Below are 115,343 nucleotides of genomic sequence, written 5' to 3' on the forward strand. Positions count from 1 at the left end.
GAACCATCAAAGAAATCGTCCGCACCACCGGTGTCGGCCTGCACTCCGGCACCAAGGTTGAGCTGACCCTGCGCCCCGCCGAGCCGGATACCGGCATCGTCTTCCGCCGAGTGGACCTGGACCCGCAGGTTGTCTTCCCGACAAGGGCGGACATCGTGGGCGATACCCGCATGGCAACTGTGCTGATGAAGGACGGCGGCCGCGTTTCGACCGTCGAGCACCTGATGTCGGCCTGCGCCGGGCTGGGCATCGATAACCTGTACGTCGACGTGACGGCAGAAGAAATCCCGATCATGGATGGTTCGGCATCGTCGTTTGTCTACCTGCTGCAGCAGGGCGGCGTGCAGGAACAGGAAGCGCCCAAGAAGTTCATCAAGGTGAAAAAGCCGATCGAAATCCGCGAGGGCAAGGGCGCCGCCGAGAAATGGGCGCGCCTGGTGCCGCACGACGGCTTCAAGCTGGACTTCTTCATCGAATTCAACCACCCTGCGGTGGATGGCACGGCGCAGCGCGCGACCGTGGATTTCGGCGACGTCTCATATATCCAGGCGATTGCCCGCGCCCGCACCTTCGGCTTCATGCAGGATGTGGAAATGCTGCGCGGGATTGGCCTGGCGCGCGGCGGCTCGCTGGAAAACGCGATCGTGATGGATGAGTACCGCATCCTGAACCAGGACGGACTGCGTTACGACGACGAATTCGTGCGCCACAAGATCCTGGATGCGATCGGCGACCTGTATATGGTCGGCCACCCGATCATCGCCAGCTACGAAGCCCACAAATCCGGCCACGCCCTGAACAACCAGCTGCTGCGGGCCATGCTGGCCGACACGGACTCCTACGAGCTGGTCACCTTCGACTCCCTCGACACCGCCCCGCCTTCCTACGCCAAGCAGATGTCGCGCGAGTGGGCTTACCTGTAAAAAATGTCCACCTTGGGGTCAGGAACAAAAGTGGACATTCTTTCAGGCATGTCCACTTTTGTTCCTGACCCCAAGGTGGACATTTAGCTGCGGCGGCGGGCGACCAGGCGCCGCATAGCTTCAATCAGCGGCTCGTTGGCAGTGGTTGGTTCAAGTTTTTGGCTTAGCTCGTCGAAGGAATCGACTGCCGTATCGGGCAGTTTCAAGCCTTCCCCGCTCGGGCCGACGTGCGCTATCCCTTTCGGCATCTGCACCCGGAAACGGATGTTGTTAATCTGCCACCCCTTCCCATTCAACGTTTCTTGCATTTTCGGCACTTGCTGCTTGAGCTTGGCCGCGACCGCCGTATTGGGCACGGCCAAGGTCAGATCGCCGCCGTCAAAAGCGAAAACTTCACAACTTTTGAAGGCCGAAGGCAGCACTTCGTAACAGTCGCGTTGTAAATTCGCCATGCGCTGCACGGCTGGCAGCAATTTGGCCAGCGTGGCGTTGCCCTGCAGGAAATTGGTGGCTTCCTGCGGTGCGTGCTTGCGATTGGTGAACGAAAATCCCATTCCGGCATTTTACCGTGGCGGCCCCAGCCGGTGAATTTTTCATCGCTAGCCTATTGTTATATAGGCCAAGATCCCAACCTTGCTACGAACGCATGATAAAATCACGCACTTTTGCCATTGGCGGACCCGAGGAAGAATTTAAGAAATGTCCTTACTGACCCAGATTTTCGGCAGCCGCAACCAGCGTCTGCTTAAGCAATACCAAAAAACGGTTAAGGCGATTAACGCCCTGGAACCGGAGTTTGAAAAGCTGTCGGATGCCGAGCTGCAAGCGAAAACGCCTGCCCTCAAGGAACGCGTTGCCAATGGCGAATCGCTGGATAACCTGCTGCCGGAAGCCTTCGCCGTCTGCCGTGAAGCGTCCAAGCGCGTGTTCAAGATGCGTCATTTCGACGTCCAGCTGATCGGCGGCATGGTATTGCATTTCGGCAAAATTGCTGAAATGGGCACCGGGGAAGGCAAGACCCTGACCGCAACCCTGCCGGCCTACCTGAATGCCCTGTCCGGCAAGGGCGTGCACATCGTGACCGTCAACGATTACCTGGCGCAGCGCGATGCCGAAACCATGGGTAAGCTGTACCGCTGGCTGGGCCTGTCCTGCGGCGTGAACCTGTCGCAAATGCCGCACGACGACAAGCAAGCCGCTTACGCGTCGGACATCACCTACGGCACCAATAACGAGTTCGGCTTCGACTACCTGCGCGACAATATGGTGTTCGAAGCCAGCGAGCGCGTGCAGCGCACCCTGAATTTCGGCATCGTCGACGAAGTGGACTCGATCCTGATCGACGAAGCGCGTACCCCGCTGATCATTTCCGGCCAGGCGGAAAACCATACCGACCTGTACCACAAGATCAATCTGGTCCCGCCGCAACTGACCCAGCAAATCGGCGAGGAAACCGCGGACGGCAAGGGCAAGATCGAAGTCCCGGGCGATTACACCAAGGATGAAAAAGCGCACCAGGTGCTGCTGACCGAAGCCGGCCACGAAAAGGCCGAGCGCATCCTGACCAAGATGGGCCTGCTGCCGGAAGGCGCTTCCCTGTACGATTCCGCCAACATCACCCTGGTGCACCACCTGTATGCCGCCCTGCGCGCCCACGTGCTGTACTTCAAGGACCAGCACTACGTGGTGCAGAACAATGAAGTGGTGATCGTCGACGAATTCACCGGCCGCCTGATGACCGGCCGCCGCTGGTCCGACGGCCTGCACCAGGCAGTCGAAGCCAAGGAAGGCGTCAAGATCCAGAACGAGAACCAGACCCTGGCCTCGATCACCTTCCAGAACTACTTCCGCATGTACGGCAAGCTGGCCGGCATGACCGGTACCGCCGACACGGAAGCTTACGAATTCCAGGAAATCTACGGCCTGGAAACCGTGGTGATCCCGCCGAACCGTCCATCGCAGCGCAAGGACCGCCAGGACCAGGTGTACAAGTCCAACGCCGAAAAGTACAACGCGATGATGCTCGACATCCGCGACTGCTACGAGCGCGGCCAGCCGGTGCTGGTGGGTACCACCTCGATTGAAAACTCCGAGCTGCTGTCCGGCATCCTGGACAAGGCCAAGCTGCCGCACAACGTGCTGAATGCAAAACAGCACGCCCGCGAAGCGGAAATCATCGCTCAGGCAGGTATCCCGAAAGCGATTACCATCGCCACCAATATGGCAGGCCGCGGTACCGACATCGTCTTGGGCGGCAATATCGAAAAGCAGATCCAGATCATCGAAGCCAATCCGGACCTGAGCGACGAAGAGAAGGCGGCCAAGGCGCAGCACCTGCGCTCCGGCTGGCAGTCGCTGCACAACCAGGTGGTGGCGGCCGGCGGCCTGCACATCGTCGGCACCGAGCGTCACGAATCCCGCCGCGTCGACAACCAGCTGCGTGGCCGTTCCGGCCGCCAGGGCGACCCGGGCTCCTCGCGCTTCTACCTGTCGCTGGACGACCCGCTCCTGCGCATCTTCGCCGGCGACCGCGTGCGCGCGATCATGGACCGCCTGAAGATGCCGGAAGGTGAACCGATCGAAGCGGGCATCGTGTCCCGTTCCATCGAATCGGCGCAGCGCAAGGTTGAAGCCCGCAACTTCGACATCCGTAAGCAGCTGCTGGAATACGATGACGTCGCCAACGACCAGCGTAAGGTGATCTACTCGCAGCGTAATGAGCTGCTGGAAGCGACTGATATTTCGGAAACCATCATGAACCTGCGCCACGGCGTGTTCACCGACCTGGTGCGCACCTATGTGCCGGAAGAATCGGTGGAAGAGCAGTGGGACATCCCGGCCTTGCAGAAGACCCTGGCTGCAGAATGGATGATCGAGTTGCCGCTGGTCGAGATGATGGAGAAGGAAGGCAATATCACCGACGAAGACATCGTCGAACGCGTGGTTGCGGCGGCAGATGCCGTATACCAGGCCAAAGTCGACATCGTGACGAAGGAAGCCTTCGGCGGCTTCGAGCGCAATGTCATGCTGCAGTCGGTAGACACCCACTGGCGCGAGCACCTGGCTGCGCTGGACCACCTGCGCCAGGGTATCCACCTGCGCGGCTATGCGCAGAAGAACCCTAAGCAGGAATACAAGCGCGAAGCGTTCGAGCTGTTCGGCACCATGCTGGACATGATCAAGAACGACGTGATCCGCATGGTGATGATGGTGCGCATCCAGTCGCGCGAAGAGGTCGAGGCAGCGGAAGCGGCCATGAACCAGTCGCACGTCGAGAACGTCCACTACCAGCATGCCGACTTCAACCCGAATGCGGCGCCGGAAGAATTGCTGGCCCCAACCGCCATGCCGGCGGGTGACCTGGAAGCTGCGATCAGCCAGGGTTACAAGGTGGGCCGCAATGATCCATGCCCATGCGGCAGCGGCAAGAAGTTCAAAGCTTGTCACGGCAAGCTGGCATAAGCTAAAACGCCCCAATAAGACGGCCCGGCCGCGCAAGCGCCTGGGCCGTTTTTGCTTCTAGCACGAAGAGATCCGATACTTTAAGTTGCCTATGAACCGTGCACTGCACCGGCGAATATTCGTCACCCTCTGCATTGCCACGACAATTGCATTTCCTTGCCTATTCTTTGTGCCAAGCCCGGCACGGCCGTTCTTAGTGTCGATAGTCGGCTTCACCGTTGGATATTCCGGTCTTATGGCGGCAATCTTGGGGGTGGGGCTGGGCACAATCGATGGGGGCCGCTATAAACCGGTACATCGAGGCAAAGATCCCATCAAATTCTGGCTCATGTTTTTGGTGTTTATATTCTTGGGGCTGACGGCAACCATTTTTGCGTTCTTCTCTATATGGATGGGTATTGCCCGGCTTGGCTAGGATTCATGTCGCGCTGCGGCGATCAGGCCGGGATGATCATGCGCCCGATGGTGCCGCCATCCGGTAGGAGCCGATGGTGAAAAAGACATCGAGGATATTTAAGACTTGCCACGGCCGGTTGGCATAAGCCTTAATGTCCCAAACAAAACGGCCCGGCCGCGCAAGCGCCCGGGCCGTTTTGTTTGGTGACGTCAATCTGCCACTACGTCACTTGACGTATGGGCCAGCGCGGCCAGCCTCTTTACTCTGACACAAGCGGCAACATCTCCAACTTGTGAAAAAGAGGACTGGCATGCAAAAGAAGATCAAGCTCTCGATATTATTCAGCGCCGCCATGACGTCGCTGGCGCACGCGGGCGCCACCATTTCGATCGGCGAGGACAAGTCCATCAGCGTAGGCTTTGGCGCACGTGGCAGTTTTACCAGCGCCAAAGACGGTGCGCCGGACGGGAGTTCGCGTTCGAACGATTTTAACCTGGACAGCGCGCGCCTGTTCTTCGGTGCTTCGCTGACTAAGACCATCAAGGGCATGTTGAACACCGAGTGGGATGGTGACCAGATCCGCGTGCTGGATGCTGCCGCGCAGTTCGCGTTCTCGCCAGAGCTGAATATCTGGGCCGGCCGTCTCCTGTCGCCAAGCGACCGCGCGAATATGGCCGGTCCCTATTATTCGCTCGGCGGCGGCTACTGGGCGGGCGTGGCTTCGCGCTATGGCTATAACGGCGGCATTTTCCGTGGCCGTGACGATGGCGTGGTGGTGTGGGGGAATGTGGCCGATGGCAAGCTCGGATATTCCTTCGGTGCGTTCGAAGGCCACACTTTTGGCATCGGCAGCCTGGCGCAGAAGGAAGCCAAGGCAGCGGGCATCAAGGCCGACGATAGCCTGATGTATGCAGGCCGCGTGCAATACGATTTCTGGGAAGCCGAACCAGGCTACTACGGCACCGGCAACTACCTGGGCAGCAAGGATATCCTGGCCATCGGCCTGGCTGGCCGCTACCAGAAGGATGGCGTGCTGACCGTAGGCGGGAACGGCGATTACCAGGCCTGGAACCTGGATTTCCTGCTGGAGAAGCGTATCGGCGCCGGTGCGGTGTCGGTGGAAGCGGCCTACTACAACTACCGCAACGACGATGTCATCCTGGCGGAGCAGGGCAAGGCCTGGTCGACCGGACTGGCCTATGTATTCAACCTCGCGCCGGGCCAGGGCAAGCTGCAGCCCTTCATCCAATACCAGAAGTTCAAGCCCGATAACAACATCGACGTCAAGCAGTCGGATGTGGGCCTCAACTACATCATCGACAGCTACAACGCGCAGTTGAGCGCCAAGTATTCGAAGACCGAGACCGTTGCCGCCGCCGACCAGTCGAAGTTTGTGGTCGCGCTGCAAGTCCAATACTAAGCACCATCCTTCCACCATCAGAAGAGGGTAACCATTATGCAAACTCGCCGTCATTTCATCGATTCCCTGACCCGCATCGCGGCGGCCGCCGCCATGTTGGGCGGTAGCTTCGCGGCCCACGCGGCCGATACCATCAAGGTTGGCATCCTGCACTCGCTGTCCGGCACCATGGCGATTTCCGAAACGTCGCTGAAGGATGTGGCCTTGATGGCCATCGACGAAATCAATGCCAAGGGCGGCGTGCTGGGCAAGAAGCTGGAGCCGGTGGTGGTCGACCCGGCCTCGAACTGGCCGCTGTTCGCGGAGAAGGCGCGCCAGCTGGTCGCGAAGGACAAAGTGGCCGCGGTGTTCGGCTGCTGGACGTCGGTGTCGCGCAAGTCCGTGCTGCCGGTTTTCAAGGAATTGAATGGCCTGCTGTTCTATCCGGTGCAGTATGAAGGCGAAGAACTCGAGAAGAATGTGTTCTACACCGGCGCCGCGCCGAACCAGCAGGCGATTCCTGCCGTCGAATACCTGATGAGCAAAGAGGGCGGCGGCGCCAAGCGCTTCGTGCTGCTCGGCACGGACTATGTGTACCCTCGCACCACCAACAAGATCCTGCGAGCTTTCCTGAAGAGTAAAGGCGTCAAGGACAGCGATATCGAGGAAACGTATACGCCGTTCGGCCATTCGGACTACCAGACCATTGTTGCCAATATCAAGAAGTTCTCGGCCGGCGGCAAGACCGCGGTGATCTCCACCATCAACGGCGACTCCAACGTGCCCTTCTATAAGGAACTGGGTAATGCCGGCCTGAAGGCGACGCAGGTGCCAGTCGTCGCCTTCTCCGTTGGTGAAGAGGAGCTGCGCGGCGTGGACGCCAAGCCGCTGGTCGGCCATCTCGCGGCCTGGAACTATTTCGAGTCGGTGAAAAATCCGGTAAACGAGGCTTTCATCAAGAAATGGAAGGCCTATGCCGTGGCGAAGAAACTGCCGAATGCCGCCAACGCAGTCACCAACGATCCGATGGAGGCGACCTATGTCGGCATCAATATGTGGGCGCAGGCGGTCGAGAAGGCCAAGTCCACCGATACCGACAAGGTGATCGCGGCAATGGGCGGCCAGTCCTTTAAGGCGCCGTCCGGCTTCACCCTGACCATGGACCCGAGCAACCACCACCTGCACAAGCCTGTGATGATCGGCGAAATCAAGGCTGACGGTCAGTTCAGCGTCGTATGGAAGACCAAGGAACCGATCCGCGCCCAGCCTTGGAGCCCGTACATTCCGGGTAACGAAGGCAAGCAAAAGCTGTAAGTCGGTACGCCGGCGGAAGCTGCGCGCCGCCCGCCGGCCTTGATTACTGGAGAGTTCCCCGATGCTGTATTCTGCTGTGCGCCGGCTACTGGCCGGCATCGCGCTTTGCCTGCTGGCCGGCGCCGCGCAGGCGGCCATTGCGCCAGCCTTGTTGCAGTCGCTGGCCGGGGACGACCCCGACGAGCGGGTCGCGGCAGTCGCTGCCATTGGCGCTCTCGGTACGCCGGAAGCGGCGGCTGTGCTGCGCGCTTTACAGGATGATGCCTTGTACCTGATGCCAAACGGTCAGGTGGCCAGCCTTGCGCCGTCGACGCCAGCGCCCGCAGGCGCAGCCGCGATTGTCGTCAATAACCGCCTGCGGGCTGCCATCGAGGCGGCCCTGTCTGGCATGGATCTGCTGGCGCCCGAGCCGGCGCGGCGCTTGGCGGCCGCCCATGCGTTGCTGGGCCAGGAACCGAGTCCCGTGCAGGTGGCGCTGGCGCGGCGTGTCCTGCAGGGCGAGCAGGACGGGCGGGTGCGCTCCGCGCTGCAACTGCTGCTGGCGCTCGCCAGCTTGCAGGCGCCGCAGGCAGCCGAACGCGCCGCCGCCGCGCGCCAGGTGGGACAACTGGGCGGCAGTGCGCAGCGCGCCCCGCTGCAGGCCATGCTGGAGCCGGCGTCCAATGAGCCCGACGCCGCCGTCCGTCTGGCGGTCACGGACGCCTTGAAGGCTATCGACGCCAGGCAAGCCCGCACTGAGCTGGTTGGCAACCTGTTTTACGGCGTGTCGCTGGCCAGCGTGCTGCTGTTGGCGGCACTCGGCCTGGCCATCACCTTCGGCTTGATGGGCATCATCAATATGGCGCACGGCGAACTGCTGATGATCGGCGCCTATACGACTTACCTGGTGCAGTCGCTGTTCCGCCAACACTTGCCGCAGGCGGTGGACTTGTACTTGCTAGCGGCGCTGCCAGCCGCTTTCGCCGTGACGGCGCTGGTGGGCATGGCGCTGGAGCGCACGGTGATCCGCTGGCTGTACGGGCGCCCGCTGGAAACCTTGCTCGCAACCTGGGGCATAAGCCTGGTGCTGATGCAGGCCGTGCGCACCCTGTTCGGCGCGCAGAACGTGGAGGTGGCCAATCCGGCCTGGATGTCGGGCGGCGTGACGGTGCTCGGATCGCTGGTCCTTCCCTACAACCGCATCGCCATCATCGTGTTTGCCGTGCTGGTGACGGCTGGCGTCTGGCTGCTGCTGAACGGCACGCGGCTTGGCCTGTTCGTGCGTGCCGTCATGCAGAACCGGCGCATGGCCGGCTGCGTCGGCGTGCCGACCGGCCGCATCGACATGCTGACATTCGGACTGGGCTCCGGCATTGCGGGACTGGGCGGGGTGGCGCTGTCGCAGCTGGGCAATGTAGGGCCGGATCTCGGGCAGTCCTACATCATCGATTCGTTCATGGTGGTGGTGCTGGGCGGAGTGGGCCAGTTGGCCGGTACCGTGATCGCCGCCCTGGGGCTGGGAGAAGCCAACAAATTACTGGAGCCTGTGGCGGGCGCAGTGCTGGCCAAGATTGCCATCCTCGCCTTCATCGTCATTTTCATCCAGCGCCGGCCGCAAGGGCTGTTCGCTGTCAAAGGCAGGAACGTCGAATGACTAAGCTGTTTTCCCCTCGCAGCTGGTTTGTCGTGGCGGGCCTGACCCTGCTGGCGGCCTTGCTGCCGGCATGTAATCTCGCCTTCCCGCCTGGCCATGCGTTGCATGTGCCGGACTATCTGATCGCGCTGGCCGGAAAATTCATGTGCTATGCCCTGGCAGCGCTGGCGCTGGACCTGGTGTGGGGCTACACCGGCATCCTGTCGCTGGGCCATGGCTTGTTCTTTGCCTTGGGCGGTTACGCGCACGGCATGTACCTGATGCGTGCGATCGGGCGCGATGGGGTCTACCAGAACGCGCTGCCCGACTTCATGGTCTTCCTGGACTGGAAAGAGTTCCCCTGGTACTGGGCCATGACGGACAGCTTCTGGTATTGCCTGGCATTGGTGGTGCTGGTGCCGGGTGCGCTGGCCTTCGTGTTCGGCTATTTCGCTTTCCGTTCGCGCATTAAGGGCGTGTATTTTTCCATCATCACGCAAGCCCTGACTTATGCCTGCATGCTGCTGTTCTTCCGCAATGACACCGGCTTCGGCGGCAATAACGGCTTCACTGACTTTAAGCGAATCCTCGGCTACAGCATCACGGCGCCAGCCACCAAGGCGGTGCTTTACATGACGACCCTGGCTTGCCTGGTGGGCGCGCTGCTGCTGTGCCGCTGGATCGTCACTTCGCGCCTCGGGCGCGTGCTGCAGGCGGTGCGCGACTCGGAGGCGCGCCTGATGTTCATCGGTTACAACCCGCTGTGGTTCAAACTCTTTGTCTGGACCCTGTCGGCCGTTCTGTGCGCGATTGCGGGTGCGCTGTATGTGCCGCAAGTAGGCATCATCAATCCTTCGGAGATGTCGCCGGCCAACTCGATCGAGATGGTGGTCTGGGTGGCGGTGGGCGGCCGCGGCACGCTGCTGGGCGCCATCCTCGGCGCCTTCACCGTGAATGGCTTGAAGAGCTGGTTCACCGCTGCCTTCCCTGACATGTGGCTGTTTGCCCTGGGCTTGCTGTTCATCCTGGTGACGCTGTTGATGCAGAAAGGCCTGCTGGGCTTGCGCCTGCCACGGCGCATCCAACGCGTGCCCGAGCCCAAGCAGGAACTGGAGGAAGTCGCATGAAGGTCGCACAAGACAAAGGGTTGGACACCAGCCACGGCGCCATCCTCTACCTGGAAGACGTGACGGTCGAATTCGATGGCTTCCGCGCCCTGAATAAGCTCAGTCTCGATATCTCGGTGGGCGAACTGCGCTGCATCATCGGTCCCAATGGCGCCGGCAAGACCACAATGATGGACGTTATCACCGGCAAGACCCGTCCCAGTGCGGGCAGTGCCTGGTTCGGCCAGCGCTACGATCTGTCGGCGATGACGGAATACCAGATCGCGCAAGCCGGCATCGGCCGCAAATTCCAGCGGCCGACGGTGTTCGAATCGCACACGGTGTTCGAAAACCTGGAGCTGTCCATGAAGATGGACAAGCGCGTACGGCCCACGCTGTTCGCGCGCCTGAGCGGCGAACAGCGCGATAAGATCAGCGCCATCCTGCACCAGATCCGACTGGAAGGGCAGGCGCAGCGCTTGGCGGGCCTGCTCTCGCATGGCCAGAAACAATGGCTTGAAATCGGCATGCTGCTGATCCAGGACCCGCAATTGATCCTGCTCGACGAACCGGTGGCGGGCATGTCCGACGCCGAAACGGCGCGCACCGCGGAGCTGCTGAATGAATTGCGCGGCAAGCATTCCATCATGGTGGTGGAGCACGATATGGGTTTCGTGGCCGAGATTGCGCAGGGCGGCAAGGTGACAGTGCTGCACGAAGGCGCGGTGCTGGCGCAGGGCCGCATGCACGAGGTGCAGGCCGATGAACGGGTGATCGAAGTCTATCTGGGACGCTAGGATGATGATGCTGCAAGCCGAAAACCTGAACCAGTACCATGGCTCTTCCCACACCTTGCGCGGCGTCTCGCTGCAAGTGGCGCGCGGCCAGTGCCTGGCCTTGCTGGGCCGGAATGGCGTGGGCAAGACCACGCTGCTGAAATGCCTGATGGGCGTGCTGCCGGTGGCTGGCGGCGCGGTGCGGCTCGGCGGGCGCGATATCACGCGCCAGCCGCCCCATGCGCGCGCGGCGGCCGGCATCGCCTACGTGCCGCAAGGGCGGGAAATCTTTGCCCGCCTGACGGTGGAGGAAAACCTGCGCATGGGCATGGCCACGTTGCCCGGCCGCGAGGCGGCGCGCATCAATGGCGAGGTCTACGAGCTGTTTCCGGTACTGAAGGAAATGCTGCAGCGGCGCGGCGGCGACCTGTCCGGCGGCCAGCAACAGCAGCTGGCCATCGCCCGCGCCCTGCTGCAACGGCCGCAGGTGTTGATCCTGGATGAACCAACCGAGGGCATCCAGCCGTCCATCATCAAGGATATCGAACGCGTAATCCGTCTGCTGCGCCAGCGCGGCGACATGGCCATCCTGTTGTGCGAGCAGTACTTCGACTTCGCCCACGCTCTGGCCGACCATTTCGTCGTGCTGTCGCGCGGCGAAGTGGTGGCGGCCGGCAGCCAGGCGCAGATGGCGAGCGACGACGTCACGCGCCACTTGTCGGTCTAGACGACACGGCCAGCGCGGCGGCGGCGGTGCGCGTCTCCACGCCCAGTTTCGCGAACACGTGCTCCAGGTGCTTGTTGATGGTGCGCGGGCTGGTGCCGAGGATGTCGCCGATATCGCGGTTGGTCTTGCCCTTGCTGACCCAATGCAGCACTTCGGCTTCGCGCTGGGTCAGGCGGTGTTTCGCCATCAGCGACTGCACCAGGGCATCATCGGCTTCCTCGCGCAGCACCACGCTCCACTGGACCGCTTCGTCGGCTTCGCCAAGCGTGAAGATCAAGCGCCGCGTGCCTTGTGTAATGACCAGCGCTGCGGCTTCCTCGCCGGCGGAGCGAGCCAGCACTGCGCGTTGCAGCCAGGGCGATACCTGCGGCGGCAGCGTGGACTTGGCGTGGGCCGGAAAGTAGATGTCCAGCCATTGCCGCGCCAGCGGCGTTTGCCAGATGATACGTTCATCCGGATCGACCGCCAGCACGGCATGGCCAAAGGCGTCGAGCGCGCTGCGGGCCTGGCTCACCAGGCGGGCATTCTGCGTGTGGGCGCGGATGCGTGCCAGCATCTCGTTCTGGCGCACCGGCTTGGTTACATAGTCGCTGCCGCCAACCTGAAATGCCGCCACCACATGTTCGCTTTCCGTCAGGCCGGTCATGAAGATTACCGGGATGGCGCGGGTCTGCAGGTCCGCTTTCAGTCGGCGGCAGACTTCGAAGCCGTCCATGCCGGGCATGACGGCATCCAGCAGCACGACATCGGGCACCAGGGCGTGGGCCTGTTCCAGTGCGGTGATGCCGTTGTTGGCGACCACCACGGAGTAGCCCGACTCATCCAGCGCGTCGTGCAGCACAGCCAGGTTCTCGGGCATGTCGTCAACCACCAGCACCAGTTGGCCTGGTGGACGTTCAATCGTTTGTTGCATGGGATACTCCCTGTTCGAGCAAGCGCGCCATCGCCTCCAGTTCGAAGCGCTGCGCGTGGGCTCGCATGATGTCGACAAAATGCAGGTACGGTTCGCCGAGCGTGGCGATGACGTCCAACTGCTGCTTGATGCCGCGCATATAGCCGGCCTTGACCTGGGCGCACAAGGGCGCGAGCTGGGCGGGCGGCGGCAACTGCGGCAAGCCGGGCGGCGTGGCGCTGGCAGGGGCGGCCGCCGGCGCGATCCAGGCGAGCTGCAGGCGGCGCCCGATCCAGTCCAGCAGTTCAGCCAGCTGCACTGGCTTGGTGAAGAAATCGTCGGCGCCGATGCCGGCCGGGTTGGGCAAGCCTTTGTCGTAGGCATTGGCCGAGACGATGCCGATCGGCACTACACAGCCGTGCTCGGTGCGCAGCAGGTGGCTGGCCTCCCAGCCATCGATGCCAGGCATGGCCAGGTCCATCAGGATCAGGTCGGGGGCGAAGCCGGCATGGTATTGCAGGCACTCCTGGCCGGAAGCGGCCTGGCCGACGATGAAGCCGAGCGGCGTCAGGATTGCCGCCAGCAGCTCGCGGTCGTTGCGGTCATTGTCGACCACCAGGATGCGGCGGCGCGCGCCCGCATAGCCGCTGCGCTGGAGCGGAGCGGCATCGGGCTGCGGCGCTTCGGCATGCAGGCGCGGCAGCAGCAGGCGCACGCTGAAGACACTTCCTGCGCCGGGCGTGCTGCGCACCGTCAGTTCACCGCCCATCAGCTCCGTCAGCAGTTTGCTGATCGGCAGGCCGAGCCCGGTGCCGCCGCAGTTGGCGGCATCGCCGGCGCTGCCGCGCGCGAAAGGCTCGAAGATGCGTTCCAGTTCGTGGTCCAGGATGCCCGGCCCGCTGTCCTCCACGTCGAAATGCGCCATGTCACGCTGGTAGCGCAGGCGGAAAGCAATGCTGCCCTGGCTGGTGAACTTGACTGCGTTGCCGAGGATATTGATCAGGATCTGGCTGAGCCGCTTGCGGTCCGCCCGCACCAGTGCCGGCAGGCTGCCCTGCACCTCGTAGCGGAAAGCCAGGCCTTTGCTGGCGGCCTGCTGCTCGAACATTTGCACCAGCTGGGCGATGAAGCTGACAAACTCCAGGGGCCGCAAATCGACGCTCAGGCGGCCGCCTTCGATGCGGGCGATGTCGAGCGTGCCGTCGATCAGGGACAGCAGGTGTTCGCCGCTGCCGCGGATGACGCGGATGGCCTGTTGCCGGTGCGGCGGCATGGCCGGGTCGTTCTCCAGCAACTGCGCATAGCCGAGGATGCTGTTGAGGGGAGTGCGGATTTCATGGCTGATGCCGGCGATGTAGCGGCTCTTGGCCTGGTTGGCCTGGTCGGCCAGTTTCCTGGCCTGTTGCGCTTCTTCCTGCGCCACGCGGCGGCCTTCGCGGTTCAGCACCAGCCACCACGCCACGATGGCGCTGACCAGCAGCAGTGCGCCGAAAATCTTGAGAAAGGCCAGGCGCAACGGCGTCAGCAACTGCGCCTGCCCGGCCTGCTGCAGGGCTGCCGCCTCATGCATGTACAGCAGTCCCAGCAGGCCGCCGAGGAAGAGCAGGGTCAAGATCATCAGCAGCAGATAGTAGCCCAGGCCGCTGACCAGGTAAGGCCAGGCCGACTTGGGCAGCAGCCAGTGCATGGCGGCCTGCCATTGCACGGCCAGGCGCGCATGCGGCTTGCATGCATCGTCGCAACGTGCGTCAAGACAGCAGCATAGCGAGCAGATCGGCCCCTGGTAGGCCGGGCAGTGCGCCATGTCCTCCATTTCATACGATTTTTCGCAGATGCTGCAGGTATTGCTGTGCGTTGCAGTGGCCTGGCGCGCAATATAGTAGCGGCCGCCGGTGAGGTAGGCAATCGCCGGCGCGGCAGCGAAGGCTGTGGCTAGCGCGACGAAGGCTGACAAGGCTTTGGCCGTGGGGCCGAACAGGCCGGTGAAGGCGGCCACCGAGAGCAGCGAGGCCAGCAGCATCGCGCCCACGCCGACAGGATTGATGTCGTACAGGTAGGCGCGGCGGAACTCAATGCCTGCCGGGCTCAGTCCCAGCGGCTTGTTGATGACCAGGTCGGCCACCACGGCGGCGATCCAGGCGATGGCGATATTGGAAAACAGGCCGAGCACCTGGTCCAGCGCCTGGAACACGTTCAGTTCCATCAGCAGCACGGCAATCAGGGCGTTGAAGCAGGCCCATACCACGCGTCCCGGATGGCTGTGGGTCAGGCGCGCAAAGAAATTCGACCAGGCCAGCGAGCCGGCGTAGGCATTGGTCATATTGATCTTGATCTGCGAGACCACGACAAACACGACGGTGGCCAGCAGCGCCAGGCCCGGTCCGGCGCCTACCAGGTCGAAGCCGGCCAGATACATGTGGGTCGGGTTGACCGCTTGCGCCAGGCTGGCGCCGCCCTGCAATGCGAGCAGGGCGAGCAGTGCCCCGGCCAGCATTTTCAATGCGCCGACCACCGCCCAGCCCGGTCCCGCGGCCAGCACGCCGAGGTGCCAGCGCAGGCGCTTCTTGCCGGGTGGCGGCATGAAGCGCAGGAAATCGACCTGCTCGCCAATCTGGGGGATCAGGGCGACGCCAACCGCGGTGGCGGCGCCAAAGGCCAGGGTGTTGAAATGGGCGTTGGCGCGTTCGGTGCCGGCGAACTGGAGCAGCTGGCCGGGCAGCTCCGGGCGCTTGAACGCAATGGCGATGAAGGGCAGCGCCATCAGCAGCAGCCAGAGCGGCTGGCTCACCATCTGGATGCGGCTGATCAGGGTCACCCCGTGCGTCACCAGGGGCACCACCGCCAGCGCGCTGGCCAAGTAGCCGAGCCAGAGGGGCAGACCGAAATACAGTTCCAGCGCATAGGCCATGATGGCCGCTTCCAGTGCAAACAGAATGAAGGTAAACGACGCGTAGATAAACGAGGAAATGGTGGAACCGATATAGCCGAAGCCGGCACCGCGGGTCAGCAAGTCCATGTCAACGCCGTGGCGCGCCGCGTAATAGCTGATGGGCAGGCCAGTCAGGAATATGGTCAGGCTGACTGCCAGGATGGCCCAGAAAGCATTGATGAAGCCGTAATGTACGGCCAGCGTGCCGCCAATCGCTTCCAGCACCAGGAAAGCAATCGCACCAAACGCGGTATTGGCGACGCGAAAAATGGACCATTTGCGAAACGCGCGCGGCGTGAAGCGCAGCGCGTAATCTTCAATGGTTTCATTCGCGACCCAGGTGTTGTAGTCGCGCCGAATCTTGACGATGCGCTGAACCGTTTTGGTGCGTGGGCTTTCCAAGTTTGGTGCAGAGGCGTTCATGGGGTCGCGTTGTGCTTGCTGGCTACTGCATCAATGCAATTACTATGCCCATTAGAGCGCCTGTATCGACTGGTATGCGTCTTGCTTATTGAAGAGCATGGACGATACCCTTCCCGACAATTTGATTGGACTCTGTCTGCTGGTGCTCAGCCTGGGCCTGAAGCATGGCTTCGACGCCGACCACCTGGCGACGATTGACGGCCTGGCGCGCTGGAACATGCCGTCCCGGCCACGCCTGGCGCGCCAGTGCGGCGCCTGGTTCTCACTGGGGCACGGCGCCGTGGTAATGGCCATTGCCGTGGCGCTCAGCACGCTGGCCGGCTACTGGCAGCCGCCTACCTGGCTTGAGCTGTGGGGCGCCTGGATCTCCGTCGCCTGCCTGCTTGGTTTGGGGCTGCTGAATGTGCAGGCGTTGCTCAGCGCGCCTGCCGGACAGGTAGTCGCGCCGGTCGGATTGAAGGGGCGCTTCCTGGGCCGTTTCGCCGCCGCCTCAGGGCCAGGCGGGGTGGCGCTGCTGGGCGCCCTGTTCGCCTTGTCGTTCGATACTGTCAGCCAGGCCAGCCTGTTTGCCATGGCTGCCAGCCAGTTTGGCGGCTGGCAGTATGCATTGCTGCTGGGCGCATTGTTTACGCTGGGGATGCTGGTGGCTGATGGCGTGCATGGCTGCTGGATTGCGCGCTTGCTGCGCCGCAGCGGCGAGGCGGCAGTGCTGGCATCGCGCATCATGGGCTGGGTAGTGGTCGGCACGAGTTTTCTGGTGGCAGGTTTCGGCATGCTGAAGCTGTCATCGCCCGCCGTTGGGGCCTGGAGCGATGGCAAGGAGCTGGCCTTCGGTGTAGCCCTGTTAGTGGTGCTAGCAATCAGTTTCCTGCTGGCCAAGGTCGCGGCGCGCCCGCGCGCAACGGCACCCTCGGACGCGTCCCTGGGATAGGCGACTGTCATGCGCATTGACCATCCTGCCGCAACCTTGCCTCCCGCCTCATGGTGCGCCAGCCTTGCGCTTGGCTATGCGCGCTCTGGCGCTGCAACGCGGCTGGTGCGGCGCGCGCACAGTGGTCCCTTGCGTGTGCAAAAGGCGTTCTATCCGGAAGGGGAGGCCGTCTGCCACAACATCTTGCTGCATCCGCCGGCCGGCATTGCCGGCGGCGATGAACTGCACATCGACATCACGGCCGACGCCGGTGCGCATGCCCTGCTGACCACGCCGGGCGCCGCCAAATGGTACCGCGCCAACGGCAAGCCGGCCTGGCAGCGGGTCCGTATCCACGCTGGGCAAGACGCCCGACTGGAATGGCTGCCGCAGGAAACGATTTTCTTCGACGCCACCGACGCCCATCTGCTGCAAGAGATCGAACTGGCGCCCGGCGCGCGCTACCTTGGCTGCGACATCCTGTGCTTTGGCCGCAGCGCCAGCGGCGAGCGCTTTGCAAGTGGTACGGTACGCCAGCAATTGCAGGTGCGCCAGGAAGGGCGCCTGCTGTGGTGGGACCAGGGCGTGCTGCACGGCGGCAGCAGCGCCATGCAAAGTCCGCATGGTCTGGGTGGCGCGCTGGTCTGCGCCACCTTGCTGGCGGCGGGACGTCCGGCCGCCGCAGCCTTGATTGCGCAGTTGCGCGCACTTGACCCGGCAATGGGCGTGACTTCGTTCAAGTCAGTGCTGCTGCTGCGCTACCTGGGGCACGATGCCGAACAGGCCCGCAAGCTGATGGCGCGGGCCTGGCACACCTTGCGCCCGCATTGGATGGAGCGTCCCGCAACCGAACTCCGCATTTGGAATACCTGACATGGATCTCTCCCCACGCGAAAAAGACAAACTACTGCTGTTTACCGCCGCGCTGCTGGCGGAACGCCGGCGCGCGCGCGGCCTCAAGCTCAATTATCCGGAAGCCGTGGCCCTGATCAGTGCGGCGATCCTGGAGGGCGCGCGCGACGGCAAGACCGTGGCCCAGCTGATGGCCGAGGGCACCCAGGTGCTGGCGCGCGACGATGTGATGGAGGGCGTACCCGAAATGATCCCCGACATTCAGGTCGAAGCGACCTTTCCCGACGGGACCAAGCTGGTCACCGTCCACCACCCGATCATTTGAGGGGACGGCATGATACCTGGCGAATACCTGCTTGAAGAAGGCGACATCACGCTCAATGCCGGCCGCGCCGGCTGCACCCTGGTGGTGGCCAATAGCGGCGACCGGCCGGTACAGGTCGGGTCGCATTTCCATTTTTTCGAAGTCAATGATGCGTTGCAATTCGACCGCGCCCAGGCGCGCGGCATGCGGCTCGATATCGCGGCCGGCACCGCGGTGCGCTTCGAACCTGGCCAGCGCCGCACGGTGCAGCTGGTGGCGCTGTCTGGTACGCGCCATGTGTATGGTTTCAATGCGCGCGTGATGGGTGCATTGGACGGGGAGGCATAATGGCCCGGATTTCGCGCCACGCGTACGCGGAAATGTTCGGGCCGACCAAGGGCGACCGCATCCGCCTGGCGGACACCGAACTGTTCATCGAGATCGAACATGACTACGCCATTCCCGGCGAAGAAGTGAAGTTCGGCGGCGGCAAGGTGATCCGAGACGGCATGGGGCAATCCCAGCTGCCGCACCGCGACGTGATGGATACGGTGATCACCAATGCCGTCATCCTGGACCACTGGGGCATCGTGAAAGCCGATATCGGCTTGAAGGATGGCCAGATTGCCGCCATCGGCAAAGCCGGCAACCCCGATATCCAGCCCGGCGTCACGATGGCCATCGGCGGCGCCACCGAGATCATTGCGGGCGAAGGCATGATTGTCACCGCCGGCGGGGTCGACACGCACATCCATTTCATCTGCCCGCAGCAGATCGAGGAAGCGCTGGCATCGGGCGTGACCACCATGATCGGCGGCGGTACCGGGCCAGCGGTCGGCACGGCGGCTACCACCTGCACTCCCGGCCCGTGGCACATCCACTCCATGCTGGCGGCGGCCGACGCCTTCCCGATGAACCTGGGCTTCCTGGGCAAGGGCAATGTCAGCCTGCCGCTGCCGTTGGAGGAGCAGATCGAAGCCGGCGCCATCGGGCTGAAGCTGCACGAAGACTGGGGCAGCACGCCGGCCGCGATCGACAACTGCCTGTCGGTGGCTGACCGCATGGACGTGCAGGTCGCCATCCATACCGATACGCTGAATGAAGGCGGCTTCCTGGAAGCGACCCTGGCAGCGTTCAAGGACCGTACCATCCATACCTTCCATACCGAAGGAGCGGGCGGCGGGCACGCGCCGGACATCATCGCGGCGGTCGGGCAATCGAATGTGCTGCCTTCGTCGACCAACCCGACCCGCCCGTTCACTGTCAACACCCTGGACGAGCACCTGGACATGCTGATGGTGTGCCACCACCTGGACGCCGCCATCGCCGAGGACGTCGCTTTCGCCGAATCGCGCATCCGCCGCGAAACCATCGCGGCCGAAGACATCCTGCACGACCTGGGCGCGATCTCGATGATGTCGTCCGACTCGCAGGCCATGGGACGGGTGGGAGAAGTCATCATGCGCACCTGGCAGACCGCGCACAAGATGAAGGTGCAGCGCGGGCCGCTGCCGGGCGACGACAGCCGCAACGACAACACGCGCGTCAAGCGTTACGTGGCCAAGTACACGATCAATCCGGCGATTGCGCATGGCATCTCACACGTGGTGGGCTCGCTGGAAGTGGGCAAGCTGGCCGACCTGGTGCTGTGGCGACCGGCCTTCTTCGGCGTCAAGCCGTCCATGGTCCTGAAGGGCGGCATGATCGCCTGTGCCCAGATGGGCGACCCGAACGCTTCGATTCCCACGCCACAGCCGGTGTACACGCGGCCGATGTTCGGCGCCTTCGGCGGAGGCTTGAAAAAGTCGCTGACATTTGTCTCGCAGGCGGCGTTCGAGGCTGGCGTGGCGCAACGCCTCGGCCTGGCCAAGCGCGTGGTGCCGGTGCGCGCCACCCGCCAGCTGCGCAAAACCGATATGCTCCACAACGGCGCGACGCCGCACATGGAGGTCGATCCCGAAACCTATGAGGTGCGTGCCGATGGCCAGTTGCTGGTGTGCGAAGCCGCGCCGGTGCTGCCGATGGCGCAGCGCTATTTCCTGTTCTGAGTGAGCGATGACGATGCTGACCCTGCACACCAAACTGAGCGCCGCCGAACGCGTCGACGGCGAATTGGTATTGACTTACGACCAGCGCGAGAAGTGCCGCCAGCGCGCGCGCCTGGTTTCCGGCGAGGAGATCGCGCTGTTCACCGCGCGCGGCACGGTGCTGCGCGACGGCGACCTGCTGACCGGTGAAAACGGCTTCGTGGCGCGCGTGCGCGCGGCTGCGGAGCCGGTCTACACAGTGCGCGCCGCCGATGCGCATGGCCTGCTGCGCTGCGCCTTCCACCTCGGCAACCGCCATAGCCAGGTCGAGGTGGGCGCCGGCTTCCTGCGCATCCGCGTCGATCCGGTGCTGCGCGACATGCTGGCCGGCCTGGGCGCGGTGGTGACGGAAGACATGGCGGCTTTCGAGCCGGAGGCGGGCGCCTATTCCGGCGGCCATGGGCACGGTCACCCGCTGGCACCGGTGCCGCTGCGGCAAAAGATCCATCGCCCGGCGGATGCCTAACGATGGAAGCGCAGGCGCTGCTGCATCTGCTGCAATTCGCCAGTCCGGCGCTGCCGATTGGCGCCTACAGCTATTCGCAAGGCCTGGAGGCGGCGCTGGAAGAAGGCAGCGTGCACGATGCGGCGACGGCGCGCGCCTGGATGTGCAGCATGCTGCACGAAGTGCTGGCGCGCTGGGACGCCCCGCTGTTCTGGCGCCTGCTGCGTGCCCACGCGGCAGGCGATGCGGCGACGGCTTCGTGCTGGGCCGAGCGCTATCTGGCCTCGCGCGATACAGCGGAACTGCGCGCGGAATCGGTGCAGATGGGATTTTCGCTGGCGCGCCTGCTGGCCGAGCTGGAGCTGGCGCCGGCCACCGAAGGCGAGGAAAGTTACGTGGCCGCGCTGGCGCGGGCCGTGCATGCGCTGGGCATCCCGCACGAGGCAGCCTTGCTGGCCATGCTGTTCGGCTGGGCCGAGAACCAGGTACTGGTGTGCGTCAAGTCCATCCCGCTAGGGCAGGTGGCAGGGCAGCGGCTGCTGCTGTCGCTGCGCCCGGAAATCGAAGCAGCTGCCGGTACCGCGCAATCGCTGGACGACGCGGACATGTCCAACTGGGCGCCCGGGCTGTCCTTGCTGTCGATGCGGCACGAAGTGCAGCACGGCAGGCTTTACCGTTCATAAAGGAATTACTATGGCATCCAATCCCCTGCGCGTCGGTATCGGCGGCCCGGTCGGCTCCGGCAAGACCGCCCTCTGCGAAATGCTGTGCAAAGCCATGCGCGACGATTACGACATGGCCGTGATCACCAACGACATCTATACCCGCGAAGACATGGAGATCCTGCTGCGCGCCCAGGCGCTGCCGCCGGAGCGCCTGATGGGTGTGGAGACGGGCGGCTGCCCGCACACCGCGATCCGTGAGGATGCTTCGATCAACCTGGAGGCGATCGCGCGCTTGCAGGCGGATTTCCCGGCGCTCGACCTGATCCTGGTCGAATCGGGCGGCGATAACCTGGCCGCGACCTTCAGCCCGGAGCTGTCGGACCTGACGCTGTATGTCATCGATGTGGCGGGCGGCGAAAAGATCCCGCGCAAGGGCGGGCCCGGCATCACGCGCTCCGATCTGCTGATCATCAACAAGACCGACCTGGCGCCGCATGTGGGCGCCGACCTGGAAGTCATGGCGCGCGACGCCGCACGGCAGCGGGGCGACCGTCCTTTCGTGTTTACCAATTTGCGCAGCGGTCAGGGCGTGCAGGACGTGGTGGGTTTCATTCGCGAGCAGGGCTTGCTGGGCGTGCAGCGTTAGACCTTGTGCGGTGAGCTGCTCGGGAGCGCCATGCGGACCGTGGTGCCTTCGCCCGGCGCAGAATCGAACGCGAGGCGGCCACCCATCACTGATTCTAGTACTTCCTTTAGCGAGTCGGGGCGCTGAAAAAAATGCTCGAAGACCAGTTCATCCCGATGGCAGGAAGTACCTGCGTATTCAGGCGTCAATGCAATATAAATGGCTGAACTGCCACCTGGAAGGGCCTTCAAGGCGTGAATTACTGAGAATCCGTCTTTGGCGGCCATGTCGATATCAACCAGGACGACGTGTGCTTTGAAGAAGGGAGCAAGACGCAATGCTGCATTGCCATTATTGACGCAAATTGCAAAGACTCCCTGTTCATTAAGATGTTCAGCGATCGCCTGCGCAGCGACGACATTATCGTCAATGATTAATACTCTGTGTGGTGGAGGCAACAATTTATTCGGTACTGCTTGGTGTGGGTTGGAGCGGCTGTGAGCGCCGTAAGGAGCAATCTGCCTCCTTGGTGATTAATCATGAGCGCATGAGAACGTTGAACGACCAGGTATCAGCCAGTTCGTATGGCTTCCTCAGCGGCACGTAACCCTGATTCATATGCGCCGTGAACCGTCTGATAGTGTTTCTTGCTGGTCGCTTCACCGGCGAAATACAGGCGATGATTGACGCTGCTTGCCAAGTCATCCCGGTGCGACGGTGTGGAGCCGATAATGTGGCAGGAATACGCTCCACGCGAGAAGGGGTCGGAGGCCCAGCGAGTAATTGCCGCGTCGACTGGCGCTGGAATGTCTCGACCGAACATATGGCGAAGGTTGTCCATGGCGCTTTGGATAATTCTTGCGTTACTCCATTGTTCCATGGAGGTGCCAGATTCTGCTGCATTGAACCCCATCAGAACGGGGCGTCCTGTCGGCCGCAACAGACTGACCCATTCGGCCCACTCGCCAGCACGTCCCGGACGGGGTATTTGGTTAAGCCAATCGATGCTGCGGTCCCAAAAGGCATGGGGGAAAAGCAAAACACATTTGTTGAGTATGCCCATCCCTAAGCGGTCAATCGCATTCTGCTTTCGTTCAGGTAAGGAAGGAAAGAATCTGACGCTGCCGGACTGTAGGACGCCAAGTGGCAGGGTGATGACAGCATAGTCCGCCTGGAATGCGCCATGACTGGTGTCGAGGCTGACGCCCGAATCGTGGTAGGCGACGGATTTCACCTGATGCTTGAGCTTGATGTCGATGCCATGTGCCAGGTGATCGGTAATGACCTTGTAACCATCAAGAAGCAGCATTTCTTCGCCGTCAAAAGAGGAACCGCTATCGAACCATAGCCTGGACAGCTTGTTGGCAGCAGCGCCGTACTCATGTTCGTACGTTGAGTTCAACAGGAAGTCGATCATTCGTTTGTCATACTCGCTGCGCTCCTGGTAGTTCAGTTCGGAATACACAAAACTACGCAGCGATCCATCGCGCTCACTTCTATCCTGTTCGGCGATGGCCTCCTCGATTGCGGAACGTAACGATTCCAGTTTGCGGTTGTCGGCCTCATTCAGTACAGAGCCTTCGCCACTGAACGTTTCTGCATTCTCAAGGCTGGTCGACATCATCCGGGCGCCAATCTGCCTGGCCATCGTTGCAATGGGGTTCCTGCTGCCCGCGCCATGTATCCAGGATGCGCCCAAGTCAATGGCCGGTCCGCTCCAATTGTTAAAAGTATGAATGCGGCCGCCAATGCGATCTCGCGCCTCCAGCACAATCACATCCATGCCAGCTTGTCGAAGCCGCTTCGCAGCTGCTAAGCCGGCGATGCCGGCACCGACGACGATCGCTCGTCGGGCCACTTTGCGCTGCCCAGCATGGTGGTCCGCGGCCCCCACAATGCCAGCGCCCAGTAAAGACCCGAAGCAGGCCCCCGCCTTGAGAATGGTGCGTCGCTTCACTTTCATTGACTCCTCTGCGCTGAATAACAAAGGCGGAGCAGTTCATGAACTGTTCCACCATTTCACCAACGATCTGCTGCTAGACTTTTGCGGCAAGTATTTCGTCAGCGGCGCGCAGGCCGGAAAGAAACGCGCCATGCACTGTCTGGTAATACTTCCTTTCAGTGGCCTCGCCTGCGAAATAAAGCTGTTGTCCGACTTTGCTTGCCAAGTCATCCCGCATGGACGGCGTTGAGCCGACCTTGTTGTAGGAATAGGCTCCCTTTGCGTACGGATCGGAACCCCACCTGGAAATCTGCCATCCGAGAGGATTCGGAATGTTTTTTCCAAATATGATAGTCAATGTCCGCATGGCGTCGCTGACAATCTCCTGGTCACTCCAGGATTCGATCTGCGCACCGAACTTTGCAGCATTGAATCCGAGCAGAATTGGCTTTCCAGTCGTTCGGCTCAGGCTGACCCATTCCGCCCATTGCCCATTCTTTGCGCCGGCTGGGATGTAATTGATCCAGTCGGAGTCGGTGTCCCAGAATGGCGCGGGGAAGTGCAGGAAGCATTTGTTCAGCACCCCCATGCCTAGCTTTGCAATCGCTTGCAGCTTTTGCGCAGGGAGCTGCGGCTCGAATTGCACTTGGCCCGACTGCAACACGCCGAGCGGCAATGTGATCACCGCGCCGGCGCCCACGAATCGCCCCTTATTGGTGGTGATCGTAACGGTGCCATCGCCATAGCTCACAGCGCTTACTACATGTTCCAGGCGGACATCGATGCCTTTCGCCAGGTAATCGATGAGGACACCATAGCCATCAAGGAAGAGCCGCTCGCCGCCCTCGAATCTGCTGTCACTGTCGAACCACAGGCCTGAGAGGTCGGTTGCCGCGCCACTGTACTCGTGCTCGTAGGTGGTGTTGATCAGATAGTCGATGCTGTCTCGTTCGCTGGCTGTCCGGTTCTGGTAATTGGTGCCGCTGTAGATGGCATCCGACAGGGGCAGATCGGAACTGGCGTCCTGAAACTTGCTGATCGACTGACGGATCTCGGTCCTGAGCGTCGCGATGCGCTCGTTCTCGGCAGCGGACAACAAATGTCCGTCGCTGCCGTAAGCACGATCCCTGCTGAAACTGGTTGTCGTGGTGCGTGCACCGGCCTTTCGTGCGAGCTCGGTTATCGGGTTAGCTGCATCATCGCCATGAATCCAGGTTGCTCCCAAATCCATGGGGGCATCTTTCCAGAGGTGCGACGTATGCAGCCTGCCACCTGTTCGGGCACGGGCTTCGAGTACAACAACCTTCTTGCCTGCGCTTACGAGTTTGCTGGCGGCGGCCAGGCCGGCCATTCCTGCGCCAAGCACGATAATGGGCAATGACTCGGCAGGTGTAACAGCGCCAGGACCCGGCGCGGATGCAGTCCCGTTGCTGTTTCCGGAGTCGGCGCCGCCGCAGCCGACCAGGCCAATGGCGCCGGCGATAGTTAGAAATTCTCTTCTATTCATATTCAAAAGTCGGAAACGAGTTGCGGAAAGGTGGCTAACGGGAAGAGGGCTGCATCGTCCCAGGCCATCGAACGGTGCCAGGCTCGGGATGCTCGTTGGCGCTCTGTCGAGTTAGCTGAGCATAAGTTTAGGGTGCAATCCTGCCGATGTCCGTCACCGCGGCTATCGAATTGTCAGCTAATGTCACCGTTCTGTTGCCACCACACGCGGATCGATGTTCCGCCCCATCGGCTGTCGCTGATCGCCCATGTTGCACCGCTGTCTTTCAGTGCCAGATCGGCAATCGCCAAACCAAGTCCAGATCCGCCCACGCTGCGATTGCGATGTTTGTCGAGGCGAACGAAGGGGTGCAAGACCATGCTGCGCAACGCTTCCGGGATGCCTGGACCGTCGTCGCTGATCTCGAGTTCAATATCCGCACCGGTGACTGTTAGCACCACTGCTACGCGCTCCCGTGCGTATTTGCAGGCGTTGTCCAGCAGGTTGCTGAGTGCGCGCTCCAATAGCGCCCGGTTGGCAAATACCTGGCACGGGGCCAGCGTTGCCTGGATATGGTCATTGGCGAGCCTGCAGATACATTGATCGATCAGGCCATGCAGCGCGATCGGCTCGCGTGGCGGCGCTTGCTGGGCGAGGCGCAGCCGTGAAAGCGTCAGGATATCGTTCATTAAGTGCGTCAAGGCCGTGAGCGCGTCATCCATTTCGTGCATCAGCTCATCGACTTGCTGCTTTTGTCCTGATTGCAGGGCAATGTCCAGCGCCAGGCGAAGGCGGGTCAGCGGTGTGCGCAGCTCATGATGAATCGCAGCAGTGAGCAGGTGGTTCTCCTGCGTCTTCTCCGCCAGCGCCCTCGTCATGCTGAGAAGATCGTCATGGAGTTCTGCAAAAGCCTTGGTGGGAGGAGGACTGGGTGCCCAATCATAGTCTCCGCCGGCAACGCGCTGCGCTTGCTCACGGACCACTTCGATGTGCCGGTACAGGCGATAAGTCAGCGCATAGATCATCCCCGCAAGCAACAGGTAGAGGAATGCGTAGCCGCCATAGTAAGTCCACATTGCGCCAGGTTCGGCGTGGTCATCGACCGTGAATTTGATGGCACGGGCGGCATCGAACGGAATCACGACTTCCAGCTGATCGCTGGCTTCTGTGATGGCAACTTTTCGAAGATGGGGCTGTACTGCCCTTCCTTCGAGCTTGATCAGCGACAGGTCCATTTCGTTGTCGCGCAGCCGTGTGCGCCACCAGGCAATCGTGTCGTATTCGCTGCTGCCCAAGGCGATGTCGCGCTGAATGGCCTGCGTCAGCATTGTTGCCTTCTTCAGGTACTCATCTTCAACTTCCCGCTTATAGTAGATGCCATTGAGGTAATCATTGGCCACCAACACAACCAAGATGCTCCCCATAATGAGAATATAAACCTGCAGGAAAAGGCGCTTCATGGCCTAGCTCAGGACGAAGATGTAGCCGATTTGCCGTAACGTGCGGATGAACTCGCGGTCGGAGTAGATGGCTAGCTTCTTGCGCAACTTGGACACGCGCATGTCAATGGAGCGATCAAGTCCGTCATAATCGCGGCAGCGCAAGTGCTGGAACAAGACATCTCGCGTTACCACTTCGCCGGCCCGGCTGGCTAAAGCCCACAATAGCTCGAACTCCGATTCGGTCAGGTCAATCGTTTGCTCATTGAACAATATACGGCGGCTCTCGCGATCGATGCGCATTCCTGCAATCAATAGCGAAGTCGGCATCGGCGTATGGCGCCGCAATAAGGCATGGATGCGGGCTTTCAGGACATGAGGGCGGATCGGCTTCTGGACGAAATCGTCTACGCCAGCGTTGAGCGCGATGACTTCGTGCATATCCCCCTCTTGGGCAGTGAGCATGAGCACAGGTTTTGCGTAGAATTCCCGCAAGGCTTGGCAAGTTGCCACGCCGTCCATTCCAGGGAGTAATAGGTCGAGTATGATCAGGTCAGGCGGGGTGACTCGACTGTGGGACAAGGCAAGCTCGCCAGTGGATACAGCCGAGGTTTCGAAGCCTTCGCCGCTCAAGAACTGGCACAGCAGTTTGGCGATATGTGGTTCATCCTCGACGATGAGAAGACGTGCTACTGGCATTGCGATGTCCAGGAGGTTTGCTGCAGGTTAATTGAAATGACGGCAATCGCACGGTAGTCGATTGGCATGCGCCACCGTTGACCCTTGGCCAATTTGGCAACGAAACGGCGAGCTGGCCTTCCGATGATGCCAAGTTGTTATTCTAGCGCGGGATGGCGAGAAAGGGATTGCAGCTATTTCATTGCAATGCACAGTTCATGCGGAAGCGGCCGGCCTACACGCGCTGGGGCGAGCGAAGCGGAACGATCATGCGTATCGTCGTGCCTTGGCCCGGTGCGGAGTCGATTATGATACGGCCGCCCATCACACCGGTGACAATGTTGTAGACGATGTTCATCCCCAGCCCCGTCCCGCCGTTGCCCATTTTGGTGGTGAAGAACGGGTCGAAGATATGACGCTTGACTTCGTCCGTCATGCCCGCGCCGTTGTCACGGAATGCGATCTCGATGTTACCCATTTCAGCGGCGCGGGCACTCAGCCACAAATGGCCGCTGTTGCGACCTTCGAAGGCGTGCATCAGGGCGTTATTGATCAGGTTATTGAAGGTCTGGTAAAGACTGCCAGGGTAGGAGTCCAGCAACAGCTCAGGCGGAACGTCAACTTCCATGCTGATAGCGCTGCGGCGCAGGCGCGGGGCATAGGTGGCGGCGGTGTCAAACGCGACGGAATGCAGGCTGAAGCGGCGGCGCTGGTCGTTGGTCTGGTCGACTGCAATCTGCTTGAACGACGCGATCAGGGAAGCTGCCTTTTCCAGCGAGCTCGAAATCAGGCCGCATGCGAGCTGCACCTCTTCCAGGTGGTGATTCAGCGTTGAACGTCGGACCGTGCCGTCGGCGACTGACTGCTTGAATTCCTTCACCCGCTCGTCCAGTGCGGTGGAGGCCAGCAGGCTATTGCCGATCGGCGTATTCAGTTCGTGCGCGATGCCCGCCACCAGTGAGCCGAGTGATGCCATCTTTTCAGATGCGATGAGGTCGTGCTGTGTGCGCTGCAGGGTCTCCAGTGCGTGCGACAGGTCGCGATTGGCTTGTTCCAGGGCGGCGGAACGTTCGCGTACGCGTGACTCCAGCGCATCGTTCAATTCGCGCAGCTGCTGCTTGGCCTGCATCTCCTGAGTGAGGTCGAGCAAGGCCCAGATGATGGCGTGCCTGCCGTCCAGCAGCAGCGACGAAGACCAGATCGCCACCTGTCCCGGCGCGCCATTCGGCAGCAGCACAGCGGCCATCTCGCCCCGCACCACGCCATGCAGGCGGAATTCGTGCCAGATGCGTTGCCGTTCGTCCGCCGAGGCCCAGAACGTCACTTCATCCGAGCGCCGCCCGATCAGCTCGGCCAGCGGGGTGCCGAAAGTGCGCACCAGCGCCTGGTTGGCGCCGATGATGCGGCCTTCCAGGTCGGACACCGACAGCGGCAGCGGTGTCATGTCGAACAGGGTGCGGAAACGTTCTTCCGACTCGCGCAAGCGGCGCTGCGATTCTTCGAGCTGGGCGATGCGTTCGCGCAGGGCTGCGCTCATCAGGTTAAGCGAATGGGTCACGACTTCCAGTTCGTCGCCACCGCTTTCGGGCAACTGGCTGAACTGGCCTTGCGCCAGCGTTGCCGAGTGGCGCGCCAGGGCGCCAAGCCGTTTGCCGACGCCGCGCGTCATGGCGTAGAACAGCAGCAGGGCCAGCGCAAAGCCGAGCAGGGCGATCAGGCCGCCCTGGTGCAGCACGTCGTCGCGCGCGCTCACCAAGTCGACGGTGGACAGGCCGAAATGCAGCATGCCCACCTGGTTATCTTGCAGCAGCAGGGGCGCCTGCGCGTGCAACAGCTTGCCGTCGACGGCAGTGCGCACGCCGCCGCCCAGTTGCGCCTGGCGCAGCGCTTCCGGCATGAAGTCCGGGCGCGCGCCCGCTTCCAGCACCGTCTCGCCGGCAGCGTCGAGGATCACGATATAGCGCAGGAAGCTGTCGCGCGGGTCGGACAGCATTTCCGACCAGTAGCTGCGTAGTTCGCCCAGCCGGCCGCTGCTGGCATAGGGCGTCAGGGTGAGGTTGAGGTTGACCGCGTATTCGTGAGCCACGCGGTCGGCGTTGCGGCTGACCGCATTGCTCATCAGGCGCAAGCTGTTACCGATTAGCAGGGCCACCACCACGGCCTGGACAAAAGCGCTCAGCAGCAGGAATTTCGCGCGCAGCGAAAATTTCAAAGCGACCCCAAGGTGGACATTTTTATTGATTAGATATCGCGGCATTGTATCCCTTCGTTAGTGAAAGTTGCCGAGATCTAAAAAAAACGCCGCCCGGCTGTTGCTGGGCGGCGTTGGCGCGTAGCAGGCGCAGTAACCGGTTTCGGCTTATGGCAGGGTCAGGATGACCTTGACGCTGTCGTCCACAGCCGATTTATCGATGTAGCCGATGGCTTTCGGATCGTCCGCCACGGCCTTCTTCACCTCGGCATTGGACTTGAATTCCTTTGGCGGCGTGGCCTTGCCGGTAAAGACCAGCTTGGACCAGATGGCCTTCACCTGGGCCGGGTCTTTTTCCGCGACTTTCTGGTAGAAGTCGGAGCGGATCTTGGAGCCCTCAGCCTGGTCCACCGGCGTGAACATGGCGGATTTGCCGAGGAAGAATTGCGACGCCTGTTCCGAGAACATGCGCGAAGCCGGATTGTCTTTGTTGACGATCACGACGATTTCGGCCGATGCCGGCAGGGCTGCGGCAGCCAGGGCTGTAGCGAGCAGGGCGGTCAGGATTTTGTTCATGGCCATGGCTCCTTAGAAGACGAAGTCGATGCCGGCGGCATAGACGTTGACGCTCTTGTTGTAGGTCATCACGCCGCTAGGCAGGATCAGGGAACCGCCCTTGGCCTGTGGCTTGACATGGTCGATCTGCACTTTCAGGGCCAGCGACTTGGCGAAGTCCCAGCGCATGCCGATCAGGTCGGACTTCTGCTCAGGCGATGCCAGCAGGCCGCGCACGGCGCCGAAGGTCGCTGCCAGCGGGTGGGCTGCAGGCACGCTTGGCACGCTCACGGAAGTACCGGCGTCCTTGTAATAGGCATGGGCGTAGTAAGGCAGCACTTTGCCGAAGCGGTAACCGGCCATGATGTAGCCGGAATTGGTTTCCGGGATGTAGACCGGCTCGTGGGCACGGCGCTGGGCGTATTCGGCTTGCAGCACGATGTTCTTCCAGTCCATCGTCAAGCCGATTTCGGTGAAGCTCATCTTCTTGCCGCCCTTCAGGGTCAGGTCGTTGGCGAGCTGGATGGCAGCAGGAACGCCGGTGGCAGCCAGTCCGGAAGTCAGGGCATTGATCGGCGCCAGGTTGTTGACTTCGATCTTGGCGCGGGCGTGCGCCAGGCGGGCGGTGAATGGGCCGTATTCCGCAGTCACGGCGGCGCCGAAGACGGGCGACTGGTGCTTGGCAACGGAACCGCCGCCGGTCGGGATGTACAGCTTACCGCGGCTGACGCCGCCGAAAGCTTGCACGGTGACGTTGGTGTCGCCGAAGGCGTGTTGCCAGTTGACGTCAGCGCCGTCCATGTTTTCGATCGGGGCCTGGCCGTACATTTCGATCGGCGGGCGCATCATGGTGTTGGCGTAGCCGACGTTCTGGTAGTCCGAGATCAGGAAGGCTGGCAGCACCACGCGGCCCAGGCGCACATTGATCTCGTCATTCAGTTTGTACTTCAGGAAGCCCCAGGTCAGGTCGGTGGTGAACTGCGGGCTGGTGTTCTTGCGGGTCAGCACCTGCACGGTGGCCGACAGGCGGTCGTTGAAGGCGTAGGTGGCTTGCAGGCCCAGGTTGCTGTCCAGGCCGATGCGCGGCGAGTCGCCGGTGCCGGCAGCCTGGTTGTAGCGTGCGAATTTTGCGTCATCGGAGTTGGTCTTGGCTACACCCAGGGTGCCAAAGCCACTGATACTCAGGTTGCCGTCGCCCAGGGTGCCGGCCTGAGCCATCATGCCGGTAGCAGCCAGCATGGCGGCGGCGAGAAGCTGTTTCTTCATGAAAGTGATCCGATCGAGTGTTATTTTATTGATAGTGCAGCGCACCAAAGTCGTGCCATTTTGTTTATGGCAGTTTCCTAGAATAAACTAAAATTGCACCAAATTGAATTGGAACCTGCACAAATAGAGAGCAGCTTCTAGAAATTGTGGGTTTTTTGCGTTCTTTGATTGGCGATATTGCACTGCGCGCCGGAATGCGCGTGCGTTTAAAATAACTACTTCGTTCCCTACCAAGATTGAGAAGAAAACCATGGCCGTCAATTCCCCCATCCCTGTCGCCGCTGACCTGAAGCCGGTTGCCGGTATCGAGCTTGGCTATGCCGAAGCCGGTATCAAGAAGCCGGGCCGCAAGGACGTGCTGGTCCTGAAACTGGCCGATGGCGCCACCGTGTCCGGCGTTTTCACGCTGAACCGCTTCTGCGCCGCGCCGGTGCAGATTTCCAAGGAAAACCTGGCGGCCGTGAACCATGGCGGCAAGCCGATCCGCGCACTGATGATCAACACCGGCAATGCCAACGCCGGCACCGGCGAATCCGGCCTGGCCAATGCGCGCGCCACCTGCGCCGCCCTGGCCAAGGAGCTCGGTTGCGATGCGCAGCAGATCCTGCCGTTTTCCACCGGCGTGATCCTGGAGCCGCTGCCGGTCGAAAAAATCGTGGCCGGCCTGCCGCAGGCCATCCAGAACCTGAAGCTGGACAACTGGTTCAATGCTGCCGAAGCCATCATGACTACCGATACCCAGCCGAAAGCGGGTTCGCGCACCGTCGATATTGCCGGCCACAAGGTCACCATGACCGGCATCTCGAAAGGTGCCGGCATGATCAAGCCGAACATGGCCACCATGCTGGGCTACCTGGCGTTCGACGCCAAGGTGTCGCAGCCGGTGCTGGACGTGCTGGTCAAGGAGGCGGCCGACAAGTCCTTCAACTGCATCACCATCGACGGCGATACGTCGACCAACGATTCCTTCATGCTGGTTGCCACCGGCGCCGGCACCCTGGTGGTCGACTCCGTCGATTCGCCCGAATACAAGGCGCTGGCTGCTGCTGTGACCGAGCTGTCGGTATTCCTGGCGCAGGCCATCGTGCGCGACGGCGAAGGAGCCACCAAGTTCATGACCATCACCGTGGAAGACGGCAAGGACACCGCCGAATGCCGCAAGATTGCCTACTCGATCGGCCACTCGCCGCTGGTGAAGACCGCCTTCTTCGCTTCCGACCCTAACCTGGGCCGCATCCTGGCTGCCATCGGCTACGCCGGCGTGGATGACCTGGACGTCAGCAAGATCAACCTTTACCTGGACGACGTATGGGTGGCCAAGGATGGCGGCCGTAATCCCGACTACAAGGAGGAAGACGGCCAGCGCGTGATGAAGCAAAGCGAAATCACCGTGCGCGTGAAGCTGGCGCGCGGCACCGCCGCTTCCACCATCTACACCTGCGACCTTTCGCACGACTACGTGTCGATCAACGCCGACTACCGTTCCTGAGCGGATGTCGAACCAACTCGACCAATTCCTCAAGCGCGCCGAGGCTTTGCTGGCGCGCGTGGAAGCGATCCTGCCGCCGGCGGCCGTCAAGCCGGACTGGCAGGCTTCCACCGCCTTCCGCTGGCGCAAGCGGGGCCATGGCGGCTACCTGCAGCCGGTGCCGCGCCCGGCGCAAATCGCGTTCGACGACTTGCAGCATATCGGCCGCCAGAAGGCGCAGATCGAGCAGAACACGCGCCAGTTCGTGGAAGGCAAGCCCGCCAACAACGTGCTGCTGACCGGTGCGCGCGGCACCGGCAAGTCTTCCCTGATCAAGGCTTGCCTGGCTGCGTTCGCGCCGCAAGGCCTGCGCCTGATCGAAGTCGACAAGGCTGACCTGCATGACCTGCCCGATATCATGGACCTGGTTGCCGGCCGCCCCGAGCACTTCGTGGTGTTTTGCGACGACTTGTCGTTCGAAGAAGGGGAGAGCGGCTACAAGGCGCTGAAAGTGGCGCTCGATGGCTCGGTGTCGGCGGTGATCGACAATGTGCTCATTTACGCCACCTCCAACCGCCGTCACCTGATGCCAGAGCGTATGTCGGACAACGCCACGTACAAACATGACGAGGACGGCGACCTGCATCCGGGCGAAACGGTGGAAGAAAAAATTTCGCTGTCGGAGCGCTTTGGCCTGTGGCTGTCGTTCTACCCGTTCAAGCAGGACGACTACCTCGGTATCGTTGCGCACTGGCTGGCTGCCTTCGGCTGCAGCGTGCCGCAGATCGCCGATGCCCGCGCCGAAGCCCTGCAATGGGCGCTGCAGCGCGGCTCGCGTTCTGGCCGCGTGGCCTGGCAGTTTGCACGCGATTACGCGGGGAGGCTGAAATGACAGCGCGCCCGATCGATGTCGCAGTCGGCATCCTGATGCAGCCCAATGGCGATGTCCTGCTTGGACAGCGCCCTGAAGGCAAGCCCTATGCGGGCTACTGGGAATTCCCGGGCGGGAAGGTCGACCCGGGCGAAACCATCCTCGAAGCGCTCAAGCGTGAATTCGTCGAGGAACTGGGCATCCAGATCCAGAGTGCGGAAGAATGGTGCGGCGTCGAGCATGTCTACCCGCACGCCCACGTGCGGCTGCATTTCTTCATCAGCCGTGAATGGAGCGGTGAGCCGCAAAGCCTGGAAGGCCAGGCTTTTGCATGGCAAGGAACAGTAGGTGTTGAACCGCTGCTGCCAGCCACCATCCCCTTGCTGGAGTGGCTTGACCTAGTACGATATTGAAAGTCGGGGTCAGGTCCGGCAATCGGACAAAAGGCTTGCCTTTTGTCCGATTGCCGGACCTGACCCCGACTTTCTTATTGCTTGTCTTCGTCGAGGGGATCGGTAGGGGCGGAGCCGGGAATGGTGTACTTTTCCTCGGCCCAGGCGCCAAGGTCGATCATCTTGCAGCGCTCGCTGCAAAAAGGGCGGTATTTATTGGCTTCCGTCCACTCTACCTTGGCATGGCAGGTGGGGCATTCAACGACAGTAGGCATGGTGCTTAGAAATTACAGAGGGTGAGCTCGAATGGTACATCTTCTTCCAGCGGCTTGGGTTTCAGGTCGCCGCCCTGGGAAGTGAAGCGCACCCACAGCATATATTTGTTGGCCGAAATCTCGGGAATCGCCCCCAGCGACTCGTCGACCGACAGGCGCAACATCTGGTAGACCTTGCCTTGCAGCATCTGCTGGTAACTTCCGGCATTGGCGATCATCTTCACCGGTGCACCGGAGTCGCGCAGCAGGCGCAGCACCAGGGCCAGGGCATCGAACAGCGGCGCCAGCGGGTTGAACCAGGTGACGATATCGTTGAAGCGTTTCTCGGCCGGCTGTTTTTGCCAGGCGTAGTAGGATGGCAAGTCGAATTCGCAGGCGCCGCCAGGGATGATGGTGCGGCCGCGAATGCTCATCAGCCATTCATTGTCGCGCACGTTCTGGCCGGTCTTGCCTTGCGAGGCCACCAGGGCGCTCGAAACGCTGTCAAGTTCAGAGAGAATGGCGTCCAGCATCTCGGCTTGGACGTTCGGGTTGGAGCGGTAGCCTAGCAGGCTCTGGCGCTGGCGCTCGAGTTCCTGCAGCAGGTCGGATTTCAGGTCGGCGCGCCCGGCCACTTCCAGCATGTCGAAGATGGTGGCCAGTGCGACATGATGCTGCATCGGGTGTTCCTGATGCACGAAGAACTTGAATTTCTCGTATAGATCCTCCAGGCGCAGCAAGGTGCGGATGCGCTCATTGAAAGGATATTCGTAAACGATCAAAGCATCCCTCGTGTGGAAGACCTATTAATAATCTCGTGATTCTGAACTATGCGAAGCAAAATTACAAATATTGCTGATAAAAACCATGCAAACGGTCTACTTGAGGGGTTAAGGCTTCGATGCGGCCGCTATTGTCTATGACATCATCGGCGGCTGCGAGGCGTACTGCGCGCGGCACCTGGGTCGCCATGATGGCCCTTACCTGGTCTTCCGCCAGGCCGTTGCGCGCCATCACGCGCGCCACCTGGATCTCTTCGGGGCAGTCGATCACCAGTACGCGGTTGACGCGCTGCTTCCAGGCGCCGGATTCGACCAGCAGGGGAATCGCCAGCATCACATAGTCGCCGCTGGCATCGGCGGCGGCGGCCAGGGTGGCGTCGCGGATCATAGGGTGGAGGATGGCTTCCAGCCGGCGCTTGGCAGGTGGTTCGCGAAACACCAGCTCGCGCATCTTGGCGCGGTCCATCGCGCCCTGGCTGTCGGCCATGTGGGGGCCGAATTCGGCCAGGATGTCGGGCATGGCGGCGCCATTGGGCCCGGTGAGGGAGTGGGCAATCTGGTCGGTGTCGACGATGCTGGCGCCGCGGTCGGCAAACATATTGGCGATCAGGCTTTTACCGCTGCCGATGCCGCCTGTCAGGCCGACCACGAATCGCGCCGGCATGTCAGCCCGGTGCTCCGTACAGGATGCCGGTGAGTTGCTGGCCGCACAGCAGGGCCGCCAGGCCGGCGCCGGCCAGGTAAGGGCCGAAAGGAATCTTGTGGTCGAAGCCCATGCGCGAAGCGACGATGATGCCGATGCCGACCAGCGCGCCGACCACCGAGGACAGGAGGATGATCACCGGCAGCATCTGCCAGCCCATCCAGGCGCCAAGGGCAGCCAGCAGCTTGAAGTCGCCGTAGCCCATGCCTTCCTTGCCACGCACCAGCTTGAAGACCCAGTACACGGTCCACAGCGCCATGTAGCCGGCGGCTGCGCCCAGCACCGCGTCCTGCAGCGGCACGAACAGGCCTTGCACGTTGACCAGCAGGCCCAGCCACAACAGCGGGTAGGTCAGGTCGTCCGGCAGCAACTGGGTATCGAGGTCGATGAAAGTCATCGCAATCAGGAGCCAGCCGAATACCAGGGCGGCCATGCCGGCCCAGCCGAAGCCGAAGTGCCATACCAGGCCTGCCGACAGCAGGGCGCTCAGTGTTTCGATGGCCGGATAGCGTGCCGAAATCGGTGCCTTGCAGGCGCTGCACTTACCGCGCAGCACCAGCCAGCTGATGACCGGAATGTTTTCCAGTGCCGTGATCTGGTGGCCGCAATGCGGGCAGGACGAACGCGGCACCACCAGGTTGTAACGCTCCGGGTGCGGCTCAGGTTCGTCGCGCTCGCAGGCGCATACGCTGTCAACTTCGCGCTGCATCATGATCGGCACGCGGTGGATCACCACGTTCAGGAAACTGCCGATCAACAGGCCAAGGATGCCGGCCACCACGGCGGCGGCCAGCGTCGCCGGCGGCGAGAACAGCATGAATACGTCTTGCATGCTGATTACACCACCGAACCGAGTTTGAAGATTGGCAGGTACATTGCAACCACCAGACCGCCGATCACCACGCCCAGGATCACCATGATCATCGGTTCCATCAGGCTGGAAAGCTGTGCTACCGCCTCATCGACTTCTTCCTCGTAGAAGTCGGCCACTTTGCCAAGCATCGAGTCGAGGGCGCCGGATTCTTCGCCGATGGCCACCATCTGGGTCACCATGCTTGGGAAGACATCCGAGTTCTGCATGGCCACGGTCAGGCTGGTACCGGTGCTGACTTCGGTCTGGATCTTCTTGGTCGCTTCCATGTAGACGCTGTTGCCGGCCGCGCCACCCACCGAATCCAGCGATTCCACCAGCGGCACGCCGGCGGCGAACATGGTGGACAGGGTACGGGTCCAGCGCGCCACAGTGGCTTTGCGGATGACGTCGCCAAACACCGGCACTTTCAGCAGCAGGCGGTCCATCGAGGCCTTCATCTTCTCAGAACGCTTCCAGCTCTGGAAGAAGAAATACAGGCCGGCGCCCAGCGTGCCGAATATGAGGTACCAGTACTTGACAAAATACTCCGAAATCGCCATCACGAACAGGGTCGGTGCAGGCAAGTCGGCGCCGAAACTGGAGAACACCTCTTTAAAGGCCGGCACCACCCAGATCATGATGACGGAGGTCACGATGAATGCCACCGCCAGAACGGCGATCGGATAGGTGAGGGCCGACTTGATCTTGGCTTTGATGGCCAGCGTCTTTTCCTTGTAGATCGCCAGGCGGGTCAGCAGGTCTTCCAGGATACCTGCCTGCTCGCCGGCTGCCACCAGGTTGCAGAACAGCGGGTCGAAATACAGCGGGTACTTACGAAATGCCATGTTAAGGCTGGTACCGGTCTCGATATCGGCGCGCAGGTCCAGCACCAGCTTCGATACCGAAGGGTTGGCGTGGCCCTTGCCGACGATGTCGAAGGCTTGCAGCAGCGGCACGCCGGCCTTCATCATGGTTGCCAGCTGGCGGGTAAACAGGGTCAGATCTTTTTCGGTCACCTTCTTGCCCGAACGGTAGACCTTCTTCTTGATCTTGGTGACCATGATGCCCTGGCGGCGCAGGGTCACATTGACCACGGCCTCGCCGCCGGCGCGCATTTCGCCGCGCACGGTCTTGCCAGTCTTATCCTTGCCTTCCCACGTGAAAACCTGTTCTTTTGCGGTGCCCGCAGTAGCCATATCCTAATTTCCTATTCGTTGGTGCAGCCCAGCACTTCTTCCAGGCTGGTCAGTCCGTTCTTGACCTTGACCAGGCCCGATTGGCGCAGGGACTTGACGCCTTCTGCTTCCGATTGTGCCGCGATCTGCATCGAGTTGCCGTGTGCCAGGATCAATGCTTCGATCGCGGGCGTGATCGGCATGATCTGGTAGATACCGACCCGGCCTTTATAGCCCGAGCCGTTGCAGCGCTCACAGCCCACCGGGCCGTAAGGTTTCCAGCTGCCATCCAGGTCTTCCTCCTTGAAACCTGCTTTCAGCAGCAGGTCCGGAGCAATGTCGATCGGCTTCTTGCAAGTGCACAGCCGGCGCGCCAGGCGCTGTGCCGTGATCAGGATGACCGAGGAGGCAATGTTAAAGGGCGCAACGCCCATATTCATCAAGCGCGTCAGGGTCGACGGCGCGTCATTGGTGTGCAGGGTGGAGAACACCATGTGGCCGGTCTGCGCGGCCTTGATTGCGATGTCTGCCGTTTCCAGGTCGCGGATCTCACCAACCATGATGATGTCCGGGTCCTGGCGCAGGAAGGCCTTCAGCGCCACCGGGAAGGTCAGGCCGGCCTTGTCGTTGACGTTGACCTGGTTCACGCCGGGCAGGTTGATCTCGGCCGGGTCTTCCGCGGTCGAGATATTGATGCCGGGCTTGTTCAGGATGTTCAGGCAGGTGTACAGCGACACCGTCTTGCCCGAACCGGTCGGGCCGGTCACCAGCACCATGCCGTACGGGCGGTGCACGGCATCCAGCAGGATTTCCTTCTGGTCCGGGTCGTAGCCGAGCGAGTCGATGCCCATCTGGGCCTGGGTCGCATCCAGGATACGCATCACGGTCTTTTCGCCGAACAGGGTCGGCAGGGTCGACACGCGCAGGTCGATGGTCTTGGTGGAAGACACGATCAGGCGCATGCGGCCGTCCTGCGGCACGCGCTTTTCCGAGATGTCGAGCTTGGACAGCACCTTGATACGTGAAACCAGCTTGTCCTTGATCGAAGTCGGCGGCTGGGCGTGCTCGATCAGGTTGCCGTCCACCCGGAAGCGGATGCGGTAAAACTTTTCGTAAGGCTCGAAGTGCAAGTCGGAGGCGCCCATATTGACCGCATCCATCAACATCTTGTTCAGGAAACGCACGATCGGCGCGTCTTCCACCTCGGCTTCGGCTGCGGCGCCCTGGGCCGCCGAGATGCTTTCTTCCTCGGCGAACTCGATATCGCCTTCATCGCCGGTCATTTCGAGCACGGTCTGGGCCGAGCTCTTGGTCAGGGTTTCAAGCAGTTTGAGCAGCACGTCGTGCTGCACGATGACCGGTTCCACCGTCGATTCGGCCTGGAACTTGATCTGGTCCAGGGCCTGGGTATTGGTCGGGTCGGACAGCGCCACCGACATCTTGTTGCCGCGCTTGGCCAGCGGAATCACGCGCTGGGTGGCCATCAGCCGGGTATCGATGGCCTTCGGCGGCAGGATCTCCAGGTTGATGGCGCTCAGGTCAAGCAGCGGGTAAGCAAAGGTTTCGGCGCAGAAGACGGCCAGTTCGCGCGCATTGATGGTGCCGCCAGCCAGCAGCACATCAATGAATGTAGACTTTTCGGCAATAGCCTTCTTGTTCAGCGCGTCCGCTTGCGGCGGGGTAAGACGCCCCGCTTGCATCAGGGCTCGGGCCAGTCCCGACATAGGGGAACCGGACGCCGAGGTGGGTTGGACTGCTGCCATAGGAGCGCACTATCAGAATGTTAATAAAGAGTGAGTCTCCGGATGATGCCTGTAGGCATCATTTTTGTAAAGGTCCGCACGGTTCACTCTGCCTGGCGGAACTCCGGACGTCGCAATTTCACTACTTTAATGGCCTGGTCCTGTGCTTGCACCACTTCCACGACACAATTACCCATTTTGACCGAGATCGGGGCGTCGGGAATATCCTGTAAAACCTCCAGCAGCATGCCGTTCAGGGTTTTGGGCCCATCAAGCGGAAAGTTTAAACCCAGACGCTTGTTAATGTCACGTAATGCTGTGCTGCCCTCGAGCAGGCAGGCGCCGTGCTCGTCCCAGCCGAAGCTGTCGGCCCGTGTGGCGCTCGGGGTCGAGGTGGTGAATTCGCCAATCATTTCCTCGATGATGTCGTCCAGCGTAACCAGGCCCTGCACCTCGCCGTACTCGTCGACCACGATGGCCAGGCGCTCCTTGTTCTCCTGGAAGTTCTGCAGGGCGGCAAAGGCCGGCGTGTCCTGCGGGATGAAAAAGGGCTCGGACAGCAGTTTGCGGAAGTGTTCGGCCCTCAGTTCGTCCTGTTCGTTCAGCAGGGCGACGGCCTTGCGCACGTGCAGGATGCCGACAATCCGGTTGATCTCGCCGTCATACACCGGCAGCTTGTTGTGGAAGCAGGTGGTGAGCTGGGACTTGATGTCTTCCACCGGCATGGCCAGGTCGAGCGCCTCGATGTGGGCGCGCGGGGTCATGATGTCTTCCACCGAGATGGTGTCCAGGTCGAACAGGTTGAGCAGGATGCTCTTGTGCTTTTTCGGGATGAAGCTGCCGTTTTCCAGCAGTACCGAGCGCAGTTCGTCCGGCGACAGATTGCCTTCGTGGATCTGGCCGGTGGGTTTGATGCGGAACAGGCGCAACAAGGTGTTGACGAACAGGTGCACGAACCAGAGCAACGGCTTGGAGACCGACAACAGCGGGCGCAACACGAAGGACGCCGGCAGCACGATCTGGTCGGCGTAGCGGGCGCCGACGATTTTGGGCGAAATTTCGGCCAGGACGATCAGGATGAACACCACGATCACGGTCGACAGCAGGATCACGTGCTGTTCCAGGCCGAACTGGGTAATGGCAATCGCGGTAGCCAGGGCGATGGCCATGGCGTTGATCAGGGTGTTGGCAACCAGGACCAGCGACAGCAGCTGTTCGGTGCGTTCCAGCAGCCACAGGGTGGCGATGGCATGGCGGCTGCCGCGTTTGGCCTGGTGGCGCAGGCGGAAGCGATTGGCCGCCATCAGGGCGGTTTCGGCCATGGCGAAGAAGGCCGAGGCGAGGATCAGGAAGGCGAGGGCGGCAAATTGCGCCCACAAGGGAACGGTATCCAAGGTCGTAATGACGAGTCTGTAAGAGGGCGATTCTAACATGGCGCCCTCCGCCCGCCATGCCGCGGCCGCCGCCAGCACGCCCGGTGCAAGCCTCCTATAATGCTGGCCATGCGTGATGTGGACTCGATATTGGCGCCGATGCGCCTGGCCATCGCCCCGCCGCCCGGGCTGGCGGGTGTGGTGCGCTATTTCCATATCGAGCTGTATAGCCCGGGCGCCGTGCTGGTGCCGGCTTCGCCTTGTGCCATGCTCACCTTCTTCATCCGCGGCGGCTCGCGTTTTGTCGATGCCGGCGGGCGTGAGCGGCTGCATGCGGAACCCTTCGTCACCGGCCCGTTGACGCGGCACTTCCCCGCAATCTGGGAACCCGGCACCACTTTCATCAGCGCCGTCATCGAATCGGGACAGTTCGGCCGCCTGTTCGACATGCCGCTGGGGGAGTTGCGCGACGCCGTGGTGCCGCTGGCAGACGCGGCCCCCGACTGGCGCGGCGCAGCGGCGCTGGAAGAGCAGCTGCGTGCCAGCTCCGACTGCGCGGCCTGGGTGGCGCTGGTTGGCGCCTGGCTGCTGCAGCGCCTGGGCGCGCGCGAAGAGCGGCTGGCGCGCGGCCAACAGCCCTTCGTGCTGCCACCAGCGTTGCTGGCATTGCCTACCGATGAAATAGCCACCCGTTATGGCATCAGCGTGCGCCAGCTTGAACGGCGCATGATGGCCAGCTATGGCCAGAGCATCCGCGACGGCCGCCGCATGATGCGCTACATCCGTGCGCTGTCGCGCATGATAGCGGTGCCGCTGCGGCACGGCGGGTTGACGCGGCTGGCCGTCGACTGCGGCTACCATGACCAGGCCCACATGGTGCGCGACTTCGTGCTTTTCACAGGCCTTGCGCCCAAGGCTTTGCTGGAAGCGGCCGGCGACGCCAGCGGCGCTTTGCGCCTGCTGCGCTATGACCAGGCCTCGCGCGCCATCGTCACCCGCGAGGATTATTAGCCGCTGCGCGTGTCGCATCCATACAATATTTTTCCTGCGCTCCCCGCTATCGTAGCGACGCTACTCAAAGGGGAACGAAATGGAACTTGAAGCTACGCTGGAGCGCGATGGTTACGTGCTCACTTCACTCGATTCGCTGATGGAAACAGTGCGCACCAACAGCCTGTGGTACCTCAGTTTCGGCCTGGCCTGCTGTGCCGTGGAGATGATGGAAGCGGCCTCGGCGCGCTACGACATGGACCGTTTCGGCATGTGCCCGCGACCTTCGCCGCGCCAGGCCGACCTGATGATCGTGGCCGGCACCCTGACCAACAAGATGGCGCGCGCCATGCGCAAGGTATACGACCAGATGGCCGAACCGCGCTATGTGGTGTCGATGGGCTCCTGCGCCAATGGCGGGGGCTATTACCACTACTCGTATTCGGTGGTGCGCGGCTGCGACCGCATCGTGCCGGTCGACGTCTATGTGCCCGGCTGCCCGCCCACGCCGGAGGCATTGCTGTATGGCCTGATGCAGCTGCAGCAGAAAGCCCGGCGCGGGGAGCGCGCCGTCATGCAGCGCGACTGAAGGTCTAGCTGCCGCGGTAGGTTGAATACGACCAGGGCGATACAACCAGTGGCACGTGGTAGTTCTGGTCGGCGTGCGCGATGCCGAACGCGATGGTCACCTGGTCGATGAAGCGCGGCGTCGGCAGCTCGACACCGAGCGCCGCGAAATAATCGCCGGCGCCAAATACCAGTTCATACTGCCCGGGGCGCATGGTATCGCCTTCCAGCAGCGGCGCGCCGCAGCGGCCATCGGCATTGGTCACATCCTGCTTCACCAGTGTGCGGCTGCCGCCTGCCAGCGCATACAGCGCCACGCGCACGCCTGCAGCGGGCCTGCCGCTGGCCGTATCAAGAACGTGAGTGCTCAGTTTTCCCATTTTGCATTCCTTATTTTGCTTATCCGGCAAATCATATACCGGTGCCATAACGCCAATATATTATTGAGCGTATACCTTTCATCCCGGACCCATCATGAGCAACTACCCCCGCGACCTCGTCGGCTACGGCCGCACGCCACCCCATCCGCAATGGCCAGGCCAGGCCCGCGTGGCCCTGCAATTCGTGCTGAACTACGAAGAGGGCGGAGAGAACTGCGTGCTGCATGGCGACCAGGCTTCGGAAACCTTCCTGTCCGAGATCATTGGCGCGGCGGCCTTCCAGAACCGCCACATGAGCATGGAATCGATCTATGAGTACGGCTCGCGCGCCGGCCTGTGGCGCATCCTGCGCATGTTCGAAGAGCGCAAGCTGCCGCTGACCATCTTCGGCGTCGCGATGGCGCTGCAGCGCCATCCGGAAGCGGTCGCCGCCTTCCAGGAGCTGGGCCACGAAATCGCCTGCCACGGCTTGCGCTGGATCAGCTACCAGAACATGGACGAGCAAACCGAACGCGCCCATATGCGGGAAGCGGTGCAGATCATCCGGGAACTGACCGGCAGCGCGCCGCTGGGCTGGTACACCGGCCGTGATTCGCCCAACACGCGCCGCCTGGTGGTGGAGCATGGCGGCTTCCGTTACGACGCCGACTATTACGGCGACGACCTGCCGTTCTGGCAGGAGGTGGCGCACACCGGCGCCGACGGCAGGCCGGCCGTCGCGCCGCAACTGATCGTGCCGTATACCCTGGACACCAACGATATGCGCTTTGCCGCCATGCAAGGTTTTAACAGCGGCCCCCAATTCTTCGATTACCTCAAGGACGCATTCGACGTACTCTATAAGGAAGGGGATCCTGCCGGCCAGAACCAGCCGAAAATGCTGTCGATCGGCCTGCATTGCCGCCTGGTGGGCCGTCCGGCGCGCGCCGCCGCCCTGGCGCGCTTCCTCGATTATGTGCAAAGCCATGACAAGGTCTGGATCACGCGCCGCATCGACATTGCCGAGCATTGGCACAAGCATCACCCTTATATGCGAAGCGCCTGATATTCAAAATCAGAGTTTTCTTATAAGGCCGGGGTGCGGTAATGTTATCTTGCAAGCTAGGAGACCTGCGAGGACAAGATGTCAGAACCGATCCGCTTTTACTACCGCGGCGCCGTGCATGAAGTACGGGACGCCGCCCCGACGCAGACTGTGCTGCAGCACCTGCGCGAAGATTTGCATTGCACCGGCACCAAGGAAGGCTGCGCCGAAGGCGACTGCGGCGCCTGCACCGTGGTGCTGGGCAGCGTGGTCGATGGCAAGCTGGACCTGAAAGCGGTCAATTCCTGCATCCAGCTCACGCCGACGCTGGACGGCAAGGCCTTGTTTACCGTGGAAGACCTGCAGCAGGCCGACGGCGCGCTGCACCCGGTGCAGCAGGCGCTGGTCGAATGCCACGGCTCGCAATGCGGCTTTTGCACGCCTGGTTTCGCCATGTCGCTGTGGGGCCTCTACCTGAAAAAAGAAGGCCAATGCGCTTCGCGCAAGGAAATCGACGACTGCCTGTCGGGCAACCTGTGCCGCTGCACCGGCTACCGCCCGATCATCGACGCGGCCCAGCGCATGGCCGAACTGCCGAAAGTCGAATTCGACGCCGCCCGCGTGGCCGGACAGCTCGCGGCGCTGAAACGCGACTCGCTGGCCGTCTACAGTGCGCATGGCCAGACTTTCCTGGCCCCGCGCACCCTCGATGAACTGGTCCAGCTGCGCGCGGCCAATCCATCCGCCGTGCTGCTGGCCGGTTCCACCGACGTCGGCCTGTGGGTCACCAAGCAGATGCGCGAGCTGGGCGACATCATTTACCTCGGCCACGTCGATGCCTTGAAAGGCCTGCGCGTGGAAGACGGCGCCCTCGAAATCGGCGCCGGGGTGTCGCTGGAAGACGCCTACAACGCGCTATGCCAGCACTACCCGAACGAGCTGGGCGAGTTGCGCCAGCGTTTCGCCTCGCTGCCGATCCGTAACGCGGGCACGCTGGGCGGCAATGTCGCCAACGGTTCGCCGATCGGCGATTCCATGCCATGGCTGATCGCCCTTGGCGCGCAGCTGGTGCTGTGCGGCGCAGCCGGCGAGCGCGTGCTGGCGCTGGAAGACTTCTATCTGGACTACATGAAGAAGGATCTGCAGCCGGGAGAATTCGTGCAGGCCGTGCGCGTGCCCCTGCCGCGCGAGGACGTGCGCTTCCGCACCTACAAGCTGGCCAAGCGCTTCGACCAGGATATCTCCGCTGTCTGCGCCGCCTTCGCCTTGCGCATGGATGGCGATACGATTGCCGAAGCGCGCATCGCTTTCGGCGGTATGGCCGCGACGCCGAAACGTGCGGCGCAGGCGGAGGCTGCGCTGAACGGGCGCGCCTGGAGCGAAGCCGCCCTGGCGGACGCCATGGCGGCGCTGGCGCGCGACTACGCGCCATTGAGCGATATGCGCGCCAGCAGCGAATACCGGATGAAGACTGCACAGAACCTGCTGCGCCGCTTCTGGCTTGAGACGCGCAACGATGCGCCGCTGGCGGCCGATGCCGTCAACGCATTTGCCGTCAGCGCGTAAGGGGGAAAGAATGAAGGAGGCATCATGAACCATCCCGTCACTCCTGAACTGAAGGCCGCCAGCTGGACCGGTGTCGGCATTCCGCGCACGCATGAATCGGCCGAGCTGCACGTGCTGGGACAGGCGACTTATACCGACGATATCCCCGAACTGCATGGCACCCTGCATGCGGCGCTCGGCCTGTCGTCCAAGGCCCATGCCCGTATTACTTCGCTGGAACTGGATGCGGTACGTTCGGCGCCCGGTGTGGTAGCGGTGTATACGGTAGCCGACATCCCCGGCATCAATGACTGCGGCCCGATCATCCACGACGACCCGATCCTGGCCGATGGCCTGGTCCAGTACGTCGGCCAGCCGATCTTTATCGTGGTCGCCGACTCGCACACCAATGCGCGCCGTGCCGCCAGGCGCGGCGTGGTCGGCTACGAAGAGCTGCCGGCCATCCTGACGCCGCAGCAAGCCAAGGCAGCCGCTTCCTACGTGCTGCCGCCAATGAAGCTGCTGCGCGGCGACGCGCAGGCTGCGTTCGAGAAAGCGCCGCACACAGTCAAGGGCCAGCTCTACGTTGGCGGCCAGGAGCAGTTCTACCTGGAAGGCCAGATCGCCTATGCCATTCCGAAAGAGGGCAAGGCCATGCTGGTGCAATGCTCGACCCAGCATCCAAGCGAAATGCAGCACGTGGTGGCGCATGCGCTGGGCCTGCACTCGCACCATGTGACGGTGGAATGCCGCCGCATGGGCGGCGGCTTTGGCGGCAAGGAGTCGCAGTCCGCACTGTGGGCTGCCGCGGCGGCCATCGCTGCTGCGCGTACCGGCAAGCCGGTCAAGCTGCGCGCCGATCGCGATGACGACATGATGGTGACCGGCAAACGCCACTGCTTCTATTATGAGTACGAAGTCGGCTACGACGACACGGGCCGTATCGTCGCCGCCAAGGTCGACATGACTTCGCGCGCAGGCTATTCGGCCGACCTGTCGGGCCCTGTCGCAACCCGCGCGGTCTGCCATTTCGACAATACCTACTACCTGTCGGACGTGGAAATCCACGCTGCCTGCGGTAAGACCAACACCCAGTCGAACACCGCTTTCCGCGGCTTTGGCGGTCCGCAAGGCGCCATCGCGATCGAATACGTGATCGACGAGATCGCGCGCAACCTGGGGCAGGATGCGCTGGACATCCGCCGCCTGAATTTCTACGGCAAGACCGAGCGCAATGAAACGCCTTACCGCCAGGTGATCGTCGATAACGTGATCCATGAACTGGTGGCGGAGCTGGAGCAGACCAGCGAGTACCGCGCGCGCCGCGCCGCGGTGGCCGCCTACAACGCAGCCAGCCCGGTGCTAAAGCGCGGCCTGGCGCTGACTCCGGTCAAGTTCGGCATCGCCTTCAACGTCACCCACCTGAACCAGGCAGGCGCACTGGTGCACGTCTACGTTGACGGCTCGGTGCTGGTCAACCACGGCGGTACCGAGATGGGACAGGGCATCAACACCAAGGTGCTGCAGGTGGTCGCCCATGAACTGGGCCTGGACCTGGAGCGCGTACGCATCACGGCAACCGATACCAGCAAAGTGGCGAATACTTCCGCCACCGCGGCGTCCACCGGCGCGGACCTGAACGGCAAGGCTGCGCAAGATGCTGCGCGCCAGATCCGCGAACGGCTGGCGGCCTTTGCAGCGAAGACGCTGGGCGGCGATGCGGCCGACGTGCGCTTCTTCGCCAACGAAATCCATGTGAACGGCCAGAGCGTGCCGTTCGAAGCGCTGGTGCAGAAGGCATACCTGGCCCGTGTGCAGCTCTGGTCCGACGGATTCTATGCAACGCCGAACCTGCACTGGGATCCGAAAACCATGAACGGCCATCCGTTCTCCTATTACGCCTACGGCGCCGCGGTGTCCGAGGTGGTGGTCGATACGCTGACCGGGGAATGGAAGCTGCTGCGCGCCGACGCGCTGTACGATGCCGGCCAGTCGCTGAACCCGGCCATCGACATCGGCCAGGTCGAAGGTGCCTTTATCCAGGGCATGGGCTGGCTGACTACCGAGCAGTTGTGGTGGAGCGGCGCCGGCAAGCTGATGACGCACGCACCGTCCACCTACAAGATTCCCGGCGTTTCCGATTGCCCGGAAGATTTCCGCGTCAGGCTGTTCCAGAACCGCAATGTGGAGGATTCGATCCACCGCTCGAAAGCAGTGGGTGAGCCGCCCTTGCTGCTGCCGTTCTCCGTGTTCTTTGCCATCCGCGATGCGATTTCCGCCGTCGGCGGGCACCGCGTCAATCCGCCGCTGAACGCCCCGGCCACCAGCGAAGAGATCCTGCGCGCCATCGCAGCGGTGGAAGCGGCTGTCGAAGCGGCAGGCTGACATGGCTGACTGGCTGACGCCAGCCGGGGAACCGGCGGTACTCGTCACGGTCGCGCGCGCCGAAGGATCGGTGCCGCGCGAAGCGGGCACGCATATGCTGGTGACCGCCAGCGGTCAGTTCGACACCATCGGCGGCGGCCATCTGGAACATAAGGCCTTTGCCATTGCCCGCGAAATGTTGGCCGCCCGCCGTGCCGCACGCCCGGCGGCCCCGCACCTCGAGCGCTTTCCCCTGGGACCGAGCCTGGGCCAATGCTGCGGCGGCGTCGTCTGGCTGCTGTTCGAACCGGTGACGGGCGGCGTTGAAGATGTCATGGCGCAGCTTCGCCAGCGCCGCCGGGAAGACAGCTGCCGCATCACCGCCATCGACGGCGAAGCCGACTGCCGCCTTGTGGACGAGCAGCACAGTCAAACCCACATCCATACCGACGCCGACGGCCGCCGCTGGCTGGTCGACCCGGTCAGGGCACCGCGCGCCCACCTTGTACTGTTCGGCGCCGGCCATGTCGGCGCCGCCATCGTGCGCGCACTGGCCGAGCTGCCATGTACGGTCACCTGGGTCGACGAGCGCGATGCCATGTTCCCGGCCGACGTGCCGGACAACGTCGCCATCGAGGCCACCGACACGCCTGAGGCTTGCGTCGACGCAGCGCCGGACAATGCCAGCTACCTGGTCCTGACCCACAGCCACGCCCTCGACCTGCAATTGACCGAAGCCATCCTGCGCCGGCCCAAGGTCGGCTGGTTCGGCCTGATCGGTTCCAAAACCAAGCGTGCCCAGTTCACCTCGCGTCTCGAGGCCAGGGGCCTGAGCACGCAAAACATGGTGTGCCCGATCGGCCTGCCGGGTATCATCGACAAGGCGCCAGCGGTGATTGCCGCCTCGGTCGCCGCCCAATTACTGATGGTCTGGGAATCCCAGGCGAAAGACTAAGCATGAGCAAAACCACCAGCGTGCAAGCCTACCGAGCAGGCTTGCTGCATTTTCACGCCGATCCGGCTTTCATCGAACACGCCCATGCCTGGCACGAAGACGGCCTGCTGGTCGTGGCCGACGGCAAGGTGCAGGCGGCCGGCGACCACGCCGCGCTGGCGCCAACCCTGCAGCCCGGCACGGAAGTGAAGGATTATCGCGGCAAGATCATCATGCCCGGCTTCATCGACAGCCACGTGCATTACCCGCAGACCGACATGATCGCCTCGCCCGCGCCCGGCCTGCTGCCATGGCTGGAGCAATACACCTTCCCGACCGAACGCCGGTTCGAAGACCCGGCGCACGGCGCCCAGGTGGCCGAGTTCTTCCTTGACGAGCTGCTGCGCAACGGCACCACCACGGCCATGGTCTATGGCACGGTGCACCCGCAATCGGTGGACGCCTTCTTCACCGCCAGCGAAAAACGTGAGCTGCGCATGATTGCCGGCAAAGTGATGATGGATCGCCATTGCCCGGACTTCCTGTGCGATACCGCCGAACGCGGCGCGGAGGAGAGCGAAGCCCTGATCCAGCGCTGGCACAAGAAGGGACGCTCCCTGTATGCCATCACCCCGCGCTTTGCCCCGACATCGTCCGAAGCGCAGCTGCAGCTGGCCGGCGAACTGGCGCGGAAGTACCCGGATACGTTCCTGCAAACCCATGTCTCGGAGAACAGGGAAGAATGCGCCTGGGTCAAGACCCTGTTCCCGCAGGCGCGCAGCTACCTCGACGTGTACGACCGCTACGGCATGATGCGTCCGCGCGCAGTCTACGGCCATTGCATCTGGCTCGATGAAACGGATCGGGCGCGCATGGCCGAAAGCCGGGCCGCGGCCGCCGTGTGCCCAACCTCCAACCTGTTCCTCGGCTCCGGCCTGTTCGACTTCGAGCAAGCCGACAAGGCCGGCATGCTGCTGTCGCTCGCCACCGACGTTGGCGCGGGCACTTCCTTCAGCATGTTGCAAACGATGAATGAAGCCTATAAAGTAGCGCGCTTGAAGGGCAGCTACCTGCCTGCCATGCGCATGTTCTACCTGGCGACGCTGGGCGCCGCGCGCAGCCTGCACCTGGAAGACACGATCGGCAGTTTTGCCGCCGGCCGCGAAGCGGACTTTATCGTGATCGACCCGCAGGCCACGCCGTTGCTGGCGCGCCGCAGCGCCAACACTGACAGCCTGGAAGAACAGCTGTTTGCATTGGCGCTGCTGGGGGACGATCGCGCCGTTGCGGCGACCTATTCGGGCGGCCGCCTGGTGCATGCGCGGACGCCGGGCTGACCCGGTCCACTACGCCGAGAGAACGAAGATGCAAAAGCCCATGAATAAGCAACTGAGCCGCCTGCTGCTTGCCGCCGCGATTTCCACCGCGATTTCCAGCGCTATTGCCGCGCCAGCCGCCGGCGCGGCAAGCAATACCGAGATCACCGCGCGCCATTTTGCATCGCTGGTCGCCGGACCGGCACCGAAGACGGCCGAACTGGCCCTGTTCTTCAACAATATGCCAAAGGGCGCCGACCTGCACCACCATTACTCCGGCTCCATCTACGCCGAGCAATACCTGGAATGGGTCGACAAGCTGGGCTACTGCGTCGACAAGACCACCTGGAGCGTGCAGACCGACAAGGCCGCCGACCGCAAGCACTGCGCGACTGTCGCCGAACTGGAAAAAGACCCGCTGGCTTACCGCGCGCTGCTGCACAAGTGGTCCACCATGGATTTTTATAATCACACGGAAAACCAGCTGGCGCCGGACCTGGCCTTCTTCACCACCTTCCTGCGCTTTGACGGCGTCGCCTCGACCAATGGCAATGACGGCCAAAAGCGCCTGAAAGAGCGGGCGATTGCCGAAAATGTCGGCTACATCGAAACCGTGTTCGAAATCGCGCCGATCACTTTCGACGCCGAATTCGATGGCAAGCTGACCGATGATGCCGCTTTTGCCGCCTACCTGGCCAAGCTGGAAGCGAGCCCGGCGTTCAACAAGGGCATCGCCGACTACAGCGCCTACGTCGACAGCAGCAGCGCCGGCATCGACGACGAAAACTTCACCATGCGCTACCAGCCCTTCGTACTGCGCTTCCTGTCGCCGTCGATCGTGTTTTCGCAAATGGCAGCCGGCTTCAAGATTGCAAGCCAGAACCCGAAAGTGGTGTCGGTGAATATCGTCGGCGCCGAACACTATCCGGTATCGATGCGCGACTACAGCCTGCATATGCGCATGTACAAATTCCTGAGCGCCAAATACCCGCAGGTGAAGCTGTCGCTGCACGCGGGCGAGCTGGCCCTGGGCCAGGTGCCGCCGGAAGGCCTGAAGTTCCACATCGCCGAAGCGCTGGATGTGGCCGGCGCCCGGCGCATCGGCCACGGCATGGACATCGCCCACGAACGCCAGGCGCTGGCCATCCTGAAAAAGATGCGCGAGAAAAATATTCCAGTGGAAGTGAACCTGACGTCGAACGAATTCATCCTCGGCGTGAAAGGGGAGGCGCACCCGCTCAATATTTACCGCAAGTATGGCGTGCCTTTTGTCCTGTCGAGCGACGATACTGGTGTCAGCCGCAACACCCTGTCCAACGAATATGTGTTGTTCGCCAGCCGCTACAAGACCAGCTATGCCGAAGTGAAAAAACTGTCCTATGACAGCATCCGCTATGGTTTCCTGGCCGAGGCCGACAAACAGCGCCTGTTGAAGCAGCTCGACGCGCGTTTTGCCAAGTTCGAGGCGGACGTGGCAACTTCGCTGAAGTAAGCTCCTGTTTAGCCGCACTTGTGGCCCTTTCACCACAAGTGCGCGCACCGTTTTACAAATCTCCAACGTTTCCAAAGTCTCCAGAGGCCTGGGATTCTTTATAATCTCGCCTTAACGCCCCCGGTAATTGCAGAAAAACGTATAACGAAGAGCAATTTATTTTCCCTACGTATAAATACGCAAAGGAAAATGAATTTGTCTTGGACTGCGCCTTTCAGGCATAGTTGACGGAAAGATACGTCTATGCAACTGGGAAATCCCGGTGTCACACCAATGTCACGAAGCTGTCGCACCCACGTCATGGTTGGTGCTTACACTCGCTGGGCGGCAACTATTTTTGCAACATTAGTAAAAAGCGCAAATGCGGTATGCAGGAAGATGCCGACATTTACCAATAATTTGTTCTCTTTTGGGGTATATCAATGATGAATCAGAAACGGCTCCGGCTGACGCAAATCGCGTTTAGCTTGTCCCTCGTGTTTGCCGCGCCGGCATTCGCGCAGAACACGACCTCCTCGATTGGCGGTCGTATTTCGGGCTCCGATGGCAAGCCGACTGCGGGCGCTACCGTGCACGTGCTGCACGTGGAGTCCGGCTCGGTCAGCACCGTGACCACCGATGCCGAGGGCCGTTACGTTGCACGCGGCCTGCGCGCCGGCGGCCCGTACACCATCACCATCACCAAGAATGGCGTTTCCGAAAAGCGTGAAAACGTCTTCGTGGAAGTCGCTGAAACCGCTGCAGTGGACGCCACCATCGGCCAGGCCATGCAGACCGTGACCATCGCCGGCTCCTCGGCCGCGCGCAGCGAGCGTTTCTCGAAAACCAATATGGGTTCCGGCTCCAGCATTTCCGCTGCCGAACTGGCGATCCAGGGCTCCATCCAGCGTAACCTGCAAGACTACGCCCGTATGGACCCGCGCGTTTCGCAGACCGACAAGGAACGCGGCGAACTGTCCATCGCCGGCCAGAACTCCCGTTTCAACTCCATGACCATCGATGGCGTGGCGGTGAACGACACCTTCGGCCTGGAAGCCAACGGCTCCCCAATGTCCAAGCAGCCGATCTCGATCGAAGCGATCCAGTCGGTGCAGGTGAACGTGGCCAACTACGACGTCACCCAGAAGGGCTACACCGGCGGCAATATTAACGCCGTCACCAAGTCCGGCACCAATACCGTCAAGGGCTCGGTGTACTACGTGTTCCAGAACGACCGGATGATCGGTGACCGCTTCAACCCGTCCACTGGCCTGTATACCGAACCGGTCAAGCAGAAGAACACCACCAAGGGCGCTACCGTCGGTGCTCCGCTGATCAAGGACAAGCTGTTCATCTTTGCCAACTACGAGAAGAAGGAATCGCCATCGGTCAGCACCCCTCCGTCCGGCCCGATCGGCTCTTCGCTGAACAACGTCGGCATTACCTCGGCCCAGGTGCAGACTGCACTTGACACCGCCAAGCAACTGTACGGTATCGACGGCGGCGTCATGGGTTCCGGCGGCGGCGTGCAGCTGGACGTGACCGACAAGCTGGTCAAGTTTGACTGGAACATCAACGACGACCATCGTGCGATGGTGCGCTGGTCGAAGACCGAAGAAGCCAACCCGGTCTTCCCGGGTTCCAGCAACAGCAATATGTCGCTGAGCAGCTACTGGTACACCCAGACCAAAACCCTGGAAACCAAGGTTGCGCAACTGACGTCGGACTGGACCTCGAACTTCTCGACCGAACTCAAATTCTCGGACCGCGATTACAACTCGGTCCCTAAGGTAAGCTCGCAACTGCCATCGATCCTGCTGAACTACGGCGGCCCACTGCCAGCCGGCGCGGGCGCGGGCGTGAGCAGCAGCAATGAGCGCGGCCTGTTCATGGGTACCGAAGCGAGCCGCCAGCGCAACGTGCTGAGCACCCGTACCAAGGACGTGTATGCCGGCGCCAACTGGACGCTGGGCTCCCACGAACTGAAGTTCGGCGGCGACCTGAACAGCAACAAGGTGACCAACGCCTTCCTGCAGAACGTCAACGGCACCTACACCTTTGGTTGCATCAGGGGTATTGCTTACCAATCCCTGGGCGGCAAGGTGCTGGCCTGCGATCCTAAATTGGAAACCAACGCCGAGTTCGAAGCTGCCATGCTGGAGAACTTCCGCAACGGCCGTCCTTCGCTGTACCGCGTGCAAATCGCACAGACCGGCCACACCCTGGACGAGGCAGTTGCTGCCTTTACCGCCAAGGACTACGGCCTGTTCGTCCAGGATACCTGGTCGATCACCAAGGACCTGACCGTGACCGCCGGCGTGCGTGTTGACAAGACCGCCATCAACGAGCGTCCGACCGCCAATGCCGCACTGGCAGCCGCGCCTGGTCCGATCGTTGGCGGCCGTGCTACCGGCGGTTTCGGTCTGGACAACACCAGCACCTTCGACGGTCAGAAACTGTGGCAACCGCGCTTCGGCTTCAACTACAAGCTGCCAGGCGTGAGCGATCGCCCGACCCAGGTACGTGGCGGTATCGGCCTGTTCCAGGGTTCCGCAATGGGCGTCTGGATGGGTAACCCATTCCAGAACAACGGCGTTGCTACCCGTACCCTGAACTGCACCAGCTCCAGCAGCCCAGCCTGCCCGGCCGGCATCTTCTCGCCAGATCCGTCCCAGCAAGTAACCACGCTGCCAGGCGCCGTGCCGGCACAGGCGGTCGATTTGCTGTCGCCAGGCCTGAGGCAGCCTTCCGTATGGAAAGCCAACCTGGCCTTCGATACCGAACTGCCATGGTACGGCCTGATCCTGACCGCTGAAGTACTGGACATCCGTGCCAAGACCGCCGCTTACTACCGCGACGAAAACCTGGGCGCACCGACCCGTATCGGTCCCGACGGCCGCGAACTGTACTGGACTACCCAAGGCTTTAACACCAACTGCTTCGTCGCTTCCACCGGCGCCACCACCACCACCGTTTCCGGCTGCAATGGCCTGCGCAACCGTGCTGGCAGCAACGCTGCGTTCACCACCGTGTACAACGCCGTCAACACCAAGCAGGGTTACAGCAAGCTGGCAACCCTGAGCCTGAGCCGTCCGCTGACCGGCGGCTTCGGCTGGTCGATGTCGTACACCTACACCGATGCAAAGGAAGTGTCGCCGCTGACCGCATCGACCTCCGGTACCAACTGGATGGCACGCGCCAACTTCAACCCGAACGAAGAAGTGCTGGCCAACTCCAGCTACCTGGTGAAGGACCGCGTCAACGCCATGGTTAACTTCCGCAAGGCGTTCTTCGGCAACTACCGCACCAGCATCGGCCTGTTCTACGAAGGCCGTACCGGCAAGCCATACAGCTGGACCTTCAACAACGACATGAACGGCGACAGCGTCATCGGCAACGACCTGATGTACATCCCGTCCAAGCCGTATTCGGGTGAGGTGGTCTTCAAGGGCGATACCGCGACCAGCCGCGTGAACGAAGACAAGTTCTGGAATATCGTGAACAGCAGCCGTGCCCTGCGCAACGCCAAGGGTCACACCACCCAGCGCAACGATTCGTTCGCACCATGGACCAACAGCTTCGACCTGCGTCTGTCGCAAGAGCTGCCAAGCTTCTTCGCCGGCCACAAGGCTAGCTTCACCTTCGACATCTTCAACGTGGGCAACCTGTTGAACAAGAAGTGGGGCCGCGTGTATGACGTGTCCTACCAGGGCAGCAGCACTGCATTCCTGGGTGGCGCGAATGCGCGCAGCTTCGTGGACTATGCTGGTATCGATGCTAGCGGCAAGTACATCTACTCCGTGCGCGACCTGGAGAACTACTCGCTGAAGACCGACCGCAATATTTCGCAGTGGGCTCTGCAGGCTACCCTGAAGTACGAGTTCTAAGCTGATTGCATGAACCAAAAACGGGCCGCAAGGCCCGTTTTTTTTTGTGGTGCGCCCGGCAGGGCGCACCTACTTGGAGGTGAAAGTCCTCTGCTCGCCCGACAAGGGGAAGAGCTAGCGGAAGGCAAGGGTGTCGCGGGCGACTGCGAATCTGGAGGAAGCCGGAAGCAAAGCGCTGGCCTGACGAACAGGAAGCGGATACGAGGCGGCGCAGCCGGGTGAGGTGTCCATAATCACCAAAGCCCAAAACTTGTACGGAAGGCGGCGACGTAGATCCGACAGGCATAAGCGTGAAGGTAGGTGCGCAATACCCGGGGAGATCTGCACATGTGCCACTGTGCTACCGGCATCGTGAGGTGACGGGATGCATGTGCAGAAGTCAGCCGAGGGCATAGTAGGTCGAGACAAGGACGAGGAGTCCGCAGAGCTTGGCCGAAGGCCTGAACATTCAACAACGCGAGTAGGACATTCGACCTCGATGCGAACCGATGAAACAGCAAGGCAGGCAACTGCGCCAGTGACGGGGGAAAGCGGCCGGATGTCGCTGGGGGCCGTCCCTGGAGTCGAGGAATGCACGGCGGCGAATAGGCGAACGAAAGCGGAAGGACTGCGGCAGATGGACGCCGTGGTCGAACGTAACAACCTCTGGCGAGCGTATGAGCGGGTCATGCGAAACAAGGGAGCGGCGGGAGTCGATGGACTCGTGCTTGCCGACTTCAAGGCATGGCTGCGACAGCACTGGCCAGCTGTCAGGACAGCGCTGCTCAAGGGCGAGTACATGCCGATGGCGGTTCGCAAAGTAGAAATACCGAAGCCAAACGGCGGGGTACGACTGCTGGGCATCCCCACGGTAATGGACCGCTTGATTCAGCAGGCGCTGCTGCAAGTTCTGCAGCCGCAGTTTGAACCTGGATTCTCCGAACACAGCTATGGCTTTCGTCCTGGCCGTAATGCGTGGCAAGCAGTAATGCAAGCGCAAAGCTATGTCAGGGAGGGCCGCCGCTGGGTGGTCGACGTTGACTTGGAGAAGTTCTTCGACCGTGTGAACCACGACATCCTGATGTCGCGCGTTGCACGCAAGGTCAAGGACGAACGGGTTCTGAAACTGATCCGGCGCTACCTCGAAGCGGGACTGATGGAAGGCGGTGTCGTCAGCGCGAGAACTGAGGGGACGCCGCAGGGCGGACCACTGTCGCCGCTGCTGTCGAACATCCTGCTGACCGATCTGGACCGTGAACTGGAGCGCCGGGGCCACCGGTTCTGCCGCTATGCCGACGACTGCAATATCTATGTCGGAAGCGAGTTGGCAGGGCAGCGTGTGATGGATGCGATGACTGGCTACCTCGAGCATAAGCTCAAGCTCAAGGTAAACAAGGACAAGAGCGCCGTTGCACGGCCTTGGGAAAGGAAGTTCCTCGGCTACAGCTTTACATGGCACAAACAGGGGCGTCTGAAAATCGCGGCGGCAAGCCTGAAGCGATTGAAAGACAAGGTGAGGGAAATCGTGGTCGGGAACGTATCTCGCAACCTGGCTACGACGATCCACGAGCTGAACCCGGTGCTGCGAGGCTGGATATCGTACTTCCGACTGACTGAGGTAAAGGGCGTGCTGGAGGACCTGGACGGGTGGATAAGGCGCAGGCTGCGCTGCATTTTATGGAGGCAGTGGAAGCGTCCGGCGACCCGTATCAGAAAGCTGCAAGCGAAGGGGCTGGACGCGAAGCGTGCGTGGAAGTCGGCAAACAACGGACGTGGCCCCTGGTGGAACGCCGGCGCGAGCCATATGAACGCCGCCTACCCGAAGAAGCACTTCGATGCACTAGGGTTGGTTTCGCTGCTCGCTACACGGCAGCGCTTCCAGTTTATTGAATGAACCGCCGTATGCGGAACCGCACGTACGGTGGTGTGAGAGGGCGGCGGGAGTAACTCCGCCCCCTACTCGATCGTAACATATCGTTTCCCGGCGTATGCCGTCGCCGGCGGCACCTGTACAATCTCCTTTTATCCAGAGCGATTCCCATGAAGTCTTTCCTGCGACCCCTGGCCCTGGCGGCCCTGTTGGCCGGCTGCGCAACGCAGCGTCCCGCCAATCATGTCGAGCTGACCCTGGTCGGCCTGAACGACCTGCACGGCCACCTGGAAGCATCGCGCTTTGAAGACGGCAAAGCGGGCGGCATCGACGCATTGGCGGCAACCCTGCAAGCCTGGCGCAAGGACGATCCTGAGCTGGTGGTGGTGGGCGCCGGCGACATGATCGGCGCCAGCCCGGCCATGTCGGCCATGTTCGCCGACGAGCCGACCATCCAGGCCTTGAACATGCTCGGCATGCGCGCCACCTCGGTCGGCAACCATGAATTCGACGCCGGCCGCGTGGAGCTGCTGCGCCAGGCCAAGGGCGGCTGTGCCAATTCGCCGCGTCCGGACAAGGCCTGCAAATTCAACCCTTCCTGGGACGGCGCCAGGTTCAGCTACCTGGCCGCCAACGTGATCGACACGCACAGCAGCCAGACTTTGCTGCCGGCCTACCGCATCGATGAAGTCAAGGGTGTGAAAGTCGCCTTCATCGGCACCGTGCTGAAGGATACACCGGAACTGGTGGCGGCGGGCGGCATCAGCGGCCTGCAATTCATCGACGAGGCGCAAGCGGTCAACCGCCTGCTGCCGGAGCTACGTGCGCAAGGCGCCACGGTGTTCGTTGTGCTGATCCACCAGGGCGGCCACTCCAGCGCGCGCTACGACCAGCAGTACTGCAGCGACCTCGAAGGCGATATTGCCGACGTGGTCAAGCGCCTCGACCCCGCCGTGCGCGTGGTGGTGAGCGGCCACTCGCACACCGGCTACCTGTGCCGCGTCGACGGCAAGCTGGTGACGCAGGCTGAAAAGTTTGGCCATATGCTTTCGCGCATCTCGCTGGTCGTCGACCGCCAGACCGGGGCCGTGGTCGAGAGCAGCGCGCGCAATATCGTAGTGGAGCCGGGCAAGTATGCCGGCGTGCCGGAAGTTGACGAGCTGCTGGCCAAGGTGCGTGCGCGCAGCAGCGTAGAACTGAACAAGCCGGTGGCGAAGATCGCCATGACTTCGATCAGCAAGACCCTGATGCCGAACGCCGACGAGTCGCCCCTGGGCCAGCTGGTGGCGGACGCGATCCTCGCTTCCGCCCGCAAGTGGGGGGCGCAGATTGCGTTCACCAACACGGGCGGTATCCGCACAGCTCTGGATGCCGGTGCGAACAATGTGGTGAATGCCGGGCAGACCCAGGCCGTGCTCCCGTTCGGCAACGAGATCGTGGTGATGAACCTGACCGGTGCGCAAATCCTGGCGCTGCTGGAAGGGCAGTGGGGTGGCAGCGAGGCCGACAAGCGCGGCCTGCTGCAAGTGTCGGAGGGCTTTAGCTACGCCTGGGATACGCGCAAACCGAAAGGCCAGCGCATTGTGCGCGACAGCGTCAAGCTGGAGGGCGCGCCGCTTGACGAGGGGGCCAGCTACCGCGTGGCGGTGTACAACTTCCTGGCCGAAGGCAATGACGGCTTCGTGACTTTCCGCCAGGGCAGTAACCAGGCACCGACCGGAGTGCGCGATGTGGATTCGCTGCGCAGCTACCTGGTGCGCCTGGAGCAGGACAACAAGCCGGCCGGCACCTTTGGCGCCCTTCCGCGCATCATCCGCATCAAATAAAGAAAGGAAGGCTATGCGCCGCTACCTCCTCGCAGCCGCACTGGCTGCATGTTTCACCAGCGCCCACGCGGCTTTCCAGGTTCCCGGCTTTGAACTGGTGCAGACCGCACCTGTGGAAACTTCGTTGAAGAACGACGACCTGCGCGGCCCGCTCGAAGTCTGGAGCGAGCTGTTCGACAACGCCAAGACCGAAATCTGCATCGGCCAGTTCTATGTTGCCAGCACGCCCGGCGCACCGTTCGGGAAGGTGATCGAGCGTCTGGAAGCGGCCGGCAAGCGCGGTGTGAAGATCCGCTTCCTGATCGACAAGAAGGGCGTGACCGGCTTGTCCGACAAGGCCACCGTGGAGCGCCTGCGCGCGATCCCGAACCTGGAAATGCGCGTGCTGGACGTGGGCCAGCTCACCGGCAACGGCATCATCCATGCCAAGTACCTGACCGTGGACCGCAAGATTGCCTTCGTCGGCAGCCAGAATTTCGACTGGCGCGCCTTTACGCACATCCACGAAACGGGCTTGCGCATCACTGACGAAAAGATCGTCGGCCAGGTGCAGGCCATCTTTGACCAGGACTGGGCCGCGCAAGCGGCGCTGGCAGCGGGCAAGACGGTCGCGCCGCTTCAGGCAAAGGCTGCCATCCTGGCCGGCGCGCCGCCGGCCGCCGCGCTGGCGTCGACGCTGCCGCCTGATGCCAACTTCCTGGTCGCCAGCCCCGGCGGTTACAATCCGGCCGGCGTGGCCGATTCCGAAGTCGTGTTGCCGGCGCTGCTGGCCGACGCAAGGCATGAGATCCGCGTTTCTATGCTGGACTATGCGCCCCTGAGCTACGGCCCGAACGGCACGCGCCCGTTCTACCCTGTGGTCGACAATGCATTGCGCGCCGCCGCCACTCGCGGGGTCAAGGTCAAGCTGCTGGTGTCGAACTGGAACCTCGAAAAACCGGCCATCCAGCACCTGAAATCGCTGGCCGTGCTGCCGAACGTGGAAGTGCGCATCGTAACGCTGCCGAAAGCCTCCACCGGCTTCATTCCATTCGCCCGCGTATGGCATAGCAAGACCCTGGTCATTGACGGCAAGCTGGCATGGATCGGCACCAGCAACTGGGCCGGCGGCTATTTCGACCTGTCGCGCAATATGGAAGTGGTGATGCGCGACGAAGCCATGGCCAAGCGCCTGTATGCGCTGCAGGAGCAGGCGTGGAGTTCGCAGTATGCCGAGCCGCTGGACATCAACAAGGATTACCCGAAACCGAGCAAAGGGAAAGAAGAATGAAGAAGTTAGCACTGATCGCGGCGCTGTCCGGCGCCTTCCTGTCCAGCAACGCGATGGCCTGGGGTAATGCCGGCCACCGCATCGTGGGCGCGATTGCCGATAACCTGATCAAAGGTTCCAACGCCGAGAAGCAGGTGAAGGCCCTGCTGCAACCGGGTGAAGACCTGGAAAAGGTCGCCAATTGGGCCGACTGCGTGAAAGGCACCTTCTGCGGCCCGCAGACGCAGGAAATGAACGACTACGTGGCGGCGCATCCGAAGCACAGCGAATACCATTACACCGACGTGCCGTTCCAGCTGACCGAGTACCATCGTCACAGCGCCGGCACTTCCGGCCACGATGTGGTGCAGACGCTGCAGCAATGCATCGCGACCTTGCAGGACAAGGGGAACGGAAAGTTCACCAAGCGCCAGGCGCTGCTGATCCTGGCCCACCTGGCCGGCGATATCCACCAGCCCTTGCACGTCGGCGCTGCCTTTGTCGACAAGGAAGGCAAGTTCGTGGTGCCGAAATCCGACAAGGAAATCGACTCCCTGAACATCTTCGATTCGCGCGGCGGCAACAACCTGCAGATGGATGAAGCCGCATTGGCTGCGGCGATCGCCAAGAGCGGCATCCCTGCTGGTGACGAAGCGCCAGCCAAGTACCCGACCAAGCCTTTCCACTCCTATTGGGATACCACGGTCGTCGACTACGCCATGCGCCGCAGCAGCATGCGCACGGTGGACAAGTTCAGCCAATGGGCGATCGAGGGCAAGCCAGCCGTCACGCTGCCGAAGGGCGACGCCATCACCTGGCCGGAACAATGGGCCAACGAATCGCTGGTGGCCGCGAAGCTGGCTTACGCTGACGTGAAGGTCGGCGTGGCGAGCAAGCAGACCAGCCGCAGCGGCGAGACCTACACTGTGTGGGCGATGACGGTGCCGGATAGCTATCCGGTCCCATCCTCCGCGCTGGCACGCGAGCAGTTGATCAAGGGCGGCTACAACCTGGCTGGTCTGCTGCAAAAGATCTGGCCCTAAGGCCGGAACCACAATTCGCTGCGCTGGAGCGGAGTCTCCGGCGGCAGCGCCGGGTTTTGCAGCTCGATGATGCGCCGCTTGCCGATCTGGGCCCGCTCCACCAGCGGGCCTTTATGTTTGTGGAACAGGGCTGCGAGCGAGCCGTCTTTCACCATCATCTCCATGCCTGACCTGATGCGCTCCGCGAGCCTGTCGCCTTCCGCATTGCGCCGCACAAAGAAGTAGCGGGGCAGCGGGTAGCGCAACATCAGGGTAGGCTCCACGACGATGTTCGTATGGGCTTTGCGGATCGCATCGTACTCGCGCGGCGCTTCATCCAGCGCGCGCGGGAAGAAGTCGAAGCGGCCCGCCTCCAGCATGCCAAACAGGCTGCCGGGGCGCGGCGATTCCACCACGCTGATGCCGGCGGCCGACAGCACCGCCGTATCCACCCAACCCTTTCCCTGGCCCGCGCTCAAGTGCCGTAGTTCGTCCAGCGTACGAATGCCGGCAAAGCGTGGCAGGTCGGCTTTGCGCACCAGCAGCAATCGCATTCCCATCAGACCGCGGTCGATAGGGATGCGCACTGGCTGGAACTGCGTTTCGAGGTCACGCTGGGTGGCGCGGGCGATGATGTTGATGGCGCCATCGGGACGGCCCAGCTCTTGCAGCATGCGCGGTACCGACACCGGCTCCCGGGATGCAGACAGTGTAAAAGGACCGAATTTCGGCGCCGTCCTCTCCAGCGCGGCGCGCAACACGACCCAGTCGAACCCCTTGCTGGTGTCGAGGATCGAGAAGTAGCGGGGGTAGACCACCAGAGTGGCCGGGGCGTCGTGCGAACGGGCAGGCGAGGCCAGGCAGCAAATTGCCGCTGGCAATAATCGATGCAAAATCCAGGCGCGCCGGTTCATGGGGAACTCCTTGCTCCTTGCAATATAAACCTGCCTCACTTCGGACACAACAGCGGTGCGTGTTGCGCACGACATACCGGCTGGGCTCGATCTCCGGCGGCTTGCTGCTAGCATCAAGGTCCGGTTCTCACGTGGGAGGGCATCATGGCTTGCAAACATGTTTTGGCGCTGGCATTTGCTTGCGCCGCGGGCGGCGCCTGCGCGGAAGATTGGCAATTCGCCTACACGGGCTTCAGCGAGGATGGCGCTTTCGTTCCCGATGCGCGTGTCGCCGGCAGCTTCCGCGGGACGGATCTTGACCTTGATAGCATCATTTCCTTGGGAGAGCTTAGCTCGCTGGTCATCGATGGACGCGAATACCTGGAGGGATGCCTGAGCCTGAGCGACCCGTATTTCCGTTGCGAGATCGATGGATTCAGCTACCAGTTGACGGGGCAGCTATCGGTAGACGCCAACTGGTGGGGCAATGACGAAGCGTTCTCCGGCTGGGGCGGAGGACTTCGCACCGGCGACCGCTATTCGCGGTGGAGTTATGGATGGAACGAGTGGAGCCGCACCTGGTACTTTACCGACCAGACTGTCTTCGACATAACGCCAGCGCCGGCAGTGCCTGAGCCGGCTAGCGGCCTGATGCTGTTGGCGGGATTGGCAACCCTGGCCGGCCTTGGCCGGCGCAGGGTGAAGGGGGGAGTGCTTAGCGCGATTTGACGAACGGTACGCCGATGGCTTTCGGCGCCACCGACTTGGCCATCAGGCCGGCCAGCACGATCACGGTCACGACATAAGGCACCATCTGGATCAGGGCACCCGGGATGCGGCCGATCACCGGCAGGTCCACGCCTTCAAGCTGGATCTGCACGGCGCCGAAGAAGCCGAACATCAGGCAGCCGAGGAAGGTATACACCGGACGCCAGTTGCCAAATACCATGGCCGTCAGCGCCAGGTAGCCGGCGCCGGCCGACATGTCGCGCAGAAAGAAGCCGGACTGCACGATCGCCAGGTAGGCGCCCGAGAAGGAGCACAGCACGCCGGCGATCAGCATGGCTGCGTAGCGGGTGCGTTCCACCGAGACGCCGGCTGCATCGGCAGCGTGCGGGTTCTCGCCGCAGGCGCGCAGGCGCAGGCCGAAGCGCGAGTGGTACAGGAACCAGTGCACCAGCGGTACCAGGATAAAGGCCAGGTAAACCAGCACGGAGTGGCCGCCTATCAGCTTGGTGTAAAACCAGCCGAGGAAAGGCACGTCCGCCACGGCGGCGCTGCCCGGCAGCACCACGTCGAACAGGCGGGCATCGCCCAGGTCAGGCGTACGGCCGCCTTGCTGGAAGAAGTACTGCGCGACCACGAAGGTCAGGCCGCTCATGGCGATGTTGATTGCGATGCCGCCCACCAGCTGGTTGCCCTTTTGGGTTACGGCGACGAAGCCTTGCAGCATCGCCAGCACGACCGACACGCCCATACCGGCCAGGATGCCGAACCATGGGTTGCGGGTGGCGAAGGCCACGGCGGCGGAAACGAAGGCGGAGGCCAGGATTTTGCCTTCCAGCCCGATGTCGATCACGCCGGAGCGCTCAGCGAACAGGCCGGCCATGGCGGCGAAAATCAGCACCGGCGCGTTGCGCACGGTGGAGACGAGGATGGAACCCAGGTGGAGATCTTCGAAAGTCATGGTCTTAGCCCTTGCGCGATTTGATCAGCTTGATGATGACCGGGGCGTACAGGTTTTCCATTGCGCCGCAGAAGAGGATAATCAAGCCCTGGATGAAAATGAAGGTTTCGGTCGGAATATTCGGTTTTTCCAGCGACAGGTCGAAGCCGCCCTGGATCAGGGCGCCGAACAGCACAGACGACAGGAAGATGCCGACCGGGTGCTGTCGCCCCATCAGCGCAATGGCGATGCCGACAAAGCCCGCGCCGCCGACGAAGTTCAGCGACAGGTAGTGGGTCGAACCCATGATGGAATTGACCGCACCGAGGCCGGCCAGGGCGCCGGAAATGGCCATCACGATGATGATCATGGCGCTGATTTTCACGCCGGCGTAGTGGGCGGCATGCTGGTTCAGGCCCAGCGCGCGCACCTTGTAGCCCCATGAGGAGCGCCACATCACGATGCCGTAGATCACCAGGGCGAAGATGGCGAAGAAGAAGGCGATATTGAGCGGCGTTTCACCCAGCACAGGGAACCATGCGTTCAGGCGCGGCATTTCGGCGGCGGCCGAGAACACGCGCGAGGCGGTATTCTGCTCGCCCGGCGGAATCAGGTATTTCACGATCACGAAGTTCATCAGCGAGGCGCAGATGAAGTTGAACATGATCGTGGTCACCACGATGTGCGAGCCGCGCTTGGCCTGCAGGTAGCCGGGAATGAAGGCCCACAGGGCGCCGAACAGGGCGGCGCCCAGGATGCCGGTGAGGATCAACAGGTACCACGGCAGCGTGGCGTCAAACGCCAGCATGGCCAGGGTCAGTCCCAGGCCGCCAAAGTACATCTGGCCTTCCGCGCCGATATTGAACAGGCCGGCCTGCATCGCGATCGACACGGCCAGGCCGGTGAACACGAAAGTGGAGGCGTAGAACAGCGTGTAGCTCAGGCCTTCCGGATTGACGACGGCGCTGTTGATCAGGATCTGCATCGACTCCAGCGGGTCTTCGCCGAGCAGGTGGATCACCAGCGCGGCCACCAGCAGGGCGGACAACAGGTTCAGGATGGGCAGGACAAGGCCGGTTGCCCAACGTGGCATATCGTTCGTGGTCATAATCAGTGTTTGTGCATGCCACCCATCAGCAGGCCGATGCGGGTGGTGTCGAATTCGTCGATTTTCAGTTCGCCGGTGATTTTGCCGCCGCACATCACGAGGATGCGGTCAGCCAGGGCGCGCACTTCTTCCAGTTCCACCGATACCAGCAGGATCGCCACGCCCTGGTCGCGCAGGGCCAGCAGCTGGGTGTGGATGGATTCGATGGTGCCGATGTCCACGCCGCGGGTCGGCTGGCCGACCAGCATCAGCTTCGGCCGGGCCAGCACTTCGCGCGCGATCACCACCTTTTGCTGGTTACCGCCGGACAGCAGGCCAATGCGCAGGTCCGGGTTGGCCGGGCGCACGTCGAACTCTTTCATCAGGCCGGCGCAGCGCTGCGCGATGCCCTTGAAGTCGATCAGGCCCCACTTGTTCTTCACCTTGTCCTGGTAGCCGAAGAAGGTGTTCTGCATCACGGAGAAGGCCTTGATCACGCCGTCGCGCAGGCGGTCTTCCGGCACGTGGCCGATGCCCAGGTTGCGGAACTTGGTCGGCAGGCCGTCGGCATCGCCGCTTTTCGGGAAGGGCAGGGCCTTGCCTTCGAAGTCGACTTCGCCGGAAGTGGGCAGTTTCATGCCCGACAGGATTTCCATCAGCTCGGACTGGCCGTTGCCCGACACGCCTGCAATGGCCACGATCTCGCCGGCGCGCAGGGTGAAGTTAATGTCCTGCAGCAGCTTGACGCCGTTGTCGTCGGACAGCTGCAGGTTCTTCACCTCCAGCACCGGCGCGCCCGGCTTGTATTCGCCGCGCGGCAGGTTGTTCTCGATCGGACGGCCGACCATCATTTGGGCCAATTCTTCCTTGGTGGTGTCGGCAGTCTGTACTGCGCCCACCACACGGCCGCCGCGCATTACGGTGACGGTGTCGGTGATGTCCTTGATCTCCTGCAGCTTGTGGGTGATCAGGATGATGGTCTTGCCCTGTTCCTTGAACAGCTTCAGGATCTCGAACAGGGATTCGGTTTCCTGTGCGGTCAGCACGGCGGTCGGCTCGTCCAGGATCAGGATGTTGGCCGAGCGGTAGATCTGCTTCAGGATTTCGACGCGCTGCTGGGCGCCCACCGACAGGTCGTGGATGGTGGCCAGCGGATCGACGTCCAGGCGATAGCGTTCGCAGATTTCGCGCAGCTTCTTCTCCACGCTGGCGCGGTGCTCGCGCAGGCGGAAGCCGCCTTCGCTGCCCAGCATCACGTTATCGAGCACGGTCATATTCTCGACCAGCATGAAATGCTGGTGCACCATGCCGATGCCAAGGCGGATCGCCTCGTGCGAATTGTGGATGTGCTGCACCTTACCGTCCAGCAGGATCTCACCGCCATCTGCGCGGTAATAGCCGTAAAGGATGCTCATCAAGGTCGACTTGCCGGCGCCGTTTTCACCCACCAGGCCATGGATGGCCCCTTTGGCGATGGAGAAACTGACGTCCGTATTCGCCTTCACCGCCCCAAAGTGCTTGGATATATTGCGGAATTCTACTGCTGGCGTCATAAGGATTTTTCGGTCTTATTTACTGAAAAACGCGCCGGACGGGAATCCCCGTCGGCGCGTTCTCTTTAATGGAACTGCTGGTTAGGCCGGGCAAGCGGCGTTGGTGGTGCGGATGTCGATGACCTTCACTTTGCCATCGATGATGTCCTTGCGCGCGCCCATGACCTTCTTCTCGATCTCAGGCGTAATCACCTTGCGGTTGTTCGCGTCCAGCGCCCAATCCACGCCGCCTTCCTTCAGGCCCTTGGCGGTCACGCCGGCCTTCCAGGTGCCATTCTTCATCTGCATGAAGGAGTCGTACACGGCGTTGTCCACGCGCTTGACCATGGAGGTCAGCACGGAACCAGGATACAGGTGGTTCTGGTTGGAATCCACGCCGATCGACAGCTTGCCTTTTTCCTTGGCAGTCTGCAGGGTGCCCATGCCGGAACCGCCGGCCACCGCGAACACCACGTCCACGCCGCGGTCAAACTGGGCACGTGCCAGCTCGCCGCCCTTGGCCGGGTCGTTCCAGGCGGCAGAGGTGGTGCCGACCATGTTGGAGATCACTTCGGACTTCTTGTCCACCGACTTGGCGCCCTGGGCATAGCCACAGGCGAAAGTGCGGATCAGCGGAATGTCGATGCCGCCGATAAAGCCCAGCTTCTTGGTCTTGGAGGCCATGGCGGCAGCCACGCCGACCAGGTAAGAACCTTCTTCTTCCTTGAACGTCACGGAATTGACGTTATTGCCTTGCGCCACGCCGTCGATCAGGACGAATTTCACATTCGGGAATTCCTTAGCGACTTTCTGTACGGCCTGGGTCTGGGCGAAACCGATGGCGGCAATCAGGTCGAGCTTCTTGCGGGCCAGGCCGCGCATCACCTGCTCAGCCTGGGTATCGCTGCTGGCTTGTACTTCAATGAATTTGATGCCGGTTTCTTTCTTGAAGCGTTCGGCGCCTTCGAAAGCGGACTGGTTGAACGACTTGTCGAACTTGCCGCCAGCGTCGTACACGATGCCCAGCTTCGGATCAGCCGCGTTTGCGCTGGCTGCTACCGCAACTGCGGCGATCATCATGCTAAGTTGTTTGATTTTCATGTAAGGGCTCCGTCGAAGTTCGTTATTGTATATTTTTATGGAGTGCCTCGTTCCGCTTTTTCGCGCCGATCCATGCCACGGCACCTTGTAGCTTGCCAACAACGCACAAATGCAAATTTTGTACATGTACCCTTGATTAATTCTTGGGCACGTCATCAAACTGCAATCACATCTTCCTGCAGTCGAATCCGCTTCTCACGGCATGGATTCGTGGCTCACTACTATGCAGCAGGCGCTATATGTATGGCAAATACGTTTTTGCTTACTTATTTATATGCAAGTCAACTAAATGAAGGGTTTCTCGCAAGTAAGAGAGGGCATTTGCTTTCGTGTTAGCATTCGCGCCATTGCAACATTACGTTACTTTTCTTTTAAAGATTGGAACATCGGGTATGGATAAACGCCTCAAGCACTCCCTGATTGCCCTGGCCGTGGCCAGCGCATTTCCCCTTCACGGCGCTATTGCGCAAGAAGCCGCCACCACCACTACCGAAGAAGTGAAGAAGCCGGGCCAGCTGGAGACCGTGATCGTTACGGCACAGCGCCGCGCTGAAAACATCAAGGACGTGCCGATGGCGATCGCCACCCTGAAGGGCGAGAAGCTGGATGTGCTGACCTCGGGCGGCCAGGACATCCGTTTCCTGAACGGCCGTTCACCTTCCGTATCGGTGGAGTCCGATTATGGCCGTACCTTCCCGCGTTTTTACATCCGCGGCCTGGGTAATACCGATTTCGACCTGAACGCTTCCCAGCCGGTTGGCCTGGTAATGGACGACATCGTGCAGGAAAACCCGATGCTGAAGGGCTTCCCTGTCTTCGACGTGGACCAGGTGGAAGTGCTGCGCGGCCCGCAAGGCACCCTGTTCGGCCGCAACTCCCCGGCCGGCGTGATCAAGTTCGACTCCGCCAAACCGGTCTTCCGCCAGGAAGGTTATGTCAACGTCGGCTTCGGCAAGGACCGCGTGCGCAACTATGAAGGCGCCTATAACTTCCCGGTCAACGACGTGCTGGCCACCCGCATCTCGCTGCAATCGCAGCACCGCGGCAACCGCGTGCATAACGACCGCCCAGGCGCACCGACCAACGATTTCGAAGGCTACAAGGACAACGCCGGCCGCATCCAGTTCCTGCTGAAGCCTAATAAAGACTTCAGCGCGCTGCTGAACCTGCACGGCCGCGACATGGACGGCAACGCCACCCTGTTCCGCGCCAATATCCTGAAGAAGGGCACCAATGAACTGGTCGACAACTTCGACTACAAGTCCTACCCGACCGACGGCGGCAACGAGCAGCACCTGAAGAACAAGGGCGCCAACCTGCGCCTGCGCTGGGATACTCCGGGCCTGACTTTCCACTCGATCACCGGCTACGAAAAGCTGGAGTTCTATAGCCGCGGCGACGTGGACGGCGGCTTTGGCGCCGCCTTCCATCCTCCGATGGGCCCAGGCTCCATCCCGTTCCCGGTCGAAACCGCCGACCTGATTCCTGACCATAAGCAGTTCTCGCAGGAGTTCCGCGTCGAGTCCAATAACAAGGGCCCGCTGCAGTGGATTGCCGGCTTGTTCTACTTCGACGAACATATCCAGATCGACTCGATCTCCTTCGATTCCTTCACCGCGGGTAATCCGCAGAACGCCGCCTACGCAACCCAGCAGCAGGACGCCAAGTCGTGGGCAGCTTTCGGTACCGTCAACTACACCGTGAACGAAGCCTTCAAGCTGCGTGCCGGCCTGCGCTACACCAAGGACAAGAAGGACTTCATCGCCACCCGCGTTGAACCGCCAGATTCTGCGGTCAACACTTTGAGCGACACGTCGAACAACGTGAGCTGGGACCTGAGCGGTACCTACACCCTGAACAAGGACACCAACCTGTTCGGCCGCGTTGCAACCGGTTACCGTGCGCCTTCCATGCAAGGCCGCCTGTTCGACCTGAACTCCAAACCGTCGGTCGCCGGTGCCGAGAAGGCACTGTCGGTGGAATTCGGTGTCAAGCAAGACCTGTTCGACCGCCGTGCACGCATGTCGGCCACCGTGTTCAACTACCGCATGAAGGACAAGCAGCTCACCGCAGGTTCCGGTACTGTGAACATGAACCAGCTGATCAACGCCGACAAGGTCACCGGCCGCGGTGTGGAACTGGACCTGCAAGCCAACCTGAGCGATGCATGGGCCGTAACCTTCGGCACCAGCTACAACGACACCGAGATCAAGGACCCGAACCTGTTCGTCCAGTCCTGCGGCGGCGGTTGCACCCCGCTTGACCCACGGATCGAGTTCAGGGACGCCAATGGCAACGTGATCGGCAGCGCAGCCCTCATCAACGGCAATCCACTGCCGCGTGCGCCGAAGTGGCAGCATAACTTCACCCTGCGCTTCAGCCAGCCGCTGGGCAATGGCGAGATCTACGCCTACACCGACTGGGCATACCGCACCTCGTACAACTTCTTCCTGTACGAAGCTTCCGAGTACAAAGCCAAGGAACTGCTGGAAGGCGGCCTGCGCGTGGGCTATCGCTGGGGCGACGGCAAGTATGAGCTGGCAGCATACGGCCGTAACATCACCAACCGTATCCAGGCCTTGGGCGCGATCGATTTCAACAACCTGACCGGTATCGTCAACGAACCGCGCACCTACGGTGTGCAGTTCAAGGCGAACTTCTGATCGCCCTGCCGTCCCGCAAAAAGCGCGCACTCCGGTGCGCGTTTTTTTTTGCCCTGCTGGGGTAAGATGTGGCCTTCCTTGGGGAGGGGAGATGCAAACTGCTGTCAATATGTGGCCGCTGCTTGGCGTGGCCGTGATCGTGCTTGGATTTCTGCTGCGGCTGCACCCGGTGCTGGTGGTTGTCGCGGCTTGCTTCACCACTGGTTTTGCTGCGTTCATGCCGGTCGAGGCCATGCTTGCCTCGCTCGGCACCGCCTTTGTCAAAACGCGCAATTTGCCGATGATTTACCTGCTGCCGCTGGCGGCAATCGGATTGCTTGAGCGCTTCGGTTTGCGCGAGCATGCGCAGGCTGCCGTGGCGCGCATGCGTTCCGCGACGGCCGGGCGGCTGCTGATCGTTTATCTCGCCATACGTGAGATTTCCGCTGCGATGGGCCTGACCTCGCTGGGCGGCCATCCCAATATGGTGCGCCCGGTCGTGGCGCCGATGGCGGAAGGGGCGGCGCAGCTTCGCAATCCTTCCCTCAGCGACGAGCAATGCCAGCGCGTGCGCGCCATGGCTGCCGCCACCGACAACATCGGCCTGTTCTTTGGCGAGGATATCTTCGTCGCTTTCGGCGCCATCGTCCTGATGCAGACCGTGCTGCGCGCGGAAGGCCTTGAAGTCGATCCGTTGCACATGGCCCTATGGGGCATTCCGACGGCGATCAGTGCTTTCATCATCCACGCATGGCGGCTGCACCGGCTGGACCGCTACCTGGGACAGAACGGCGGAGGGAGCGCATGATCATCCGCGTCGAATACTTCTATTACCTGCTGGGCATCATGCTGGCCCTGGTCGCAATGATGTCCTTTGCCGACCGCAGCAACCCGCGCCGCTGGACCACGGGCCTGTTCTGGACGCTGTACGCAATGGTCTACCTGGTTGGCGAGCGCCTGCCGCCGGCAACGGTTGGATTGGCAATGATCGTGATGGCGCTACTGGCGGGCTTCGGCGGCGTCAGGAACGGCAAGCCGGACGTGCTGCCGGAGGATGCCCGCCGCGCCAGTGCAATACGGCTCGGGCATAAGCTGTTCGTGCCGGCGCTGGTCATTCCGGCCGTTACCATGGCCGGGTCGACGCTGCTAAAGGATGTGCGCATCGGCGAGTTGTTGGTGCTGGACCCGAAACACCTTACCCTGGTCAGCCTTGGTTGCGCGGCAGTGATTGCCGTCGGCGTGGCCTGCTGGATGACGCGTTCCACGCCCTTGCAGGCCGGCCGTGAATCGCGCCGCCTGATCGACTCGATGAGCTGGATGATTGTATTGCCGCATATGCTGGCCGTGCTTGGACTGCTGTTCAGCGAGGCGGGCGTGGGCAAAGCAGTGGCGCAAGTTACGACGACTTATATCGGCCTCGATTCGAAGCTGACTGCCGTGGCGGTGTATTGTATCGGCATGGCGCTGTTTACCATCGTGATGGGAAATGGCTTTGCCGCCTTTCCGGTCATGGCGGGCGGCGTCGGCGTACCCGTCCTGATAGCAAAGTTTGGCGGCAACCCTGCCGTAATGGCGGCAATCGGTATGTTCAGTGCTTATTGCGGTACGCTGATGACGCCCATGGCGGCCAACTTCAATATCATTCCAACCGCACTGCTGGACCTGACTGACCGGAATGCGGTAATCAAGGCGCAAGTGCCGACGGCCTTGCCGCTGCTGGGCGCCAATATCATCCTGCTGTATTTTTTGTTATGAGAACTGTTCTGCTGACCGGCTTCGAGCCATTTAACAAAGAGCCTGTCAACCCGGCCTGGGAAACCGTGCGCGCGCTGGATGGCTGGGGCGAGGGCGATTTCCGCGTCGTGGCGCGCCAGTTGCCGTGTGTGTTTGGCGATGCGAATCAGGCGATGGCGGCGCTGATCGACGAGCTGCAGCCGGCGCTGGTGATTGCGGTCGGCCAAGCGGGCGGGCGGGTGGACCTGTCGGTGGAGCGGGTGGCGATCAACGTCGACGACGCGCCGATCAAGGACAATGCGGAGAAGCAGCTGATAGATGTGCCGATTGTACGCGGCGGGCCGGCAGCGTACTTTGCAACGCTGCCGATCAAGGCGATCGTCGCTGCGCTGCGGGCGGGCGGCTTGCCCGCGTCGGTGTCGCAGACTGCGGGTACCTTCGTTTGCAACCACGTGTTCTATGGCTTGATGCATGCCGTCGCGGGCCGCAACGATGTGAAGGCCGGCTTCATTCACATTCCCTATCTACCCGAACAGGCTGCACGCCATCCCGGCGCTGCCAGCATGTCGCTGGAGCAGATGAAGGAAGGGCTGCGCGTTGCGATCCGGACGGCACTGGCGCTTGAGCGCGATGCCACCGTGGCCGCCGGCGCGACGCACTAGTGTTTCAGGCGCCCGGCGGACGCAGGATGTTGAGGAAGGCGCGCACGACCGGGGCGTCGTCCAGCGTGGTATAGGTGATGTAGAGGTTGGCCGACGGCGGATTGGTGCGGATCGGCAGGAATACCACGCCCGGCCAGCCGATGCGTGCAGTCGTTTCCGGCATCAGCGTCACCCCCAGGCCCGCGCCAACCATGGCCAGCAAGGTCTGGGGCTCGTGCGCTTCCTGGAAAATCTCCGGCTGGAAGCCGGCATTTACGCAGCACTGGATCAGGTAGCGCGGAAACGCCGACTTGTCCAACGCCAGGGTCAGCATCGGATCGTCCGCAATGTCGGCCAGTTCGATTGCATCCATCTTGGCCAGCGGGTGATGTTCATTGACCGCTACGCATACATTTTCGCGGAAGCATAGCTCCTGTTTCAGGTTATCGCGGCGCAGTTCGTCGTCATCGAGTTTCGGCTCGCGCCAGAAGCCGACGTCGATCTGCTTGGCGCGCAAGGCGTCGTACTGCACCGTCGGGCCTGACTCGTGAATGGTCCAGGTCACGCGCGGATACTTGCTCTGAAACTCTTCCAGCATGGAAGGGATCGGCCCCCACATCGCCGAACCCACAATGCCGACGCGCAGGCGCCCCACTTCGCCGCGGTCGATCTGACGCACGGTGTCGATGGTCATACGCATTTTCGCCAGCAGGTCAGAGGCCTCCTGCATCAGGGCCTTGCCGGCGACTGTCAGCTCGAAAGTACGCGTGGTGCGGGCGAACAGCTTTACCCCCAGCTCCGCTTCGAGCTTCATGATCTGCTGCGAAAGTGGCGGCTGCGAGATGTGCAGGCGTTCGGCAGCGCGGCTGAAGCTCTTCTCTTCGGCGACGGCGAGGAAGTACTTTAACTGTTTCAGGTCGATGGACATGGATGCTCCTGCAGCTCACGCGCCAGGGCAGCGCCGACACGTGCGTTGTTTTTCACAAGTGCGATGTTTGTCTTCAAGCTGCGGCCCTCGGTCAGGGTCTTGATGCGGGCCAGCAGGAAGGGGGTAACCTTCTTGCCGGCGACGCCATTTTCTTCCGCTTCCTGCAAGGCGCGCAGGGTGATGGCGTCGATTTCGTCTTTTGGCATGGCTTCTTCCACCGGCACCGGCGCCGAAACCACCACACCGCCATTCAGGCCCAGGGCCCACTTGGTGGCGATGAAAGATGCCTGTTCCGCGGCGGTGTCGAGCTGGAAGTCGGCATTGAAGCCGCTTTCGCGCGTGAAAAATGCCGGGAAGCCGGGCTGGCCGACCGAAACCACCGGTACGCCGTGCGTCTCCAGGTATTCCAGGGTCAGGCCGATGTCGAGGATGGACTTCACGCCCGCGCACACCACAGCGACGTTGGTTTGTGCCAGTTCCTGCAGGTCGGCTGAAATGTCCATGCTGGTTTCCGCGCCGCGGTGCACGCCACCGATGCCGCCAGTGACGAACACCTTGATGCCAGCCAGTTGCGCGCAGATCATGGTTGCAGCCACAGTGGTTGCGCCCAGCTTGCCTTGCGAAAGTACGAAGGCCAGGTCGCGGCGCGAGACCTTGATCGCGTCCGGCGAGTTGCCCAGTTCTTCAAGCTGTTCTTCGGTCAGGCCGACGCAGATCTTGCCGCCGATGATGGCGATAGTGGCTGGCACGGCGCCGGCATCGCGGATGATCTGCTCGACTTCACGCGCGGTCTGCACGTTCTGCGGATAGGGCATGCCGTGCGAAATGATGGTCGACTCAAGCGCGACGATCGGCTTGCCGGTGGCGCGGGCGTTGGCGACTTCAGGGGAGAAGGACAGGAATTGGTGCATGGTTTTACTCCTCGTTTTGCGCAGTGGCGAGCAGGTCGGCGCTCAGCTCTGGCGACACGGTGTGCGGGCTGGCCAGTGTGATGGAGGCGGCTTTCAGTCCGCGTTCGCAGGCCAGGGTCAGTTGTTCGGGTTCTTGCAGCAGCGACCAGCAGACGGCAGCCGAGAAGGCGTCGCCGGCGCCCGTCACGTCGACCACCTTGGCATCGTGGGCAGGCAGCCAGTGCAGGGCCTGGCCCAGCGTGTGATAGACGCCGCTGGCGCCGCAGGTGACGATGATGTCGCGCGCGCCGTCGGCTTGCAGCTCGTGGCAAGCTGCCTGCACGTCGGCTTCGGTCGGCAGGGGGCGGCCGGCCCGGGTTTCCAGCTCGCCGCGGTTCAGGATCAGCAGCGACAAGCCGTTCAGGTCTTTCGGCAGGCGCGCCATTTTCGGCTGCGATACCGCGACCACCACCAGAGGCACGCCCGAGGCGCGGGCGTCGCCCAGCAGCATGGCAAGCGATTCGAGCGGCAGGTTGAGGTCCGCCACCACCATGCCGGCGGCGTTGCGCTGCGGCTGGCGGCTGGCGACCCAGCCCGGGGTAAGCTGGTCGAAGATGGCCATGTCGGCCAGCGCGACCACCATCTCGCCGGACGCATCCAGCACGGCGGTGTAGGTGCCGCTGCCGATGCCGTTGACCTGCAGGCTGCCTTCCATGCCGATGCCAAAAGCCTCGGCCTGGGCGCGCAGGGCGCGGCCGGAAGAGTCGTCGCCAAGGGCGGTCAGCAGGGAGCAGGGCAGGCCGAGCTGGGCCAGGTTGGCGGCGATATTCCTTGCCACACCGCCAAAACTTTCCTCTGCGCAAGCCGGGTTGGAGGTGGCCATTTGCAGCGGAGCGTGCGGGCGCAGTTTGCGGTCGAGGCACGCCGCGCCAATGCACAGCACAGTGCGCTCATTGCGCAAGACATAGGCACGGCCCAGCAGTTTGCGTTCGCGGATCAGGCTGGCAATGTGGCCGGCGACAGCAGAGCGCGACAGGGCGAGCTGTTCCGCCAGCTCTTGCTGGGAGATAAAGGGATTAGCCCGGATCAGCTCGTAAAGCTGTTCCTTGCGGGAGAGATCGGTCACGAAAAGCTCGCTATAAACATTTGTTTGCGATGCTAAACATTTGTCCGTTCCGTGTCAAACGGAAGCCGCTCCTATAATAAACCGATATTTATAGCGCTTGCATATAAATGGCAAAGAAAAATGGTATTTGCCATACATATAGACGATGATGCATAGTGTCGTGGTACGTTCAAGGGCCTGTTCTGGCCAGCTCACCTAAAGATATAAAAACGAGGAACTTCATGTCTTCCAATACCCCATTCCAGGCAGCGGCCATCATCCGTGCCCGCATGCCGGCCAATTTCCAGCCACGCGTTGCAATGATCCTGGGCTCCGGCCTGGGCGTGCTGGCCGAACAGATGACCGATGCAGTGTCGATCTCTTTCGACGAACTGCCAGGTTTCCCGATCTCCACGGTGCATGGCCACGCCGGCCAACTGGTCCTGGGCACGCTGGCTGGCGTGCAGGTGGTCTGCCTGAAGGGCCGCGGCCACTTCTACGAAGGCTACGGTCCTGCGGTCATGACTTCCGCGGTGCGCACCATCAAGCTGCTGGGCTGCGAGATGCTGTTCGTGACCAACGCTGCCGGCTCGCTGCGCACCGAAGTGGACGCGGGTTCGCTGGTGGCGCTGAACGACCATATCAACTTCTTGCCGGGCACGCCGATGGTCGGCCCGAACGACGAGCGTTTCGGTCCGCGCTTCTTCTCGATGGCCAATGCTTACGATGCGGACCTGCGCAAGCTGCTGCAGTCGACCGCTGCCGACAAGTCGATCACGCTGCATGAAGGCGTGTACATCGCTTATCCGGGCCCGAACTTCGAGACCCCTGCGGAGATCCGCGCGTTCAAGACGCTGGGGGCTGATGTTGTTGGCATGTCGGTTGTTCCGGAAGTGGTGTCGGCGCGTCACTGCGGCTTGAAGGTGGTTGGCGTTTCGGTGATCACCAACCTGGCGGAAGGCCTGTCGCCGTTCCCACTGTCGCATGAGCAGACGCTGAAGTATGCGGCTGTGGGCGCGGAGTCGCTGATCAAGCTGATTCTGGCGTTCCTGGAGAATGTGGCGAAGGCTCCCAAGGCTTAAAGCCGGTAGACCGGTGTCTGACCCGCAGGGTCGGACACCGTGATATCGGCGGCCGGCGGCTGCGGCACACTGGTGTCTGACCCTGTGGGTCAGACACCGAATTAACGGTTTTGAGAGAGGCACCCCCATGTCCCGCGCATTTATCCTGTTGTTAGACTCCTTCGGCCTCGGCGCAACGCCGGACGCTCATAAATACGGCGACCAGGCCTACAACACCTTCGGCCACATCGCCAAATGGGCGGCCAGCGAAGGCAAGCCGATGTCCCTGCCCACCATGGAAGGCCTTGGCCTGGCCGCTGCCGCGCACACCGCGTCCGGCGAATGGGCAGCCGGCTTTGAAAAGCGCGACGGCTTCACCGGCGCCTACGGCGCGGCGCGCGAACAATCCACCGGCAAGGACACCCAGTCCGGCCACTGGGAAATCGCCGGCGTGCCGGTGCTGTTCGACTGGGGCTACTTCCCCAAAGAAGTGCCGTCCTTCCCGAAAGAGCTGACCGACAAGCTGCAGGAACTGACCGGCGTGCCGGGCTTCCTGGGCAACTGCCACGCCTCGGGCACTACCATCATCAATGAGCTGGGCGACGAGCATGTCGCGACCGGCAAGCCTATCCTGTACACCTCCGCCGATTCCGTGCTGCAGATTGCGTGCCACGAAGAGCACTTCGGCCTGGAGCGCCTGTACGACATGTGCGAGAAGGCCTATGAGCTGGTCAAACCGTACAATATCGGCCGCATCATCGCGCGTCCGTTTGTGGGCGCCGACGGCGACTACAAGCGCACGGCCAACCGCCACGACTATGCCGTGCCGCCAAGTGCACCAACCCTGCTGGACCACGTGAAGAACGAAGGCGGCGAGGTGATCGCATTGGGCAAGATCAGCGATATCTACGCTGCGCAAGGCGTGAGCCGCGTGCTGAAAGGCCCGGACAATATGGCCTTGTTCGACAAGCTGCTGGAAGCCCAGCGCGAAGCCGGCGACAAGTCGCTGACCTTCGTCAACTTCGTCGACTTCGACATGCACTTCGGCCACCGCCGCGACGTTGCCGGCTACTCGAACGCGCTGCATGAAATGGATGCGCGCCTGCCGGAGTTCATCGCCAACCTGAAGGATGGCGACCTGTGCGTGATCACCGCCGACCACGGCTGCGACCCGACCGCGCCAGGCTCCGACCATACCCGCGAGCATATTCCTGTGCTGTTCTTCGGCCCTGGCGTCAAGCCACAGTCGCTCGGCATCTCCGAGACCTTCTCCGACATCGGCCAGACCATCGCGCATCACCTGGGCGTGAAACCTCTTTCCAACGGAACCAACCTTCTATGACCATCATTGAGAATTTCAAGCGCAACGAGGCGATCGGCCTCGATCTGGGCTGGCTGAATCACATCCACGTGAACAAGGCCGCCGCGGACCGCCGCGCCGCATCGCTGGCGAACCGCCGCACTGTAAAGAAAGAGTACCAGGCAGCCTGGCTGGTGAAGGCAATCGAGTTGATCGACCTGACCACGCTGGCAGGCGACGACACCCCTGGCCGCGTTGAGCGCCTGTGCATGAAGGCCATGCGCCCGCTGCGCCAGGACCTGGTGGAAGCACTGGGCTTGCAGGAACGTAAGCTGATGACCGGCGCAGTCTGCGTGTACCACGAGATGATCCAGCACGCCGATGCTGTGCTGAAGGGCCGCCTGCCTATCGCCGCGGTGTCGACGGGCTTCCCTGCCGGCCTGACCAGCATGGAAACCAAGGTGCGCGAAGTGGAACTGTCCGTCGCGGCAGGCGCCAAGGAGATCGACATCGTCATCACCCGCCAGCACGTCCTGACCGGCAACTGGCAAGCGCTGTACGATGAAATGCTGGCTTACCGCAAGGCTTGCGGCGAAGCGCACGTAAAGGCCATCCTGGCGACCGGCGACCTGGTGACGCTGGAAAACGTGGCCAAGGCATCGTGGGTCTGCATGATGGCAGGTGCCGACTTCATCAAGACATCGACCGGCAAGGAAGGCGTCAACGCCACCATCCCGGTTTCGCTGGTGATGGTGCGTGCAATCCGCGAATACTACGAGCGCACCGGTTTCAAGGTGGGCTACAAGCCGGCAGGCGGCGTGGGGACCGCCAAGGCCGCGCTGCAATACATGACCGTGATGAAGGAAGAACTGGGCAACGAGTGGCTGGAGCCGCACCTGTTCCGCATCGGTGCTTCGAGCCTGCTGACCGACATCGAGCGCCAGCTGGAGCACCATGTGACCGGCGCCTACTCCGCCGCCCATCGCCACGCGCAACCATAAGAAGACACCGCCATGCCAACTATTAACGAGATCCTCAACACCATGGACTACGGCCCTGCACCAGAAAGCCAGAAAGAAGCGCAAGCGTGGCTGGAGCAGCGCTCCCGCAAGTTCGGCCTGTTTATCGACAACCAGTGGACCGAGCCTGGCGAGACCTTCGCCTGCTACAACCCGGCCGATGGTTCGCAACTGGCAGAACTGACCCAGGCAACCGCCGTCGACGTGGCGCGCGCGGTGACTGCCGCACGCAAGGCGCTGCCGGGCTGGCAGGCACTGGGCGGCCATGGCCGCGCCAGGATCATGTACGCGATCGCACGCCTGATGCAAAAGCATGCGCGCCTGTTCGCCGTACTGGAAACCCTGGACAACGGCAAGACCATCCGCGAAACCCGCGACGCCGATCTGCCGCTGGTCGCCCGTCACTTCTACTACCACGCCGGCTGGGCGCAACTGCTGGACGAAGAATTCCCGGGCCATCGCGCAGTGGGCGTGGTAGGCCAGATCGTACCCTGGAACTTCCCGCTGCTGATGCTGGCATGGAAGATCGCTCCTGCGCTGGCAGCCGGCAACACCATCGTCTTCAAGCCGGCTGAATTCACGCCGCTGACCGCGATGCTGTTCGCCGAGATCTGCCAGCAAGCCGGCGTGCCAGCCGGTGTCGTGAACATCGTGACCGGCGACGGCCGCACTGGCGAAGCAATTGTCGGCCACCAGGGCATCGACAAGCTGGCCTTCACCGGTTCCACCGAAGTTGGCCGCATCATCCGCGAAGCCACCGCCGGCACCGGCAAGAAGCTGTCGCTGGAACTGGGCGGCAAGTCGCCGTTCATCGTCTTTGAAGACGCGGACCTGGACGCCGCGGTTGAAGGCCTGGTCGACTCGATCTGGTTCAACCAGGGCCAAGTCTGCTGCGCCGGTTCCCGCCTGCTGGTGCAGGAGTCCGTGCAGGAACGTTTCCTGAAGAAGCTGAAAGCGCGCATGGACAACCTGCGCCTGGGTTCCCCGCTCGACAAGTCGATGGACATCGGCGCCCTGGTCGATCCGATCCAGAAGCAGCGCATCGCCGGCCTGGTGGATTCCGCCCGTGCCGAAGGCTGCGAGGTGTACCAGCCGGCCGGCTGCGAACTGCCGGCCACCGGCTCGTGGTTCCCGCCAACCCTGATCACCGGCGCGTCGACCTCCGCGGCCGTGGCGCAGGCCGAAATCTTTGGCCCGGTCCTGGTGGCGATGAGCTTCCGTACCCCCGCCGAAGCGGTGCAGCTGGCCAACAACACCGTGTACGGCCTGGCTTCCTGCGTATGGACCGAGAACATTTCGCTGGCGCTGGACATGGCGCCGCAGATCAAGGCTGGCGTGGTATGGATCAACACCGCCAACCAGTTCGACGCTGCTTGCGGCTTCGGCGGCTACAAGGAGTCCGGCTACGGCCGTGAAGGCGGCCGCGAAGGCATGTTCGAGTACCTGGTGCCGCTGTCGGAAGATGCACGTCCGGCCGCGCCTGCGTTCAAGAAACCAGCCAAGCCGGAAACCGAGATCACCCCATCGGCAGATCCGTTCGCAGTGGACCGTACCGCCAAGCTGTACATCGGCGGCAAGCAGGCCCGCCCTGATGGCGCCTACTCGCGCGCCATCCATGGCGCCGACGGCAAGTTCCTGGGCGAAGTGGGCGAAGGCAATCGCAAGGACATCCGCAACGCCGTTGAAGCCGCCCATAAGGCGACCGGCTGGACCAAGGCGACTGCGCACAACCGTGCGCAAGTGCTGTACTACATCGCCGAGAACCTGGCCGCCCGCGGCGCCGAATTCGCCGAGCGTATCGCTGCGCAGACCGGCACCAAGAACGCCGAGAAGGAAGTGCAGGCATCCATCGAGCGCCTGTTCTACTGGGCGGCCTGGGCCGACAAGTACGACGGCCTGGCGCACCAGCCGCCAATGCACGGCATCACCGTGGCATTGAACGAAGCAATCGGCGTGATCGGCATCGTGTGCCCGAACGAGAATCCGCTGCTGGGCTTCATCTCGCTGGTGGCTCCGGCTATCGCGGTGGGTAACCGCGTGGTGGCTGTGCCTTCGGAGGCGTATCCGCTGTCGGCGACCGATTTGTACCAGGTGTTCGATACTTCGGACCTGCCGGACGGCGTGGTGAACATCGTCACCGGTTCGGCTGATGAACTGGCGCGCACGCTGGCGTCGCACTCGGACGTTGACGCTGTTTGGCGCCACGACGGTTCGGCAGCTGGCTGCGCGGAAGTGGAAAAGCTGTCGGCAGGTTCGTTGAAGCGCACCTGGACTGGCGGCGCGAAGGGGCGTGACTGGTTCTCGACCGCGCAGGCAGGTGGCCGTGTGGTGCTGGCGCATGCCTCGCAAGTGAAAAACATCTGGATTCCTTACGGCGTCTAAAACCGGTACTGCAGTGTCTGACCCGCAGGGTCAGACACTGATACGCGGCGGTCGCTGGTCAAGTGTCTGACCCTGCGGGTCAGACACTGGTTTACCTGTTTAGAAGAATGGGGCTGCAGCCCCAAATACCTCAAGAGATAGAAAAAATGTTCCTCCCCCAGGAAATCATCCGTAAAAAGCGCGACGGCGGTGTGCTCAGCAAAGAAGAGATTCAATTCTTCGTCAAAGGCATCACCGACAACAGCGTCAGTGAAGGCCAGATCGCCGCTCTGGCGATGGCAGTATTCTTCAACGACATGACCATGGACGAACGCGTGGCGTTTACCCTGGCCATGCGCGATTCAGGCGAAGTGCTGGAATGGAAATCCCTGAACCTGCCAGGCCCGGTGATGGACAAGCACTCCACCGGCGGCGTGGGCGACGTGGTCTCACTGATGCTCGGCCCGATGATCGCCGCATGTGGCGGCTTCGTGCCGATGATCTCCGGCCGTGGCCTGGGCCACACCGGCGGCACACTGGACAAGTTCGACTCCATCCCAGGCTACTCCACCGTTCCGACCAACGACAAGTTCCGTGAAGTGGTGAAGGAAGTCGGCGTGGCCATCATCGGCCAGACCTCTTCGCTGGCCCCATCGGACAAGCGTTTCTATTCGATCCGCGACGTTACCGCGACCGTGGAATCGGTGGCAATGATCACCGGCTCCATCCTGTCGAAGAAGCTGGCCGCCGGCCTGGATGTGCTGGCTATGGACGTGAAGGCCGGTTCGGGCGCCTTCATGCCAACTTACGAAAAATCGGTTGAACTGGCTGAATCCATCGTCAAGGTGGGCAATGGCGCGGGCACGCTGACTTCGGCCCTGCTGACCGATATGAACGAATCGCTGTCCCCGTGGGCCGGCAACGCGCTGGAAGTACGCGGCGCAATCGACTACCTGACCGGCAAGTTCCGTCCTGCACGGCTGCATGAAGTGACCATGTCGCTGTGCGCCGAGATGCTGGTGCTGGGCAAGCTGGCTGCGAACGAAGCCGACGCGCGCGCCAAGCTGCAGCATGCGCTCGATTCGGGCGAAGCGGCCGAGCGCTTCTCGCGCATGGTGAAGGCGCTGGGCGGCCCGGCCGACCTGGTTGAGAATATGGACAAGCACCTGGAGAAGGCGCCGATCGTGGTGCCGGTGCCTGCGCCGCGCGCTGGTTACGCTGCTTCCACCGTGTGCCGCGATATCGGGCTGGCGGTGGTTTCGCTGGGCGGCGGGCGTCGCCGCCCGACCGACGCGATCGACTTCGCCGTTGGCCTGACCGACCTGGCGGAACTGGGCCAGCCGCTGCAAGCAGGCCAGCCGATGGCGATGGTGCATGCGCGTACCCAGGCTGCCGCGGAACAGGCTGTGCGCGAGGTGCAGGCTGCGTATACGATCGCTGATGTGGCGCCGGCGGCGAATCCGATCGTTTATCGTACTATCCGCCCTTAAAACCGGTACCCCGGTGTCTGACCCTGCGGGTCAGACACTGAATTGCCGGTTTGGAGAAAACATGAACAATCAAAAACTGATCGAAGAGGCCAAGGCTGCGCGCCTGAAAGCCTACACCCCATACTCCAACTTCAAAGTCGGCGCTGCGCTGCTGGCGAAGGACGGCAAGATCTTCCACGGCTGTAACGTGGAGAACGCCAGCTATGGCCTGTGCAATTGCGCCGAGCGCACCGCGTTCTTCAGCGCTATCGCACAGGGCTACAAACCGGGCGATTTCGACAAGCTGGCTGTCGTCGGCGAAACGGATAACCCGATTGCTCCTTGCGGCGCCTGCCGCCAGGTCACGCTGGAACTGGGCGGCAACCAACTGCCGGTCGTGCTGGCCAACCTGAAAGGCGACACCCGCGAAACCACAGCAGCCGAACTGCTTCCCGAAGCCTTCGGCGGCTGGGACCTGAAGAAGTAAGCAAGCGTGAAGAAGGCCATCGACGTCCAGACAGCGGTTGCCATTGCGGCATCCGAAGCCATTGCAGCAAAGACCCAGGGCACCTTCGGCGTGGGCGGCGTGATGCTGGATGCCAGCGGCACGGTACTCAAGGCGCTGCATAACAACGTCATCAAGCATGGCCTGATTTACGACCCGACCGCGCACAGCGAACGCCAGTTGATCGACTGGTATTTCGCCGAACGCGCCAAAGGCCGCGAGCTTCCGCCGCCTGAAGAAATCACCATCGTGACCTCGCTCGACCCATGCTGCATGTGCACGGGCGCGATCCTGGCGGCGGGCTTCAATGTCGTCGTCGCCGCGCCGGACAGCAAGGCCGGCATCAATTACAACGGGTCCGCGTTCTATCCCTCCCTGCCGGTTGCCTTGCGCCCGCAGGCCGAACGTACTTTCGCCTATCCGGCCGTGCTGGGGACCTCCTCGTATGCACGGCGCGGGGCAGGGGCGTCGCCGAAGCCATTCTTCATCGGGAAAACCATCGCCGAACCAACGCAGGCCTTATGCTCGCTGGTGTTCGAGGCCACATCGGCCAATGTGATGGACTTGTTCAATATCGACCCGCCGCAAGCGGAGTTGAAAGACCCGGCCACGCTGCCGGAGGACCACTACATCGTGCGCGCCCTGAAGCGCGCCTTCCCTGATGCCTTGACTTACCGTTGCACGCCGCGCACACCGGAAGCCGGCCTGGCGCCATACCTTCAGCAAGCAATGGCGCGCGACAAGGCGCAAGGCGGGAAGGGCGATGCCGTGGCGCTGCTCGATTCCTTCGGCAACCTGCTGCTGTGCTGCCACGGCCGCCAGCAGGCTTCTGCCATCCGCACCGCTTTCATGGAGTGCACGCGCGCGTACGCGCAATTGCGCTACAAGCTGATGGAGGGGGCCGATGCGGCAACGCAAGCCGAAGTGCGCCACTACCTGGGACACCCGAAAGACGGCACGTTCGTGTTTGCGGTCGGCCCGGACGAGAGTGCGCTGAGCTTCATGGCCCTGGGGGCCTATGGCTCGACGATGGAAGGCGCACTGCCGCTCAACAATCCGGCGCAGTTCCAGTACGTGCGGCCGGCAATGCCGGAACAGGCGTTGCACGAGCTGTGCAGCCACCTGCCTCCGCTATACCGCAACCTGATCAGGATCCGCCCGGCCCAGGTGGCGGATGCCGCCCTGGTGGCTGCACTCAACTGAACAGATTCAAGCGCCCTCGAAGGAGGCGCTGGCATCGTTCTGCATCATGCCGAAGATGTTGCCGTCCGGGTCCTTGGCGTAGGCCAGCCAGCCGACACCAGGCACCGGCATGCGCGGTACGGCCACTGTGCCTTTGAGTTCCTTCAGCAGGGCTATGGATCGGTCGAGGTCTTCCACATCGACAGTGCAGACGAAGGCGTTGACGGCGGCGCCTTCCTCCGGGCGCGGGCCGCGGCGCGGCAGCAGGCCGCCATTGATGCCGGGGGCACCGACTTCGCCAGTGCCGACCAGCCAGTACTCGCCGCCTTCCCATTTGGAAAAGCTCCAGTCGAACATCCTGCCGTAAAAATCGATCAGGGCCTGGGGTTCGCTGGCCTGGATTTCAAAGTGAACTGTGCGTCCCATCAGTGCTCCCAAGGGTCATAAGTGCCTATACTCCACACATGCCCTTCGGGATCGCGACAGGTAAATCCACGGCCGCCGTAATCTTCGTCCTGCAAGGGCATCTCGATCGGCGCCCCGGCTTGCACACAGCGCGCGTGCACCGCGTCGGCGTCGTTGACGACCAGGTAGGCGGTTTGGGTGACAACCATCCCGAGCTGGGCTGGCTGCTTCAGCAAACGGCCATAGTCGGTGTCAAAGATGGAGCTTAGCATGACCATGCCGTTGCCGTAGGAAAGCTGGGCATGAGCAATGGTGCCGTCTTCGTTGGGGACCACAAGCGCGGCCTTGAAGCCCAACGTTTTACATAACCAATCAATGGCGGCGGGCGCGTCGCGGTAACGCAGGCAAGGCATGATGGTCGCGCGCGTGGCCTTTGGAATCGTCATCACTCTCTCCCTGTAATCGCAGCATGGTCAGCTCAATATAGACTAGCACCGTACAGGGAGCAAGCGAGCGCGGGCGACCTACATTTGCTGGAATAAATGGGTGTTGCCGCGGCTGACTTCGAGTTCCTCCGTCGAGTTGCGCACGCGGACCATCTGGCGGCCGCGCAGGTCGCGCGTCACCTCGGCAATCGCATCGACGCGTACGAGGGTGGAACGGTGGATGCGCCAGAATTCATTCGGGTCCAGCTCATCTTCAAGCTCTTTCAGGGTCTTGCGGATCAGGAATTCGCCCTGCGCTGTCTGCACCCGCGTATATTTTTCATCGGCGCGAAAGAACAACACTTCCCTGGTCGAGATCATGCGCAGGCTGTTGCCGACCTGGGCCTGGATCCAGTGCAGGTATTCGGCCTGCGGCGCGCCCGCACCGGCGGCGCCGCGGCCGGACTGCTGCAACAACTGGCTCAACTGGCGTTCGATATTGTTTGGCGTCTTGCCGAGGCGCGCCTGCAGCCGGCCGCAGCTTGTTTTTAGCCGTTCCAGGTTGACCGGCTTCAGCAGGTAGTCGAGCGCGCCCTGTTCGAAGGCCTCGATCGCATATTGGTCGTAGGCAGTGATGAAGACGATGTGGCAACGGTTGAACAGCATGCGTGCCGCCTCGATGCCGGTCAGGCCCGGCATGCGGATATCGAGGAAGACGATGTCGGGCTGATGCTGGCCGGCCAGGGCAATGGCTTCGATGCCGTTGGCAGCTTCGGCGACGATGTCCAGTTCCGGCCAGGCTTCATGCAGGCGCTTGCGCAGCATGTCGCGCATGGGTTCCTCATCGTCGGCAATGATGGCGGTCGCTTTGGGTTGAGTCATGGCTTGGCAAAAATATCTGGTGCAAACGGAATGCAGATGGAAGCCCGGCAGCCGCCGTCCATTGGCTGCTCGATCAACAGCTCGGCGCGCGTGCCGTACATCAGCTTCAGGCGCTCGCGTACATTGGTCAGGCCCACGCCATCGCCGGCGTAGGCGTTGAAGCCGACGCCGTCGTCCTGCACGTCCACTTGCAGCACGCTGCCGCTGACGCTGGCGCGGATGTCGATGCGGCCGCCTTCCACTTTCGGTTCCAGGCCGTGCTTGATCGAATTTTCGATCAGGATCTGCAGCATCATCGGCGGGAAGGTGGCGCTTTGCAGTTCCGGCGGCACGTCGATCGATACGGACAGGCGCGACTTCATGCGCGCCTGCATGATGGCAAGGTAAGAGTGCGCCATCTGTATCTGGCGGCCCAGCGTGCCGTTGCCGCGCGAGCGCATCTGCGGCAGGGTGGCGCGCAGGTATTCGATCAGGTGGGTATGGATCTTGGCCGCCTCCGGCGGGTCGGTCTCGATCAGTTGGCCGATCAGGGCCAGCGTGTTGAACAGGAAGTGCGGCTCGACTTGCGCCTGCAGTGCCGACATCTGGGCTTCCACCAGGCGGCGCTCCAGGCTTTCATTGCCGGCTTGCGCAGCGGCCTTGCGTGCTTCGATTTCCGCCTTGCGCTTGCCGCCGGCGAGGATCTTCAGGCCGGCCGAGCCGATGATGAAGAATGCTACCTGTTTCGGGTGCAGCACGGGCGTCAGGCCAAGCAGGAAGGCGAGCATCCACGTCACGACCAGCTGGCGCAAAGGCACCTGCGCCAGCCAGTCGAAGAAGTCCCACCACAGGCTGCTGGCCGTGTCGCCAATCTCTCCGACAAAGGAGAGCACGCTGCGGGCCCGGTTACCCATGTTGCTTTTTGGCTCCGAAGGCATTGATGGCCAGTTTGGCGACCAGCACGCCGATGAACAGGGCGATCGCCAGCGGCAGGATGGTCAGGAACAGCGCGAGCACGATGCACATGCCGACAATGGCAGGCCAGGACATATGGTCCAGTGTGCGGACGAAGTGGCGGCCGATGCCGACAAAGGCTTGCCACACTTCTTTCACAGTTTCCTTGGCGCTTTTATTAATCGTTTTCATCATAACCTCCTTGCGTTTCGATGATGCAACTGTATCGCTGTAGCTGGCAACAGTGGCGGGGCATCCGACGAACTGCGCTGTGGGGCGGATGGCCTGCGCTGAGGCGCGATGAACGGCTAGCGTGCCGCCAGCCAATCGGAATGCAGCAGGCCGAAAAAGTCAGTGTCGCAGATTTCGCCATTGATGATCCAGCGCTCGCGCATATGGCCTTCATGCACAAAGTGCAAGCTCTTCAGCAGCTTGGCCGAAGCAGTGTTGCGCGGGTCGATGTCGGCTTCGATGCGGTGCAGGCGCAGCTCCCGGAAAGCATAGTCGATCAGGGCGGCCATGGCTTCCTGCATATAGCCCTGGCCCCAGAACGCGCGGTCCAGCATATAGCCGATGTCGCAGCGGCGGTTCTGGCGATGGAAGCTGTACAGGTTGATAACGCCGGCCAGCGCGCCATCGACCTCGACACCCATGCGCAGCAGCTCGCCGCTGTCGTAGCCGGCCACTGCCGCGGCGAGGTAGGCTTCGGCCTGCTGCGTGCTGTCCCACGGCGCGCTGCTCCAGTAGCGCATGGCATCCGGGTCGGAAAACATGCGGTACAGCGCGGGCACGTCAGCGGCGCGCAGGCAGCGCAGTTGCAGGCGCTGGGTAGTCAGGGTGGCAGGTGCGAATGCTGGCATGGGATTGCTGAGTCCGGAAATTTTTTACATTTTAGCAAGAAGCTCGCCCGCTGCGCCTTGCCCGCATTTCATCGCGATGTTAGATTGGCAAGAATCTACCGACTGGAGGAATTCAGCATGGAACTCGGTGTATTTTCCCTGAGCCTGAACGTCAAGGACATCCGTGCCTCACGCGAGTTTTACGCCAAGTTCGGCTTCCGCGACTTTGGCGGCAACATCGAGCAGAACTGGCTGATCATGAAGAATGGCGAACAGGTCATCGGCCTGTTCCAGGGCATGATCGAGAAAAACACGCTGACCTTCAATCCCGGCTGGGACAGCAATGCCCAGCTTGTTCCCGGATACACCGACGTGCGCCAGATACAACGCCAGCTTGAAGAAAACGGTGTGGTGCTCGCGGCACGCGCCGATGAATCGGGCGCCGGCCCGGCCTATATCATCGCCATCGATCCCGACGGCAACCCGATCCTGATCGACCAGCATATTTGAGGGCAGCAGTGAACCAATGCAGACTGGCACAGGGGCAAGCCATGAGTGACCGGCTGGACCTACCAGCTTGGCCTGCGCTTGCAGATCAAAGGCGGCCTGCCGGGACTCATGCCGACGTCGCGCCAGGCTGCGCTGATTCCTGAAGACGGCAGGGCCATCGCCGAATTGCTGGCGGTTGCGCGAGAGCAGGAGTAACTGTCGTCAAGCGCGCCAGTAACGGCTGTAGACAGCCAGCACCTTGTGCTTCACCTTGTCCTCGTGGGTGAGCGGATCTTCGACCACGACCGCATATTCATCCGGATTGGTGGTGTTCTGCCGCCACTGCCAGCCGGTGTAGCCCACGCCGGCAGCATTCATGCGCGACAGGCCTGCATCGAGATAGAAGTTGCCGGGGTCGTCGCCGGTGCGCACGCCGAACTGCTGGATGAAGACCGGCACGTTACGGTTGTCACGCATGGACACCAGGGCAGCCAGGCGGCGCTCCAGGTTGGCAATATTCTCCTGCTGCGATTTCTCGGTACGCAGGAACAGGTTGCCGGTGTAGACCACGCGGTCCTTCCAGCGCATGTCGTCGATGTAGGCTTCGTCGCACAGACTGATGTTGTAGGCATCGCGCGCGCCAATCAGGAATGGCGTGCGCCTGTCGACGCTGTCGATCGCCGCCATCAACTCTTGGTAGAAGGCGCTGACCTGTGCGGCCTGTGCCGGCCCACGGCCTTCCAGCGGTTCCGGCAGCAGTTCGTAGAATGCGATATTGCTGTAGTCCTTGAGAATACCGGCCAGGTGAAGCCATGCTTCCTTGAACTCCTGCCGCATCGCCAGGTCGCTCCAGAAATTATGGCCGCCCGGATAGCTGCCGGCGGGATCGCAATAGGCCGCCATGCCGGCGTCCTGTAGGCCGTTCTGGCCGCAGTTGGAATCGATGACGGGGATGACCCACAGGCCGGCGTCGATGCACCATTGAATCTCCTTGAGAAAGCGCTTCAGGTTGTCTGGATCAAAATGGCCGGGCGAATGCGTGGCGCGGCTTTCGATGTCCGGCGTCCCGTAGCGACCCCACCACCGAATCAGCACCCGGACCACCGTAGCTCCCTGCGCGGCGATATCGGTGGCGTCTTTTTGCAGCATTTCGCCCCATGTCCCTTCATTCATGCCGCGCAGCGTCACCGCCTTGCCGTTTGGAAGGCGCATCGACGCACCGTTCAGCGTCAGGCGGCTGGGCCTGGCGGTGTCGGAAGACAGGGCAGGCGACTGGGAGGCTGCGGCAGTCCGGGCACCCATGCTGCCATCGCCGCCCCCGCATGCCGCGAGCATGGCGGCGCCAAGCAGCGAGGTCAGCACAGTCCTGCGGTCCGGCGAAAAGTTGTCGTGATTCATGCGGCCCTCTCCTATGTTCGGTTGGAACTTATTAAACAATCAATAACTGCGAACGGTCGCACGATTGGGAAAAGTTGCAGCAGCGGAATGTTCTGTTAGTATTGTCAAAATCTTATTACCTAAGGATCGCAATGGGGCATCAAGCATTCCGCCAGGCGGCCATCGCCGCGGCCATTTTGGGTTCGGCAGCACCTGCGTTTGCGCAGGATTGCGTGAGCAATTTCCAGGTCGGCATGAACAAGGCTGGCGGCACGTCGTATAGCGCAGTGGCGCAACTGCCCGGCAGTAATGTCGACCAGGCATACCAGTTGTCGCAGCAAGTGATCGGACAGGAGGGATGGAAGGTGTACCAGACCGTCCCCGCTCAGCGTGCGGCGTTCGCGCGCAATTCCCAGGTCACCGCCAGCGGCAAGACGGGCGAACTGACGTTCTCCACTGCCGCATCGGACACCGGACTGGTGCTGGCGGTCGTGTATGACAATCCGCCCGGCGTGACGTCGCCTGAGCGCGCGGTGAAAGAGCATTTCTGCAAGATCGCCGATGCGCTGCGCAAGCAGATCGCGGCAGCTCCAGCTGTACCTGTGGCGCAAGCGGCAGGCGGCCAGGTTGCAGGTTCGAGTGCCGCCATCGTTCCAACCACTTCCGATCGCAAGGTTTGCCTGGCCAAGGTATGCCTGGGCATGACGGTGGAAGAGGTGGCGAAGCTCGACGTGCACCTGCCTCCCGGCGTTCCCAAGTTCGAATACGGTCCAAAAGTGGTGTCCGGGAACAGCTACGGGATTGCCCCTAATGGCAGCCGGGTCGAGTTCTCCAATCTCGGCACCTTCGACGCCAGGACGCTGGCAGGCTTTGGCAAGGGCGTCGACCGAATCTGCCGCTTCCACAGTGCCTTTGCAATGATGAAGGCGAGCGATGGGCAGCGCATCGCGATTTCGTTCAGGCCGGAGTTCAGGGACGGCAAAGCCATCCTGGTGGTGCATGACATCACACGCTACCTGCCGCCGAATATGAGCGAGAGCGAGTTGCAGCGTTTCACCGATGCCGCGCGCGCCCAATACGGCGACCTGTTGAACCGCACCTGGGAAACGCTGAACAAGGTCACCACCGTGCAACTGAACTACAGCAAACTGCGCTTGGTCTCTCCCTATACCGAGTTGTCCGGAAAAATGCTGGAACAGTCTGGCTGCTCGGCCAAAGTCAGCCTGGATTAAGGGCGCCGCCACCGGCCTGGCGCGCCGCAGGAAGCAGGGCGCCGATGACCAGGCCGGCAATGGTCGTCTCGGCGTCAGCGAAATCGGCGCCGCTCAGTTGTCCTGTCCCAAGCACCAGCTGCATCTGCGTCGAGAAGTCGGCGTAGGACTGGGTCATGGCCCAGATGGCAAACAGCAGGTGGGTGGCGTTGACGGGAGCGATGCGGCCTTCGGCGATCCAGCGCTCGAATACTTCGATGTCCTTGCGCACCAGAGGCACCACGCGCTCGCGAATCTGTTCGCCGTACAGGGGCGCGCCGCTGATCACCTCCATGGCGTAGACGCGCGACCCCCAGGGATGCTCGCGCGAGAAATCCAGCTTGGCCTTGATATAGGCACGCAGCACTTCCGCCGGTTCGCCGTCCGGTTCCGCTATGTTGGCCATGCGTGCCAGCCATTCGTCGAGCACGTCGTCCAGTACCCGCTGGTAGAGGGCCTGTTTGGTGGGGAAGTAGTACATCAGGTTCTGCTTCGACAGGCCGACGTTCTCCGCGATGGTGGCGACGGAAGCCCCTTCATAGCCCGACTCCGCGAACACGCGCACGGCTTCCGCGGCGATATCCGCTTCCAGCCGGTCGCGGTTGATCACGCGGCGCAATTTAGCTGATGCCATATTCCCTCCTCATGGACTGCAGCAAGTTCCGCAGTTGTGGGCTGTCCGAATAAGCGACGTTGAAGCGGAACCAGATCGATCCCGGTTGCCGCAACTGGAAAAACTCGCCCGGCGCCAGCAGGATGCCGGACTTCAGCGCCTGGTCGGCGAGCAGCTTGCCGTTGCAATCCGGCGAGGGCGCCTGCTGCCAGCCGGCGCTGACGAACATGCCGCCGCGTGGCCTGGCAATCGGCGCCATGCCGGCCAGTGCAAGCAGTTCGATGGTGCGTTCGCGGCCTTCGGCAAGTTGCGCCACCAGTTTTTCCACCATGCGTTTGTAGGGCCGAGCGGTGATCGCGTGGTAGGCCGCGCGTTCATTCACCTCGGAGGTGGTGAGGCCGGCCAGCATCTTCACGCGCACCAGTTCTGGTAGCAATGAAGCGGAAGCGCAGATCGAGCCGACGCGCAGCACCGGCGACAGGGTCTTGGAAAAGCTGCCGACGCGGATCACGCGCCGCAAGCCATCCATCGCAGCCAGCGACGCTTCGCCGCGCGCAGTAAGCTCGCGGTAGATATCGTCCTCCACCAGCCAGAAGTCGAACTGCTCGGCAAAGCCAAGCAGGCGGTGCGCCTGCGCCTGGGTCAAGCTGGTGCCAAGCGGGTTTTGCAGCACGGTGTTGACGAACATAAGCTTGGGCTGGCTCTCGCGCGCCTGCGCGGCAAGGAAATCCATATCGAGGCCATGTTCGCCGCGCGGGATGCCGATGGCATGGCAGCCGTGGTGGCGGATCAGCGACAACAGGTTGCTGTACACCGGGTCTTCCACGAAGACTGTGTCGCCGGGCTTGGTGAGCGTGCGCAGGATCAGGTCGAAGGCGTGGGTGGCGCCATGGGTGAGCAGAATCTGTTCGGCCTCGACAGCAAACAATTCATCGCCCAAGGTGGAGGCCATGTATTGCCGCAGGCCGGGGAAGCCGAGCGGGTGACCGTAGCCGCGCAGGCGGTTGGCGGGAATGCGCATGGCATGGCGCACGGCGTCGAGGATGGTGTCTTCACCATACCATTCTGGCGGCAGCCAGCCGGCGCCGACCGGCAGCGCTTCGGACGCGCCGGAATACAGTTCCGGCGTGAGGGCATCGACGGCGGCCGGGGTGGCGAACATGGCGGCCGGCGGCAGCAGGGCGGGGGCGTCGTGGCGCGCAACAAAATAGCCGGAACCGCGGCGTGACGACAACAGTCCGAGGGTGACCAGACGGTCGTAAGCCTCGACAACTGTAAAGGTGCTGATGCCATTACACTTCGCGAACTGCCGGACAGAAGGCATTTTGGTGCCCACGCGCAGCTCGCGGCTTGCCACCATGGCGCTGATGGCGTCCACGATCTTTTCAACCAGGCTGCCCTTCTTCGCGCGCTCGATGGAAAGCACGGGCCATGCGGAGTTGGGAGTTGCGCTGTCGTCCATTCGGGCCTCTAAAACTGTACTGTTTTTGCTACCTGTACGGTTGGAACGTTTCCGCGTGTGTGTATATGTGCCATAGTTAACTTGCTGTCTATTATTGCATCATGATTTTGCCAACTGGTAAAGTTTTTTGAGCGTCGTAAAAAAACCCACCAAGGGAGATAGCAATGAACGAAGCCCGGCCGCAGTCCCTGGCGTCTTTTTGGATGCCTTTCACGAATAACCGCGACTTCAAGGCCAATCCGCGCCTGCTGGTTTCCGCGGAAGGTGTGTATTACAAGGACGTCGACGGCAACCAGATCCTGGACGGCACCGCCGGCCTGTGGTGCGTGCCTTGCGGCCACCGCCAGCCGAAGATTGTGGCGGCAGTCAGCGAAATGGTCGGCCAGCTCGACTTCGCGCCCACTTTCCAGATGGGCCATCCGGCCGCTTTCGACCTGGCCGAAAAGCTGATGGAGTACACCAACCACCGCTTCGGCCACGTCTTCTACACCAACTCCGGCTCGGAAGCGGTGGACACCGCGCTGAAAGTTGCGCTGGCCTACCACAAGGCGCGCGGCGAAGCGTCCCGCACCCGGCTGATCGGCCGCGAACGCGCTTACCATGGCGTAGGCTTCGGCGGCATCTCGGTCGGCGGCATCGCCGGCAACCGCAAACCCTATGGCCCGCTGCTGCCGGGTGTGGACCACCTGCCGCACACCCACAACATTGAAAAGAACGCGTACTCGCGCGGCGAACCGGAATACGGCGCCCACCTGGCCGATGAACTGGAACGCATCGTCGCGCTGCACGACGCGTCCACCATCGCGGCCGTGATCGTGGAGCCGGTAGCCGGCTCCACCGGCGTGCTGGTGCCGCCGAAAGGCTACCTGAAACGCCTGCGCGAACTGTGCACCAAGCACGGTATCCTGCTGATCTTCGACGAAGTGATCACCGGCTTTGGCCGCCTGACCACGCCGTTTGCCACCGATTATTTCGACGTCGAGCCGGACATGATGACCACCGCCAAAGGCCTGACCAACGGCACCATTCCGATGGGCGCGGTGTTCAGCAAGAAGTTCATCCACGACGCCTTCATGGACGCGCCGGCGGGTATCGAGCTGTTCCACGGCTACACCTACACCGGCCATCCGGTGGCCTGCGCCGCTTCGCTGGCCACGCTGGAAGTGTTCAAGGAACAGAAGCTGCTGGACCACGCCAAGGAGATCCAGCCGTACTGGGAAGATGCGGTGCATTCGCTGAAAGGCTTGCCGCACGTGATCGACATTCGCACCATTGGCCTGGTAGCCGGCATCGAGCTGGCGCCGCGTGCCGGTGCGCCCGGAACGCGCGCTTATGCCGCGTTCAAGAAAGCTTTCGCGGATGGGCTGCTGATCCGCACCACCGGCGACATCATCGCGTTGTCGCCACCACTCACCTTTGAAAAGAAGCACATCGACGAACTGTTCGGGAAGCTCGGAAAGGTGTTGAAGGATCTAGACTAGAGGAGACGAACCATGTTGGTAGGCGTACCGAAGGAAATCAAGAATCAGGAATCGCGCGTTGGCCTTACCCCGGCCAGCGTAAAGGAACTGACACTCCGCGGGCACCAGGTGATGGTGCAACACAACGCGGGCACTGCAATCGGTCTGACCGACGAAATGTATGTGGGCTCCGGCGCCACGATCATCCCGACTGCGGAGGAAATCTTCGCCAAGGCCGAAATGATCGTCAAGGTGAAGGAACCGCAGCCGCAAGAATGCGCGATGCTGCGCGAGAACCAGATTCTCTACACCTACCTGCACCTTGCTCCCGATCCGGAGCAGACCAAGGCGCTGGTGAAATCCGGCGCGGTCTGCATCGCGTATGAAACCATCACCGGCCCGAACGGTGGCTTGCCGCTGTTGGCACCGATGAGCGAAGTGGCGGGCCGCATGTCGATCCAGGCCGGCGCCGCTCATCTAGAGAAATCCAAAGGCGGCATGGGGCTGCTGCTGGGAGGCGTACCTGGCGTGGCTCCCGGCCATGTGGCGATCATCGGGGCCGGTGTAGTCGGTACCAATGCGCTGCAGATTGCCGTCGGCATGGGCGCCCGCGTCACGGTGCTGGACAAGAGCATCGAGCGCTTGCGCCAGCTCGACCTGGTGTACGGCAACCGCATCCAGACCGTGTTCTCCAATGCCTTTACCATCGACGACGCCGTGATGGATGCCGACCTGGTAATCGGCGGCGTGCTGGTTCCGGGCGCTGCGGCGCCTAAATTGGTGACGCGCGCCATGGTGTCGCGCATGAAGCCCGGTTCCGTGGTGGTCGACGTGGCGATCGACCAGGGCGGCTGCTTTGAAACCTCGCATGCGACCACGCACGAAAACCCGACGTTCGTCGTGGATGGCGTGGTGCACTACTGCGTGGCCAATATGCCGGGCGCGGTTGCACGCACTTCCACCTTTGCGCTGAACAATGCCACCATCGGACACGCCATGGCGCTGGCCGACAAGGGCTGGGCCAAGGCCATGAAGGCTAACCCGCACCTGCGCAATGGACTCAATGTCTGCCAAGGACACGTCACGTACGAAGCAGTGGCGCATGACCTTGGCTATACCTATGTGCCGGCGGAATCGCTGCTGGCCTGATCAACAGGGCTTGAAATGAGCAATCTCGATACCATTACCCACTTTATCAATGGCGCCAAGGTCGATACGGCCGGCGGGCGTTATGGCGACGTATTCAATCCGGCGTTGGGCGAGCCGGTCGCACGCGTGGCGCTGGGCACGGCGGAAGAGGTCGATGCCGCCGTGCGTGCTGCGGAAGCGGCTTTCCCGGCCTGGTCCAACACGCCGCCGTTGACCCGTGCGCGCGTGCTGTTCAAGTATCTCGAGCTGTGCCACCAGCACACCGAGGAATTTGCCGCCATGCTGACCCGCGAACACGGCAAGACCTTCGCCGACGCGAAGGGAGAAGTGGCGCGTGGTATCGAGATGGTGGAATTCGCGGTCGGCATCCCGCAGATGATGAAGGGCGAGTACACCGACCAGATTGCGCGCGGCATCGACGCCTGGTCGATGCGCATGCCGCTGGGCGTGGTGGCCGGCATCACGCCGTTCAATTTCCCGGTGATGGTGCCGATGTGGATGTTCCCCATCGCTATCGCTTGCGGCAACACCTTCGTTCTCAAACCTTCCGAGCGCGACCCGTCGCCGTCCCTGCTGCACGCGCGGCTGCTGAAGCAAGCCGGCCTGCCCGATGGCGTGTTCAACGTCGTCCAGGGCGACAAGGTGGCGGTCGACGCGCTGCTCGACCACCCTGCGATCCAGGCGGTGAGCTTCGTTGGCTCGACGCCGATTGCGGAGTATATCTACTCGCGCGGCTCGCAGCACGGCAAGCGCGTGCAGGCGCTGGGCGGCGCCAAGAATCACATGGTGGTGATGCCGGACGCCGACATGGGCATGGCTGTCGATGCCCTGATGGGCGCGGCGTTCGGCTCGGCGGGCGAACGCTGCATGGCGATCTCGGTGGTCGCTGCGGTGGGCGATGCTGCCGATAAGCTGCTGGGTGCACTGAAAGAGCGCACCGCTGCACTGAAAGTGCGCGACGGCATGGCGTCCGACGCCGAAATGGGGCCGGTCGTCACTTCCGCGGCCAAGCAGCGCATCGAGCGGCTGATTGGCGAGGGCGTGGAGCAGGGCGCGACCCTGGTGGTCGATGGCCGCAACTACCAGGTTGCCGACCGCCCGAATGGCTTCTTCATCGGCGGCACGCTGTTCGACCACGTGACGCCGGATATGACGATCTACAAGGAGGAGATCTTCGGCCCCGTGCTGTGCATGGTGCGGCTGCCGGACGTTGCGGCGGCCGTGGATCTGATCAACAGGAACGAATACGGCAACGGCGTCGCGGTCTTTACGCGCGACGGCGGAGTCGCGCGCGAATTCGTGCGCCAGATCCAGGTCGGCATGGTGGGCGTCAACGTGCCGCTGCCGGTGCCGATGGCTTTCAATAGTTTCGGCGGGTGGAAGCGCAGCCTGTTTGGCGACCACCACGCCTATGGCCCGGAGGGCGTGCGTTTCTACACGCGCCACAAGGCCGTGATGGAGCGCTGGCCGAATACGGCAAGTGCCGGCGCACAGTTTGCTTTCCCACAGATGAAGTGAGGATGGAACCAATGATCGAGTCACTCAAATACATACCGCAGCCAAAAGCCACGAACGAAGAGCTGGCCGGTCATTTCACCGACCTGGCACCTCCCCTGAACGCACGCCAGGCTGCGATTGAAAGCGCGCGCTGCCTGTATTGCTACGATGCGCCTTGTACGCGGATCTGCCCGACCGGCATCGACGTGGCGAGCTTCATCCGCAACATCCATGACAAGAACGTGAACGGTGCCGCGGTCACGATCCTGCAGCAGAACATCCTGGGCGGCAGCTGTTCGCGTGTCTGTCCGACCGAGATACTGTGCGAGGACGCCTGCGTGCGCAACCACGACGCGGAAGGCCAGCCGGTGAAGATCGGCCTGCTGCAGCGCTTCGCGCTCGATAACGCCACGCTCGACGGCCATCCGTTCAAGCGCGCTCCGTCGACCGGCAAGAAAGTTGCCGTTGTCGGCGCCGGGCCCGCGGGCCTGTCCTGTGCTCATCGCCTTGCCATGCTGGGCAATGATGTGGTGGTCTTCGAGGCGCATGAGAAGTCAGGCGGCCTGAATGAGTACGGCATTGCGAAGTACAAGCTGACCGACAACTTCGCACAGAAGGAAGTCGACTTCCTGTTGGGGATAGGCGGCATCGAAGTGCGCCACGGCCAGAAGCTGGGTGCCAATGTGCACCTGAAGGAACTGCACGCGGAGTATGACGCAGTGTTCCTTGGGATTGGGCTTGGCGCCAGCCGTGCACTGGGCCTGACTGGCGAAGATGCACCGGGCCTGATGTCGGCGGTGGACTATATCGCCGAACTGCGTCAGGCGGACGACCTGGCCAAGCTGCCTGTCCCGCGCCGCGCCATCGTGATCGGCGCCGGCAACACCGCCATCGACATGGCCGTGCAGATCCAGCGCCTGGGCGCCGAAGAGGTGACGATGGTTTATCGGCGCGGCTTCGATGCCATGAGCGCCACCCACCACGAGCAGGATATCGCCAAGGCCAACCAGGTGCGCATGCTGACCTGGGCGCAACCGCAGCAGGTGCTGCTGGACGAAGCCGGCCGCGTGCGCGGCATGCGTTTCGAACGCACGGCGATGGAAGGGACGCGCATGATCGGTACCGGCATTACTTTCGAACTGCCGGCCGACGCCATCTTCAAGGCCATCGGCCAGGCGATGGAACCGGCCGCGCTGGCCGACCCGCTGGCGGCGATGCTCAAGCGCGATGGCGACAAGATCCATGTGGATGACAGCTTGCGCACCATCCTGCCGGGCATCTATGCCGGCGGCGACTGCGTCTCGCTGGGCCAGGACTTGACGGTGCAGGCAGTGGAGCACGGCAAGCGCGCCGCAATGGCGATCCATTCCGACATCCAATCGAAGAAGGGGGCAGCATAATGGCCGACCTGAGCGTCAATTTCTGCGGCATCAAGGCGCCGAATCCATTCTGGCTCGCCTCCGCGCCGCCAACCGACAAGGCATACAACGTGATCCGCGCCTTTGAGGCAGGGTGGGGTGGCGTGGTCTGGAAAACGCTGGGCGAGGACCCGCCGGCGGTGAACGTGTCCTCTCGCTATTCCGCCATCTACGGCAAGAATCGCGAAGTCCTGGGCTTCAACAACATCGAACTGATTACCGACCGTTCGCTGGAGCTGAACCTGCAGGAGATCACCGAGGTGAAGAAAGCCTGGCCGGACCGCGCCATTGTGGTCTCGCTGATGCTTCCTTGCGAAGAGCACTATTGGGCGGGAATCCTGCCGAAAGTCGAGGCTACCGGCGCCGACGGCATCGAGCTGAATTTCGGCTGCCCGCACGGCATGCCGGAACGCGGCATGGGCTCCGCTGTGGGCCAGGTTCCGGAATACGTGGAACAGGTGACGGCATGGTGCAAGAAGCACACCAGGCTGCCCGTGATCGTGAAGCTGACGCCTAACATCACGGACATCCGCCGCCCGGCGCGCGCGGCAAAATCCGGCGGTGCCGATGCCGTCTCGCTGATCAATACGATCAACTCCATCACTTCGCTGGACCTGGACCGGATGGTGGCCTTCCCCAACGTGGGCGGCGCCAGCACGCATGGCGGCTATTGCGGCCCTGCGGTCAAACCGATTGCGCTGAATATGGTGGCCGAAATCGCGCGCGACCCGGAAACCCGCGGCCTGCCGATCTCCGGCATCGGCGGCATCGCCAACTGGAAGGATGCGGCGGAATTCATCGCGCTGGGCGCCGGGTGCGTGCAGGTTTGCACCGCCGCCATGCTGCACGGTTTCCGCATCGTGCAGGAGATGAAGGACGGCCTTGAACGCTGGATGGATTCCAAAGGCTACAGGACACTGGACGACTTCATGGGCAAGGCGGTGCCAAACACCACGGACTGGAAGTTCCTGGATATGAACTATAAGTCCGTCGCCCACATCAACCAGGACGACTGCATCCAATGCGGCCGCTGCTACGTGGCCTGCGAGGATACTTCGCACCAGTCCATCTTCCAGTTGATCGACGAGGCGACCGGAACGCGAACCTATAAGGTCAACGACGAGGAGTGCGTCGGCTGCAACCTGTGCGAAATCACCTGTCCGGTGCAAGGTTGTATTACGATGGTCGCAGTCCCTACCGGCAAGCCATACATGAACTGGACCCAGGACCCGCGCAACCCGCGGGCCGAAATCAAGGAGACTGCATGAGCGACAATTCCCAGTTGTGGAACGAAGACCTGGCCCCGACCAATGAATCGCAGCGCACCTGGCGCTGGTATCACTTCGCTGCACTCTGGGTTGGGATGGTCATGTGCATTCCCGCCTACACGCTGGCGGCCAGCCTGATCGAGGGCGGCATGTCGGCGTGGCAGGCCGTGATCACGGTTTTCCTGGCAAACACCATCGTGCTGGTACCGATGCTTCTGATCGGCCACGCGGGCACCAAGTACGGCATTCCGTATGCGGTGCTGGCGCGTGCCTCGTTCGGCACTTCCGGCGCGCGGCTGCCGGCGCTGATGCGGGCGATCGTCGCCTGCGGCTGGTACGGCATCCAGACCTGGTTCGGCGGGCAGATGATCTATACCTTGCTCGGCGTGATGATGGGCAACGAGATCGGCGGCGCCAAGATCGACGGCCTTGGCATCAACGGCGCGCAACTGCTTTGCTTCATTGCGTTCTGGGCGATCCAGTTCTGGTACATCGTGCACGGCATGGATGCGATCCGCAAGCTGGAGACCTATACGGCGCCGCTGAAGATCGTCATCTGCTTCGTCCTGCTCGGCTGGGTGTACCAGAAGGCAGGAGGGTTCGGCACCTTGCTGGATCAGCCATCGCAATTCGTCGAAGGCGGCAAGAAGGCAGGCCAGTTCTGGCCGACGTTTTGGCCATCGCTGACTGCCATGATCGGCTTCTGGGCCACGCTGGCCCTGAATATCCCGGACTTCACGCGCTTCGCAAAAACCCAGCGCGACCAGGTGCTGGGGCAGTCGGTTGGATTGCCGGTGCCTATGGGGCTGCTGGCGGCGCTGGCGGTGATCGTCACTTCCGCCACCGTGGTTTTGTACGGCAAGGCGATCTGGGACCCGGTTGACCTGGCCAGCCGCATGACCGGCGTTGCGGTGCTGGTGGCGCTCATCGTGCTGCTGATCGATACGATCTCTGTCAACCTGGCGGCCAACCTGGTTGGTCCGGCGTATGACTTTTCCGCGCTGGCGCCCAAGCATATCTCCTACCGCACGGGCGGCTACATCACGGCCGGCATCGCGCTGGCGATGATGCCCTGGAAGGTTCTTGAGACAACACAGGGCTACATCTTCACATGGCTGATCGGCTATTCGGCCTTGCTTGGACCGATCGCGGGCGTGCTGATTGTCGACTACTATCTGATTCGCAAGACTGAACTGAACGTCGGCGCGCTGTACATTGAAACCGGAGAGTACAGCTATACCAACGGCTGGAATTCGGCCGCGCTGCTGGCTTTCGCGTTTGGCGTAGCGCCCAATGTGCCCGGCTTCCTGAATGCGGCCTTCCCGGCATCGTTCGGCGATGTCGGCGAAGGCTTCAAGCTGATTTACACCTATGCATGGTTTGTCGGCATCGCGATTGCGGCGCTGGTGTACGGCATTTTGATGAAAGGCAGGGCGGCCAAGGCCATGCAGCCGCCAATACCGGAGAAGGCATAAATGACGACATTGATTCGTGGCGGTACTGTAGTCAACGCGGACCGTGCTTTCCGCGCCGATGTTCTGTGTGAAGGCGATAAGATCGCCGCCGTTGGGCCCGCGCTGAGCGCGCCGGCCGGGGCTGAAGTAGTCGACGCCGGCGGCCAGTACGTCATGCCGGGCGGGATCGACCCGCACACCCATATGAACCTGCCGTTCATGGGTACCGTCACCCAGGATGACTTTTTCACCGGTACGGCGGCCGGCCTTGCGGGCGGCAATACCACCATCATCGACTTTGTCATTCCCAATCCCCAGCAACCTTTGCTCGAGGCCTATCACCAGTGGCGCGGCTGGGCAGAGAAAGCGGCCGGCGACTACACCTTCCACGTGGCGATCACCTGGTGGTCGGACAAGGTGCATGAAGAAATGGGTGCGCTGGTGCGCAAGCACGGCGTGAACAGCTTCAAACACTTCATGGCGTACAAGAACGCGATCATGGCGGATGATGAAACGCTGGTGAAGAGCTTCCGACGTGCGCTGGAGCTTGGCGCGATCCCGACCGTACATGCGGAAAACGGTGAGCTGGTGTACCAGTTGCAGCAGGACCTGCTGCGTCAGGGGATTACCGGCCCGCGGGCGCATCCGCTGTCGCGCCCTCCTGCCGTGGAAGCGGAGGCGGCCAACCGCGCCATCGCCATCGCCAACGTCCTGAACACGCCCTTGTACATCGTGCACGTGTCATGCAAGGAATCGCTGGACGCCATTACCCGCGCCCGCGCTGCCGGCCAGCGTGTGTATGGCGAAGCGCTCGCTGGCCACTTGATCGTGGACGACAGCGTGTACGACCACCCGGATTTCGAGTTCGCGGCGGGTCACGTCATGAGCCCACCGTTCCGCAGCCGCGAGCACCAGAAAGCGCTCTGGCATGGCCTGCAAGGCGGCAACCTGCATACCACCGCCACCGACCACTGCACCTTCTGCGCCGAGCAGAAAGCAGCGGGCCGCAACGATTTCACGAAAATCCCGAACGGATGCGGCGGCGTGGAAGACCGCATGGCCGTGATCTGGGATGCGGGTGTCAACAGCGGCAAGCTGACGCCATCCGAGTTTGTGCGGGTGACGTCGGCCAATGCGGCGCAGATATTCAACATTTATCCGCGCAAGGGCCTGATTGCTGCCGGATCGGATGCCGATATCGTGGTGTGGGACCCGGAAGGAACGCGTACGATTTCGGCCAAGACCCAGTTTGCAAAGGGCGGCTTCAATGTCTTCGAGGGACGTACAGTCAAAGGGATTCCAAGCACCACGGTGGCGGCAGGCAAGGTCGTGTTCCACCGTGGAGAATTGCGGGCAGTCGAAGGCGCCGGGCGCCACATTGACCGTCCTGCCTTTGCGCCTGTGACGGCGCGCTAAGGAGTGCATCATGAGCGAACTACGCATTAACAGCGAGCGCCTGTGGGATTCGCTGATGGAGCTGGCCAGGATCGGCGCCACCCCGAAAGGCGGCGTCAAGCGCCTGACCCTGACTGACCTCGACAAGCAAGGCCGGGACCTGGTCACGAGCTGGGCGCGCGATGCCGGCCTGTCGATCACCGTCGACCAGATCGGCAACGTCTTCATGCGCCGCGATGGCGAAGACAATACACTGCCGCCAATCATGACCGGCAGCCATATCGACACCCAGCCGACGGGCGGCAAGTTCGATGGCAACTACGGCGTGCTGGCCGGACTGGAAGTGGTTCGCACCCTGAACGACAAAGGCATCAGGACGCGCGCCCCGATCGAGGTCGCCTTCTGGACCAATGAGGAAGGTTCGCGCTTCGTGCCCGTGATGATGGGGTCCGGCGTATTCTGTGGCGCCTTCACCCTGGAACACGCCTATGCCGCGAAAGACACCGAGGGCAAAACGGTTGGCGAAGAGCTTGAACGCATCGGCTACAAAGGCGACCAGGTGCCTGGGCAGCATCCTATCGGCGCCTATTTTGAAACGCACATCGAGCAAGGACCGGTGCTGGAGGATGCCGACAAGGTTATCGGCGTGGTGCCTGCCGTGATGGGCCTTTCGTGGTATGACTGCACCGTCACCGGAATGGAAGCGCACGCCGGGCCCACGCCAATGCACCTGCGCAAAGACGCGATGCAAGTCGCGGCACAGATTATTCCCGAGGTAGTCGCCATTGCCAATCGCTATCCGCCATATGGGCGCGGCACGGTCGGCATGATGCAGGTCTTCCCCAACAGCCGCAACGTGATTCCCGGCCAGGTCAAATTCAGCATCGACCTGCGCAACGTGAACGACGAGCTGCTGAACAAGATGCACGAGGACATGCTGGCCTTCATCGACAAGACCTCCGCCGAGACCGGCCTGCCGGTCAAGATCGAACGCGTGTCGTACTACCCGCCGTGCCCGTTCCATCCCGACTGCGTCGGCGCTGTGCGCAAGGCAACCGAAAAGCTAGGCTACTCGACGATGGACGTTGTCTCCGGCGCCGGCCACGATGCCATCTACGCCGCCCGCGTCGCACCCGCCGGCATGATCTTCGTCCCGTGCAAGGACGGCATCAGCCACAACGAAATTGAAGACGCCAAGAAGGAGCACCTTGAAGCCGGCTGCAACGTGCTGTTGCACGCCATGCTGGAACGGGCAGGCGTGGCCTGACCATTCGACGGAGATCCCCGGTCGAGGACCGGGGGCTAGCGGCCGAAGGCGATGCGCGTGATGGCAACTGTTGCTTCGTGGGCCAGGTCTTCCAGTTCCTTGTGCTGGGGGCGGGTCTCGGAGATGAACAGCATGGTTCCCAGCATCTGCGCCACGATCAGCGTGCCGCGGATCTCGCATTGCTGCATCGACAGGGCGGGGTCGATTTCGTGGATCAGGTTGCGCAGGGTGCGACGGGCGCGGGTCATCATCGTGTCGAACAGCTTGGTGGCGACCGGATGGCGGTTGGCCAGCGCAGCGATCTCGAAGAACAGGCCGCTCGACACCTGGTCGCGCAGGTCGGCCAGGAAGTAGTCGATGATCGACTCGAACAACTCCACACGCGGCCCGCTGCCGGCGGCGGCAACGCGTTCGTCAATGCCTGCCTGGTAGCGGGCGAAAGTCTGCTCGAGCAAGGCTTCAATCAGGGCATCGCGGCTTGGATAATAGTGCTGCACTGTCGACAGGCTCACTCCCACCTGCTGCGCCACGCTGCGCATGGCCAGCGCTGCATAACCGTCGTGCGCCAGCAACAGGCGCGCCGCCTCCAGGATGGCGCTGGCCCGCTCAAACCCCTTGGAAGTAGTGTTCGATTCCTTCGCCTGCAGGGGCGTATCTGATTTTTTCCTCATAACGCACGAATTATCCCGTCGATTGACAAATAGGTCAACTGACCGATACTATTTCGGTCAACTGACCTATAACACCAACGGAGACCTTGCCTGATGATCCCTCGTACCTTATTCAACGTAGAACACGAGATGCTGCGTGAATCCGCGCGCCGCTTCATGGAAACCGAAATCGCGCCGCACCACGAGCGCTGGGAGGAACAGGGCTGCGTGGACCGCGACGCCTGGCAAAAAGCCGGCGCCGCGGGCTTCCTGTGCCCGACCATGCCGGAGCAGTATGGCGGCGCGGGCGTCGACCGCCGCTACAGCATGGTGCTGATCGAGGAGCAGGCGCGGATCGGCGCTTCCGGGCCGGGCTTCATGCTGCACTCGGAAATCGTGGCGCCGTACATCCTGCACTACGGCAGCGAGTACCTGAAATCTCACTACATCCCCAAGCTGGCCAACGGAGAAATGATCGGCGCCATCGCGATGACCGAACCTGGCACCGGCTCGGACTTGCAGGGCGTAGCGACCACCGCCATCCGCGACGGCGACCATTACGTCATGAATGGTTCCAAGACCTTCATCACCAACGGCTGGAATGCCGACTGCGTGATCGTTGTCGCCAAGACCGACCCTACGGCGGGAGCCAAGGGCATCAGCCTGTTCGTGGTCGACACGTCGATGGCGGGTTTCAGCAAAGGCAAGCGCCTGAAGAAGGCCGGCATGAAGGCGCAGGACACTTCCGAGCTGTTCTTCGAGAACGTGCGCGTGCCGGCGAAGAACCTGCTCGGCGAAGAGGGCGCAGGCTTCAAATACCTGATGCAGGAATTGCCATGGGAACGTATGCAGATTGCCATCATGGCCGTGCAAGCGGCCGAATCCGGCCTGGAATGGACCGTGCAATACACGCGCGACCGCAAGGCTTTCAAGCGCCCGATCGCCGAGTTCCAGACCATCGCCCACACCCTGGCCGAGATCAAGACCGAGGTTCAGATGTGCCGTGTGTTTGTCGACCGCTGCATGGAGCTGCTGATCGAAGACAAGCTGGATGCGGCGACGGCTTCGATGGCGAAATACTGGACCACCGAGATGCAGTTTCGCGTGCTGGATAAGTGCGTACAGCTTCACGGTGGCTATGGCTATATGTGGGAATACCCGATCACCCGCGCCTGGGCCGACGCACGCGTGCAGCGCGTGTACGGCGGCACCAACGAAATCATGAAAGAACTGATCAGCCGCACTCTGTAAGGAGACCAGCTTGGAAGCTTATATCTTTGACGCCGTGCGCACGCCGCGCGGCAAGGGCAAGAAGGACGGTTCGCTGCACGGTGTAACGCCGCTGCGCCTGGCCGAGACTGCGCTGCGCGCGTTGGTTGGCCGCAACAACTTTGACAGCGCGATTATCGACGATGTGGTGCTCGGTTGCGTAGAACCGGTCGGCGAGCAGGGCGCCTGCATTGGCCGCGTAGCCGCACTGGCCTCCGGCTATGCGGAATCGGTCGCGGGCGTGCAGATCAACCGCTTTTGCGCTTCCGGCCTGGAAGCCTGCAATATGGCAGCTGCGCAGGTGATGTCCGGCCAGTCCGATATGGTGGTTGGCGGCGGTGTGGAGGCGATGTCGCGCGTGCCGATGGGATCTTCGGGCGGAGCCTGGCCGGTCGATCCGCAAAGCGCTTTCGATTCCTACTTTGTTCCGCAAGGGATTTCGGCCGACGCGATTGCGACCATCTGGGGCTATAGCCGCCGCGATGTCGACGCGTATGCGGTCGAATCGCAGCAGCGGGCTCACCGTGCCTGGCAGGAAGGTCGATTTGCGCGTTCCGTGGTGCCTGTGGTGGACCGTAATGGCCTGACGATGCTGGCCCGCGATGAGCTGGTGCGCCCCGAAACCACGGTCGAATCGCTCGGCGCCTTGAAAGCGTCGTTTGCGGAGATGGGAGCCAACTTTGGCTTCGATTCGGTCATTACGCAGCGTTACCCGCAGATCGAGCAGATGCAGCATGTTCATCACGCCGGCAACAGTTCCGGCATCGTTGACGGTGCGGCGGCAGTGCTGATCGGCACGCGCGAGGCTGGCGAACGGGCGGGGCTCAAACCGCGCGCGCGCATCCGTTCATTCGCTTCCATCGGCAGCGAGCCATCCATCATGCTCACCGGCCCAAGCTACGCCGCCGGGAAGGCGCTGAAGCGCGCCGGCATGAAGGCGTCCGACATTGACCTGTACGAGCTGAACGAGGCCTTCGCCTCGGTGGTGCTGCGCTTCATGGAAGTGATGAATGTGCCGCACGAGAAGATGAACGTCAACGGCGGCGCCATTGCCATGGGACACCCGCTGGGCGCAACTGGCGCCATGATCCTCGGCATCCTGCTGGACGAACTGGAACGCCGCAACCTGCAAACGGGCCTGGCCACACTCTGCGTAGGCGCGGGCATGGGCACCGCCACCATCATCGAGCGCATCTAAGGGAGACGGAGAATGATCGATTACAGCCTGGATTCCCATGGCATCGCAACCCTGAGCTGGAATATGCCGGAGCGCAGCCAGAATGTGCTGAATGAGGAAAGCTGTGGCGTGCTGAGCGAGCTGGTTGAGCGCGTGATTGCCGATACCGCCGTCAAGGGTGTACTGATGACGTCTGCCAAGCCAGACTTCATCGCTGGCGGCGACCTTGAATGGCTGCTGTCCGCCAAGACTGCCGAAGTACTGTTCGAACGTGTAGCGCGCCTCGACCGCGCGCTGCGCAAGCTGGAGACCTGCGGCAAGCCAGTCGCCATGGCGCTGCCCGGCACGACGCTCGGCGGGGGACTTGAGGTGGCGCTGTGCGGCCATTACCGGGTGGCGGCGGATAATCCGAAGGCCCGCTTTGGCCTGCCGGAGGTTACGCTGGGCTTGCTGCCGGGGGGCGGCGGCACGCAGCGTCTGCCCCGCCTGGTCGGCATACAGAAGTCGCTGCCCCTGCTTTTGGAGGGGAAGCGCCTGACTGCTGCCGCCGCGCGCGAACTGGGCATCCTGAACGAAGTCGTCCCGGCTGGCACCGAACTGGCGGCGGCGCGCACGTGGCTCGAGAGCGCGATAGCTGCCGGCGGCGTGCAACAACCGTGGGATATGAAGGGCTTCAGGATTCCGGGCGGCGCGGTGTTTTCGCCGGCGGTGCAGCAACTGTTCATGGCTGCCAACGCCATGCTGCGCGCCAAAACCTATGGCAACTATCCGGCCCCGCGCAACATCCTGTCCTGCGTGTACGAAGGCTTGATCACGGACCTCGACACCGGCTTGATGACGGAAGTGCGCTATTTCGTGCAAACCGTATTGTCGCCGGAAGCGAAGAACATGATCCGCACGCTGTTCTTCAGCATGAACGAGGCAAACAAGCTCGCCGCGCGCCCGAAGGATGTGCCACAACAGAAGTACAGCAAGATCGGGGTGCTGGGGGCGGGCATGATGGGCGCCGGGATCGCTTATGTCGCTGCCAAGGCGGGCATCGAGGTGGTGCTGATCGATACCGCACAGGAGGCGGCCGAAAAAGGCAAGGCGTATTCGGCGACGCTGCTCTCCAGGCAGCAGCAACGCGGCCAGGTATCGGCCGAGAAGGCGGAGGCGCTGCTGGCGCGCATTACCCCGGCTACTGATTTCTCGCTGCTGGCCGCAGCGGACCTGGTGGTGGAAGCAGTGTTCGAGGATCGTGGCATCAAGGCCGACGTGACGCGCCGTGCCGAAGCCGTACTGGGCGCTGATGCAATCTTCGCATCCAACACATCCACCTTGCCGATCACAGGCCTGGCGGAAGCAAGCGCGCGTCCGGCCAACTTCATCGGCCTGCATTTCTTCTCGCCGGTAGACCGCATGGCGATCGTTGAGATCATCGTCGGCAAGCAGACCTCCGACACCACGTTGGCACGCTCGATGGACCTGGTGCGCGCATTGGGCATGACTCCGATCGTGGTCAATGATTCGCGCGGCTTCTATACCAGCCGGGTGTTCTCGACCTATGTGCTGGAAGGCCTTGCCCTGTTGTCGGAGGGCGTAGCGCCTGCGCTGATCGAGAATGCCGGCCTGCAGGCTGGCATGCCGGTCGGCCCGCTGGCGTTGACGGACGAAGTGTCGTCCGAACTGATCTGGAAGATCGACCGCCAGACGCGAATTGACCTGGGCGATGCTTACAAGGCACGTCCCGGACATGAAGTCGCGGCACGCATGGTGGAATTGGGACGCATCGGCAAAAAAGCCGGCAAGGGCTTTTACGACTATCCGGAGGGAGGCAAGAAGGCACTCTGGAGCGGCCTGGCGGAACTTTTCCGTCGTGCGGAAGTGCAGCCGGATGTGGCAACCGTTGTCGAACGCCTGACGGTGGTGCAGGCAGTGGAAACGGCACGCTGCATGGACGAAGGCGTGCTGCGTTCCGCGCGCGACGCGGACGTCGGTGCTATCCTGGCGTGGGGCTTCCCGCCGTTCCGCGGCGGCCCATTGAGCATGATCGACAACACCGGTTCGGCGGCCTTCGTGGCGCAATGCGAACGCCTGGCGGCCGCCCATGGCGACCGTTTTGCCGCGCCCGCGCAATTGAAGGAGATGGCCGCCGCCGGCGCCACTTACTACACGGAGCGTTGAGATGGGTGTGCTGTCCGGGGTCAGGATTATCGAAATTGCGGGTATCGGCCCGGGACCGTTTTGCGGAATGCTGCTGGCGGACCTGGGGGCGGAAGTGATCGTGATTGAGCGTCCCGGCCCGGCGGAAATTCCGACCGCCGGTATCCTGCGCCGGGGTAAGCGCTCATTGGCGCTGGATCTCAAGGAACCCGGCGCCATCGACACCGCATTAAGACTGATCGAGGATGCCGACGGCCTGATCGAAGGCATGCGCCCGGGGGCGATGGAGCGCCTTGGCCTTGGCCCGGAGGTTTGCCTGGCGCGCAACCCTCGCCTTGCCTACGGCCGCATGACCGGCTGGGGCCAGCATGGACCGCTGGCGCAGGCGGCTGGGCACGACAACAACTACATCGCACTGTCCGGCGCGCTGCATTATGCCGGTGCTGGCGATGTGCCGCCTGTGACGCCGCCAACGCTGGTGGGCGACCTTGGCGGCGGGGCCCTGTATCTTGCGCTGGGCATTGTATCCGCCATCCTGCATGCGCGCGGCGGCGGAAAAGGGCAGGTCATCGACGCCGCGATCGTCGATGGATCGGCGCACATGATGAATCTCCTGCTCGACCTGTCGGCGGTGGGCCTGATGCGCGAGCAGCGCGGCACCTCCGTACTGGATGGCCCGCATTGGTTCAACACCTACCGCTGCAAGGATGGCCGCGATATCACGGTCGGTGCGCTGGAGGGCAAGTTCTATAAGCTGCTGCTGGAGAAGCTTGGCCTGGCCCAAGACCGGCGTTTCGCGGCCCAGCATGCGGCGGGACAGTGGCCATTGCAGCGCGCTGCGTTTGCCGAGTTGTTTGCGCTGCGTACGCGCGACGAATGGTGCGCTTTGCTGGAAGGGACGGACGCCTGTTTTGCTCCGGTGCTGGCGCCATCCGAAGCGGCGCGCCACCCGCATCTGCAAGCGCGCGGCACCTACTCGATCGATGGCGTGCTGCAGGCCAATGCAGCGCCGCGTTTCAGCGCCACCCCGGGGCCGGCTGGGCCGAACGCGATTCCCGAGCTCGGCCAGCACAATCAGGAGATCCTCGCGCGATTGTGACAAACCGTGTAGCAAGGGCTGGACGATGCGGGTTAGAATCCGCATTTTTTCATGAAGTTTAAGCAACTTATCCTTGCCTTGCCGCTGGCATGCCTGCTGCAGACGGCCTTCGATGCGATCGCCCGGCCTGCGGACGAATCGGCCCTGGTGCAGGCGCGCCGCGGTTTTGCCACCAAGATCATTCGCCATGGCGAAAAGTATCCCGCCATCCCTGCGCCGCCGGCCGGCGTGTTCGAGAGGGTGCAGTACAAGTCCCCGGCTGGAGCGCTGTCGGCCTATGTCACCCCTAAGCCGGAGGGCGATGGCAAGTACCCCGCCATCATCTGGATCACTGGCGGCGACAGCAACTCACTGGACGAGATGTGGAAGCCGCAACCGCGCGAAAACGACCAGAGCGCAGCCGCCTACCGCAAGCCGGGGCTGGTGCTGATGCTGCCAAGCCTGCGCGGCGGGAACGATAACCCGGGCCAGCGCGAGAGCTTCTATGGCGAGGTGGATGACGTGATCGCGGCGGCCGATTACCTGGCCAGCCTGCCATACGTCGACCCGAAGCGCATTTACCTGGGCGGGCATAGCACCGGCGGCACGCTGGCGATGCTGGTGGCTGCCAGCACCAGCAAGTTCCGCGGCATCTTCGCTTTCGGCCCGGTGGCGTCGGCCAGCTACTACGGCACGAACTACAACTATTACGACTTGAAGGACATGGAGGAAATCAAGCGCCGCGCGCCGATCCTGTGGCTGGATGCGGTGCGCAGCGAGATGTACGTGATGGAGGGCGCGCTCGGCGGCAATGTGGAAGACCTGCATGCCATGCGCCGCAAGAACCTGAACCCGGCGATCCGCTTCCGCGAGGTTGCAGGCAAGACGCACTTCAGCATCCTCGCGCCAGCCAACGAGATGATCGCCGAGAAGATTCTCGCCGCGGCAAGGAGCGGCGGCGAGGTCGATATCAGCCCAGCCGATATCAGGGAGCTGGCGCGCCAGAAGTAGGAAAACTGCGCAGGAAGTCCAGCAGCACCTGCGCCGCGGCCTCCGCATCGTCGGCAGTCATGGTCTCCAGCGGGTTGTGGCTGATGCCGCCGTTGCCGCAGCGTGTGAACAGCATGCACACGTCGGTCAATGCGGCAATCGCCATCGCATCGTGGCCAGCGCCCGACAGGAGGTCGAAGCGCGGCAGGCCGCTGCGCTGGACAGCGTCCCCCAACTGTTGCATCAGCCATGGTGCGCATGGCGCTGCATTGGCTTCGACAATCTTCTCCACCTTGAATTCGATGTTGCGGCGCGAGCAGATCGCAGCCAGGCCATCCAGCACGTCGCGCACCGCTGCCATGCGTACTGCATCGTCGGCAGCGCGGATGTCGAGCGACAGCTTGCACGCTCCCGGGATCACGTTGACGGAGCCGCCCGGAACCTGAAGCTGGCCGACGGTGCCAACCAGCGCTTCACCTTGCGCGCAGCGCTGCTCGACCAACAGCACGACTTCGGCCGCTGCCGCGCCTGCGTCTTTTCGCATATGCATTGGAGTGGTGCCTGCGTGGCTGGCGACGCCTTGCAGTTCGACCAGGAAGCGCGAGCTGCCTGCAATGGCGGTGACGACGCCCAGCGGCAGGCCATGTTCCAGCAATACCGGGCCCTGTTCGATGTGGACTTCGACATAGGCCGCGATATGTTCGCGCCGCCGCGCGATGGCCGGAATGGCCGTGCTGTCATGGCCGGCCGCAGCCAGTGCGTCGCGCATCCTAATGCCGTCGGCGTCGACCGCGTCCAGCAGGGACATGTCGAATTTGCCGGTGACGGCATTGCTTCCCAGGAAGGTGCTGCGGAAACGCACGCCTTCTTCCTCGGCGAAGCCGATTACCTCCAAGTTGAACGGCAGCTTTTCGCCTTTCGCATGCAGGTGGCGCACGATGGCGATCGGCAGCAGGATGCCAAGGCGTCCATCGTACTTGCCGCCGTTGCGCACTGTGTCGTAATGCGAACCGGTGAGGATGGTCTTCGCGTCCGGCGCACCGGAAAGGTAACGGCCGACCACGTTGCCGACTGCGTCAATCTCGGCCTGCATGCCGGCCTCGCGCATCCAGGCAGCCAGTTGCGCTGCGGTGGCGCGGTGGGCGCTGGTCATGTAGGCGCAGGTGAGGGCGCCTTCGTCATCGCTCCATTGCGCCAGTTCTTCCGCCCATTGCATGATTTGCGGACCGAATTCCAGCTGTACACCCAGCAGGTCGTTCAGGCGGATTTCGGCGATGCGGTGAATCTGGCGCAGGCATTCCGCCATCTCGTCCGCCTTCTGGTTCTTCAGGCGCCGCGCGAAGGTGGCGATGACGGCTTCGCGCGTCAGGCCTTGTCCGGTCGGGCCTTTCACGGCAAGGATGAAGGGAAAGCCGAACTTGGCGTTGTAGTCGGTGTTCAGCGTATGCAGGGTCGAGAATTCCTCGGCGCTGCACAGGTTCAGGCCGGACCTGGCCTGCTCGCTGGTCGATTCGGCGGTGAGCTCGCCAGCGATGGCGGCTTTGCCGGCCAATTCCGGGTGGGCACGGATCAATCCAAGTTGCTCGGCCTCGGTCGCGCCAGCCACAACGCCCTGCAATGCCTGCTTCAGCGCGGCCAAAGTTGCGAAAGGCCGCTGCGCCGCAGCGCGTTCCGGAATCCATGGCGAATGTTCATAGATGCCGCGCAGGTGGTCAACAAAGGCAGCCAGGCCGCAGGAGTTCAGTTCAGGGAGAGTCGTGGTCATTGCTTTGTCCTATCTTGAACAATCGATCATATCCCGATCGGCGCCGCGCGCCATAAGCGCCGCTATATATCTGTCATTATGAAAGTCGGGGTCAGCTCCGGCAATCGGACATTTATTTCGCTTGCGAATTAAATGTCCGATTGCCGGAGCTGACCCCGACTTTCATTAAAGAGCCTTGGCGGCGGCGGTGACCTGGTCGCGCAGCCATTTGTGCTCGGGGGCCTGGTGCACGCGCTCGTGCCATAGCTGGTAGAAGCGCATCGGTGGGAATTTGACTGGCGGGGTAAAGACCTTGAGCGGCAGCGAATTTTCATAGAAGCGCAGGAATTGGCGGCCCGTGGTCAGCACCAGGTCGGTCTGTGCCAGCATGTACGGGATCAGGCTGAAATAGGCCGATTCCACCGCCACATTGCGCCGCATGCCCTGGCGCTCCAGGAAGGAGTCGATCACGCCGCCATAGCCCGGCACCATCTGCGATGGCGCGACGTGGGGCAGGGTGAGGTAGTCGTCCAGCGACATGGCGTCGCTGGCCGTGCGCTTGGCATAGGGGCTGCCGGCGTGCATGGCGCAGATGATCGGGTCTTCGAACAGCTTGGAAATGTGCAGGTGTTGCGGCGGCTCGTCCCAGTTGGCGATAACCAGGTCCATGTCGCCATCGGACAGAAGGCGCAGGTAATCGGTGCCCGGTCCGATCGAGTGGATGACCACGCGGCTCTTGGGCGAGCCGCGCCGTAGCATTGCCACCACATTCGGCAGGAACTGGCTGTCCAGGTAGTCGGGGGCCGCAATATTGAATGTACGTGCTTCTTCCTGGGCCACGAAGGGCGTCTTCTTCACGAACAGCGATTCCGTCTCGTCCAGGATGCGCTTGGCCGGCTTGAGCAGGCTCTCGCCATGCTGGGTCGGCACCATGCCGCGCGCGCCGCGTACCAACAGCGGATCGCCCGTCAGTTCGCGCAGTTTGCGCAGCGACGCCGAAATGGAGGGCTGCGGCTGATTCAGCTTGAGCGCCACTCGCGATACGTTCTTCTCGACCAGCAGCAGGTAGAGGATGCGGATGAGGTGAATATCGAGGTGTTGCGGCAGGCCGGACATCTTGCTTACGTATATGAATTCGAATATCTTGAATATACGACATATTTCATGTTGCGGGGGCTCGAAAACGCGTATCTTCGATAAATTGCCACTTCTTCAACTCAAGGATTTACATGGAATACCTGCTGCCCTATGGCCTGGAATGGGCGAACCTGCTGGTACGCTGGCTGCACATCATCACGGGCATCGCCTGGATCGGCGCTTCGTTCTATTTCGTCTGGCTGGATAATTCGATCCGACCGCCTGCTCCAGGCTCGGACCTGGCGAGAAAGGGCGTGTCGGGCGAACTGTGGGCGGTGCACGGCGGCGGTTTCTATAATCCGCAAAAATACCTGGTGGCGCCGGCCGAACTGCCGAAGCAGCTGCACTGGTTCAAATGGGAGGCATACACCACCTGGCTGTCAGGCATTGCGCTGCTGACCATCGCCTATTACTTCAACGCCCAGGCCATGATGGTGGACAAGCAGGTGGCGAATCTCTCCAGCCTGCAGGCAGTAGGCATCGGCATCGGCTTCCTGGTCGCCGGCTGGGTGGTGTACGACGCGCTGTGCCGTTCGCCGCTGGGCAAGAGCGAAAAATGGCTTGGCCTGGTCGTATTCCTATTGCTGGTTGCGGCGGGCTATGCGTTGACGCATTTGCTGAGCGGCCGTGCAGCCTTCATCCATATCGGCGCCATGATCGGCACCATCATGGTGGCCAACGTGGCAATGCTCATCATCCCGGGCCAGCGCAAGATGGTGCAGGCGATGCAGGCGGGCAGCCTTCCGGACCCGATCCACGGCATTAAGGCCAAGCAGCGCAGCGTGCATAACAATTATTTCACGCTGCCCGTACTGTTCATCATGATCAGCAACCACTATGCGATGACTTACCAGCATCAATTTGCCTGGCTGGTGCTTGGCTTCATCATGGCTGCCGGCGTCTTTATCCGCCACTTCTTCAACCTGCGCCACAAAGGGCGCGTCGAATGGCGCTATCCGGCGATTGGCGTGGCGCTGCTGCTGGCAGTTGCGGTGGCGATTGCGCCGCCCAA

At 62.2% G+C, this 115,343-nt stretch carries 101 protein-coding genes (2 of these 101 only partly in view); 62 read left to right on the forward strand and 39 right to left on the reverse strand.

Annotated features, from left to right (window positions below; translation table 11 throughout):
* On the forward strand, positions 1 to 923 hold the 3' portion of the coding sequence (gene lpxC, locus ACWBU6_RS07385; protein WP_452648171.1) for a UDP-3-O-acyl-N-acetylglucosamine deacetylase. 13 nt of this gene lie to the left of the window's left edge; only the last 923 of its 936 coding nucleotides appear in the window; its start codon lies beyond the left edge, outside the window; its stop codon occupies positions 921 to 923.
* Between the two features lie 83 nt (positions 924 to 1,006).
* Here lpxC and ACWBU6_RS07390 read toward each other — a convergent pair whose 3' ends face one another.
* Positions 1,007 to 1,477 (reverse strand): DciA family protein, encoded by a 471-nt coding sequence (locus tag ACWBU6_RS07390; protein WP_452648172.1) that lies wholly within the window; start codon positions 1,475 to 1,477, stop codon positions 1,007 to 1,009.
* 145 nt (positions 1,478 to 1,622) lie between these two features.
* On the opposite strand from ACWBU6_RS07390, the gene secA reads away from it, so the two are divergent.
* The 8 genes from secA (at position 1,623) to urtE (ending at position 11,716) form a co-directional block, all read left to right on the forward strand.
* A complete protein-coding gene (gene secA / locus ACWBU6_RS07395; protein ID WP_452648173.1) occupies positions 1,623 to 4,385 on the forward strand; it encodes a preprotein translocase subunit SecA in 2,763 nt (920 codons plus the stop codon).
* Positions 4,386 to 4,476: 91 nt separating this feature from the next.
* Entirely contained in the window at positions 4,477 to 4,800 is a 324-nt protein-coding gene (locus ACWBU6_RS07400; RefSeq protein WP_452648174.1) for a hypothetical protein, read from the forward strand.
* 292 nt (positions 4,801 to 5,092) lie between these two features.
* Complete coding sequence (locus ACWBU6_RS07405) at positions 5,093 to 6,202, forward strand: porin (protein ID WP_452648175.1); 1,110 nt, start codon at positions 5,093 to 5,095, stop codon at positions 6,200 to 6,202.
* A gap of 93 nt (positions 6,203 to 6,295) precedes the next feature.
* On the forward strand, positions 6,296 to 7,495 hold the full coding sequence (gene urtA, locus ACWBU6_RS07410) for an urea ABC transporter substrate-binding protein (RefSeq protein WP_452649542.1): 1,200 nt from the start codon (positions 6,296 to 6,298) through the stop codon (positions 7,493 to 7,495).
* Positions 7,496 to 7,556: 61 nt separating this feature from the next.
* Positions 7,557 to 9,128 (forward strand): urea ABC transporter permease subunit UrtB, encoded by a 1,572-nt coding sequence (urtB, locus tag ACWBU6_RS07415; RefSeq protein ID WP_452648176.1) that lies wholly within the window; start codon positions 7,557 to 7,559, stop codon positions 9,126 to 9,128.
* Positions 9,125 to 10,234 (forward strand): urea ABC transporter permease subunit UrtC, encoded by a 1,110-nt coding sequence (urtC, locus tag ACWBU6_RS07420; protein WP_452648177.1) that lies wholly within the window; start codon positions 9,125 to 9,127, stop codon positions 10,232 to 10,234. Before urtB ends, urtC begins: the two co-directional genes overlap by 4 nt.
* On the forward strand, positions 10,231 to 11,010 hold the full coding sequence (gene urtD, locus ACWBU6_RS07425) for an urea ABC transporter ATP-binding protein UrtD (protein WP_452648178.1): 780 nt from the start codon (positions 10,231 to 10,233) through the stop codon (positions 11,008 to 11,010). Before urtC ends, urtD begins: the two co-directional genes overlap by 4 nt.
* Before the next feature lie 7 nt (positions 11,011 to 11,017).
* Entirely contained in the window at positions 11,018 to 11,716 is a 699-nt protein-coding gene (gene urtE, locus ACWBU6_RS07430; protein WP_452649543.1) for an urea ABC transporter ATP-binding subunit UrtE, read from the forward strand.
* On the opposite strand, the gene ACWBU6_RS07435 is transcribed toward urtE, so the two are convergent.
* Together ACWBU6_RS07435 and ACWBU6_RS07440 are read right to left on the reverse strand one after the other, a co-directional pair.
* Positions 11,694 to 12,629 carry a response regulator gene (locus ACWBU6_RS07435; RefSeq protein ID WP_452648179.1) on the reverse strand — a complete coding sequence of 312 codons (936 nt, stop codon included), beginning with the start codon at positions 12,627 to 12,629 and terminating at the stop codon, positions 11,694 to 11,696. The genes urtE and ACWBU6_RS07435 overlap by 23 nt on opposite strands.
* Positions 12,613 to 15,960: a hybrid sensor histidine kinase/response regulator gene (locus ACWBU6_RS07440; protein WP_452648180.1), complete on the reverse strand. Its 3,348-nt coding sequence runs from the start codon at positions 15,958 to 15,960 to the stop codon at positions 12,613 to 12,615. The genes ACWBU6_RS07435 and ACWBU6_RS07440 overlap by 17 nt, the downstream gene beginning before the upstream one ends.
* 97 nt (positions 15,961 to 16,057) lie before the next feature.
* Here ACWBU6_RS07440 and ACWBU6_RS07445 point away from each other — a divergent pair, with 97 nt between their 5' ends.
* The 8 genes from ACWBU6_RS07445 to ureG are packed head-to-tail and all read left to right on the forward strand — an operon-like array spanning position 16,058 to position 21,869.
* On the forward strand, positions 16,058 to 16,891 hold the full coding sequence (locus tag ACWBU6_RS07445) for a HoxN/HupN/NixA family nickel/cobalt transporter (protein ID WP_452648181.1): 834 nt from the start codon (positions 16,058 to 16,060) through the stop codon (positions 16,889 to 16,891).
* A gap of 9 nt (positions 16,892 to 16,900) precedes the next feature.
* Positions 16,901 to 17,743, forward strand: coding sequence for an urease accessory protein UreD (locus ACWBU6_RS07450; protein ID WP_452648182.1), 843 nt, complete (start codon positions 16,901 to 16,903; stop codon positions 17,741 to 17,743).
* A 1-nt stretch (position 17,744) separates the two neighbouring features.
* Complete coding sequence (locus tag ACWBU6_RS07455) at positions 17,745 to 18,047, forward strand: urease subunit gamma (protein ID WP_452648183.1); 303 nt, start codon at positions 17,745 to 17,747, stop codon at positions 18,045 to 18,047.
* Positions 18,048 to 18,056: 9 nt separating this feature from the next.
* Positions 18,057 to 18,374, forward strand: coding sequence for an urease subunit beta (locus ACWBU6_RS07460; protein ID WP_452648184.1), 318 nt, complete (start codon positions 18,057 to 18,059; stop codon positions 18,372 to 18,374).
* Positions 18,374 to 20,074 carry an urease subunit alpha gene (gene ureC, locus ACWBU6_RS07465; protein ID WP_452648185.1) on the forward strand — a complete coding sequence of 567 codons (1,701 nt, stop codon included), beginning with the start codon at positions 18,374 to 18,376 and terminating at the stop codon, positions 20,072 to 20,074. The genes ACWBU6_RS07460 and ureC overlap by 1 nt, the downstream gene beginning before the upstream one ends.
* A 13-nt stretch (positions 20,075 to 20,087) precedes the next feature.
* Positions 20,088 to 20,579 (forward strand): urease accessory protein UreE, encoded by a 492-nt coding sequence (ureE, locus tag ACWBU6_RS07470; protein ID WP_452649544.1) that lies wholly within the window; start codon positions 20,088 to 20,090, stop codon positions 20,577 to 20,579.
* A gap of 2 nt (positions 20,580 to 20,581) precedes the next feature.
* Positions 20,582 to 21,241 carry an urease accessory protein UreF gene (locus ACWBU6_RS07475; RefSeq protein WP_452648186.1) on the forward strand — a complete coding sequence of 220 codons (660 nt, stop codon included), beginning with the start codon at positions 20,582 to 20,584 and terminating at the stop codon, positions 21,239 to 21,241.
* Between the two features lie 10 nt (positions 21,242 to 21,251).
* Entirely contained in the window at positions 21,252 to 21,869 is a 618-nt protein-coding gene (ureG, locus tag ACWBU6_RS07480; protein WP_452648187.1) for an urease accessory protein UreG, read from the forward strand.
* Here ureG and ACWBU6_RS07485 read toward each other — a convergent pair.
* The 8 genes from ACWBU6_RS07485 to ACWBU6_RS07520 form a co-directional block, all read right to left on the reverse strand.
* Positions 21,866 to 22,306 carry a response regulator gene (locus ACWBU6_RS07485; protein ID WP_452648188.1) on the reverse strand — a complete coding sequence of 147 codons (441 nt, stop codon included), beginning with the start codon at positions 22,304 to 22,306 and terminating at the stop codon, positions 21,866 to 21,868. The two genes, ureG and ACWBU6_RS07485, sit on opposite strands and share 4 nt — an antisense overlap.
* Before the next feature lie 113 nt (positions 22,307 to 22,419).
* Positions 22,420 to 23,811: a flavin monoamine oxidase family protein gene (locus ACWBU6_RS07490; RefSeq protein WP_452648189.1), complete on the reverse strand. Its 1,392-nt coding sequence runs from the start codon at positions 23,809 to 23,811 to the stop codon at positions 22,420 to 22,422.
* A 73-nt stretch (positions 23,812 to 23,884) separates the two neighbouring features.
* Positions 23,885 to 25,297 (reverse strand): flavin monoamine oxidase family protein, encoded by a 1,413-nt coding sequence (locus tag ACWBU6_RS07495; protein ID WP_452648190.1) that lies wholly within the window; start codon positions 25,295 to 25,297, stop codon positions 23,885 to 23,887.
* A gap of 173 nt (positions 25,298 to 25,470) precedes the next feature.
* Positions 25,471 to 26,736 carry a sensor histidine kinase gene (locus ACWBU6_RS07500; protein WP_452648191.1) on the reverse strand — a complete coding sequence of 422 codons (1,266 nt, stop codon included), beginning with the start codon at positions 26,734 to 26,736 and terminating at the stop codon, positions 25,471 to 25,473.
* Between the two features lie 3 nt (positions 26,737 to 26,739).
* Positions 26,740 to 27,414, reverse strand: a complete 675-nt coding sequence (locus ACWBU6_RS07505; RefSeq protein ID WP_452648192.1) for a response regulator transcription factor — start codon at positions 27,412 to 27,414, stop codon at positions 26,740 to 26,742.
* A gap of 214 nt (positions 27,415 to 27,628) precedes the next feature.
* Complete coding sequence (locus tag ACWBU6_RS07510) at positions 27,629 to 29,605, reverse strand: ATP-binding protein (RefSeq protein WP_452648193.1); 1,977 nt, start codon at positions 29,603 to 29,605, stop codon at positions 27,629 to 27,631.
* Positions 29,606 to 29,752: 147 nt separating this feature from the next.
* The gene (locus tag ACWBU6_RS07515; protein WP_452648194.1) at positions 29,753 to 30,160 is read right to left on the reverse strand and encodes a hypothetical protein; all 408 of its coding nucleotides are present in this window, start codon (positions 30,158 to 30,160) and stop codon (positions 29,753 to 29,755) included.
* 12 nt (positions 30,161 to 30,172) lie between these two features.
* Positions 30,173 to 31,405, reverse strand: coding sequence for a porin (locus ACWBU6_RS07520; RefSeq protein ID WP_452648195.1), 1,233 nt, complete (start codon positions 31,403 to 31,405; stop codon positions 30,173 to 30,175).
* Positions 31,406 to 31,655: 250 nt separating this feature from the next.
* On the opposite strand from ACWBU6_RS07520, the gene argJ reads away from it, so the two are divergent.
* From argJ to mutT, 3 genes are read left to right on the forward strand one after another with little or no spacing between them, the layout of a single operon-like run.
* Complete coding sequence (gene argJ / locus ACWBU6_RS07525) at positions 31,656 to 32,894, forward strand: bifunctional glutamate N-acetyltransferase/amino-acid acetyltransferase ArgJ (RefSeq protein ID WP_452648196.1); 1,239 nt, start codon at positions 31,656 to 31,658, stop codon at positions 32,892 to 32,894.
* Between the two features lie 4 nt (positions 32,895 to 32,898).
* Entirely contained in the window at positions 32,899 to 33,765 is an 867-nt protein-coding gene (locus tag ACWBU6_RS07530) for an ATP-binding protein (protein WP_452648197.1), read from the forward strand.
* On the forward strand, positions 33,762 to 34,157 hold the full coding sequence (mutT, locus tag ACWBU6_RS07535) for an 8-oxo-dGTP diphosphatase MutT (protein WP_452648198.1): 396 nt from the start codon (positions 33,762 to 33,764) through the stop codon (positions 34,155 to 34,157). Before ACWBU6_RS07530 ends, mutT begins: the two co-directional genes overlap by 4 nt.
* Before the next feature lie 74 nt (positions 34,158 to 34,231).
* Here the strand turns inward: mutT and yacG are convergent, their stop codons facing one another.
* The 7 genes from yacG to ACWBU6_RS07570 all read right to left on the reverse strand — a co-directional run bounded on the left by yacG (position 34,232) and on the right by ACWBU6_RS07570 (position 41,039).
* Positions 34,232 to 34,411, reverse strand: a complete 180-nt coding sequence (yacG, locus tag ACWBU6_RS07540) for a DNA gyrase inhibitor YacG (protein WP_452648199.1) — start codon at positions 34,409 to 34,411, stop codon at positions 34,232 to 34,234.
* Between the two features lie 5 nt (positions 34,412 to 34,416).
* Entirely contained in the window at positions 34,417 to 35,172 is a 756-nt protein-coding gene (zapD, locus tag ACWBU6_RS07545; RefSeq protein ID WP_452648200.1) for a cell division protein ZapD, read from the reverse strand.
* 61 nt (positions 35,173 to 35,233) lie between these two features.
* The gene (gene coaE, locus ACWBU6_RS07550; RefSeq protein WP_452648201.1) at positions 35,234 to 35,836 is read right to left on the reverse strand and encodes a dephospho-CoA kinase; all 603 of its coding nucleotides are present in this window, start codon (positions 35,834 to 35,836) and stop codon (positions 35,234 to 35,236) included.
* A gap of 1 nt (position 35,837) precedes the next feature.
* Positions 35,838 to 36,707: a prepilin peptidase gene (locus tag ACWBU6_RS07555; RefSeq protein WP_452648202.1), complete on the reverse strand. Its 870-nt coding sequence runs from the start codon at positions 36,705 to 36,707 to the stop codon at positions 35,838 to 35,840.
* A gap of 5 nt (positions 36,708 to 36,712) precedes the next feature.
* Positions 36,713 to 37,924 carry a type II secretion system F family protein gene (locus ACWBU6_RS07560; protein ID WP_452648203.1) on the reverse strand — a complete coding sequence of 404 codons (1,212 nt, stop codon included), beginning with the start codon at positions 37,922 to 37,924 and terminating at the stop codon, positions 36,713 to 36,715.
* Between the two features lie 11 nt (positions 37,925 to 37,935).
* Entirely contained in the window at positions 37,936 to 39,627 is a 1,692-nt protein-coding gene (pilB, locus tag ACWBU6_RS07565; protein WP_452648204.1) for a type IV-A pilus assembly ATPase PilB, read from the reverse strand.
* Between the two features lie 122 nt (positions 39,628 to 39,749).
* A complete protein-coding gene (locus ACWBU6_RS07570; RefSeq protein ID WP_452649545.1) occupies positions 39,750 to 41,039 on the reverse strand; it encodes an HlyC/CorC family transporter in 1,290 nt (429 codons plus the stop codon).
* 108 nt (positions 41,040 to 41,147) lie between these two features.
* Between ACWBU6_RS07570 and ACWBU6_RS07575 the strand changes: the two genes are divergently transcribed.
* Together ACWBU6_RS07575 and ACWBU6_RS07580 are read left to right on the forward strand one after the other, a co-directional pair.
* The gene (locus ACWBU6_RS07575) at positions 41,148 to 42,029 is read left to right on the forward strand and encodes a helix-turn-helix domain-containing protein (protein WP_452648205.1); all 882 of its coding nucleotides are present in this window, start codon (positions 41,148 to 41,150) and stop codon (positions 42,027 to 42,029) included.
* 79 nt (positions 42,030 to 42,108) lie between these two features.
* A complete protein-coding gene (locus ACWBU6_RS07580) occupies positions 42,109 to 42,597 on the forward strand; it encodes a NuoB/complex I 20 kDa subunit family protein (RefSeq protein WP_452648206.1) in 489 nt (162 codons plus the stop codon).
* A 4-nt stretch (positions 42,598 to 42,601) separates the two neighbouring features.
* On the opposite strand, the gene uraH is transcribed toward ACWBU6_RS07580, so the two are convergent.
* On the reverse strand, positions 42,602 to 42,955 hold the full coding sequence (gene uraH / locus ACWBU6_RS07585; RefSeq protein WP_452648207.1) for a hydroxyisourate hydrolase: 354 nt from the start codon (positions 42,953 to 42,955) through the stop codon (positions 42,602 to 42,604).
* Positions 42,956 to 43,049: 94 nt separating this feature from the next.
* Here uraH and puuE point away from each other — a divergent pair, with 94 nt between their 5' ends.
* The 11 genes from puuE to ACWBU6_RS07640 all read left to right on the forward strand — a co-directional run bounded on the left by puuE (position 43,050) and on the right by ACWBU6_RS07640 (position 61,463).
* Complete coding sequence (gene puuE / locus ACWBU6_RS07590) at positions 43,050 to 44,000, forward strand: allantoinase PuuE (RefSeq protein ID WP_452648208.1); 951 nt, start codon at positions 43,050 to 43,052, stop codon at positions 43,998 to 44,000.
* Between the two features lie 78 nt (positions 44,001 to 44,078).
* Entirely contained in the window at positions 44,079 to 45,545 is a 1,467-nt protein-coding gene (gene xdhA / locus ACWBU6_RS07595) for a xanthine dehydrogenase small subunit (protein ID WP_452648209.1), read from the forward strand.
* Between the two features lie 24 nt (positions 45,546 to 45,569).
* Positions 45,570 to 47,909, forward strand: coding sequence for a xanthine dehydrogenase molybdopterin binding subunit (gene xdhB / locus ACWBU6_RS07600; protein ID WP_452648210.1), 2,340 nt, complete (start codon positions 45,570 to 45,572; stop codon positions 47,907 to 47,909).
* Between the two features lies 1 nt (position 47,910).
* The gene (xdhC, locus tag ACWBU6_RS07605) at positions 47,911 to 48,843 is read left to right on the forward strand and encodes a xanthine dehydrogenase accessory protein XdhC (RefSeq protein ID WP_452648211.1); all 933 of its coding nucleotides are present in this window, start codon (positions 47,911 to 47,913) and stop codon (positions 48,841 to 48,843) included.
* 2 nt (positions 48,844 to 48,845) lie between these two features.
* Positions 48,846 to 50,159, forward strand: a complete 1,314-nt coding sequence (guaD, locus tag ACWBU6_RS07610) for a guanine deaminase (protein WP_452648212.1) — start codon at positions 48,846 to 48,848, stop codon at positions 50,157 to 50,159.
* Between the two features lie 40 nt (positions 50,160 to 50,199).
* Entirely contained in the window at positions 50,200 to 51,630 is a 1,431-nt protein-coding gene (locus ACWBU6_RS07615; RefSeq protein ID WP_452648213.1) for an adenosine deaminase family protein, read from the forward strand.
* A gap of 422 nt (positions 51,631 to 52,052) precedes the next feature.
* Positions 52,053 to 55,496 (forward strand): carboxypeptidase regulatory-like domain-containing protein, encoded by a 3,444-nt coding sequence (locus ACWBU6_RS07620; RefSeq protein ID WP_452648214.1) that lies wholly within the window; start codon positions 52,053 to 52,055, stop codon positions 55,494 to 55,496.
* Between the two features lie 478 nt (positions 55,497 to 55,974).
* Positions 55,975 to 57,369, forward strand: coding sequence for a group II intron reverse transcriptase/maturase (ltrA, locus tag ACWBU6_RS07625; protein ID WP_452646893.1), 1,395 nt, complete (start codon positions 55,975 to 55,977; stop codon positions 57,367 to 57,369).
* A gap of 146 nt (positions 57,370 to 57,515) precedes the next feature.
* Positions 57,516 to 59,171, forward strand: coding sequence for a bifunctional metallophosphatase/5'-nucleotidase (locus tag ACWBU6_RS07630; protein ID WP_452648215.1), 1,656 nt, complete (start codon positions 57,516 to 57,518; stop codon positions 59,169 to 59,171).
* 13 nt (positions 59,172 to 59,184) lie between these two features.
* Positions 59,185 to 60,441: a phospholipase D-like domain-containing protein gene (locus tag ACWBU6_RS07635; protein WP_452648216.1), complete on the forward strand. Its 1,257-nt coding sequence runs from the start codon at positions 59,185 to 59,187 to the stop codon at positions 60,439 to 60,441.
* Positions 60,438 to 61,463 carry a S1/P1 nuclease gene (locus ACWBU6_RS07640; RefSeq protein ID WP_452648217.1) on the forward strand — a complete coding sequence of 342 codons (1,026 nt, stop codon included), beginning with the start codon at positions 60,438 to 60,440 and terminating at the stop codon, positions 61,461 to 61,463. The genes ACWBU6_RS07635 and ACWBU6_RS07640 overlap by 4 nt, the downstream gene beginning before the upstream one ends.
* Here the strand turns inward: ACWBU6_RS07640 and ACWBU6_RS07645 are convergent.
* A complete protein-coding gene (locus tag ACWBU6_RS07645) occupies positions 61,460 to 62,356 on the reverse strand; it encodes a hypothetical protein (RefSeq protein ID WP_452648218.1) in 897 nt (298 codons plus the stop codon). The genes ACWBU6_RS07640 and ACWBU6_RS07645 overlap by 4 nt on opposite strands.
* A 144-nt stretch (positions 62,357 to 62,500) precedes the next feature.
* Here ACWBU6_RS07645 and ACWBU6_RS07650 point away from each other — a divergent pair, with 144 nt between their 5' ends.
* Positions 62,501 to 63,064 (forward strand): PEP-CTERM sorting domain-containing protein, encoded by a 564-nt coding sequence (locus tag ACWBU6_RS07650; protein WP_452648219.1) that lies wholly within the window; start codon positions 62,501 to 62,503, stop codon positions 63,062 to 63,064.
* Here the strand turns inward: ACWBU6_RS07650 and ACWBU6_RS07655 are convergent.
* From ACWBU6_RS07655 to ACWBU6_RS07670, 4 genes are all read right to left on the reverse strand, one after another.
* Positions 63,051 to 64,022 carry an ABC transporter permease gene (locus ACWBU6_RS07655; protein ID WP_452648220.1) on the reverse strand — a complete coding sequence of 324 codons (972 nt, stop codon included), beginning with the start codon at positions 64,020 to 64,022 and terminating at the stop codon, positions 63,051 to 63,053. The genes ACWBU6_RS07650 and ACWBU6_RS07655 overlap by 14 nt on opposite strands.
* A gap of 4 nt (positions 64,023 to 64,026) precedes the next feature.
* Positions 64,027 to 65,109 carry an ABC transporter permease gene (locus tag ACWBU6_RS07660; RefSeq protein WP_452648221.1) on the reverse strand — a complete coding sequence of 361 codons (1,083 nt, stop codon included), beginning with the start codon at positions 65,107 to 65,109 and terminating at the stop codon, positions 64,027 to 64,029.
* A gap of 2 nt (positions 65,110 to 65,111) precedes the next feature.
* Positions 65,112 to 66,641: an ABC transporter ATP-binding protein gene (locus ACWBU6_RS07665; RefSeq protein ID WP_452648222.1), complete on the reverse strand. Its 1,530-nt coding sequence runs from the start codon at positions 66,639 to 66,641 to the stop codon at positions 65,112 to 65,114.
* 81 nt (positions 66,642 to 66,722) lie between these two features.
* A complete protein-coding gene (locus ACWBU6_RS07670) occupies positions 66,723 to 67,721 on the reverse strand; it encodes a BMP family lipoprotein (RefSeq protein ID WP_452648223.1) in 999 nt (332 codons plus the stop codon).
* Positions 67,722 to 68,113: 392 nt separating this feature from the next.
* Here ACWBU6_RS07670 and ACWBU6_RS07675 point away from each other — a divergent pair, with 392 nt between their 5' ends.
* The 4 genes from ACWBU6_RS07675 to pcp all read left to right on the forward strand — a co-directional run bounded on the left by ACWBU6_RS07675 (position 68,114) and on the right by pcp (position 72,759).
* Positions 68,114 to 70,384: a TonB-dependent receptor gene (locus ACWBU6_RS07675; protein WP_452648224.1), complete on the forward strand. Its 2,271-nt coding sequence runs from the start codon at positions 68,114 to 68,116 to the stop codon at positions 70,382 to 70,384.
* A 91-nt stretch (positions 70,385 to 70,475) separates the two neighbouring features.
* On the forward strand, positions 70,476 to 71,171 hold the full coding sequence (locus ACWBU6_RS07680) for a DUF969 domain-containing protein (protein WP_452648225.1): 696 nt from the start codon (positions 70,476 to 70,478) through the stop codon (positions 71,169 to 71,171).
* A complete protein-coding gene (locus tag ACWBU6_RS07685) occupies positions 71,168 to 72,118 on the forward strand; it encodes a DUF979 domain-containing protein (RefSeq protein WP_452648226.1) in 951 nt (316 codons plus the stop codon). The genes ACWBU6_RS07680 and ACWBU6_RS07685 overlap by 4 nt, the downstream gene beginning before the upstream one ends.
* Entirely contained in the window at positions 72,115 to 72,759 is a 645-nt protein-coding gene (gene pcp, locus ACWBU6_RS07690) for a pyroglutamyl-peptidase I (RefSeq protein ID WP_452648227.1), read from the forward strand. The genes ACWBU6_RS07685 and pcp overlap by 4 nt, the downstream gene beginning before the upstream one ends.
* A gap of 4 nt (positions 72,760 to 72,763) precedes the next feature.
* On the opposite strand, the gene ACWBU6_RS07695 is transcribed toward pcp, so the two are convergent.
* Genes ACWBU6_RS07695 through ACWBU6_RS07705 form a run of 3 tightly spaced genes read right to left on the reverse strand, consistent with a single transcriptional unit; the run spans position 72,764 to position 75,682 of the window.
* A complete protein-coding gene (locus ACWBU6_RS07695; RefSeq protein WP_452648228.1) occupies positions 72,764 to 73,666 on the reverse strand; it encodes a LysR family transcriptional regulator in 903 nt (300 codons plus the stop codon).
* On the reverse strand, positions 73,651 to 74,577 hold the full coding sequence (locus tag ACWBU6_RS07700; protein WP_452648229.1) for a pseudouridine-5'-phosphate glycosidase: 927 nt from the start codon (positions 74,575 to 74,577) through the stop codon (positions 73,651 to 73,653). The genes ACWBU6_RS07695 and ACWBU6_RS07700 overlap by 16 nt, the downstream gene beginning before the upstream one ends.
* Positions 74,578 to 74,581: 4 nt before the next feature.
* Positions 74,582 to 75,682, reverse strand: a complete 1,101-nt coding sequence (locus ACWBU6_RS07705; RefSeq protein WP_452648230.1) for a carbohydrate kinase — start codon at positions 75,680 to 75,682, stop codon at positions 74,582 to 74,584.
* Positions 75,683 to 75,903: 221 nt separating this feature from the next.
* Here ACWBU6_RS07705 and xapA point away from each other — a divergent pair, with 221 nt between their 5' ends.
* The 7 genes from xapA (at position 75,904) to ACWBU6_RS07740 (ending at position 84,579) form a co-directional block, all read left to right on the forward strand.
* Positions 75,904 to 76,743, forward strand: a complete 840-nt coding sequence (xapA, locus tag ACWBU6_RS07710) for a xanthosine phosphorylase (RefSeq protein ID WP_452648231.1) — start codon at positions 75,904 to 75,906, stop codon at positions 76,741 to 76,743.
* A 127-nt stretch (positions 76,744 to 76,870) separates the two neighbouring features.
* Positions 76,871 to 78,064, forward strand: coding sequence for a phosphopentomutase (locus ACWBU6_RS07715; RefSeq protein ID WP_452648232.1), 1,194 nt, complete (start codon positions 76,871 to 76,873; stop codon positions 78,062 to 78,064).
* Positions 78,061 to 79,023 carry a deoxyribose-phosphate aldolase gene (deoC, locus tag ACWBU6_RS07720; RefSeq protein ID WP_452648233.1) on the forward strand — a complete coding sequence of 321 codons (963 nt, stop codon included), beginning with the start codon at positions 78,061 to 78,063 and terminating at the stop codon, positions 79,021 to 79,023. Before ACWBU6_RS07715 ends, deoC begins: the two co-directional genes overlap by 4 nt.
* A 12-nt stretch (positions 79,024 to 79,035) precedes the next feature.
* Complete coding sequence (locus ACWBU6_RS07725) at positions 79,036 to 81,423, forward strand: aldehyde dehydrogenase family protein (RefSeq protein ID WP_452648234.1); 2,388 nt, start codon at positions 79,036 to 79,038, stop codon at positions 81,421 to 81,423.
* Positions 81,424 to 81,569: 146 nt separating this feature from the next.
* On the forward strand, positions 81,570 to 82,892 hold the full coding sequence (gene deoA, locus ACWBU6_RS07730; RefSeq protein ID WP_452648235.1) for a thymidine phosphorylase: 1,323 nt from the start codon (positions 81,570 to 81,572) through the stop codon (positions 82,890 to 82,892).
* A 61-nt stretch (positions 82,893 to 82,953) separates the two neighbouring features.
* Positions 82,954 to 83,358, forward strand: a complete 405-nt coding sequence (locus ACWBU6_RS07735) for a cytidine deaminase (protein ID WP_452648236.1) — start codon at positions 82,954 to 82,956, stop codon at positions 83,356 to 83,358.
* Positions 83,359 to 83,364: 6 nt separating this feature from the next.
* The gene (locus tag ACWBU6_RS07740; protein WP_452648237.1) at positions 83,365 to 84,579 is read left to right on the forward strand and encodes a nucleoside deaminase; all 1,215 of its coding nucleotides are present in this window, start codon (positions 83,365 to 83,367) and stop codon (positions 84,577 to 84,579) included.
* Between the two features lie 6 nt (positions 84,580 to 84,585).
* Here the strand turns inward: ACWBU6_RS07740 and ACWBU6_RS07745 are convergent, their stop codons facing one another.
* The 6 genes from ACWBU6_RS07745 to ACWBU6_RS07770 all read right to left on the reverse strand — a co-directional run bounded on the left by ACWBU6_RS07745 (position 84,586) and on the right by ACWBU6_RS07770 (position 88,063).
* On the reverse strand, positions 84,586 to 84,984 hold the full coding sequence (locus ACWBU6_RS07745; RefSeq protein WP_452648238.1) for a VOC family protein: 399 nt from the start codon (positions 84,982 to 84,984) through the stop codon (positions 84,586 to 84,588).
* The gene (locus ACWBU6_RS07750; protein WP_452648239.1) at positions 84,984 to 85,409 is read right to left on the reverse strand and encodes a VOC family protein; all 426 of its coding nucleotides are present in this window, start codon (positions 85,407 to 85,409) and stop codon (positions 84,984 to 84,986) included. Before ACWBU6_RS07750 ends, ACWBU6_RS07745 begins: the two co-directional genes overlap by 1 nt.
* A gap of 78 nt (positions 85,410 to 85,487) precedes the next feature.
* Complete coding sequence (locus ACWBU6_RS07755; protein WP_452648240.1) at positions 85,488 to 86,270, reverse strand: LytR/AlgR family response regulator transcription factor; 783 nt, start codon at positions 86,268 to 86,270, stop codon at positions 85,488 to 85,490.
* Entirely contained in the window at positions 86,267 to 87,163 is an 897-nt protein-coding gene (locus ACWBU6_RS07760; RefSeq protein WP_452648241.1) for a sensor histidine kinase, read from the reverse strand. Before ACWBU6_RS07760 ends, ACWBU6_RS07755 begins: the two co-directional genes overlap by 4 nt.
* Positions 87,156 to 87,395, reverse strand: a complete 240-nt coding sequence (locus ACWBU6_RS07765) for a hypothetical protein (RefSeq protein ID WP_452648242.1) — start codon at positions 87,393 to 87,395, stop codon at positions 87,156 to 87,158. Before ACWBU6_RS07765 ends, ACWBU6_RS07760 begins: the two co-directional genes overlap by 8 nt.
* Positions 87,396 to 87,511: 116 nt before the next feature.
* On the reverse strand, positions 87,512 to 88,063 hold the full coding sequence (locus tag ACWBU6_RS07770) for a GNAT family N-acetyltransferase (RefSeq protein ID WP_452648243.1): 552 nt from the start codon (positions 88,061 to 88,063) through the stop codon (positions 87,512 to 87,514).
* Between the two features lie 117 nt (positions 88,064 to 88,180).
* On the opposite strand from ACWBU6_RS07770, the gene ACWBU6_RS07775 reads away from it, so the two are divergent.
* Positions 88,181 to 88,552, forward strand: a complete 372-nt coding sequence (locus ACWBU6_RS07775) for a VOC family protein (RefSeq protein WP_452648244.1) — start codon at positions 88,181 to 88,183, stop codon at positions 88,550 to 88,552.
* Between the two features lie 45 nt (positions 88,553 to 88,597).
* On the forward strand, positions 88,598 to 88,747 hold the full coding sequence (locus ACWBU6_RS07780; protein WP_452648245.1) for a hypothetical protein: 150 nt from the start codon (positions 88,598 to 88,600) through the stop codon (positions 88,745 to 88,747).
* A gap of 6 nt (positions 88,748 to 88,753) precedes the next feature.
* On the opposite strand, the gene ACWBU6_RS07785 is transcribed toward ACWBU6_RS07780, so the two are convergent.
* Entirely contained in the window at positions 88,754 to 89,929 is a 1,176-nt protein-coding gene (locus ACWBU6_RS07785) for a glycoside hydrolase family 5 protein (protein ID WP_452648246.1), read from the reverse strand.
* 131 nt (positions 89,930 to 90,060) lie between these two features.
* On the opposite strand from ACWBU6_RS07785, the gene ACWBU6_RS07790 reads away from it, so the two are divergent.
* The gene (locus ACWBU6_RS07790; protein ID WP_452648247.1) at positions 90,061 to 91,140 is read left to right on the forward strand and encodes a hypothetical protein; all 1,080 of its coding nucleotides are present in this window, start codon (positions 90,061 to 90,063) and stop codon (positions 91,138 to 91,140) included.
* On the opposite strand, the gene ACWBU6_RS07795 is transcribed toward ACWBU6_RS07790, so the two are convergent.
* Both ACWBU6_RS07795 and ACWBU6_RS07800 read right to left on the reverse strand, forming a co-directional pair.
* The gene (locus ACWBU6_RS07795; RefSeq protein ID WP_452648248.1) at positions 91,127 to 91,792 is read right to left on the reverse strand and encodes a TetR family transcriptional regulator C-terminal domain-containing protein; all 666 of its coding nucleotides are present in this window, start codon (positions 91,790 to 91,792) and stop codon (positions 91,127 to 91,129) included. The genes ACWBU6_RS07790 and ACWBU6_RS07795 overlap by 14 nt on opposite strands.
* On the reverse strand, positions 91,779 to 93,233 hold the full coding sequence (locus ACWBU6_RS07800) for an aminotransferase-like domain-containing protein (RefSeq protein ID WP_452648249.1): 1,455 nt from the start codon (positions 93,231 to 93,233) through the stop codon (positions 91,779 to 91,781). Before ACWBU6_RS07800 ends, ACWBU6_RS07795 begins: the two co-directional genes overlap by 14 nt.
* Before the next feature lie 164 nt (positions 93,234 to 93,397).
* On the opposite strand from ACWBU6_RS07800, the gene ACWBU6_RS07805 reads away from it, so the two are divergent.
* From ACWBU6_RS07805 to ACWBU6_RS07840, 8 genes are read left to right on the forward strand one after another with little or no spacing between them, the layout of a single operon-like run.
* Complete coding sequence (locus ACWBU6_RS07805) at positions 93,398 to 94,714, forward strand: aminotransferase class III-fold pyridoxal phosphate-dependent enzyme (RefSeq protein WP_452648250.1); 1,317 nt, start codon at positions 93,398 to 93,400, stop codon at positions 94,712 to 94,714.
* 12 nt (positions 94,715 to 94,726) lie between these two features.
* Entirely contained in the window at positions 94,727 to 95,842 is a 1,116-nt protein-coding gene (gene ald / locus ACWBU6_RS07810) for an alanine dehydrogenase (protein WP_452648251.1), read from the forward strand.
* Positions 95,843 to 95,857: 15 nt separating this feature from the next.
* Positions 95,858 to 97,360, forward strand: a complete 1,503-nt coding sequence (locus tag ACWBU6_RS07815) for a CoA-acylating methylmalonate-semialdehyde dehydrogenase (RefSeq protein WP_452648252.1) — start codon at positions 95,858 to 95,860, stop codon at positions 97,358 to 97,360.
* A gap of 11 nt (positions 97,361 to 97,371) precedes the next feature.
* A complete protein-coding gene (locus tag ACWBU6_RS07820) occupies positions 97,372 to 98,739 on the forward strand; it encodes an NAD(P)-dependent oxidoreductase (RefSeq protein ID WP_452648253.1) in 1,368 nt (455 codons plus the stop codon).
* Entirely contained in the window at positions 98,739 to 100,025 is a 1,287-nt protein-coding gene (gene preA, locus ACWBU6_RS07825) for an NAD-dependent dihydropyrimidine dehydrogenase subunit PreA (protein ID WP_452648254.1), read from the forward strand. Before ACWBU6_RS07820 ends, preA begins: the two co-directional genes overlap by 1 nt.
* Positions 100,022 to 101,500, forward strand: a complete 1,479-nt coding sequence (locus ACWBU6_RS07830) for an NCS1 family nucleobase:cation symporter-1 (protein ID WP_452648255.1) — start codon at positions 100,022 to 100,024, stop codon at positions 101,498 to 101,500. Before preA ends, ACWBU6_RS07830 begins: the two co-directional genes overlap by 4 nt.
* Positions 101,501 to 102,895, forward strand: coding sequence for a dihydropyrimidinase (hydA, locus tag ACWBU6_RS07835; RefSeq protein ID WP_452648256.1), 1,395 nt, complete (start codon positions 101,501 to 101,503; stop codon positions 102,893 to 102,895).
* Positions 102,896 to 102,905: 10 nt separating this feature from the next.
* On the forward strand, positions 102,906 to 104,141 hold the full coding sequence (locus ACWBU6_RS07840; RefSeq protein ID WP_452648257.1) for a Zn-dependent hydrolase: 1,236 nt from the start codon (positions 102,906 to 102,908) through the stop codon (positions 104,139 to 104,141).
* A gap of 35 nt (positions 104,142 to 104,176) precedes the next feature.
* On the opposite strand, the gene ACWBU6_RS07845 is transcribed toward ACWBU6_RS07840, so the two are convergent.
* Positions 104,177 to 104,812, reverse strand: a complete 636-nt coding sequence (locus tag ACWBU6_RS07845) for a TetR/AcrR family transcriptional regulator (RefSeq protein ID WP_452648258.1) — start codon at positions 104,810 to 104,812, stop codon at positions 104,177 to 104,179.
* Between the two features lie 93 nt (positions 104,813 to 104,905).
* On the opposite strand from ACWBU6_RS07845, the gene ACWBU6_RS07850 reads away from it, so the two are divergent.
* Genes ACWBU6_RS07850 through ACWBU6_RS07870 form a run of 5 tightly spaced genes read left to right on the forward strand, consistent with a single transcriptional unit; the run spans position 104,906 to position 111,471 of the window.
* Positions 104,906 to 106,042, forward strand: a complete 1,137-nt coding sequence (locus tag ACWBU6_RS07850; RefSeq protein WP_452648259.1) for an acyl-CoA dehydrogenase family protein — start codon at positions 104,906 to 104,908, stop codon at positions 106,040 to 106,042.
* A 10-nt stretch (positions 106,043 to 106,052) separates the two neighbouring features.
* Positions 106,053 to 107,258, forward strand: coding sequence for an acetyl-CoA C-acetyltransferase (locus ACWBU6_RS07855; RefSeq protein WP_452648260.1), 1,206 nt, complete (start codon positions 106,053 to 106,055; stop codon positions 107,256 to 107,258).
* 12 nt (positions 107,259 to 107,270) lie between these two features.
* Positions 107,271 to 109,403, forward strand: a complete 2,133-nt coding sequence (locus ACWBU6_RS07860; protein ID WP_452648261.1) for a 3-hydroxyacyl-CoA dehydrogenase NAD-binding domain-containing protein — start codon at positions 107,271 to 107,273, stop codon at positions 109,401 to 109,403.
* A gap of 1 nt (position 109,404) precedes the next feature.
* Positions 109,405 to 110,481, forward strand: coding sequence for a CaiB/BaiF CoA transferase family protein (locus ACWBU6_RS07865; protein ID WP_452648262.1), 1,077 nt, complete (start codon positions 109,405 to 109,407; stop codon positions 110,479 to 110,481).
* A 51-nt stretch (positions 110,482 to 110,532) separates the two neighbouring features.
* Positions 110,533 to 111,471 (forward strand): alpha/beta hydrolase family protein, encoded by a 939-nt coding sequence (locus ACWBU6_RS07870; RefSeq protein WP_452648263.1) that lies wholly within the window; start codon positions 110,533 to 110,535, stop codon positions 111,469 to 111,471.
* Here ACWBU6_RS07870 and ACWBU6_RS07875 read toward each other — a convergent pair.
* Both ACWBU6_RS07875 and ACWBU6_RS07880 read right to left on the reverse strand, forming a co-directional pair.
* A complete protein-coding gene (locus tag ACWBU6_RS07875; RefSeq protein WP_452648264.1) occupies positions 111,446 to 113,215 on the reverse strand; it encodes an allantoate amidohydrolase in 1,770 nt (589 codons plus the stop codon). The two genes, ACWBU6_RS07870 and ACWBU6_RS07875, sit on opposite strands and share 26 nt — an antisense overlap.
* 165 nt (positions 113,216 to 113,380) lie before the next feature.
* Positions 113,381 to 114,310, reverse strand: coding sequence for a LysR family transcriptional regulator (locus ACWBU6_RS07880; protein ID WP_055932969.1), 930 nt, complete (start codon positions 114,308 to 114,310; stop codon positions 113,381 to 113,383).
* Between the two features lie 113 nt (positions 114,311 to 114,423).
* Between ACWBU6_RS07880 and ACWBU6_RS07885 the strand changes: the two genes are divergently transcribed.
* On the forward strand, positions 114,424 to 115,343 hold the 5' portion of the coding sequence (locus tag ACWBU6_RS07885) for a urate hydroxylase PuuD (protein WP_452648265.1). Its footprint extends 289 nt past the window's final position; 920 of the gene's 1,209 nt are visible here — the first part of the coding sequence; its start codon is at positions 114,424 to 114,426; the stop codon falls past the right edge of the window.

It is taken from the genome of Pseudoduganella sp. HUAS MS19 (assembly GCF_053615455.1).

Coding starts and splice junctions, on each gene's coding strand:
- ACWBU6_RS07390 (WP_452648172.1), bottom strand. CDS start 1,477: ATGGGATTTTCGTTCACCAATCGCAAGCACGCACCGCAGGAAGCCACC.
- secA (WP_452648173.1), top strand. CDS start 1,623: ATGTCCTTACTGACCCAGATTTTCGGCAGCCGCAACCAGCGTCTGCTT.
- ACWBU6_RS07400 (WP_452648174.1), top strand. CDS start 4,477: ATGAACCGTGCACTGCACCGGCGAATATTCGTCACCCTCTGCATTGCC.
- ACWBU6_RS07405 (WP_452648175.1), top strand. CDS start 5,093: ATGCAAAAGAAGATCAAGCTCTCGATATTATTCAGCGCCGCCATGACG.
- urtA (WP_452649542.1), top strand. CDS start 6,296: ATGTTGGGCGGTAGCTTCGCGGCCCACGCGGCCGATACCATCAAGGTT.
- urtB (WP_452648176.1), top strand. CDS start 7,557: ATGCTGTATTCTGCTGTGCGCCGGCTACTGGCCGGCATCGCGCTTTGC.
- urtC (WP_452648177.1), top strand. CDS start 9,125: ATGACTAAGCTGTTTTCCCCTCGCAGCTGGTTTGTCGTGGCGGGCCTG.
- urtD (WP_452648178.1), top strand. CDS start 10,231: ATGAAGGTCGCACAAGACAAAGGGTTGGACACCAGCCACGGCGCCATC.
- urtE (WP_452649543.1), top strand. CDS start 11,018: ATGCTGCAAGCCGAAAACCTGAACCAGTACCATGGCTCTTCCCACACC.
- ACWBU6_RS07435 (WP_452648179.1), bottom strand. CDS start 12,629: ATGCAACAAACGATTGAACGTCCACCAGGCCAACTGGTGCTGGTGGTT.
- ACWBU6_RS07440 (WP_452648180.1), bottom strand. CDS start 15,960: ATGAACGCCTCTGCACCAAACTTGGAAAGCCCACGCACCAAAACGGTT.
- ACWBU6_RS07445 (WP_452648181.1), top strand. CDS start 16,058: ATGGACGATACCCTTCCCGACAATTTGATTGGACTCTGTCTGCTGGTG.
- ACWBU6_RS07450 (WP_452648182.1), top strand. CDS start 16,901: ATGCGCATTGACCATCCTGCCGCAACCTTGCCTCCCGCCTCATGGTGC.
- ACWBU6_RS07455 (WP_452648183.1), top strand. CDS start 17,745: ATGGATCTCTCCCCACGCGAAAAAGACAAACTACTGCTGTTTACCGCC.
- ACWBU6_RS07460 (WP_452648184.1), top strand. CDS start 18,057: ATGATACCTGGCGAATACCTGCTTGAAGAAGGCGACATCACGCTCAAT.
- ureC (WP_452648185.1), top strand. CDS start 18,374: ATGGCCCGGATTTCGCGCCACGCGTACGCGGAAATGTTCGGGCCGACC.
- ureE (WP_452649544.1), top strand. CDS start 20,088: ATGCTGACCCTGCACACCAAACTGAGCGCCGCCGAACGCGTCGACGGC.
- ACWBU6_RS07475 (WP_452648186.1), top strand. CDS start 20,582: ATGGAAGCGCAGGCGCTGCTGCATCTGCTGCAATTCGCCAGTCCGGCG.
- ureG (WP_452648187.1), top strand. CDS start 21,252: ATGGCATCCAATCCCCTGCGCGTCGGTATCGGCGGCCCGGTCGGCTCC.
- ACWBU6_RS07490 (WP_452648189.1), bottom strand. CDS start 23,811: ATGAAAGTGAAGCGACGCACCATTCTCAAGGCGGGGGCCTGCTTCGGG.
- ACWBU6_RS07495 (WP_452648190.1), bottom strand. CDS start 25,297: ATGAATAGAAGAGAATTTCTAACTATCGCCGGCGCCATTGGCCTGGTC.
- ACWBU6_RS07500 (WP_452648191.1), bottom strand. CDS start 26,736: ATGAAGCGCCTTTTCCTGCAGGTTTATATTCTCATTATGGGGAGCATC.
- ACWBU6_RS07505 (WP_452648192.1), bottom strand. CDS start 27,414: ATGCCAGTAGCACGTCTTCTCATCGTCGAGGATGAACCACATATCGCC.
- ACWBU6_RS07515 (WP_452648194.1), bottom strand. CDS start 30,160: ATGAACAAAATCCTGACCGCCCTGCTCGCTACAGCCCTGGCTGCCGCA.
- ACWBU6_RS07520 (WP_452648195.1), bottom strand. CDS start 31,405: ATGAAGAAACAGCTTCTCGCCGCCGCCATGCTGGCTGCTACCGGCATG.
- argJ (WP_452648196.1), top strand. CDS start 31,656: ATGGCCGTCAATTCCCCCATCCCTGTCGCCGCTGACCTGAAGCCGGTT.
- ACWBU6_RS07530 (WP_452648197.1), top strand. CDS start 32,899: ATGTCGAACCAACTCGACCAATTCCTCAAGCGCGCCGAGGCTTTGCTG.
- mutT (WP_452648198.1), top strand. CDS start 33,762: ATGACAGCGCGCCCGATCGATGTCGCAGTCGGCATCCTGATGCAGCCC.
- yacG (WP_452648199.1), bottom strand. CDS start 34,411: ATGCCTACTGTCGTTGAATGCCCCACCTGCCATGCCAAGGTAGAGTGG.
- coaE (WP_452648201.1), bottom strand. CDS start 35,836: ATGCCGGCGCGATTCGTGGTCGGCCTGACAGGCGGCATCGGCAGCGGT.
- ACWBU6_RS07555 (WP_452648202.1), bottom strand. CDS start 36,707: ATGCAAGACGTATTCATGCTGTTCTCGCCGCCGGCGACGCTGGCCGCC.
- ACWBU6_RS07560 (WP_452648203.1), bottom strand. CDS start 37,924: ATGGCTACTGCGGGCACCGCAAAAGAACAGGTTTTCACGTGGGAAGGC.
- pilB (WP_452648204.1), bottom strand. CDS start 39,627: ATGTCGGGACTGGCCCGAGCCCTGATGCAAGCGGGGCGTCTTACCCCG.
- ACWBU6_RS07575 (WP_452648205.1), top strand. CDS start 41,148: ATGCGTGATGTGGACTCGATATTGGCGCCGATGCGCCTGGCCATCGCC.
- ACWBU6_RS07580 (WP_452648206.1), top strand. CDS start 42,109: ATGGAACTTGAAGCTACGCTGGAGCGCGATGGTTACGTGCTCACTTCA.
- uraH (WP_452648207.1), bottom strand. CDS start 42,955: ATGGGAAAACTGAGCACTCACGTTCTTGATACGGCCAGCGGCAGGCCC.
- puuE (WP_452648208.1), top strand. CDS start 43,050: ATGAGCAACTACCCCCGCGACCTCGTCGGCTACGGCCGCACGCCACCC.
- xdhA (WP_452648209.1), top strand. CDS start 44,079: ATGTCAGAACCGATCCGCTTTTACTACCGCGGCGCCGTGCATGAAGTA.
- xdhB (WP_452648210.1), top strand. CDS start 45,570: ATGAACCATCCCGTCACTCCTGAACTGAAGGCCGCCAGCTGGACCGGT.
- xdhC (WP_452648211.1), top strand. CDS start 47,911: ATGGCTGACTGGCTGACGCCAGCCGGGGAACCGGCGGTACTCGTCACG.
- guaD (WP_452648212.1), top strand. CDS start 48,846: ATGAGCAAAACCACCAGCGTGCAAGCCTACCGAGCAGGCTTGCTGCAT.
- ACWBU6_RS07615 (WP_452648213.1), top strand. CDS start 50,200: ATGAATAAGCAACTGAGCCGCCTGCTGCTTGCCGCCGCGATTTCCACC.
- ACWBU6_RS07620 (WP_452648214.1), top strand. CDS start 52,053: ATGATGAATCAGAAACGGCTCCGGCTGACGCAAATCGCGTTTAGCTTG.
- ltrA (WP_452646893.1), top strand. CDS start 55,975: ATGCGAACCGATGAAACAGCAAGGCAGGCAACTGCGCCAGTGACGGGG.
- ACWBU6_RS07630 (WP_452648215.1), top strand. CDS start 57,516: ATGAAGTCTTTCCTGCGACCCCTGGCCCTGGCGGCCCTGTTGGCCGGC.
- ACWBU6_RS07635 (WP_452648216.1), top strand. CDS start 59,185: ATGCGCCGCTACCTCCTCGCAGCCGCACTGGCTGCATGTTTCACCAGC.
- ACWBU6_RS07640 (WP_452648217.1), top strand. CDS start 60,438: ATGAAGAAGTTAGCACTGATCGCGGCGCTGTCCGGCGCCTTCCTGTCC.
- ACWBU6_RS07645 (WP_452648218.1), bottom strand. CDS start 62,356: ATGAACCGGCGCGCCTGGATTTTGCATCGATTATTGCCAGCGGCAATT.
- ACWBU6_RS07650 (WP_452648219.1), top strand. CDS start 62,501: ATGGCTTGCAAACATGTTTTGGCGCTGGCATTTGCTTGCGCCGCGGGC.
- ACWBU6_RS07655 (WP_452648220.1), bottom strand. CDS start 64,022: ATGACTTTCGAAGATCTCCACCTGGGTTCCATCCTCGTCTCCACCGTG.
- ACWBU6_RS07660 (WP_452648221.1), bottom strand. CDS start 65,109: ATGACCACGAACGATATGCCACGTTGGGCAACCGGCCTTGTCCTGCCC.
- ACWBU6_RS07665 (WP_452648222.1), bottom strand. CDS start 66,641: ATGACGCCAGCAGTAGAATTCCGCAATATATCCAAGCACTTTGGGGCG.
- ACWBU6_RS07670 (WP_452648223.1), bottom strand. CDS start 67,721: ATGAAAATCAAACAACTTAGCATGATGATCGCCGCAGTTGCGGTAGCA.
- ACWBU6_RS07675 (WP_452648224.1), top strand. CDS start 68,114: ATGGATAAACGCCTCAAGCACTCCCTGATTGCCCTGGCCGTGGCCAGC.
- ACWBU6_RS07680 (WP_452648225.1), top strand. CDS start 70,476: ATGCAAACTGCTGTCAATATGTGGCCGCTGCTTGGCGTGGCCGTGATC.
- ACWBU6_RS07685 (WP_452648226.1), top strand. CDS start 71,168: ATGATCATCCGCGTCGAATACTTCTATTACCTGCTGGGCATCATGCTG.
- pcp (WP_452648227.1), top strand. CDS start 72,115: ATGAGAACTGTTCTGCTGACCGGCTTCGAGCCATTTAACAAAGAGCCT.
- ACWBU6_RS07695 (WP_452648228.1), bottom strand. CDS start 73,666: ATGTCCATCGACCTGAAACAGTTAAAGTACTTCCTCGCCGTCGCCGAA.
- ACWBU6_RS07700 (WP_452648229.1), bottom strand. CDS start 74,577: ATGCACCAATTCCTGTCCTTCTCCCCTGAAGTCGCCAACGCCCGCGCC.
- xapA (WP_452648231.1), top strand. CDS start 75,904: ATGTCTTCCAATACCCCATTCCAGGCAGCGGCCATCATCCGTGCCCGC.
- ACWBU6_RS07715 (WP_452648232.1), top strand. CDS start 76,871: ATGTCCCGCGCATTTATCCTGTTGTTAGACTCCTTCGGCCTCGGCGCA.
- deoC (WP_452648233.1), top strand. CDS start 78,061: ATGACCATCATTGAGAATTTCAAGCGCAACGAGGCGATCGGCCTCGAT.
- ACWBU6_RS07725 (WP_452648234.1), top strand. CDS start 79,036: ATGCCAACTATTAACGAGATCCTCAACACCATGGACTACGGCCCTGCA.
- deoA (WP_452648235.1), top strand. CDS start 81,570: ATGTTCCTCCCCCAGGAAATCATCCGTAAAAAGCGCGACGGCGGTGTG.
- ACWBU6_RS07735 (WP_452648236.1), top strand. CDS start 82,954: ATGAACAATCAAAAACTGATCGAAGAGGCCAAGGCTGCGCGCCTGAAA.
- ACWBU6_RS07745 (WP_452648238.1), bottom strand. CDS start 84,984: ATGGGACGCACAGTTCACTTTGAAATCCAGGCCAGCGAACCCCAGGCC.
- ACWBU6_RS07750 (WP_452648239.1), bottom strand. CDS start 85,409: ATGACGATTCCAAAGGCCACGCGCGCGACCATCATGCCTTGCCTGCGT.
- ACWBU6_RS07755 (WP_452648240.1), bottom strand. CDS start 86,270: ATGACTCAACCCAAAGCGACCGCCATCATTGCCGACGATGAGGAACCC.
- ACWBU6_RS07760 (WP_452648241.1), bottom strand. CDS start 87,163: ATGGGTAACCGGGCCCGCAGCGTGCTCTCCTTTGTCGGAGAGATTGGC.
- ACWBU6_RS07765 (WP_452648242.1), bottom strand. CDS start 87,395: ATGAAAACGATTAATAAAAGCGCCAAGGAAACTGTGAAAGAAGTGTGG.
- ACWBU6_RS07770 (WP_452648243.1), bottom strand. CDS start 88,063: ATGCCAGCATTCGCACCTGCCACCCTGACTACCCAGCGCCTGCAACTG.
- ACWBU6_RS07775 (WP_452648244.1), top strand. CDS start 88,181: ATGGAACTCGGTGTATTTTCCCTGAGCCTGAACGTCAAGGACATCCGT.
- ACWBU6_RS07785 (WP_452648246.1), bottom strand. CDS start 89,929: ATGAATCACGACAACTTTTCGCCGGACCGCAGGACTGTGCTGACCTCG.
- ACWBU6_RS07790 (WP_452648247.1), top strand. CDS start 90,061: ATGGGGCATCAAGCATTCCGCCAGGCGGCCATCGCCGCGGCCATTTTG.
- ACWBU6_RS07795 (WP_452648248.1), bottom strand. CDS start 91,792: ATGGCATCAGCTAAATTGCGCCGCGTGATCAACCGCGACCGGCTGGAA.
- ACWBU6_RS07800 (WP_452648249.1), bottom strand. CDS start 93,233: ATGGACGACAGCGCAACTCCCAACTCCGCATGGCCCGTGCTTTCCATC.
- ACWBU6_RS07805 (WP_452648250.1), top strand. CDS start 93,398: ATGAACGAAGCCCGGCCGCAGTCCCTGGCGTCTTTTTGGATGCCTTTC.
- ald (WP_452648251.1), top strand. CDS start 94,727: ATGTTGGTAGGCGTACCGAAGGAAATCAAGAATCAGGAATCGCGCGTT.
- ACWBU6_RS07815 (WP_452648252.1), top strand. CDS start 95,858: ATGAGCAATCTCGATACCATTACCCACTTTATCAATGGCGCCAAGGTC.
- ACWBU6_RS07820 (WP_452648253.1), top strand. CDS start 97,372: ATGATCGAGTCACTCAAATACATACCGCAGCCAAAAGCCACGAACGAA.
- preA (WP_452648254.1), top strand. CDS start 98,739: ATGGCCGACCTGAGCGTCAATTTCTGCGGCATCAAGGCGCCGAATCCA.
- ACWBU6_RS07830 (WP_452648255.1), top strand. CDS start 100,022: ATGAGCGACAATTCCCAGTTGTGGAACGAAGACCTGGCCCCGACCAAT.
- hydA (WP_452648256.1), top strand. CDS start 101,501: ATGACGACATTGATTCGTGGCGGTACTGTAGTCAACGCGGACCGTGCT.
- ACWBU6_RS07840 (WP_452648257.1), top strand. CDS start 102,906: ATGAGCGAACTACGCATTAACAGCGAGCGCCTGTGGGATTCGCTGATG.
- ACWBU6_RS07845 (WP_452648258.1), bottom strand. CDS start 104,812: ATGAGGAAAAAATCAGATACGCCCCTGCAGGCGAAGGAATCGAACACT.
- ACWBU6_RS07850 (WP_452648259.1), top strand. CDS start 104,906: ATGATCCCTCGTACCTTATTCAACGTAGAACACGAGATGCTGCGTGAA.
- ACWBU6_RS07860 (WP_452648261.1), top strand. CDS start 107,271: ATGATCGATTACAGCCTGGATTCCCATGGCATCGCAACCCTGAGCTGG.
- ACWBU6_RS07865 (WP_452648262.1), top strand. CDS start 109,405: ATGGGTGTGCTGTCCGGGGTCAGGATTATCGAAATTGCGGGTATCGGC.
- ACWBU6_RS07870 (WP_452648263.1), top strand. CDS start 110,533: ATGAAGTTTAAGCAACTTATCCTTGCCTTGCCGCTGGCATGCCTGCTG.
- ACWBU6_RS07875 (WP_452648264.1), bottom strand. CDS start 113,215: ATGACCACGACTCTCCCTGAACTGAACTCCTGCGGCCTGGCTGCCTTT.
- ACWBU6_RS07880 (WP_055932969.1), bottom strand. CDS start 114,310: ATGTCCGGCCTGCCGCAACACCTCGATATTCACCTCATCCGCATCCTC.